Raw genomic sequence first — 115,343 nt, forward strand, 5'->3', positions numbered from 1 at the left:
GATGAGCACAATAACCGGAGCAGTTGGTTAAGCTACTAAGAGCACACGGAGGATGCCTAGGCGCTAGGAGCCGAAGAAGGACGTGGCGAACAACGATACTGCCTCGGGGAGCTGTAAGCAAGCTTCGATCCGGGGATGTCCGAATGGGGAAACCCAGCTGATGTAATAGTCAGTTACCCGTATCTGAATACATAGGATGCGAGGAGGCATACCCAGGGAACTGAAACATCTAAGTACCTGGAGGAAGAGAAAACAAGAGTGATTCCGTCAGTAGCGGCGAGCGAACGCGGAACAGCCTAAACCAGAGAGCTTGCTCTCTGGGGTTGTGGGACGTCTCACATGGAGTTACAAAGGAACATATTAGGCGAAGAGGTCTGGAAAGGCCCGCTATAAGAGGTAAAAGCCCTGTAGCCGAAAGTATATTCCCTCCGAGACGGATCCCGAGTAGTGCGGGGCACGTGAAACCCCGTATGAATCCAGCAGGACCATCTGCTAAGGCTAAATACTCCCTAGCGACCGATAGTGAAGCAGTACCGTGAGGGAAAGGTGAAAAGCACCCCGGAAGGGGAGTGAAATAGAACCTGAAACCGTGTGCTTACAAGAAGTCAGAGCCCGATCTATGGGTGATGGCGTGCCTTTTGTAGAATGAACCGGCGAGTTACGTTCCCATGCAAGGTTAAGGCGAGAAGCCGTAGCCGCAGCGAAAGCGAGTCTGAATAGGGCGATATTAGTATGTGGGCGTAGACCCGAAACCGTGTGATCTACCCCTGTCCAGGGTGAAGGTGCGGTAACACGCACTGGAGGCCCGAACCCACGTATGTTGAAAAATGCGGGGATGAGGTGGGGGTAGCGGAGAAATTCCAATCGAACTCGGAGATAGCTGGTTCTCCCCGAAATAGCTTTAGGGCTAGCCTCGGAATGAAGAGTCGTGGAGGTAGAGCACTGATTGGGTGCGGGGCCCGCAAGGGTTACCAAGCTCAGTCAAACTCCGAATGCCATAGACTTATATCCGGGAGTCAGACAGTGAGTGCTAAGATCCATTGTCAAAAGGGAAACAGCCCAGACCATCAGCTAAGGTCCCCAAGTGTGTGTTAAGTGGGAAAGGATGTGGAGTTGCACAGACAACCAGGATGTTGGCTTAGAAGCAGCCACCATTTAAAGAGTGCGTAATAGCTCACTGGTCGAGTGACTCTGCGCCGAAAATGTAACGGGGCTAAACACACCACCGAAGCTATGGCTTGATGCTTATGCATCAGGGGTAGGGGAGCGTTGTATGCAGGTTGAAGGTGTACCGTAAGGAGCGCTGGACAGCATACAAGTGAGAATGCCGGTATGAGTAACGAAAAGATCAGTGAGAATCTGATCCGCCGAAAGCCCAAGGTTTCCTGAGGAAGGCTCGTCCGCTCAGGGTAAGTCGGGACCTAAGGTGAGGCCGAAAGGCGTAATCGAAGGACAACAGGTTGAAATTCCTGTACCACCGTAAACCGTTATGAACGATGGGGTGACGCAGGAGGGTAGTGACGCGGACTGATGGATGTCCGTCCAAGCAGTGAGGCTGATGTGTAGGCAAATCCGCACATCGATAAGGCTGGGCTGTGATGGGGAGTGAAAATTATAGTAGCGAAGGTCATGATCTCACACTGCCAAGAAAAGCCTCTAGTCAGGTGAAGGTGCCCGTACCGCAAACCGACACAGGTAGGCGAGAAGAGAATTCTAAGGCGCGCGGAAGAACTCTCGTTAAGGAACTCGGCAAAATGACCCCGTAACTTCGGGAGAAGGGGTGCCTCGGTAGGGTGAATAGCCCGAGGGGGCCGCAGTGAAAAGGCCCAAGCGACTGTTTAGCAAAAACACAGGTCTGTGCGAAGCCGTAAGGCGAAGTATACGGGCTGACGCCTGCCCGGTGCTGGAAGGTTAAGGGGAGCGGTTAGGGGTTAAACCCGAAGCTGTGAACCGAAGCCCCAGTAAACGGCGGCCGTAACTATAACGGTCCTAAGGTAGCGAAATTCCTTGTCAGGTAAATTCTGACCCGCACGAATGGCGTAACGACTTGGGCGCTGTCTCAACGAGAGATCCGGTGAAATTTTAATACCTGTGAAGATGCAGGTTACCCGCGACAAGACGGAAAGACCCCATGGAGCTTTACTGCAGCTTGATATTGGATTTGGGTACGATCTGTACAGGATAGGTGGGAGCCTAAGAAGCATGAGCGCCAGCTTGTGTGGAGGCGACGTTGGGATACCACCCTGATCGTATCTAGGTTCTAACCTGGTACCGTGATCCGGTACGGGGACAGTGTCAGGCGGGCAGTTTGACTGGGGCGGTCGCCTCCTAAAGAGTAACGGAGGCGCCCCAAGGTTCCCTCAGAATGGTTGGAAATCATTCGAAGAGTGCAAAGGCATAAGGGAGCTTGACTGCGAGACCTACAAGTCGAGCAGGGACGAAAGTCGGGCTTAGTGATCCGGTGGTACCGCATGGAAGGGCCATCGCTCAACGGATAAAAGCTACCCTGGGGATAACAGGCTTATCTCCCCCAAGAGTCCACATCGACGGGGAGGTTTGGCACCTCGATGTCGGCTCATCGCATCCTGGGGCTGAAGTAGGTCCCAAGGGTTGGGCTGTTCGCCCATTAAAGCGGTACGCGAGCTGGGTTCAGAACGTCGTGAGACAGTTCGGTCCCTATCTGTCGTGGGCGTAGGAAATTTGAGAGGAGCTGTCCTTAGTACGAGAGGACCGGGATGGACGTACCGCTGGTGCACCAGTTGTTCCGCCAGGAGCATGGCTGGGTAGCTACGTACGGACGGGATAAGCGCTGAAAGCATCTAAGCGTGAAGCCCCCCTCAAGATGAGATTTCCCAATTAGTAAGACCCCTTGAAGACGACGAGGTAGATAGGTTGGAGGTGGAAGTGCAGCAATGCATGGAGCTGACCAATACTAATCGGTCGAGGGCTTATCCAAATATATTTCAATGTGCTGCAAATTCGTTTCGTATCTAGTTTTCAGGGAATCAATCTCTGTAACTGCATACAAGTTATGATGGAGAGATACCCAAGTGGCTATAAGGGGACCCTCTGCTAAGGGGTTAGACTGCGTAAGCGGTGCGAGGGTTCGAATCCCTCTCTCTCCGCCATTTGAATAACTTGGATGCAATAAGGTTTATATGGCGGTGTAGCTCAGCTGGCTAGAGCGTACGGTTCATACCCGTGAGGTCGGGGGTTCGATCCCCTCCGCCGCTACCATACATACCTGGAGGCTTAGCTCAGCTGGGAGAGCATCTGCCTTACAAGCAGAGGGTCGGGGGTTCGATCCCCTCAGCCCCCACCATGTATATTTTTATTACCTTACCATGCCGGTGTAGCTCAATTGGTAGAGCAACTGACTTGTAATCAGTAGGTTGGGGGTTCAAGTCCTCTCGCCGGCACCATCTTTAATAATGCGGAACTGTGGTGTAGAGGCCTAACATGCCTGCCTGTCACGCAGGAGATCGCGGGTTCGAATCCCGTCAGTTCCGCCATTATTTACAAGCTTCAGGGATGAGAATCCATAACCGGGTTCGTCGGAGCATATCCTCGTTAGCACAGACTTCGCAGTCTCGAACGAAGAGAGAGTATCCCGTCAGTTCCGCCATTATTACTCTTAAGGAATAAAAATGGTCGGTTTTCCACAGATTAAAGTGGGAAGTGTTGCACTCCGCACTTTATTTTAATGTTATTCATGTTTGGCTCGGTAGCTCAGTCGGTAGAGCAGAGGACTGAAAATCCTCGTGTCGGCGGTTCGATTCCGTCCCGAGCCACCTTTATATTTTGGAGGATTAGCGAAGTGGCCAAACGCAGCAGACTGTAAATCTGTTCTCGTCCGAGTTCGGTGGTTCGAATCCATCATCCTCCACCAGTAATAAGAGCCATTAGCTCAGTTGGTAGAGCACCTGACTTTTAATCAGGGTGTCGAAGGTTCGAGTCCTTCATGGCTCATCCGAAAGGGTCGTCAACGTTGTTGACGGCTCTTTTTGTGTTGTGTTTACTGAACTATTTCCCAAGGCACACGGACTTAAAGAGAAGGAATTGTCGTTTGTGCAGGATGATATGATAAAATAAGAAAAAACGATAAAGTGGTGGAGTCATCAATGGTGGAGATGGAGCATATCGTTCAGAAACTGGAGCAGACCTTGGGTACCTCACTCGGCTTAAAAACATTGAATGAGCAGGAATCGCTATGGCTCACGGAATCGATGGCGATCACTTCGCGATACGGTGACCGATTAGGTCGAGAAGAAAGTGCTGCAAGTTCAAATCGCCATGGAGAAAAAGTAAGCTCAAACACAACACGAATGGTTGATGGTGCTTATGTGCATAAGGAGCTTGGTGAGATTTGGTTTCCCGTTAATCAACAGGATCTGAGCCGAGTCCTCGTGGCGGATTCCAATGCTTTGACGGAGTCGGAGATTGGGCTTGTCGCTCTTTTATTGGCGAACCTTCAGGAAGCGCCTTCAGGCGCGATGTCAAAGAATGCAGCCAAGGTTGAAGAAGAACGGCGCGCCCAGCAGTTGGGCGGTTGGTTGAAAGAGCGCCTTCAAGCCGGCGAGCTGCTTGCTGAACTACCGGATGAGATGCTGATTCGGACAAGCTTGACGGAGGAAATGGTCCCCTTTCTACTCATTCATGAGAGCGAGCATGCTCCCACGCCAAGTTATAAAGCGCTGCTGCGGTTGTTGCGCAGTTATTTTGACGGGGATATCGTTCTTGTGCCGCTGCTGGATAAGGAATGGATTATCCTTGCCAATCAAGAGCTGTTGGGCGGCATAACGACGGATGATAAAGAGGAAGCATCCTCGGAAGCCGATCAGGATTTGCTGTCCTTATTCTGTATGGGGCTGTACGAGCTCATTTCAACGGAATGGGTGGGCGATTTTCATATTTCGGCGATCCCGGCAGTCAATGCGCTTCATGCTTTGCCGCAGACGGTTGGCATGCTGCGAGAGACCATGACCATCGGGCGTACTTTTCAGGTCAAGGAGCATATTCATCTGTCGACCGGTCTTCATCTGGAACGTCTGGTCTACAGCATTCCTGAGTATCAACGGAATCAATTCCTGCGGGAGTACGCTGCCGGACATACCGACTTATTCGAGGACAGTGAGACTTTATCGACGCTGGAGTCTTTTTTTGAATTGGACTGCAATGTGAGCGAGACGGCCAAACACCTGTATATTCACCGAAATACGCTGCTGTACCGACTGGATAAGATCAAACAGGAGACGGGGCTTGACGTTCGCAGCTTCAGTGACGCGGTATTGGTGAAAATAACGCTTCTATTGTATAAAGTGACGAAAAGGAAATAGGTTTTTTGTGCAGATTGTGTATAGCAAGTCAGGTGCCTATGGGGTAATATAAGATTATAAATTAATTGTATTCGATTTCATAACATTCATATGAGGGGGCAAATGCACATGGCTGGTGTACGCTTAGAGCATATTTACAAAAAGTATGCAGGTGCGGATAAAGCAACTGTAATTGACGTTAATTTGGATATTAAAGATAAAGAATTCTTGGTATTGGTAGGTCCTTCCGGTTGCGGTAAGTCTACGACACTTCGTATGATCGCAGGTCTTGAGGAAATTTCCGAGGGTAAACTTTACATTGGCGACCGCGTTGTTAACGATGTAGCACCTAAAGATCGTGACATCGCGATGGTATTCCAATCCTACGCCTTGTATCCGCATATGAACGTATATCAGAACATGGCATTCGGTTTGAAACTCCGTAAAGTGAAGAAAGACGAAATCGATAAGCGTGTACGTGAAGCAGCGAAAATCCTGGATATCGAGCATTTGCTCGAGCGTAAACCGAAAGCTCTTTCCGGTGGTCAGCGTCAGCGTGTTGCCTTGGGCCGTGCAATTGTCCGTGATCCACAAGTCTTCTTGATGGATGAGCCGCTTTCCAACTTGGATGCGAAGCTCCGCGGTCAGATGCGTGCTGAAATTACTAAGCTGGTGAAGCGTCTTGAAACCACTTGTATCTATGTAACGCATGACCAAACAGAAGCTATGACGATGGGTGACCGTATCGTTGTTATGCAGGATGGCATCATTCAACAAGCGGATTCCCCAGAGCAACTGTACAACAATCCGAACAACCTGTTCGTTGCTGGTTTCATTGGTTCCCCAACCATGAACTTCATCAACGGTAAATTGTCCGAGCAAAACGGTGGCGTATACTTCACTTCCCAGGGCTTGAACGTTCAAGTTCCAGGCGGTAAAGCACAATTGCTCAAAAATAAATCCATGATTGGCAAAGAAGTAATCATGGGTGTTCGTCCGGAAGATATTCATGAAGAGCCAGTATTCCTGGAAGCTTCCCCGAACACAATCTTCACAGCGAAAGTGGACGTTACCGAGAACCTTGGTCACGAAATGCTCTTGTACCTCAGCGGCTTGGGCACCGACACAGTTATCGGCCGTGTAGACGGACGTTCGACTACTCGCGAAGGCGACAATGTGAAATTGGCACTCGACATGAACAAAGTTCATATCTTTGATAAAGAGTCTGAATTGAACGTATTGCTCGAAGATTAATCTTCAGCAATCGAGATCTCTTGAAAACCGCCCCTCAAGGGGCGGTTTTTTTAGGAGAAAAAGACATAAAACTAGGCAGTTTCTGCCCTTATCGAAGGGTTCAGGCAGTTCTAGCAGACGGTAGAAGTGGTCCTATGGTAAAAGTGTGTAAAGCAGACAACCAATTGTCGATATAGAAAGAGAGTTATCTTTAGTAATAGAACATCTGTTTTTTTAGTCGCAGTATGCCGTAGCAGCGTCGCATCACTCCTGGATAAGTTCAATGTCCTGCTATCGGATAGCCGGTTAGAATTGCATTCATTGGCTTTTTTCGATAAGATAAGCACAAAGCAAGGCATACATAAGCATTGAACGTATGGGTTGTTGGGGCGTATTCCATGAAGCATGACCGACCGCCGGCAAGGCTTGTGACGTCCTATTTATTAGTAAAGTAACCGATCATGAAATATATCATCCAAAACGAGCCGATAGCAGCATGCCGGTTGCGTTGTGATGTCAACATACAATGGAAGAAGAGGGGTAAGACCATGGCCAAGAAAGTGAAGGTATCCGAGCTGGTCCAGCAGTTTCAGCTGGAGGTCATCGCAGGTGAAGAAGGCTTGAAACGTCAGATTACAACGGACGATCTGAATCGCCCGGGATTGGAAATGGCCGGTTATTTTGAATATCATCCGCGGGAACGGGTTCAGCTTATGGGGCGCACGGAGCTGGCTTTCTTCGGAATGCTGAAGCCGGAAGAGCGGAAAGAACGCATGCGCAGCCTGTGTACGGAAGAAACGCCTTGCATCGTGGTTACGCGTTCCCTGGAAGTGCCGGAAGAGCTGGTGGAGCTCGGCAATGAAAGAGGTTTGCCCGTGCTGCGCAGCAGCATGGCGACGACCATCCTGACAAGCCGATTCACGAGTTTCCTGGAACGCAGACTTGCGCCAACGACGACCATCCACGGGGTATTGTGCGATGTGTATGGCGTGGGGATGCTGATCACGGGCTCGAGCGGTATCGGGAAAAGCGAAACGGCTCTGGAGCTCGTCAAACGCGGACACCGCTTAATCGCGGACGACGCGGTGGAGATCCGCCAGACGTCGGATTTTCAGCTGCATGGAACAGCGCCTGAGCTGATTCGCCATCTGCTGGAGATTCGCGGGGTCGGTATTATTAACGTTATGACGTTATTCGGTGCTGGCGCCGTTCGGAATAATAAACGGATTACGCTTGTTGTTCGATTGGAGGCCTGGCAGCAGGATAAACAGTATGATCGTCTGGGATTAGATGAAGAGACAACACGAATTATAGAGACGGATATCCCTCTGGTCACCATTCCGGTTCGTCCAGGACGTAACCTTGCGGTTATTATTGAAGTGGCAGCTATGAACTACAGATTGAAGCAAATGGGACTGAATGCTGCACTGCAGTTTACGAACAAGCTGACGGCAACGATTGCTGAAGATATGGACGATTTGGACTAGGACTAGGGAGGGTTATAAGTGATGCAAACATTGCTCATCGATCCGGTGGCGTTCTCCATCGGATCGCTGCGTGTTCATTGGTATGGCTTGATTTTGGGCCTGGGTGCCTTGGCAGGTCTGCTGCTGGCCATTCGCGAGGGGAAGCGTTTTGGCATTCCGCAGGAATTTTTCATGGATTTGCTCTTGCTTGGGGTTCCTTCCGCTATTATCGGTGCTCGTATTTATTATGTAGCTTTTAAATGGGAAGACTATAAGGATAACTTCCTGGATGTGTTCAAAATATGGAATGGCGGGATTGCGATATTCGGCGCCTTGATCGGCGCCATTATCTGTGCGTTGATCTATGTTCGACGAAAAGGCTACAACTTCTGGCGAATTGCCGATATCTGTGCACCGTCCTTGTTGGCCGGCCAGATCATTGGACGCTGGGGTAACTTCGTTAACCAGGAGGCCTATGGCGGTCCTGTCAGCGAGTCTTTCTTGCGCGGAGAGCTGCATTTGCCTGATTTTATCGTGAATCAAATGAATGTACAGGGCGTATTCCATCACCCTACCTTCTTATATGAATCGCTGTGGAACCTGTTGGGTATCGTCATACTGCTTATCATTCGCAGACAGAAATTTCTGCGGGCAGGCGAACTCTTCATCGGATACTTCATCTGGTATTCCATCGGCCGGTTCTTTATTGAAGCGGTGCGGACGGACAGCTTGGCTTTCCAAGGAGCCGCAGGACTTGCCGATTTCATTAACAATACGTTATGGGCACCGATGACTTGGATGGGCTTTGAACTGGGCCACCTGGATCCGGCTTATGGCAACATTCGAATCTCCCAGCTACTGTCCGTGTTGATTGTCATCGGAGGCATCGTACTGATCATTGTTCGCCGTGTAACGGGCCGCGCCAATGTGCGTTATTTGGACCCGATCGTGTCGACGAAGACCGGAGCAGGTCCAACGCCGGAAGCCGATCTTCAAACGAACAAAACCGTCAAATCCCCTGCCCCGGCTCCTGCTAAACAGCATAAACAGGCCGCAGAACCGGAGGAAATGGCGGATAAAGACGTTGTTACCCAAGCAGAGGAGACAGAAGTCAAATCCTCACCACGGGAAGAAGAAGACACTCCGACAATAAAACCGGATACGGAGGACAAAAAGGAGTAGTTGCAGCATGATCGAAACCGTACTGTTTGATTTGGACGGCACCATTATCGACACGAATGAATTGATTATCTCATCGTTTATGCATGTTTTTGAGGCGCAGGCCCCGGGACCGTTGACCAGAGAGCAGATCATTCCGCATATGGGAACCACGCTAGAACAGCAGCTCCAGGCTTTCTCAGGAGGCGTCGAGGATGTCAGTCCGCTTATCAAAGCCTATCGCTCTTTCAACACGATCCATCATGATGACATGGTCAGACCATTCCCGCATGTGAACGAAGTCGTGGAGCGTCTTCATCGTCACGGGCTTTCGCTCGGGATCGTAACCACGAAGATCCGTCCTTCCACCATGATGACGCTGGAGAAGTACGACCTGGAGCGCTTCATGTCGGCGATTGTTACGGTAAACGACGTGGAGCATCCGAAACCGCATCCGGAGCCCGTTCTGACGGCGATTGAGCAGCTGGGGGCAAATCCGGCCACCACTTTGATGATCGGAGACAGTCCGGTGGACATTCAGTCTGCCAAGGCGGCGGGCGTGAAGGCCGCCGCTGTAGCTTGGTCCCTCAAGGGTGAGCAAAAGCTGATGGAGTACGGGCCGGATTTTATATTGAAGGATATGAGAGATCTGTATGAAATCGTAGGACTTCAAGAGGAATAGGAGTTTTGGCAGCATGGCCAGAAAGATTACCCGTTATCCTGTAGAAGGCCCCAACGCGTTATGGCAAATCTACCGCACCGTGAGCCCGTTCAAGGGCGTCAAGAACTTCATTTTTATCCAGATCGCCCGGTATTGTCCTATCCTGCCTATGAAGAATTGGATCTATCGCCATATGCTCGGGATGAAAGTGGGGAAGCATACCGCGTTTGGCTTGATGGTCATGGTGGATGTGTTTTTTCCGGAGAAAATAACCATCGGCGAGAATTCGGTCATCGGCTACAACACGACCATTCTGGCGCACGAGTATTTAATAAAGGAATATCGTTTGGGTGAAGTGCGGATCGGGGAGAACGTGCTCATCGGCGCGAATACCACGATTTTGCCTGGGGTTACGATCGGAGACGGTGCGGTCGTTGCTGCGGGATCTGTCGTACATAAGGATGTGGCACCTGGTGTTTTTGTAGGCGGGAATCCATTGCGAGAGCTGAAGAGGACATCGACGGAAAGCGAGTCAATTTGAGGTAATGTGACAAGTCAGGTTCTCAAGCTTGCTGAATTGTTGTAGAATGAGTAAAGGATAACCTGACACAAAGCGAACAATAGTCCCCGGGGTATGATGGCCTTGAGGGACTTTTTTGCCCGTCCATTCGCATACATTGACTCTATCAACAAACTCGAAAACAAGGAGGCGACGCCTGACATGGGTGCAACGCTGAACAAAAAGGAAAGGCTGCCGCAGCTCGATATATATCGTGCGCTGGCCATCCTGGGCGTGCTTCACGTTCATGCGACTTCATTTGCAACGGTGGATGCGATTGATTCGCGATTCTATTATATTATTAATTTCTTGAATATTTTCTTTAAATACGGTACACCGTCGTTTATATTCCTAAGCAGCTTTGTGCTGTTCTATAACTATGCGGACCGGCCGCTGACCAAGGACTTGATCAAAAACTTCTATAAACGGCGGCTCTTGTACATTTTGCTGCCGTACGTGTTGTTCTCGATCATCTACTTCTTTGTGCGGATGTATCAGAACGGGATGCTGAACAGTTCGTTTGATCTATGGGCACAGATGCCGCTATTCTTTGAACGCTTGGCTCGAGGGCAGAATTATACGCACTTATACTTTGTATTTATCAGTTTGCAGTTCTATATTCTGTTTCCGATCTTCCTCAAGCTGTTCAAATCCTCACGGTTTCTCGCAAGGTGGGCAGTGCCGATCGGATTCCTGCTGCAATGGGGTTTCATCATCTGGAACAAATACGAGCTGCAGTACACGTTTAAAGGCAGCTTGGCCATTTCGTATTTAGCCTACTATATGCTGGGCGCTTATCTGGCGATGAATTACGATAAATTCAAGGGCTGGCTGACGTCATCATGGAAAAAGCAAACCTCTGGTCAAAGAGCAGGCACGATCGTGTTATGGGCCGGCTGGCTCGCGATGGCGCTGACGCATGTGCAGATTTGGTACAATCAGAGATTGCATGGCGCCAAATATGATTCCCTGTTGTACGAGCTGTTGTGGAATCTGCACACCGTGTTCTCCGCGATAGTGCTGATGCAGCTGGCGAGCTGGCTGTATAGCAGCGGCTGGAAACTCATCGTGAAAGTGCTGACGCGGATTGGCGAGCTGTCTTTCGCGATCTATCTCGTGCACCCGCTCTGGCTGTTCCTGTATCGGGAATTCGATCCGAAGCTGAATCCGGTAACCGATGATTATCTGATCTGGATATACGGCGGGATGGTAACGGCATTGATCGTCAGTGCGTTAGTGGTGCAGACGGTGTTCCGGTGGATTCCAGGGTCGTGGATGCTGCTGGGCAGCGTTCCTCGATCATTGAAGCCATCCTCGAAAGCACCTGCGACACCATCGCAGAGAAAAGACACCGTTACGGGCGACAGCAAGAAATCGGTCGATCTATAGGAACATCAGGCCTAATGTTAAAACTTCTTATCCTTCATCATGAAGCAAAGCCGTCCGGGCTGCCGGGCGGTTTTTTTGTATTGGCGCCATCCGGATCCATGCAGGGGTTCAGCCAATTAGACAAGCAAGCCACGCTGGTCCGTTCTTGTGTTACAATTATACCCAGAAGTTAGACGGATCTATTGATGCGTAAGGCGGGTACCGACAGAGAACGATACATAGCAGAACGCATGCGTATGCATTGACGATCAGGCAGGATTCATGGTAATATAGCCAATATCCTTTAATTTATTAGCAAGGTACCACTTTACCATATTAAAGACTTTTACTGAATTTGAGGTGGAGCGTCATGTCTAAACCGAAAGGCTTCGAGAAACCGGCAGGTGTTCGTGATTATCTTCCTCATGCGGTCACCAAGCTGCGTCGGATTGAACGCGAAGTGCTTGCATGCATGGACCGCTGGGGTTACCGGCAGATTATGACACCAACGATGGAATATTACGATACGGTAGGCGTGGCAAGCTCTACGTCGGACCAGAAGCTGTTTAAACTATTGAATAAACGCGGCACGACGATGGTGCTGCGTTCCGATCTGACTGCTCCCATAGCGCGGGTCATGTCCTCGCTGCTGAAGGATGAGCCGCTTCCGGTGCGTTTGTCTTACCATGCCAATGTATTTCGCGCCATTGAGGAGGAAGCGGGGCGGGAAGCGGAATTCTTCCAGACCGGCGTCGAGCTTGTGGGCGATGATACGCCGGAAGCCGATGCCGAAGTGATTGCGCTGGCCATCGAATCCCTGAAGGCGGCAGGCGTGGAGAAATTCAAAATCGCGATGGGTCATATGGGTTATCTGAATGGCCTACTTCAAGAGGTGCTGCCCGATCGGACGGAGGATCAGGAGAGCCTGAAGCAGGATTTGCTGAACCGCGACTACGTCGGATACCGCAACACCATTGCCAGCCTGAGCCTGACGGAGGTACAGCAGGATCAGCTGGAGGGAATCCTGAAGCTGCGCGGAGGCAGGGAGATTGCCGGGCAAGCTCTCGAGATTAGCAGCAATGAACTCGCGAGAGCTTCTATCGAGCATCTGAGCAAGGTATGGGAAGTGCTCGAGGCTTACGACGTCTCCAGACATGTTCTGTTTGATTTGACGATGCTCGGAGACTTCTCCTATTACACGGGAATGACGTTCGAGGGTTATGCTGCGGAGCTGGGCTCTCCCGTCGCAAGCGGCGGTCGTTACGACAAGCTGCTTCGGCAGTTTGGCCGTGCCGTTCCGGCAACAGGCTTTGCACTCAAGACCAATCGCATTCTCGATGGGGTGCAAGGAGAGGAGATTGTCGAGGAATTGCCCATTCTGATCCGGTACACGGCTTCCCATCGAAAGGAAGGACTGGCTAAAGCCTCAGAACTTCGGGCGCAGGGACATTCCGTCATCACTTCGATCATACCGGATTCGGCTAATGCCCGAGATGCCGAGGTACCCGTTGTGTCCGGCAGTCTGCTCAATAGAGGATACCGAGAGGTCATTACCCTTCGATAGGAAGCGGATCTATAACGATTATCATATAAGTTTAAGGTCAGGAGGATTCGAACGTGGCGGAAACGTTGAAAGTAGCGATGCCCAAAGGGCGCATATATAAAAAAGCATCCGCGCTGTTCCGTTCAGCCGGACTTCCGATACCCCTCGACGTGGATGAGACGCGCAAGCTGGTCATTCCCTTGCCGGAGGCAGGAATGGAATTTATCCTGGCGAAGCCGGTGGATGTGCCGACTTATGTGGAATACGGCGTGGCGGATATCGGTATCGTCGGCAAGGACGTGCTGATGGAAGAGAACAAGGACGTTTATGAGCTGCTTGATCTCGGCATTGCGCGGTGCAGGATGTCGGTCATCGGCTTGCCGGACTGGAAGCCGGGCATACGACAGCGGGTTGCCACCAAATATCCGAACGTGGCTTCACAGTATTTCCGTGAGCAGGGCCAGCAGGTTGAAGTGGTTAAACTGAACGGTTCCATCGAGCTTGCACCGCTCATCGGCTTGGCAGACCGAATCGTGGATATGGTGGAAACAGGCCAAACGCTTAAAGAGAACGGACTTGTAGAGATGACCAGCATCTTTGAAATTACAAGCCGCCTGATTGCCAATCGCGTCAGTTATCGGATGAAGAATGATGAAATTCAGGCATTGTGCGATCGGCTGCAAACGGTCATTATGTCTGAGGGAGCGACTATTTAGCGCTAAGAAATAAGGCACCAACTGGATGAGCATGGATGATCGAATGGATCATCCTTCATTCATTAAGAAACGCTATGCATGTAACATGATGGAGCGGGATTGGGGGAGATTAAGATGAAGGTAGTATCAGCACGGGACTTTGAGCTGAAACGGGAAAATGATTACGGCACACCAGAGCAGAATGAAGTCGTGAAGGCGATTGTGCGGGATATTCGGTCCGAAGGAGATGCCGCCTTGCTGCGGCATACCGAACAATTGGACCGTGTCCGTCTGACAGCAGGTCAGCTTCGCGTAACGGATGAGGAGCTCAAGGCAGCTTATGATCATGTGGAGCCTTCGTTCGTGAAGGCGATACAAGCCGCGGCAAACAACATTCGCGCATTTCATGTGAAGCAGAAGCGGAATTCCTGGATGGATCTACAGCCGGACGGCAGCATCTTGGGACAAATCATTCGTCCGTTGAAGCGCGTCGGTGTCTATGTGCCCGGTGGAAAGGCAGCCTATCCTTCATCCGTGCTGATGAACGTGATCCCGGCGCAAGTGGCAGGCGTGCCCGAAATCGTCATGGTCACTCCCCCGGCAACCGGCGGGAAGGACGGAATCAATCCCTATATTCTGGTGGCTGCAGCGGAGGCAGGCGTTACGGAAATCTACCGCGTAGGAGGAGCACAAGCCATTGCGGCATTGGCCTACGGCACGGAGACCATTTCCCCCGTGGATAAGATTTGCGGGCCCGGCAATATTTACGTTGCCCTGGCCAAACGTGAAGTGTACGGCGCAGTCAATATTGACAGCCTGGCCGGTCCAAGCGAGATTGCGGTATTGGCCGATGAACATGCAGATGCTTCGTATATTGCAGCGGATCTGCTTTCCCAAGCTGAGCATGACGAGATGGCATCGGCCATTCTCGTGACGCCTTCCCGAAATCTGGGCGAAGCCGTTGCCGCCGAAGTAGAGCGGCAGCTTGAGCTGCTACCGCGGTGGGACATCGCCCGCGCTTCCGTGGACAGCTATGGCGCGGTGATTGTCACGGAATCCCTTCAGGAAGGGATTGAAGTCATTAACCGTTTAGCGCCGGAGCATCTGGAGATCGTGACGGAGGAGCCGATGGCGATCGTGGGCCAGATCGAGAACGCAGGCGCGATTTTCCTAGGACCGTACAGCTCGGAGCCGGTAGGCGATTATTTTGCAGGACCGAACCATATCATTCCGACGAATGGGACGGCACGGTTCGCATCGCCAGTGGATCTGGACGATTTCATTAAGAAATCGAGCTTGATCTACTACAGTAAAGAAGCGCTGCTGCGCGACGGCGAGCAGATCATGGAGCTGGCCCGGCGCGAAGGGCTTGAGGGCCATGCCCGGGCGATCGAAATCCGGCTTGAACAAGAACGATAAGAAATCAGACCAGAACAAGCATCTTTTGTTCATCATAAATATTCCGTATAGAGGAGGCAATCCACGTGAGTAGTTTGGATGCAGCAGCTAGATCAGCCGGCGTGAGCCGCAAAACCAATGAGACCGACATTGCCCTGGATTTCAATGTCGATGGGACCGGGATTTCGGAATTGGAGACCGATGTGCCGTTTCTGAATCATATGCTTGATTTGTTCACAAAGCATGGCCAGTTTGATCTTCGCGTCAAGGCAAAGGGCGATATCGAGATCGATGACCACCACACGGTGGAGGATATCGGGATCTGCTTAGGGCAGACGTTCCGCGAAGCGCTGGGCGATAAAAAAGGCATCAAACGTTATGCCAGCGTGTTTGTGCCGATGGATGAGGCGCTTGCTCAAGTTATCGTGGATATCAGCAACCGCCCGCATTTTGAGTACCGGGCGGAGTATCCTTCGCAGCAGGTAGGCTCTTTTCATACCGAGCTTGTCCATGAATTTCTGTGGAAATTGGCGCTGGAAGCCCGGATCACGCTGCATGTCATCGTTCATTACGGACACAATACCCATCATATGATTGAAGCGGTGTTTAAGGCGCTCGGCCGTGCATTGGATGAGGCGACCACCGTGGATCCGCGGGTGACCGGCGTACCGTCCACGAAGGGAGTGCTCTAAACGATGGCCATTGCAATCGTGGATTACGGCATGGGCAATCTGCACAGCGTGAGCAAAGCGGTAGAGCGGCTTGGGTATCAGCCGCTCGTTACGGGGGAGCGGGAGGAGCTTCTGGCGGCGGATGGCATCATTCTGCCCGGAGTCGGCGCATTCGGAGATGCCATGGAGCAGCTCCGCGAAGCCTCGCTGGACTCGGTCATGAAGGAAGCAGCGGAGTCGGGAAAACCGCTGCTGGGGATCTGCCTCGGCATGCAGCTCCTGTTCAGCCGGAGCGAGGAGCATGGCAAGTATGAAGGGCTGGATATACTGCCCGGATCGGTTGTGCGGTTTGCGGGTGGGGACTACAAGGTGCCGCATATGGGCTGGAATTCATTGCAGTTCAGGAAGCGGGAGCACCCGCTGTTTGCGGGACTTGAGGAAGGTCATGTGTATTTTGTCCACTCGTATCATGTTCTTCCTGAGGTTCAGTCTGATTTGCTGGCGGTTACCGATTACGGTCAGCCAGTAACGGCCATCGTGGGCCGCGGTTCGGTGTACGGCATGCAGTTCCATCCCGAGAAGAGCGGAGAGCTTGGGATGAGCCTGCTTCGCAATTTTTTGGCTTTAACGTAAGGCGAACGAATAGACCAATTGGAAAGTGGGAATGGGGATGTCCTCTTTTATCATATATCCGGCAATCGATATTCGCGGCGGCAAATGCGTCAGGCTGGTCCAAGGCGATTATAATCAAGAAACGGTATACAATGACAATCCGCTCGAGGTAGCCAAATCGTGGGAAGAGCAAGGCGGCACATTTATTCATCTCGTGGATTTGGACGGTGCGAAGGCAGGTCAGCCGGTGAACGACGGCATTATCGGGAAGATTGCATCCAGCGTTCAGGTTCCGGTTCAAGTAGGCGGAGGCCTGCGCACGCTGGCGGATGTTGAGCGGCTGCTGTCACTTGGCGTCAGCCGGGTGATCATCGGCACGGCGGCGATCGAAGACCGCGTCTTTACGGAAGCGGTGCTGGGCAAGTACGGGGATAAGGTAGCCATCGGCATCGACGCGCGCAACGGATACGTCGCAACGAGAGGCTGGCTGGAAACGTCGGAGGTTCAAGCCGAAGTATTGGCAAAAGAATTAGCAGCCAAAGGGGCGGAAACCTTCATCTTCACCGACATTTCCCGCGATGGAATGATGCAGGGGCCGAACGTAGAGGCGATTGTCTCGCTGGCCAAAGCCAGCGGCCGCTCGGTCATCGCTTCTGGCGGCGTGACGAAGCTGGACGATCTGCTGGCGCTCAGCGCGCACAGCGGCGACGGTGTAGGCGGAGCGATCGTGGGCAAGGCGCTGTATACAGGCAATATTGACCTGAAAGAGGCTATTACGCGTATTCAATGAGGATTTGAACCAGTGTCTATTCGAATCATCAGAGATCGATAGAGTTCATATAGGGGAAGAGGGGAAAGGCATGCTGGCAAAACGGATCATACCTTGCCTGGACGTGAAGGACGGTCGGGTGGTAAAGGGCGTAAACTTTGTGAATCTCCGCGATGCGGGCGATCCCGTGGAATTGGCGGCGCTCTACGACCGGGAAGGCGCAGATGAGCTTGTCTTTTTGGATATATCGGCTTCGGTTGAAGGCCGGGCAACGATGGAAGAAGTCGTTCGGAGAACGGCAGGGGAAATCGCCATTCCTTTTACCGTGGGCGGAGGCATTTCGTCCGTAGAGGACATGAAGCGGATTCTGCGGGCGGGTGCGGATAAAATCGGGATAAATACGGCAGCGGTCAAGCAGCCGGAGCTCATCTCCGCCGGGGCGCGCAAATTCGGGTCCCAATGCATCGTCGTGGCGATTGACGCCAAGTACAACGATGCGTGGGGAGAATGGGAAGTGTATACGCACGGTGGACGTATGCCTTCCGGCATCAAGGCGCTTGATTGGGTGAAGCAGGCGGAAAGCCTGGGTGCGGGGGAGATTCTGTTGACCAGCATGGATGCGGACGGAACGAAGGACGGCTTCGATCTGCCGCTGACATCGGCCGTCGCCTCGACAGTGCAGATCCCGGTCATCGCGTCCGGCGGCGCCGGCAAAGAGGATCACTTCTATGACGTATTCACTCAGGGCAAGGCGGATGCGGGTCTTGCCGCCACGATTTTTCACTATAAAGAGATCTCGATCCCTCATCTCAAGTTGCAGCTTAGCCAAAAAGGAGTGGATATACGGTGAGCGAAGATATGTTGAAAGATTTATCCCTGGAGCAGGTCAGCGAGCACATCCGTTGGGATGCCGCGGGCCTGGTGCCGGCGATTGTACAGGATGCAGAGAGCAAGCAGGTGCTGATGATGGCTTATATGAACCGGGAATCGCTTCGATTGACGCTGGAAAGCGGCGAGACTTGGTTCTGGAGCCGTTCGCGCGAAGAGCTGTGGCATAAGGGGGCAACTTCCGGCAACGTCCAGACGGTCGTTTCCATGAGTTACGACTGTGACGGAGACACCCTCTTGCTGCAGGTGAATCCGAATGGACCTGCCTGTCATACCGGACAAACGACCTGCTTCCACAATGAGATTACCGCTCAAGGGCAGGATAGCGAGCCTGCGAGCCAGGGGACGGCTGCGTCCGGCGAGCGCTTCGCGGTACTTGCCGAGCTGGAAGAGGTCATTGCCCAGCGTGAGGTGGAACGGCCGGAAGGGGCCTATACGACCTACCTGTTCGATAAAGGCGTGGACAAAATCCTTAAGAAGGTGGGCGAAGAAGCTTCCGAAACGATCATTGCCGCCAAAAATAAAGACAACGCCGAGCTGAAGCTTGAAGTCAGCGATCTGATCTATCACCTACTGGTACTCCTTCAGGAGCGGAAGCTCCCGCTGGATGAGATCATGGATGAGCTGAGCCGCCGGCATGAACGGCCGCGCCGCGATTAGGAGGCTTACCGATGCATATTGATTACCATACCCACCATGCCCGGTGCGGACATGCCGAAGGGCAGCTGGAGGAGTATGTACGGCGCGCTATCGAACTCGGGATGGATCAACTGGGCTTATCGGACCATATGCCTTTGATACACGTGAATCCGGAGGCATACTATCCGGAGATGGCCATGCCGATGGACGAGCTGCCGCGTTACGTGGAAGAATGCCTGCAGCTGAAAGAGCGCTACAGAGGGCAGATTGACATTCGGATCGGACTCGAAGGCGATTATATCGAGGGCTATGAAGAACAGATCGAGCGGATCGTGAAGGACTATCCGTGGGATTATGTCATCGGATCGGTTCATTTTCTTGGCGAATGGGACATCACGGATTACCGCCAGACCCAGGGCTGGGAGGGCAAGGATCCGCTTGAAGTCTATCGACAATATTATGATGCGGTGCAGAAGGCTGCCGCAACCGGCTTCTACGATATCATGGGCCATCTGGACGTGATCAAGCGGTTCGGTTATGGGCCGGGCCCCGAACAGAAGTCGGACGTGATCGCATTGGAGCAAGCAACGCTTGCGGCCGTGGCCCGGAGCGGGAAGGCGATGGAGCTGAACGCATCCGGTTTATCAAAGGCCTGCGGGGAGATGTTTCCAAGCCGGCGAATGCTGGAGGAAGCGATCAAGCTGGGCATTCCGTTGACTATAGGGTCGGATGCTCATCAGCCCATGAAGCTTGGCGAGCATCTGGATCAGGCCCGGGCACTGTTGTCGGAGCTTGGCGTTCGGGAGCTTGCGACCTTCCGTAACCGGAAGCGGGAGATGGTGCTTTGGAATGTGGAAGGAAACGATGTATAATAAAGACAAGCACTAATTGCAAACAGGTTCATTGCAGACGGCTGTTTTCCCCTCCAGACTACCCTCGACGGGTTGCGGAGGCGGGAACGGCCTGATTTGACGATAACGCTTTCAATCCATCGTTGCATCCGCCGACTACTAACCACTCTCGTCAGGAGGTCCTCATGTATCGTTCATTACGATTGTTCGCCGGAACTTCCAATCCGGCGCTTGCCGCCAGCATCAGCCAGCAGTTGGGCGTTGAATTGGGAAAGATCAAGATTTCCCGCTTTCAAAGCGGCGAGGTTTATGTCCACTATGAAGAAAGCATCCGCAATTGCGACGTTTTTCTGCTGCAGTCCTTTTCTCACCCTATCAACGAAATGTTCGTAGAGCTGCTCGTGATGATTGATGCCGCCAAGCGTGCTTCCGCCAGAACGATCAACATCATTGTTCCGTATTACGGTTATGCCAGACAGGAACGAAAGGCCGCGCCGCGAGAGCCGATATCGGCCAAAATGGTAGCCGACGTGCTAACCACAGCCGGTGCCAACCGCGTGATAACCATTGATCTGCATGCACCTGCCATCCAGGGGTTCTTCAATATACCGGTGGATCATCTGACCGCGCTGGATTTGATTACGGAGTATCTGAAGTCCAAGAATATCGAGAATCCGGTTATCGTTTCTCCCGATGCCGGACGGGCGAAGACGGCCGAGAAGCTTTCGAGCCGCCTGGGATCGCCGTTTGCCATGATGGTCAAGCAGCGTCCAGCCCATAACGAAGCGGTCATTACCCATGTCATTGGAGACGTGGCGGGACGCACGCCGATTATTATCGAAGACTTGATTGACACGGGAACCACCATCGTGCAGGTGGTGGAAAGCTTAAAGGAACGGGGAGCCAATGATGCCATTGTGTGCGCGACCCATGGCCTGTTCTCCGGTGAAGCACTTGACCGTCTCGACCATGCTCATATCGAGGAGATCGTGGTCACGGACTCCATCGTGCTCCCGGACCATCACTGCAAGATGCGGTTAAAGGTGCTGTCTGTTGCGCCTATGCTGGCCCAGGCCACTCACATTATCATCGAGGGCGGATCGATCGCCACTTTATTCAAAGACGCCGGTGTGTAAACTGGTGTCTTTTTTCTGCAAATGACGTCGTAACTTGTGTTATACTGTTGTGGATAGAGGAGCAAGTTAAAGGAGGTGCCTTGCTTTTCGTGAATGGTCATCCATATGGGTCAAGTGACCCCCACAATGTTATATCTATCGAAATGAATGCTAATTTCTTCTTCGATCGCGCGGTTCGTTCGCTAGATCGTTACCAATATGACAAGGCTCTGAAATATTTTCGCAAAGCTGTTGAATATGAACCCGATAATCCGGTGAATCATTGCAATATGGCGGGTATATTATCAGAGACGGGAGATTATAAAGCTTCCAACGATGTGCTGGCTCATATTCTGGAGCAGGTTGACCCGTTGATGACGGAATGCTATTTCTATATGGCGAACAATTATGCCAATATGGAACAGTTTGAGAAGGCGGAAGAAGCGCTTGTCACCTATCTGGAGGAAGATCCTAACGGTCAATTTCTGGATGAGGCCGAGGAAATGATGGAGCTGCTCCATTACGAGCTGAATCGTCCTGCCAAGCTGAACCGGATCAAGAGCCGCGAAGGCGTGGTCGAACATGAGCATGCCCGGGCACTGCTGGAGGAAGGGAAATTCGCCCAAGCGGTCAAGCTGTTGGAGGAAATCGTCAAGGATAATCCGGATTTTCTGGCTGCGCGCAACAATTTGGCCCTGGCTTACTACTACATGGGACGTTTCGATACCGCGAAGCGCACCATTGGCGAGGTGCTGGATCAGGAGCCGGGCAATCTGCACGGTTTATGCAATCTGGCCATCTTCTTTCAGCATGAGGGAAATCAGGAGCAGCGCGACCGATTGATGGACATGCTAACGGTAACGGTTCCTTTTCATCTGGAGCATGTGTTTAAGCTTGCTACGACGATGGGCATATTGGGGCAGCACGAAATTGCCTACGGTCATTTTCGCCGATTGCTGAAAGAGGATGAGTTTAACGGAGATCCAAGCCTGTATCATTATACGGCCGTTGCGGCCTGCAACAGCGGTTATTACGACAAGGCCGAGAAATATTGGCGGCAGGCGCTGAAGCTGGACGGAGATTCGGTGATTCCGGATTTCTATTTGGCCCAGCTGCAAAAGCGTAAAGAAACCGGTACCGATCAGATGAAAGTGAGTTACCACTATCACCTTCCGTTCGAAGAGCAGTTCAAACGCTGGGAGCATGACGGCGATAAACTGACGGAGGAAGCGAAGCAGAATCCGCTGATTCGTTCATCGTTCTTCTGGGCGCTCCGGCATGGCGATCCCCAGACCAAGCTGCAGGTGATCCGGACGCTGGAATTGATCGCCGATGAAGAGGTGCAGCATGCGCTGCAATCGTTCCTGCAGGAGCCGGGAGAGGACGCGGAGTTGAAGGATGCCGCCCGCCTGGTGCTCCAGCAGATGGAGGCCGCAAGCAATCGGTTGAAGGAGCGTCGCGACGATCGCGATTTATCCGGGGGCAAGACCCGCGAGGTGCTGCCGGATTGGCTGCCTTCCTGGAAGGCGGTGCTGGAGAAGGCCGAGCAGACCATGGACATGCGGGTAGACCCTTTTTGGAAAAAAGAGATGGAGAATCTCTGGTCCGAGTTCCTGAGCCGGCTGTACCCTGATATTCCGAACATTCGGAATGTGGAGGGCTGGGCAGCGGCATTGGAATATCTGACGGCCAAGAAGCGTGGACGAACCCTAACCTATGAACAGGTGGCTGTCCGTTACGGTATTTCGCCATCAACGGTGAGTCGTTACGCACGTCAAATGGATAGCGTATGTGAAACGAAAGCACAGCCGGATGATAATTTCCGGCCATTTACGGAAAACATTTAAGTAAGAGCCCATATTCGGATACTTAGGAGACCTTGGTACATGATGGTACATGAAGATTCCGTAAGTCCTGAATAGGATAATGCATGCAACAGAAATCGACACCTTAAAGGAGGCCGTATCTATGTACAAATCAATCGTAATCGGAACAGGACCTGCCGGATTGACGGCAGCCATCTACTTGGCACGCGCAAACTTGAAGCCGCTCGTGATCGAAGGAATGCAACCGGGAGGCCAGCTGACGACAACGACGGAGGTCGAGAACTTCCCTGGATTCCCGCAGGGCATCATGGGTCCCGAGCTGATGGATAATATGCGTCAACAAGCGGAACGCTTCGGTGCAGAGTTCAAGAGTGCCTGGGTCGAGTCCGTTGATTTCTCCGAGCGTCCGTTCAAGGTGAATGTCGAGGGCATGGGCGAGCTTCTGGCCGAGTCCGTGATTATCTCGACGGGAGCTTCCGCGAAGTATCTCGGAATTCCGGGAGAGCAGGAGAACGTTGGACGGGGCGTAAGTACATGCGCCACATGCGACGGGTTCTTCTTCCGCGGGAAAAAAATCATTGTCATCGGCGGCGGCGACTCCGCAATGGAGGAGGCCAGCTTCCTGACGCGTTTCGCTTCCAGCGTAACGGTGGTGAACCGCCGCACCGAGCTGCGTGCATCTAAGATCATGCAGGATCGCGCGCGCGAGAACGAGAAGATCCAGTGGGCTTTGGACCGCACGCCGGTTGAGGTGGTAACCAGCGATACCGGAGTTAAAGGGCTGAAGGTCCGCAACAACGAAACGGGCCAGGAAGAACTGATCGAAGCGGAGGGCGTGTTCGTGGCCATCGGACATACGCCGAACACGGGCTTCCTCGGCAATCAGATCACAACCGATCCGACCGGCTACATCTTGGTTAAACCAGGAACGACCGAGACGAACATCCCGGGCGTATTCGCCTGCGGCGACGTTCAGGATACGCGTTATCGCCAAGCCATCACGGCTGCAGGAACAGGCTGTATGGCCGCTATGGATTGCGAGAAATATCTCGAGGGCCACATGGTCCATGATTGGAGCGAGACGCTGAATAAGTAATTCCTTGCCTAAGGGATTATCTATTGAAAAGAAGAAGCCCCAGAGCTATACGGCGGACGGGTTTGCGAGGAAACATCTCGTAAAATCCGTACCTGTTTAGCCAGGGGCTTTTTTTGCTGAGTTACAAGCTCAGCGCTTTGTTCGCATTTTTCACGTCATTCTCTAGCAGCTGCTTCAAATTGTAAGACGGATACAGGCCGCGCGCATACATGAAGTAGAAGATTTTTCCGTGCAGTTCAATGGCTTTGTTCAACTGCTTCTGAAGTGTTTCTCTTACGCTTGGAGTTGCTGCCTCGGTAATGGCAATGGCGTAGCTTCGGACCGAGGTTTTGGCAAACCCCAGCAGATGACCTGCGTAATACGCCGTCAGATCGGGACCGGAGAGACTGCGGGTTCCCGTGGGCGCTTCCGAATAATAAGGCAGAAGCTCCTTCAGGTTCTGTTCAACCCCTTGGATCGCTTCCATATACAGTCCATGGAGCTCCGGGTCTTTGATATCATGCACTGACATCTTGAACGCCATCAAGTGATTCGCCTGAAAGGCAGTTAATTCATGAATCTCCAGTGTTTCGTGCCAAGCGAGATGTCTCGGATTGTGACTCATGCTCAATAGGTTCTCCTCCAAAAATCAATATGCGATAGCCTATTCACCGAATGGAGGAACGGTGCATAGCACAACCCGAATCACCTTACAAATCTAAGGACATCCGCACCATGTCCCGGAGCCGCATGCCGTTCTCGTAGATTTCTTCATCATAATGACGGACAAAAAAATCCCGGTCGATGCCTGTCATTCGAAATCCGCATTTCTGGTACAGCGCCAGCTGTTCCACGCCGGTACTCCCTGTTCCTACTTCAATCGTGGCATATCCGAGCTCCCGGGCCTGATCAATGGCATGATTTACGAGCTGTTTGCCATAGCCCCGGCCGTGCAGATTCTCGCTTACGGCAACGTTCACCAGTTCGATGGTATCGGGTCTGGTGGGCAGCAGGACGTAGACCCCGATGGGTTGTGAGCTTTCTTCAGCGACATAGCAGTGACCGCGGTTTACGTATTCTTTGACAAGCCTTATCGATGGATCCGCAAGAAGGAGCAGGTCCATAGGGGGCGTTTCTTCATGAGTATTCAGCTTTCTAATGTTCACGAGCGTTCTCCCTTATGATATCGATAGTGGTGTTATAAACAGGTTTATTGTACCACGCCTGCATCGCCAAATTCCTGGAATTGGATGATTTCAACGGGCGGTTGAATTCCTCCGGGATTCAATGACCAGGTTATTGTATGCCCCGCGCAACGTCCCTACAATGTGGTTATATAGGAGCGTGATCCATATGAGAGACATGTTGGCCAAAAATATTAATCGTTACCGTAAAGAACGGAGACTTACCCAGGAAGGATTGGCGCACAAGCTTGGCGTTACGTTCCAGGCGGTATCCAAATGGGAGACCGGGCAGACCATGCCCGATATCGCGCTGCTTCCGGAGCTGTCCCGGCTGCTGGACGTCAGCATCGATAAGCTGTTTGGTTATTCTTCGACGGGCAAGCCGATCAGTATCTATGAAGAAGAGTACAAAACGCCGAAGTACTATTGGGGCACGGAACCGAACGCAGCCTGTTATCAGGTGCTTGAAATGATCCCGCCGACAAAAAGAGTAAGGCTGCTGGATATCGGGTGCGGGGAAGGGAAGGATGCCGTGTTTTTTGCCCGCAACGGGTATGAGGTCACGGCATTCGACATTTCGGATGCGGGGATCGAGAAAACGAAGCGATTGGTCGACCACATCGGGGTACACGTGAACGTATTCAAGGCGGATATATCGGATTACCGTCTGGATTCGGAGTTTGACGTGCTGTATTCCAGCGGCGTGCTGCATTATATCCGACCCGAGTATCGCGAGGAGATTTTTGCCAATTACAAAAAATTCACCTCGGCAGAGGGACTCCACTGCCTGAATGTATTCGTGCAGAAGCCGTTCATTGCCCCTCCTCCCGAGGATGAGCCGTATGCTTATGACTGGAAGTCCGGAGAGCTTATGATGCATTATCACGATTGGCTGATTCACAGCTGCCCGGAGGTCATTTTTGATTGCAACTCATCGGGTATACCGCACCGGCATGCGATGAGTAAGTTGATTGCTCAGAAGGCGTAACGGGTGGCAATTGAGATCAAAGACATCCTTGCTTTTTTATACAAATATGAGGGGGATAACATAGCGGCCCCTTTCCGGTCATACATAAAGATGTAGGATTCATATCGCAAGGGAGGTCTTACATTGAACAACCATGTCAACACAGCCGGTTATCCGGCGCCGTCTGCAGGTTATGCACCGGGATACTATGCCTACCCTCCACTCCAGCCTATACCGCCGTATTACGCGCCCCGGACCCCGGCAATCCCGCAGCCGATGCACTACGCTACGTTGGTTGAACCGGTATTTATTGACCATCTGCTCCGGCATAAAGGGGCCAAGGTGGTCATCATGACCACTGCGGGGAAAGTCGAGGGGATTTTATCCGGTGTGGTGGTCGACCATGTCCAACTGACGATCGGGGACAACAAAGCACTGCATATTCGGCTGGCCGAAGTGGTGTACTTCGAGGGAGTTCCATTCTGACAAACAGGGATCCAAAATAGTTTAAACGAAAAAATACCGGCTGATAGGGCAGGATTAGACCGGTGAATCGCCAATTCATAGAGTACAGATCCGAAGGCGTTCCCATGGGGACGTCTTTATTCTATTGGACTGTGGCCGGCAGAGGGGATTAGCCGGCGTGGAGGAACGATGAAAAAAATACGTATTCCATTCGATATGAAGACGTTGCCTGTAAGCTTGCAGCCCTATTTTCAGACAGCCGTCGTCTACGACAGCAGCTCCTCAAAACAGGCCAAAACCCTGTACATCGAGGGAGCGAGCCAACCGATGTTTTTGAAGATAACGAAACGGGATGAATTACAGAGAGAAGGGGTCATGACGGATTACTTACACGGAAAAGGCCTGGCTCCCAAGGTGCTGGCTTATGAACAGCAGGGTGAGAACGATTACCTGCTGACCGCCGCCCTGAAAGGGGATGATGGGGTGTCGGGTGGCCATCTGAAGGATCCGAACAGGCTGGCTGCCGTGTTCGGGGAAAGTTTGCGTTATCTCCATTCTGTATCTGCCACCGACTGTCCTTATCCGAATCGAACCGCTGAACTTGTGCAAGAGTATCAGGAAGGGATTATGAACAAATCGGGGGATATTGTTGGGCTTCAGGGCGGAAGGGATCAGGCGCTGTCATGCCTTGAGACGCTGCAGGGAACGGCGGAACATGATGTGCTGCTCCACGGCGATTATTGTCTGCCGAATCTGATCATGAGGGATTTTCAGCTTGAAGGTTATATCGATCTGGGCAACGGCGGATTTGGGGACCTTCATTATGACCTCTACTGGGGAATATGGACCCTGCGGTATAATCTGGGTAGTGATGACTACAGGGACGTTTTCCTCGACCATTACGGCCGGTCCGATTTCGATGCGGAAAGACTGGCATTATGGACGGCGCTGACGGAGATAATCTAGGCAGAAAGGGAGATGTACATTGAATTCATATCATATTCGAGTCGCAGGCCGGGAGGACGCACCCTTTTTGCGGGAGATGCTGTACGAGTCCCTGTATGTGCCCGAGGGAGGGGAGCCTTTTAGCCGGGATATTCTTGAGGAGCCGTTCATGAAAAAATACGTGGAGGACTGGGGGCGCGCGGGCGATCTGGGCTACATTGCCGTGAATGCAGCAGGCAAGCCGTCAGGCTCAATTACCATCCGGTATTTTGATGAAGGGAACAAAGGGTTCGGTTACGTGAGCGATGACATCCCGGAACTGGGCATGGCGCTGATTCCCGAATCCCGCGGGCAAGGACTAGGAACCGCCCTGATGAAGGAATTGTTCAGTGGGATGAAGGAGCGGGGGATTCAAAAGGTATCGTTAAGCGTCGCTCCGGAGAATGCCGCAGCTATAAAATTGTATGAGCGTTTCGGATTCCAGGAGGCAGGCATGTGCGGAACCTCTATTACGATGGTTGCGGATGTAATCTGAAACGAAAAATGGAATGTTCTAATGAGAAGGATGGAGGAATAACGATGCTGGTGTATGAGGCAGGGCCGATTACGGTTCGCGAGCTGGAGGAGAAAGATGAATCGTCCTTAGCTTCTTGGCTGTCCAATCCGGATGTGCTGCAGTATTACGAGGGACGGGACAATCCTCACGACGTGGAGCGGGTGCGGGAGCATTTCTATGTGGATGATGATGAGACTCGCTGCATTATCGAATATGAGGGGAAGCCGATCGGGTATATCCAGTTCTATCTTCTCGATGAAGATACGTTAGGCGAGTATGGGTATGACGGGAACGATGCGGTCGGCAGAACATTCGCCACGGATCAATTCATCGGGGAGCCGGATTATTGGAATCGAGGCATCGGTACGAGGCTTGTGACTTCCATGGTGGATTACCTCGTGTTTCAGAGGCAGGCCGACCGGATCGTGATGGACCCGCAGGCTTGGAATGAACGGGCCATCGCTTGTTACGAGAAGTGCGGCTTTCGGAAGGTCAGGCTGCTGGAGAAGCATGAACGGCATGAAGGAGAGCTGCGGGACTGCTGGATTATGGAGTATCGGACGGGGCGCGGCAGATCCGGTCCGAGTCGATGATAACCACCAACAATCCTCCATTATTTGAAAAGTTGAAAAACCATTTCATTCTTTTGCTCGTTATCATGTATATAAGCCTAATCGAGATAGCTGGTCGTTCCGCGTGAGGAGGGGTGTCCCGTGAATCGAAATAAAACCATGACCTTGATAGGTAAGGGTGAGTCTTGGAAAGCGACTTATGTCGTTTCCCATCAGGATAAGGTCAATGCGAAGCTTACCGTGTTTCAGGATGCGCTTGGCGGAAAGCTGAAGCTTCAGTACTCGGGGAAGGAGCCTCTGGAACATGGGCAGATTAACTATCGGCTGGAGGACATGACGGGCCGCTTCCAGGAAGGCGGAATCATCGTGGGGACCGACCATGCTGCCATGAAGGAGACCAAGGGTGCGCTGGATTTGGCGCATCTGCTCGATATGATGAACCCGAACAAGGATCTAACGATCCAGATAGAGTGGAATGGGCACCGTGAAGAATTCAAGCTGGGACTTCCGCGAAAGATTAGCTTTGGAAAAGCCGTCGGCAAACGGAAGGAATAATCGGGACTTCATGGAAGCAGGACTGGGGCCGACTCCCGTCAACATAAACGCGTAAGGCGGGAATAACGACCATGTTATTCCGATGACATTGAATCCATGCGTCTTGTATATGGTGACCCTGCCCACACTGATGGTGTGGGTTATTCGGTTTGCGACGCGCGAGGCTGACAGGCATGTCGGCCTTGATGCGGTTATGCGTTTTTTAAACGCATTTTAAACGAAGGGATCCCCGTCATTTAAACTTGGTCCTGTACTTTATAAGTAGAACATCACGGAGGGAGTGAACGAGAGCATGCTGGAAGCCTATCTATTTCCGATATCCTATGCATTTTTAACCTTTCCCATAGCGGCTTTGCTGTGCGCAGTTCCCTTTCTGATCGTGCAGTATCGCAAATATGGTTATTTTAATAAATTCCGGGGATTTCTGCTGTATTTATTCCTGCTGTACATGATGAACGCAGTGTATCTTGTGCTCCTTCCTTTGCCTGCCTCGCGCCATAATGCTCCGATGGATGTGGCCTCGGTTATGCAGTGGATGCCGCTGAATTTCATACAGGACATCTTAAAGGAGACCAAGGTGGTATGGGGTGTGCCATCGACTTACACGCATTTGTTGAAGGAGAGAGCCTTCTTGCAGGTCGTGTTTAACGTCTTACTCGTTGTGCCGTTCGGCATGTTCCTTCGTTATTATGCGAGAGCGTCCTGGGTTGCATGTCTGGCGGCCTCGTTCGGCTTGTCGTTGTTCTTTGAGGTAACCCAGGTGACCGGCATTTACGGCTTCTATGATCACCCGTACCGATTGTTTGACGTGGACGATCTGCTGATGAATACCCTGGGCGGAATGATGGGCCTCGTGCTGGCCGATTGGATGAAAAATCACCTGCCCCGCCTGGATCGTCTGGATGAGAAGGTGGATCTGTCGCAGAAGCGGGTCAGTTATACGCGCCGGGCTATTGCTTTTGGCATTGATGCAGCGGTCATACTGCCGATCATTGGCGTGCTGACCGTAATAAACGTGAGGGGTGCATACTTCTTTGCCGTGATTTTATATTATATCGTGCTGCCTTATATGATGCAGGGGCAGACGCTGGGAAAATGGGTCGTCCGGGTCCAGATCCGCGGAGCGGGCGAACATCTGAAGCTGAAGGAAGTGATTGTCCGCAACGGCCTGCTCTATGTGGTATGGGGCGGGTTCCATGCCTTGTTCATTACGGTTAATGTTACCGGTTCTAATGTCCTGCTTGCGATGTACGCGCTGGGGATATTGCTGCTGGACGCAGTTGTGTTCCTTCACATGCTGTTATGTCTCATTCATCGCGACCGGAAGCTGCTGCATGAGGCCAAGAGTGGAACAAGGCTCGCTATCGTAGAGAATAAACCCGTGGATAAAGCGGATTAAAGCAGGTTACCACGGGTCTTCTTATTTGTTATAATGTGGAAAATGGATTCGTCGAGGAGGAGATACAACTGAAAGGCAAAATCCTCTCCATTTCTGCCATCATCCTGGGTTTGCTCTTCATTTCCAATCAGCATCTGGGCTATTCGTTCGGGGATGACCTGTTCCGCTGGGCAGGGATCTCCCCATGGACTAAGAAAGGGAACTATGGTCTTCATCTGCCCGTTATTGCAGGTCTTATCTTATTGACGATCGGCATTCTGCGGGTAACGAGCATTTATCGCCCGCTTTATCCGAAGATCATGAGCCGGGTAATGATCGGCTGTGTCGCATGGATCGTCGTTTTTCCATTCGTATCGGAGTCCGTCATGTTTGTGGCCAATTTCAATTCCAGCGGAATATCCACCGTCGCCTATTCCAAAAAAGACAGCAACTGCGAATATCGTACAGAGAACGAGGTTATTCTGGCACGCTGCCAGATTCAAATTTACAGTTACGGCACCGAGCGGCAGGTTACGGTACGTCCGCTAAGCGTGGATGTTGGCGGAAGGGTGATTGATTTCGAGCCTAAGGTGGTTCCGGTTCGGCCACGAGGCCGGATAGAAATTCGCGAAACCTTTGACGGTTTCTTGGACCAGCCGGACCCTTCCTACAGTATGTCGGGAGGGACGAACAAGCCGGGCATCGAGCTGATCGTCGATGGCAGGAGCAAGCAGGTGAAATAGCCTCCTGTTACGAACGAAGGTACATGACTCTGATATCCGAGGTGGACCATGCCGAATTTTCTTCGCACGGAAAGGTATATGAAAATATCGCTGATTACGCTTCTGCTGTTGGTCATGTGTTCATCGCCCGCTGCGCTTGCCTCATGGGCTTATTCGTTTGTCGTGAATGACGGGAAGATCTATGTCATGTCGGAAAATCCCGTGGAAGCGTCTGCGCTTGGAGACGTGGTGGGTAAGGTCACCTACCATACGGATCGGGAAGGGACTTACGGCGGTAACTTCTCCAATGTGTACCCGAAGGGTACGAAATACTATGCGGTCCAGGGAATCGCCCCCGAAACCGCCATAGCGGTTGAGACGCAGGCCGGCTATCTTATGGCTCATTATGAGGGCGAGTATGGGGGTGCCCGTGTTTCGTGGATGGTCATCAAGGATTGGATTGCCGCAGGGCTGATCCTGTTGATCGTTGGGTGCGTGGCGGTCATCGTATTAAAGAAGCGGAAGGATGGCTCATACAGGCGCTAGCAAAAAGAGTCGGAACGAGAGTTATGCTTCCAGCGCAAAACAAGCCGGTATTCTTTGAGCATGCTCATGGTATACCGGCTTGTTATCGGTTTGTACCAATATGCAGACAGTGGGTTCGCCTATAGAGGATTTATTTTTGCTACAATAGAAAATAGAAAGAAACGTTACGATAAGGAGATTGCCCATGAAACCGATTCGAAACTCGGCCAAAGCGATGATTGTCCGAGATCACCAAATCCTTTTAACGAAGAATGTAGACCAATGGGGGGACTTCTATCTGTTCCCTGGCGGCGGGCAAGAGAAGGGCGAAACCTTGGTGCAAGCCGTGGTTAGGGAGTGCCTGGAGGAAATCGGGCGCAGGGTGGAAGTTCAAGATCTGCTGCATGTCCGTGAATACATAGGGTCCAATCACGAGTTCGCGGAATGGGATTCCGACGTGCACCAAGTGGAGTTTTATTTTGAATGCCGTTTGGCGGATGAGGGGGATCTGTTTCAAGGACATAACCCGGATGAATACCAGGTGGGCGTGGAATGGATCGATTTGTCTTCATTGGATGGGATTCGAATATATCCCCGCTCGCTGGTCAAGCCGCTCATGGATAAAGCGGGACGCTCAGCGGTTTGCTATGTCGGGGATACGAACTGATGGATGTCTGCAGGTTGGAAGGTCTCGAGGTTTGTTGTCAAAATCAATGGGATAACGGGGGATGCCGACTATGGATCAATGGGAATACAAAACGCTGAAATACAAAACCGGAGGATTCCTTGGGGGGAAAGTGAACGAAGAGGAATTCGAGGATTTACTGAACAGCTACGGGATTGACGGCTGGGAATTGATCTCGTGCTTCGATACGAGCGTGCATCAAGGCCAATCCAGAGATATCATTGCGGTGATGAAACGAAAGGCGTATCTGGGGTAAGACGAATCGAAGGGAGATGATCGGATGATCATTCGCGAGACGGAAGATGCTTTTGTTATGACGACCCAGGACGACCATGGCCGCTTCTCCGGCGATGTGGCCCGGGGCTTTCGGAGAGAGCTGTTTATGGATGAGACGGTTAGGGAAGAAGTGCTGCTGGCTATAACCGAGCATGACCGCGCCTGGCTTCGGATGGATGATACGCCGATCTGGAATGATGCAAGCCGGACTCCGTTCACTTTTATCGATTATCCGGTCATGCCGAAGATGCTAATGTATACCAAGGGCGTAGATGAGATCGAAGCGATGAGTCCGTATGCAGGGTATCTCTGCAGCCTTCATTTCGCGTCATTTATGAAAAACGCCACCGAAGCGCCGCTGGTGGAATTCTATCATGACGAGCTGGACCGGCAAAAACGGCTGCGTGATCATTATTCGTTTCCGGGCGAAGCCGTGATTCACAGGCAGTTTGGCCTGCTGCAGCTGTGCGACGACATCTCGCTCTATGTGAACATGAACGCGCCGGGTGTTTCCAAGGATCAGGAGCATCCATGGTTCAAAGAGGGCTTCGATATGACGATCGATGGGGAAAGGGTCGTGGCGGCCTGGGCCAGCGAACATGAGATCCGATTGAGTCCGTTTTTGTTCGAAGGAGCATGGTCGGCTACGGTGAAGTGGAAATACGTGCTGAAGGCGGAGATTGTTGCTCAGGGAGTGGCGAAGGCTTTTGATGGTGCGCCGTGGACCGAGCAGACGATAACATTTATACGGTGAGCGTGAATAAGCAATCATACTTCGCAGCCCAAAATATGATATGATCACGACAGCGGCACGTAGACTGGACAGACTTGATTCTGTAGGAATGTAGAGGATGAACAATGAAGAAAAAAGAATTTTTGATCGTGGCACTGCTTAATTTTTTGGCCGCGATAGCGTTCTTGGTGGTTGTTTTCATAACGGATCGAAGCTCATGGCAATGGGGATTCGGAATCGTTTCCTTGTTGTTTGCGATTGGTGGAGTAGGAAACTTGGTATTGCATGCCAAGAACAAATAACCCCCCTCCCGCAGGGTGGTCCGGATTAGATTTCAGGAAAGAAGCATACACCAGGGAGCCGCAGGCTTCCTGGTTTTGTGCTGGTTTCAGGCTTTGATCTTATCCGGAGAAGGGGGAGGTTCCGATAACATGGATCATAAAGGATTCATGTCTTTACTTGTGATCGTATTTATGTGATAATATTCACAAATAAAAAATCCGGCATCCATGATTGCTTTTTAATGGCGGTCGGCCGGGCTTCGATTCATCACAGCATGTTAACCGATATAGAAATGTCTTGATGTCGATGTTGTTTTAACAAGCAAAGGAGCGTTAATCATGAGGAATCATGGGATTTGTGTCAGCTGCGGCGGTAAGGTATATGCTGCCTCCAATCGTTGCGTTCAATGCGGAATACCGCAGCCGTCCGGTCCATCCAAACAAGCATTTATGCTGCAGGTCGCCGCAATGATCGGGGTCGGTTTGCTTATTTTTGCGGTCCCGGTAATTCTGCTGACCATGTGGGCGAAATATTAGTCCAATATGTAAATTGTATAAGTCAGCCCTTCTAGCAAGCCGTGAACCGGATTCATAAATGATGAATTCGCCACGGTTGGCAGGAGGGTTTTTTTCATGCTTGCAGAGAATAGATTATAGGGAATTCTTCATCTTGATTCCAAATGCCGATATATGGGGTAGCTTTGCAGCTCTATGTTGGCAGAATCCTAACATTTATATAGAGAAGTAGGTCAGCCATGAACAAAAAGCGGCGCGTGATGCAGCGGCTCATTGAACGTGATGGGCGCCTGCAGGTGGCAGGTATGTTCACCCGGGCTCAGGATGCAATAGAGCAATGGTGATCCTGCAAGGCGGATATTGTATTTTTGGACATTGATATGCCTGGAATGACCGGGCTGGAAGCAGGTGAAAGACTGGTACAGCTTGAACCAGACGTTCGTATCGTCTATGTGACGGCCGAAGCCGCGGAATCGCCGGGGTGGGATGCCCGCCATTATTTATTGAAGCCGGTGGATCCGGAACGTTTCAGCCTCACGGTTACGCAGCTGGAGCAGTGCAGGCATGAGCGGGGTTCCCTCTGATGGGCGGGAACGCAATTCCGGAATTCAGGGTATTTTTTCGTTAAACTGGTCTTGTACCGGGATCCCCTTTGCTCATTCATGTTAAAATATGCCTATCCTAGATAAAGGATGGGATCAACAGATGATACATAAAATGGAGGAATGGGCTGCCAACAGCCATTTTTCAGGAACGGTGCTCTTAACGGATCAAAATCGCAACATCATATGGAATGCCGCCTTCGGCTATTCCAATCGGGCCGACCGCATCCCGAATCAAGGGGACACCAGGTTCGGCATCGCTTCAGGCTGCAAGCTGTTCACCGGGATTGCGGTTTGCCAGCTTATTGAACAAGGCAAGCTGTCGCTGGACAGCAAGCTGAGCGAGTGTCTGGATATTCGCCTGCCGCATGTTAGCCCGGAGATTACGGTGTTTCATCTACTGAGCCACACCTCGGGTATTCCCGATTACTTTGATGAAGAGGTCATGGACGACTTTGAGGATTTGTGGAAGGCCGTGCCGATGTATACGCTCCGGAGTGGAAGGGACTTTCTCCCTTTGTTCCAGAATGAGCCGATGAAATTTCAACCCGGCGAGAGATTCCACTATAACAATGCAGGCTTTGTGTTGCTTGGCCTGATCGTTGAACAGCATGCCGGCCTGTCGTTTCGGGATTATGTCCAGCAGTTTGTTTTTGAGCCTTGCGGCATGAACGATTCGGGATATTTCCCGCTGGATCGTCTGCCCGCGAATACGGCTTACGGGTATATCGATGAGGAGGACGGTACGTGGAGAACGAATCAGTATGCCATTCCGATTCAGGGTTATGCCGATGGCGGGGCGTATGTGACGGCGCCGGACATGGCAAAGCTATGGAGAGGGCTCTTGTCCAATACGCTGCTCTCGGCATCGATGACGGAGCAGCTGCTGGCTGCCCATTCGCACGACCCGGAGAGTGACCTGAAATATGGGCTTGGCGTTTGGATCACCGAGAAGAATGGAAATGTGTACAAATATCATGTCATGGGCTACGACCCTGGCGTGAATTTCCGATCCGCGTATTATCCGGACACCGGGCATACGTTGGTCGTGGCATCCAATGCCAGCGACGGCGCTTTTGAAATGATGCAAACCATAGAGGAAGCTTTATTCAATTGATACAGTGATAAAAACAGCCCCGGGCAATGAACTCGCCCGGGGCTGTTTCTCTATGGGACGGTCGTTTACAAACCGTATTAAGCCATACCGCCTGCGCCTCGCAAAGGCCTCCAGGGGCTGCCGGCCTATATCCATCCCTTCTCTTCCGCCAACGAGATGGCCTCGATCCGGTTCTTGGCATTCAGCTTGCTTAGAATCTCGGACATATAGTTGCGGACCGTTCCGTAGGACAAGTGCAGCTTCGCTGCGATATCATTGGAGCTGTTTCCGTCTGCGGCCAGCCGCAGCACTTCCCGTTCGCGTTCGGTAAGCGGGTTGGCACCCGCACCGGACAACGTCCCGAATACGAGTTCAGGGGAAACTTCCCGGCGCCCATCCATCACTCTCCGGATGGCTTCCGCCAGCCGTTCGCTGGGCTCGTCCTTGAGCAGGTATCCTTGGACCCCGGCCTGTACGGCCCGCTCGAAATAACCGGGCCTGGCGAACGTAGTCAGGATGATAACCCGGCTGGCATACCCGCGCCGCTTTACTTCCTCCGCCACCTCGAGGCCGCTGCGCACAGGCATTTCGATATCCAGCAAGCAAACATCCGGTTGATGGAAGGCAATCTGCGATAGGGCTTCCTCGCCGTCGCCGGCTTGACCGATCACATCGATATCGTCTTCAAAATCAAGCAAGGAAGCCAGAGCGCCGCGCAGCATTCGCTGGTCCTCGGCTATCAGCACTTTGATGCTCATGGGTGGTTTCCTCCTTCCGGTTCTTGATGATGATCGGAACGCGAATGCTCAATTTCGTGCCTTGCGGCTCGGAGACGGCCTCAACGGTGCCCCCGATGAGGGACAGTCGTTCCGCCATCCCCTTCAAGCCATTGCTGTCGGTACTGGATGCCCCATCATCGTTGCCCTTAAGGCCGATTCCGTTGTCCGCTACCAACAGCCGCCATTCATTATCCAGCGACTCGATGTCGATTCGGCACTGGCTTGCCTGGCTGTGCTTTACCACGTTGGTCACGGCTTCCCGCAAGCAGAGGCTCAGAATGTTGTGGGCCAAATCGGATATGCCCTCCAGCTTGGGATCACCGGTGGAGACCAGCTGGATATCGGCGCTCTCCAGAATGATCTGGGCCTCCAATAATTCCTCGGGCAGGGTGGCGGTCCGCATGTCGGATACCAGTTCACGCACTTGGCGAAGCGCGGCCCGCGAGGTATTCTGGATCTCCCGGGCTTCCAGTTGGGCCTTCAAGGGGTCCTTCGCCGCCAGCTTCTCCACAAGCTGGCTCTTCAACGTGATGAGAGACAGGGTATGACCCAAGGTGTCGTGAAGATCCCTGGCAATACGCATCCGCTCTTCGCCTTTAATCAGATTACGGATTTGCTCGTTAGCCTCGGCGAGCTCCCTCTCCAACTCCTGTCGCCGGTTCAGCGAGCGGATGCCGAAGGGCGAAAACAGCATGATGAGAAAGAAAGGAATCATAAAGAGCAGATCCTTTCCCAGCATGCTCGCGTTCTTGATTAAAGGAATCGTCTCGATGATGCCAAACAGTACAAGGGATATCGTGAATTTGCGCCGGTCGGTATACCAGCCGATGAAATTGGCCGTAAAAAAGCCCATGTACATGTAGGTCGGGTGATACCACATGCAGAGAATGAAAATGATGGACATCTGAATGCCCAGCCACACAAAGAAACGAGGGGTACCCGCGGCGAAGTAGAGCTGGCGGTAGGTGACAAGAAACAAGCCGATCAGCGCAAAGCCGATCCCCATCTTCCAGCCTTCCTCGCGCAGCATGTTGATCACGGGAAGGGACATATAAATGAGCCATAAATAGGGGAAAAACCCCAGCTGCGTTGGAAACACCTCGAACCCTGCGGATTTTGCCTCTTTCAATTTTTTCATGAAGCCATCATCCTATCTCCTTAATCGGCTTGTTGTTTTTTCCGAATATAGGTGGATAGTAACATAAATACGACCAAATATCCTGCCAAAACCATGAAATTGTCCAGGCCCGGCGCTTCTCCGCGCACGATCGACCAGGCGCCTCCGCCGAAATGGTAGGAAGGCATCCACTTGCCGATGGCCTGCATGATAGAAGGCATCGCTTCGATCGGGAACCACATCCCGCCCGTAACGGCCAGTCCCAAGTAGATGCCGTTGCTGACGCCGCTTGCCGTATCGACCCGTTTCATGGAGCCGATCAGGGTGCCGATGGCAAGAAACGGAACGGATGCGATCAGAATCCACAGTCCGCTTAGCAGCCACTGTCCGAAGGTGAGGGAGACGCCGTTAATCAGGTAGCCGGCTACGAAAATCACGATGATGCAGAGCAGATGCATAACCGTCTGCACAAACATTTTGCCGAAGAAGTACACGCTGCCGGGAAGCGGCGTTACACGCATGTATACGGCCCAGCCCTGTACTCGTTCCTGAACGAGTCGTATGCCGAGGGACATGATGGCGGTCCCCATGACGCTGAAGGATGCCATCGACATGAGATAATGCGCCTGCCATTGTCCGGCATCGTCCGCCCCCGTATTCACGACGCGGGTAAAAATGAAATAGAACAGGATCGGCATCGCCAGCGACCAGAAAATATAATACGGATTGCGTACCATCCGAAGCAATTCCATTCTGCATTGTAAGGTAATCAGTTTCCAGGTTGTCATGATTATACGGCCTCCCCTTGATCCATCGTTAATTGGTCAAATGCTTCATCCAGACTTCCTTGATCGATGCGAACGTCGCGTACGGCGAGCCCGGCTCGGAACAAGGCAGCCAGCGCCGTGTCCGTATCATCCGTGACGGCGTTCAAACGGCCATTGTTCTCAAACACATCGGTGACGCCGGGTACTTCACGCAGCAGCTCCTTGACCTGCCGGTGGTCTGCATCCACGATAAAGGAGACCGACCTTCGGGTCAGCTTGGCTTTGATCGCTTCCGGCGTGCCGTCTGCAGCCACCTGACCCTGATGGAACAGCAGAATGCGGTCTGCCATATCGTCCGCCTCTTGCAGGTAGTGCGTGGTGAACAGGATGGTTTTTCCTTGATCGGCCAGCTTGCGCACCGTCTGCCAGAATAACCGGCGTGCCGAGGTATCCAGGCCGACCGTCGGCTCGTCGAAGAATAACAGCTCGGGATTGCCTGCAATCGCCAGCGCAAAGCTGAGCTTGCGTTTCTGGCCGCCGGACATTTTAATGGCCCATTTGTTAAGCTCCTCGGGTGTAAGCCCGCTTAGCAGGGCGATGTCGTCAAGCGACAGCGGATTCGGATAATAGCCGCGAATGAGGTTGATGATCTCGCGTGTGCGAAGCCCGTCCATGACGCTGACTTCTTGGAGCATGGCGCCGATCTTCTCTCTGACCTTCAAGTCCTTCGGGCTTTGGCCGAACAGGAGAACCTTGCCTTCGCTGGCGTCCTTAAGGCCCAGCATCATGGAGATGGCGGTTGATTTGCCGGCGCCGTTAGGACCGAGAATGGCTGTGATGGATCCTTTTTCTATCGTAAACGACACTTGGTTGACGGCTTTTTTGCTGCCAAACATCTTGGTTACCTGCCGCAGCTCTGCAATAGGTTCATGGATTGGGTTTGTCATGGAATCGCTCCTCCGTAATCGAAATGATCTGTTCTCATCATACGAAAGCGAAGGAGTTGCCGTTAGTAAAGGATGTCATCACTTCGGAGTGACTTTTGTCATGTTGGATTTATCGGGGGGAGTTGGGGAAGCAAGATTATGAACAAACAGGGGCGATTTCGGATGTGCGTGTATGCGTTTACACATGCGAATTTAAAGGGCTGGTTCCAGTTTCACGTCCGGTTGTCTTCTCTTGACCGCAGGAGTGCCTTCAATTATAGTGGGTACAGTAGGAGCAATCTATAATATAGAAGGAAAAAGGTGGCTTGAAACATGTCTGAGAACATCTACGTCGGTGTCGATCTTGGCGGAACAGCTATTAAAGTTGGAATATGTAACGAAGAAGGGCATCTTCTGCAGAAGTACGAAGGGCCGACGGAAACAGCCAAAGGCGTTGACACGGTTATTGACAACATTGAGAAATATGTGCGTCACATTGTGGAAGAATCGCCATACAGCTGGGATCAACTTGCTGGTGTGGGAGCTGGTTTCGCCGGGTTTACCAATATACGTGAAGGCATCATCATTCTGGCACCGAATGTAGGATTTAAAGATGTACCGATTCGCGCACTGCTTGAAGAGCGTCTCGGCAAGCCCGTCAAAATAGACAACGACGCCAATGTGGCTGCCCTGGGTGAGGCTTGGAGCGGCGCAGGACGCGGCGTTGAGAACTGCGTATGCTACACGCTGGGAACCGGCGTGGGCGGCGGCATTATTGTAAACGGCAAAATTTATCAAGGCTTCGGCGGCATGGCCGGCGAGCTTGGGCATATCTCGGTCGTGCCTGATCTGGAAGCCATTCAATGCGGATGCGGCGAAATGGGCTGCCTGGAGACGGTTTCATCGGCAACCGGCATTATCCGCATGGCGAAGGATGCCGTTGAGCGCGGCGACCGCACTTCCCTTGCGCATGTGGAGAGCATTGCGGCGAAGGAAGTGTTTGATGCTGCGAAAGCGGGCGATGAAGTCGCCATTCGCATCGTGAATCGCGCAGCTTATTACCTCGGCAAATCCATGGCAGCCGTTGCGGCCGTGTTAAATCCCGAAGCGTTTATCATCGGCGGCGGCGTATCCAAAGCCGGGGACATTCTGTTTAATGAAGTTCGTGCCGTATTTGCTAAACTGACACCGGAACCGCTTCAACGCGGCGTACGGATCGTTCCAGCTGAGCTTGGCAACGACGCCGGCGTTGTTGGCGCAGCCGGTTTGCACTTGCGTTCGTAGTATTATTCACCATACTTCGTCTGATCTAAACTTATAAAGGGAGGGAAAGCTGATGCTGGAAGCAGCCGATCGCGGCAGCAACACATCATCCATGGCCACCCTGATCATCATCACCGGGATGTCGGGAGCAGGTAAGACCTTGGCCGTACAAAGTCTGGAGGATCTTGGATTCTTTTGCGTCGATAACCTGCCCCCGGTGCTCATTCCGAAATTCGCGGAGCTGATCGATCAATCGAAGGGTAAGATCGGCAAGGTTGCATTGGTCATCGACCTGCGTGGCCGCGAATTTTTCACCGCTTTATCGGAGTCGCTGAATTACATCAAGGACCACTTCACCATCCACTGCGAGATTCTGTTCCTGGATGCCACGGACTCCGTGCTTGTTCAGCGTTACAAGGAAAGCCGTCGCCGCCATCCGCTCGCTCCGGAAGGCATGCCGCTTGACGGTATCCGATTGGAGCGCAAAATGCTGGATGAACTGAAGAATTCGGCCACCCAGGTCATCGATACCAGCAACATGAAGCCTGTGCGGTTGAAGGAGAAGATCATCTCTCGCTTCACGCATTTGGAGAGCAGCACGTTATCGGTCAACATTACATCTTTTGGATTTAAGTACGGTATTCCGATTGACGCCGATCTGGTGTTTGATGTGCGTTTTCTGCCCAATCCGCATTATGTGGAGCATCTGCGGCCCAATACCGGCCAAAACAGCGATGTATACGAGTACGTCATGAAATGGCCGGAGACGCAAGCTTTTCTGACCAAACTGCTCGATATGCTGCATTTCTTGATCCCGCAGTACCGCAAGGAAGGCAAGAGTCAGGTGATCATCGGCATTGGCTGTACCGGCGGGAAGCATCGTTCCGTAGCGATTGCCGAGTATCTCGGCAAAATGCTGGGCGTCAGCGAAACGGAGACGGTATCGGTGAGCCACCGCGATTCTGAGCGGGATCGGCATTAATTAAGGGAAGTGATAAATGTGGCTGTGCAAGCTAGAAAGCGCCCCCGCATCGTCGTGATGGGTGGAGGAACCGGGCTGTCCGTCATGCTGCGGGGACTCAAAGAAAAGCCTCTCGATATTACGGCCATCGTCACCGTTGCGGATGACGGGGGTAGCTCCGGCATACTGCGTAGCGAGTTGCAGATGCCGCCTCCGGGAGATATTCGTAATGTACTGACAGCACTCGCGGATGTGGAGCCGCTGTTATCCGATATATTGAAATACCGTTTCAAGAATGGCTCGGGACTGGCCGGGCACAGCCTCGGCAATTTGATCCTGGCTGCCATGACGGATTTGCACGGTGATTTTGTCACGGCAGTCAAGGAGATGAGCCGGGTTTTTGTTGTTCGCGGACAGGTGCTGCCCGCAGCGGGCGAAGCTGTCATTCTGCATGCGGAGATGGAGGACGGCACGATTGTGACCGGCGAATCCAAAATCCCGGAGGCCGGGCGCCGCATCAAGCGGATCTTCCTGGAGCCGGAACATGTGGAACCGCTGCCGGAAGCGCTGGAAGCGATTCAACAGGCCGATGCGATTCTGATCGGTCCGGGCAGTCTGTACACAAGCATTTTGCCCAATTTGCTGGTTCCCAAGCTTGCCGAAGCCATTGTCTCGTCCGAAGCGATCAAAATGTTTGTGTGCAACGTGATGACGCAGCCGGGAGAAACCGATAATTATACGGTGAGCGATCATTTGCAGGCCGTTTACGACCATATTGGTCTTCATCTGTTCGATTATGTTATTGTTAATGATGGTGAGATTCCGCCTCAGGTTCAGGACAAGTATGCACAGAAGGGCGCGAAGCCCGTTCTGCTGGACCGCGATGAGGTGACCAGCCGAGGATATAAACTTATTGCCGATAAGCTTGTGCTATTTAGAACATACTTAAGGCATGACGCTGACAAGCTGAGCAATCATATTTTTCAGCTGGTACAGGATTGGATTACACGAAAGGGGTGAGTACCTTGTCCTTTGCGGCACAGACGAAGAAAGAACTGACGATGATCGAAAGCCAGAGCTGCTGTGAAAAAGCCGAACTGTCCGCGCTCATTCGGATGAACGGCTCTGTTCAGCTTTCGAACAAAAAGGTAATCCTGGATATTTCGACGGAAAATGCCGCGATTGCAAGACGTATTTATTCCTTAATTAAGAAGCATTTCCAGGCGCATACCGAACTTTTGGTGCGTAAAAAAATGCGTTTGAAGAAGAATAACGTATATATCGTTCGTATTCCCGCCCAGGTTCAGGAGATTCTAAAAGAGCTTCGCATCGTTTCCGAAGGCTTTCTGTTTCAATCGCGCATCGACGAGCAGATCGTTCGCAAAAATTGCTGTAAGCGGGCTTATCTGCGAGGGGCCTTCATGGCAGGCGGATCCGTGAACAACCCGGAGGGGTCTTCGTACCATCTGGAAATTGCCTCGATGTATGAGGAGCATTGCCAGTCCCTGGTGGACCTGGCGAATGAATTTCATCTGAACGCACGCTGCATCGAGCGGAAGAAGGGTTTCATCTTCTACATCAAGGAAGGCGAGAAAATCATCGAATTCCTCAATTTGATCGGTGCCCATCAGGCTTTGTTCAAGTTCGAGGATGTCCGCATTATGAGGGACATGCGCAATTCGGTGAACCGGATCGTGAACTGCGAGACCGCCAACCTGAACAAAACGATCGGCGCGGCCGTCCGTCAGATTGAGAACATCAAGCTGCTCCAAAAGGAAGTGGGTCTTGAGAATTTGCCCGATAAACTGCGGGAAGTGGCAGAGATTCGGCTGGCTCATCCGGATATGAACCTGAAGGAAGTCGGCGAATTGCTCAAAGGAACCGTCAGCAAATCAGGCGTCAATCACCGTCTGCGCAAAATCGATGAATTGGCCGAAAAGATTCGGAATGCTTAAGATTTTTTCTTCTAGTGTCCTGTATGGTAAAATGGTATAATATTATAAAATGTCAATCGCGCTTTCAATGCAGCAGATTTATTAGATAGGGGGTAATTTTCATGACAAAGCACCCGGTAGTCGTTCGGTTAAAGACGGGTCTTCACGCCAGACCGGCCGCGCTGTTCGTTCAGGAAGCGAATAAATACTCATCTGAAATTTTTGTTGAAAAAGATGATAAAAAAGTAAATGCCAAAAGTATCATGGGAATTATGAGCCTTGCGATCAGCTCAGGAACGGAAGTTTACATTAGTGCTGAGGGAGCTGACGCTGAGCAAGCGGTTACTTCACTCGTGAACTTGGTGAGCAAAGAGGAACTCGAGAACCAATAGGGTAACCGTGATTCAAGTTTAAGAAAAGTCTTGTTACAGCAAGGCTTTTTTTGCTATCAGGCGCTGCCTTTGGATTCTCGCTTGTGTGTCGCGTACATAAGAATGGATGGAAGAGAAGGGGCGGAGACATCCGTCCTTTTTTAAATCCGTTTTTGGGGTCGCCGTCAAAGCATTGGGAATAAGCATCGAAGCATAAGCTCCACTTGGTGGGGTTATTTTGCGTTGTTTTCCGAATCGTAAGCCTTCGTTTAACTTCAGTTTAACTTGCTGATATATTCTCTTCTTACAGACAATATAAAGGGATGGGAAGGGAAGGGAATACAATGAGTTCAACGGGTACTGCTATACAGGAAATCAAGCGCGAAGAACAGGCCGGGAGCAAGAAAGCAGGTTCCCAGGCGTTCTTCCGGTTATTGAAGGAAACGAAACCGCCGATGCTGCTGCTGATCGGGGCGATCCTGCTGAATGTGATCTCAACCTTGGTCGGGCTTGTCATACCGATGTTTACGAAAAGCCTGGTGGATGGCTTCTCGCTGACGGATATGAATCGGTCCCATATCATCGGGCTCGGCATCGCGTTTGTGGTGCAGACGATTGCTGCCGGGGTCTCGATTTTTCTGTTAAGCTATACGGGACAAAAGATGGTGGCTGCCCTGAGGGAGCGGCTGTGGAAAAAGCTGCTTGTGCTGCCGATCCGCTATTTCGATCATAACCGTTCGGGGGAATCGGTCAGCCGGATGACGAATGATACAGGAGTGATCAAAAGCCTCATATCGGACCATGTGGCCGGATTCTTTAGCGGGATCATCTCCATTGTGGGTTCCATTGGGGTGCTCCTTTATCTAAACTGGAAAATGACGCTGACGATGTTTATCGTCATTCCGATTGCGGCGCTGATCCTTGTCCCGCTCGGCAGGAAGATGTACAAAATATCGCTGGGCATGCAGGACGAGACGGCGTCGTTTACGGCGAATATCAGCCAAGTGCTGTCGGAGATTCGGCTGGTTAAAGCCTCGAATGCGGAGAATAGAGAGTATGAGAACGGGAACAAAGGCATCACCAACCTGCTGAATTTCGGTATCAAGGAAGGCGTAGTCTCTGCTTGGATCGCACCGCTGATGTCTTTTGTGCTGATGATGCTGCTGGTGGTGGTGATCGGGTATGGCGGACTGCAGGTATCCACCGGAGCACTGACCGCGGGAGAGCTGGTTGCGTTCATCCTGTACCTGATTCAGATCGTCATGCCGATGACGCAGTTAACGACGTTTTTTACCCAGCTGCAGAAGGCGAAGGGAGCGACGGAGCGAATATTGGAGACCCTGGATGCAGACGAAGAATCCATTACGGCCGGTGACGAGGTGGCGGATGCCAACCAGCGGGTGTCGATCGAGAACCTTTCGTTCGGGTATAAGCCCGATGAGCTTGTGCTGCATGATATCAGCTTTCAGATGGAGCCGGGGACGGTCACGGCCGTGGTCGGGCCGAGCGGCGGAGGGAAAACGACGCTGTTCTCCATGCTGGAGCGCTTCTACCTGCCCCAGAAGGGACAGATTCGCTTGGGCAAGACACCCATAGATACTTTCTCCTTACGTTCCTGGCGCGGATTGATCGGCTATGTATCGCAGGAAAGTCCGATGATTGCCGGAACCATACGCGACAACTTATGTTACGGAATGGACCGGGAAGTGAGTGACGCTGAGCTTCGAAGAGCGGCAGAAATGGCGTATGCCGATGGATTTATCGATGAGCTGCCAAGCGGCTTTGATACGGATGTGGGTGAACGGGGCGTGAAGCTCTCGGGCGGACAGCGGCAGCGGATTGCCATCGCCAGGGCTCTGCTGCGGGATCCCAAGATCCTGATGCTGGACGAAGCCACCTCCAGTCTGGACAGCCGTTCCGAGATCGAGGTGCAGAAGGCACTCAAGAACCTCATGGCTGGACGGACGACGATCATTATCGCGCACCGGTTATCCACGGTGGTGGGGGCCGATCAGATCATATTTATAGAAAAAGGAACGGTGACCGGCCGGGGAACGCATGATGAATTGATCGGGCAGCATGATATGTACAGGGAGTTTGCCGTTCAGCAGCTGCAGATGAATGAGGCAATCGAGGCTTAAAGGCAGCTTGTAGAGCCATAGAAGGAAGGGGGGCCATCATGGCAAAAATATTGGTTGTGGACGACGATCCGAACATCCGCGAACTTATCAAGGTGTTCCTGGAGGAGGCGGGGATGGAAGGGGTGATGGAGGCCTCGGATGGCGTCGAGGCCCTGTCCGTGATGGAGCAAGTTTCGGTCGATCTGGTCGTGATGGATATCATGATGCCTAATATGGACGGATGGGAGCTATGCCGGGAGATTCGGAGGAATACCGGCATTCCGGTGTTGATGCTGACGGCAAAAGGGGAGACGAGACAGATCGTGAAGGGTTTTGAGCTGGGCACGGACGATTATCTCGTGAAGCCTTTTGAACCCGCGGAGCTTGTCGTACGCGTCAAAGCGCTGCTGAAGCGATATCAGGTAGCCGCATCGCAGACGGTCACGATCGGGAACTTGCAGATGAACCGTAAAACTTATGAGGCCAAAGCCGGCGATGAGGTTTTTACCTTGCCGTTAAAGGAGTTTGAGCTGCTCTTCAAGCTGGCCAGTTATCCGGGGAGCACACTGACGCGCGACCGGCTGATCGAGGATATATGGGGGTATGACTTTGAAGGGAACGAACGCACGCTGGACGTTCATGTGAATCGCCTGCGGGAACGGTTCCCGGAGGAGAAGTACCGGTTCAGGATTCGAACGGTGCGCGGCCTGGGGTATCGCCTGGAGGCAGGTGAGAGCTGATGAGGAGACCGTTCAAAATCTTGTGGAAAATCGTTCGGGAAACGATTCAGACCATCCTAATCTTCGCGGTCTTGGGAGCGTCATGGACGGCGGCGACCTACGTGACGCGGTTTGTTTACAACTGGACGGGGACGCCGCCATGGGATTATGCCGTCCAGCTGATCGACTTGTTTGTCGGCGTCATGATCTTCTTCCTGTTCATGCTGGTCGTGGGGGTGTTCTTCAAGCACCGGCAAATGGCCATGCTGAATTCCATAACGGATGCCATGCGCCGGATCTCCCAAGGGGATTTCAGTGTGAAGATGGATGAACAACAATGGCGCGGGGAGTTCAAGATGATTGCTTCCGGCATTAACGACATGGCCGGCGAGCTGGGGCGCATGGAGACGATGCGGCAGGATTTCATCTCAAACGTGTCCCATGAAATCCAATCCCCGCTCACTTCGATTCGTGGGTTTGCAAGGGCGCTCCGAAATCCACGTCTCACCGAGGAGAAGAGAGCTCGTTACCTGGAGATCATCGAGGGAGAGGGCCGTCGCTTATCGCAGCTGAGTGACAATCTGTTGAAGCTGTCATCTCTGGAAGGCGATCAGCCTGCCTTTGAAAAGGCCCGTTACCGGCTCGACGGGCAGCTGCGCGCCGTCGTATTGGCGCATGAGCCGCAGTGGCTGGCGAAGCGGATTCAGGTGGATCTGGATCTCGCCGAGGTCGAGATTGAGGCGACGGAGGATCTGCTGAGTCAAGTGTGGACCAACTTGCTGCACAACAGCATCAAGTTCACGCCCGAGGACGGCATGATCACCATCGTGCTGAAAGCAGGGGAAGACGGAGCCGAGGTTACCATGACCGATACGGGGGTCGGGATGTCGGACTCGGATCAGCTGCATATCTTCGAGCGCTTCTACAAAGCGGACAAATCGCGTAATCGCGCGGCTGGCGGCAGCGGACTTGGGTTGTCGATCGTGAAGCGGATCGTGGATATCCACCAAGGGAGAATAACGGTCCAATCGGAGCCGGGGAAGGGATCGGCATTTACCGTGGTGGTGCCATACAAGAGTTCCGGCGATACAAAGCAGTGATCGTGTGCGGCTTGGTGCTTGGAGTTATAAAGTTTGAGGCAGCCGGAGCTGGATAACCCAAGAAATCGGTGATGGTTGCGGGCTCTCCTTCAGGAACTGGGGAGGGCATGGGGCGGAGTGTTTTGTCTTTTCTGAGCAAAGGTGGTCACTGCGTGGGAACATGGCTGGCTTCCAGGCACTTTTAGTAGGGGACGGGTCATAGCCATAAATAAGGAGTAAGGACTTGTCGTCCTTACTCCTTATGGAGTTATACGCGATGCGATATGTACAAGCTTTCCGCTGACGGGGAGAGTATGTGATTAGCTAAAACAGTGCAGATAGCAGCGCGTTCGTACAAGCAGTAGCAATACAAGTCATATGAGCCATATGAGCAATTCAACCATTAATAGGAATACAGGAAGTCAAGCATTACCAAAAGCAATCAATGCAAGCAATACAAAAAAACAGGTAAGGATGCAAATGATTCAAGCATTACAAGGAGTACACACAATACAAGCATTACACACATTACACACATTACACACATTACACGCAATACAAGAAACAAGCGATATAAGCCAAACCAGTAATACAAGTAATTCAGACATTACAAGTAAGTCAACCAACTCAACCAACTCAAGCAACAAGTGATTCAAGGCATTACAGGGATGATGCGAGAGTAGTATAAACATTTCCCTGGCAATCTCGGGAGTTTAACGGACACCATAGACCTTATTTGCCGAAATCACGGCCATATTTGGAAATAGCGGACACTAGATCCGTTATTCAAGAATTTGTATAGGCAAATGCCGCCTTTTTGAAGGAATAACGGATCCTCGGTCCGGTAATTTTCGAAAAGTCCCTATTTTCTCTCGAATAAGGTCCTCTCGGTCCATTAGCTGCTCTAAAGCAGCATGTAGCCATCGTATAACCATCGAAGTGGGCTCTAAATGATAACATGCAGATGTCATTCCATAGCCGTACGATATCATGCAGATGCCCCATAGTCGTACGATAACATACAGATGCCATACCATAACCGTACGATTATAGGCAGATGTCATTCCATAGCCACACGATAACATACAGATATCATTCCATAGCCGTACAATAACCAGGTTTCACTCTAACGGGCCAGCCGGACCATAGGTTGCTGTTGCTGCTTTGAACTGTCGACAGCCATCCAAGCGCACCCCGAGGCCACTCACCGTGCGCACAGGCAAGGTGTATGCAGCCGCACAGCTGGTTCAGCTGCACCGTTACAGCACCTTCTCCAGAAAGCTGATCGTCCGCTCATGCTTCGGGCTGCCAAACACCTCTTCCGGCGGACCTTCCTCTACGATATACCCGCCGTCCATGAAGATGACCCGGTCCGCAACCTCGCGGGCAAACCCCATCTCATGCGTAACGATCATCATCGTCATGCCCTCGCGTGCCAGGTCCTTCATGACGCCTAGCACCTCGCCGACCATCTCCGGGTCCAGCGCCGAGGTCGGCTCGTCGAACAGCATGATGTCGGGATTCATCGCCAAAGCCCGGGCGATCGCCACGCGCTGCTTCTGACCGCCGGACAGCTGGCTCGGGAAAGCCTCCGCCTTGTCGGAGAGGCCTACTCGGTCCAGCAGCTTCAGTGCCGTGGCACGTGCCTCTGCGGCGTTTTGCTTGCCCAGCTCGACCGGGGCGAAGGTAATGTTCCTCAGCACGTTGAAGTGCGGAAAGAGATTAAAATGCTGGAACACCATACCAATGTTCTCGCGCGCCTTATTGATGTTCGTTTTAGGGTCATTGATATCCTGATCATGGACAAAGACCCTGCCAGCCGAAATTTCCTCCAGCCGGTTGATGCAGCGCAGAAAGGTGCTTTTGCCCGAGCCCGATGGCCCGATCACGCAGACAACCTCGCCTTCCTGGACTTGCATATCGATTCCCTTCAGCACCTCGTTCGTGCCAAAGCTCTTCTTCAGTCCTTCTATGCGGATTTTATCCATGACGCACCTTCCTTTCCAGACGGTCCGAAATTTTCGTCAGAATCGTGATCACGACCAAATACATGATGGCCACCACGAGCCAGATATCAAACGAGGCGAACGTTCTCGCAATGATGATCTTCCCGGATTGGGTCAGCTCGACCAGACCGATCACCGACAGGATGGACGTATCCTTCAGCGTGATCACCAGCTGGTTAATAAAGGTCGGAATCATGACTTTGATCGCCTGCGGAATGATGATTTTCATCATGGCTTTGCGGTATGGCAGTCCGAGTGAGCGGGCCGCCTCCAGCTGCCCGGGGTCAATGGATTGAATGCCGCCGCGAATAATCTCCGTGACATAAGCACCGGCATTCAAGCTCAGCGTCAGGACCGCTGCAACGATCGGCGACATCGTAAAGCCGAACGCCTGCGGAATGCCGAAGTAGATGAAGAAGGCAAGCACCAGCAGCGGAATGCCGCGGAAGATGTCCACGAATACGGTGGCGATGCCCCGGAGCCATCGATTGCGACCGACCTTCATGAAACCGAAGATCAGCCCTAAGAAAAACGCAAAAAACAGCGACACGATGGTCAGCAGCAGCGTATTGCCAAGGCCCTTCAGCAGGGAAGGCAGCGACTCTACGATCAGTCCCCAGCGGCTTTGATTCGGTGCGCTTACGGCATTCTCCCCGATATATTTTTCCTTAATGCGATCGTACTCTCCACTGGCCCTCAGGTTGATCAAGCCAGCGTTGAATTTCTGCAGGAGCTCCTGGTTCCGCCCCTTGCTGACGGCAAATCCATAGGAGGCGCCCGGCTCCATATCCGTAACGATCTTCAGTCCGTTGTTCTGTTCCACTCCATAAGCGAGGACGGGAAAATCGTCAAAGCAGGCAACGGAATTGCCGGTTTTGACATCGTCATACATTTGGGCCGAATCGTCAAAAGGCACGATGGTGAAGCCGTACTTGGAGGATATGGATTCCGCGAAGCTGTAGCCCTCCGTACCGGTTTTGACAGCAACCTTTTTCCCCCTTAAATCCTCATAGGATTTGATGGATTCCTGGTCCTGGCGGATGGCCATGACAACGCCCGAATCAAAATAGGGGTCGGAAAAATCGAATTTCTGCTTCCGTTCATCCGTGATACTCATGCCCGCGATGACGCCGTCCACCTGATTGGCTTCCAGCGCCTGAACCGCCGCATTGAAGCCGAGCGGCTTGATCTCGTATTTGAAGTTCTGGTCTTTCGCGATCGCATCCAGCAGATCCATATCGATGCCGACAAATTTGCCGCTCGCATCCTGGAATTCAAACGGGGCAAACGTAACGTCCGTTCCGATCTGATAGGTTTTGCCGGAGGCTGGCTCTCCCGCCGCGCTTACCGATCCATAGGGAACGCCAACGGCCATGAGGAGCAGCAGTGACATGAACACGTAGAATACACGCAATGATTTCATAATGACCTCCTGTTCTTAACACCGTGTAAGTTAGTTACCCATTAAGGCTTCCATGTTAAACAGCAGCTTCCGGCTTCATTCGGTATCTTATTTGGCTAAATAGCCAATCATGCCTAGAAATACCAATGAATTGGGCGTAAAAAATTTATTACAAGAAAAATATCAAAACGCTCCGATTCGGATGCAACATTTACCAATGCCCTCACGTTAGAAGGGTAAGGCAAGCATGGCAGCGATGCCAATATCGAAGGAGGCTGACAAAGATGAAAAGATGGGTCAAACAAGTAGGTTCTATCATGATTGCAGGCGCACTGCTGACTGGCAGCACGGCTTGGGTCGGGTTGAGCGGAGCAACCGAGGTGCACGCGGCGGAGGCAGCACAGCAAAACCTTCTTACCGTACTTGGTAAAGGCGAGATCTCGGTGAAGCCAGATATCGTTTATCTTTCCATCGGGGCAGAATCATATGCGGAAACCGCAAAATCCGCACAGAAGAGCAATGCGCTGAAAATGGATAAGATTACGAAGCTGTTGAAAGAAACCTGGAAGATCGACGACAAGGATATCAAAACCGAGCAGTTCTATGTACAACCGAACTATACGTACTCCGATGAGAATGGACGTAAAGTGAAAAATTACACCGCCTATCATTCCCTGGAAGTTACGCTTCGCGATCTGAGCAAAGTCGGGGACCTGCTCGATGCAGCATCCGATGCCGGCGCCAATTCCATCGGCAACGCCCGTTTCTCGGTTGAGAACCGCGATGCATTCGAAGCGCAAGTGATTGATAAGGCGATGGCTAACGCAGACCTGAAGGCACAAGCGATGGCGAAGGCGTCCAAGCGTCAACTCGGTATCGTACTGAACATTGTGGAAGGTTCCGTTGGCGTAGATACCATCTATGGCCTCGAAAAAATGGCGATGGAGGCTCAGTCCACGGCAGCGGACGCTGGCGCCAACACATCCGTGAAGCCGGGCGAGATCAAAATCACGACGCAGCTGTACGTGCAATACCAGCTGAAGTAGTCGCTTTAATCGACGCAGCATGCGAAAAAACCGTTCATTCCGGTCTTTATCGGGCGAACGGTTTTTTCGCATGTCTGTTAAAAAATGAAATACCATTATACGGTGCCATATCCGGCCCTTCCCCTGTCGAAATACACAGAAAAGTGTTGTGTATAGGGGGAAAACGAGGTATAGTGAATATGCGAAAAACTGAACTTTGATCTAACGTTTAAAGCCATACCCATGGATATGGCTTTTTTTTCTTAGTAGAGACTTCTAACCGCCTCCACCCTTAAGAAACGGATTCTGCCCAACCTGAGCATAACAGGCAGTAGGACCGTTTCTTCTTAGTGGAGAACGTTTTTGTGCATACTGGTAATAGGATGTCAACATGGAAACGAACAGGTCACATTTTGAAGAAGGGGTTGATGCATGTGATTGAACTTGTCCAGATCGAGAAGCATTTTCAGGGACAAGCGGTCGTGCATCCGCTGTCGCTCTCCATTAAAGAAGGGGAATTCCTGACTTTGCTGGGCCCCAGCGGCTGCGGCAAAACGACGATTCTCCGAATGATAGCAGGATTCGAGCAGCCGACCGAAGGACAGGTATGGCTGGCGGGTCAGAATGTGACGGATATGCCTGCGAACAAGCGGGATTTGAATTTGGTATTCCAACACTATGCTCTGTTTCCGCATATGACCGTAGAAGACAATATCGCTTTTGGACTGAAAATGAAAAAAATGCCGCGCCAGCTCATCAAGGAGCGCGTGGACGAGGCTGTTGCGATGACGCAGCTGACCGCCTTGCGGGAACGCTTCCCGCACCAGTTGTCTGGCGGACAGCAGCAGCGCGTGGCCATTGCGCGCGCCATCGCCAACAAGCCGAAGGTGCTGCTGCTGGATGAACCGCTCGGCGCGCTGGATTTGCAGCTGCGGAAGAACCTGCAGTCCGAGCTCAAGCATTTGCAGCGGACGCTCGGGATCACGTTTGTATATGTAACGCACGACCAAGAGGAAGCCATGATGCTGTCCGACCGGATCGTCATCATGAACCATGGACGGGTAGAGCAAATCGGCACGCCGCGCGAGATCTATGCGAGACCGCAAACGCTGTTTGCCGCCACGTTTGTAGGGGAGAATAACGTCTTCTCCTCGCCTGAGGGGCTTTTTGCCGTACGGCCGGAGAAACTCATTCCCCAGCGGGAATCGGGTGCCAAGAAGAGCGGCGTGATTGAGGATGTGCAGTACCTCGGCAGCGTTCATAAGCTGCTGGTCCAATTGGACGATGAGCCGATGAAGGTCACGATTGCCCTGGATATCTCGGATGACCATCCGTGGGAGGTTGGCGAACGGGTTGGGGTGAACTGGAACGCCAAGGATGAGGTGATCATCGGGCCATGAGGAAATCAAGGTTCCTGTTGACTCCGGTGCTGCTGTGGTTATCCCTGTTCCTGATCGTTCCGATGCTGATCGTGGTCGGCATTTCCTTTCTCTCGCGGGATTCGCTCGGGAATGTCGTGTTTTCCTTCAGTCTGGAAGGATACAAGACTTTTTTTGATCCATTATATTTGGGTATCTACTGGGATACCTTGGTACTGTCGCTGCTGACTACGGTGATCTGCTTGTTAGTCAGCTATCCTTTGGCCTATTATATAGCCAACGCTTCCCCGCGTATCCAAACCTGGGGATTGATTCTGATCACGGTTCCGTTCTGGATCAACTTTTTGATCCGAACCTATGCATGGGTTCTGCTGCTCCGGACGCAAGGCGTGGTGAACAGCCTGCTGCTGTGGGCGGGATGGATCGACGAGCCGATTCAGATGCTGTATACGTACGGCGCCGTACTGCTCGGGATGGTGTATAACTTCATTCCGTTCATGGTGCTGCCGATTTACGTGGCCTTGGAGCAGATGGACAAACGTCTGCTGGATGCGGCCAGCGATCTGGGCGCTTCCAGATGGAAGGCATTTCGGCATATTACCCTGCCTCAGAGCAAGTCCGGCATCATGACGGGTGCGGTTCTGGTCTATGTATCGACTTCGGGTATGTTTGTCGTTACGGATATATTGGGAGGCGCCAAGTCCTCCATGATCAGCAATATCATTCAGCAGCAGTTCCTGGGTGCGCGCAACTGGCCATTTGGAGCGGCGTTATCGGTTATTTTTGTGATTACGTCCCTGGTGCTGATCCTGCTCTTTAACCGGGCGATGCAAGCCCGCCATCAACGCGTAGGGGAGGGGAGATAAGTGAAAAAGAAGAATCACCCGCTGCTCGGGGTTCACTCTTTCCTTATGATGGCTTTCATCTATGTACCCATCGTCATGATTATCATCTATTCCTTTAACGATACGCGGCTTAGCGGCAATTGGGAAGGCTTTACGATGGATTGGTATGTGTCGCTATTCCAGAATCGGCACGTGATGGAAGCGCTGATGAACAGTTTGACGGTGGCCGTCATCTCGACGATCGTTTCCACCCTGCTCGGGACCGCAGCGGCGCTCTCGCTTCGGAATTTGGGGCGTAAAGGCCGCAGCGGCATGAATGGCCTGCTGTATCTGCCGGTCATCATCCCGGATATTATTATGGGGCTGTCGCTGCTGGTGCTGTTCAGTCAACTGAACATGCCGCTTGGCAAGGCAACGGTGATCATCGCCCATATTACGTTCAGCTTGTCGTATGTCTATGTCGTGGTAACGGCCCGACTGTCGGGAATGGGCAAACAGCTGGATGAGGCTGCCCAGGATTTGGGCGCCACGCCTTGGCAAACGTTCCGGCACGTCACGCTGCCGCAGATTGCACCGGGCATTATCTCCGGCGCATTGATTGCTTTCACGCTGTCGCTGGACGATTTTATGGTCAGCTTTTTCGTCGCCGGCCCAAGCTCAACAACGCTGCCGATCTATATATACGCTCAGGTGAAGCGCGGCATCTCGCCAGAGATTAACGCGCTGTGCACGCTGCTCATACTGGTCAGCATCACGCTGATCCTGTTAGCCCAATATATTCTTAACCGCGGCAATGGGCAGAAGAAACACAAAACATTACCGATCTAAGCGATAGAAACGCTTTTTTCGAAATAAAATTAAAACATGCAAGTGGAAAGAGAGGAGATATTGAATTGAAAAAATCAAGATGGACCCGCCTGCTGACGGCAGGCATGGTTGCGGTATTGTCTGTAGGACTGCTGGCCGGCTGCGGCTCGGATAAGGAGACGCTTCATATTTACAGCTGGGCGGATAACTTCGATCCCGAGGTGCTGAAGGACTTTGAGGAGAAGTTCGACGTGAAGGTAACCTACGACAACTACGCGAACAATGAAGACCTGCTGGCTAAGATCAAGGCTGGCGGCAGCGGTTATGACCTCATTCAGCCGTCCGATTATATGGTCAAAACGATGATTGAATCGGAGCTCCTTGAGCCGCTTGACATGAATAATATCCCGAACTTCGTCAATATTACGGATACTTTCAAAGATCCGTCTTATGACCCGGGCAATAAATATTCGATCGTTTATACGTCCGGCGTAACGGGAATTGCATATAACAAGAAGTATGTGAAGGACGAAATCAACAGCTGGGAAGACCTCTGGAATCCGGAATACAAGGGCAAAGTCCTGCTTCTGGACGACAACCGGGAAATGATCGGCATGGCGCTGAAAAAGCAAGGAAAATCCAACAGCAGCACGGATGAGGCGGAAATCACGGCTGCATCCGATGAGCTGAAGATACTGCTGCCGAATGTCCTTGCGTTTGATACGGACAATATTAAGCAGAAGATGATTCAGGAGGAAGGCTGGATTGCCACGGTTTGGTCCGGAGACGCGGCGTTCATCGCGGCGGAGAATCCGGATGTAGCGTACGTGGTGCCTGAAGAAGGAGCGACCATATTCTCGGACAACTACGCGATTCCTAAAGGTGCGAAGAATAAGGAGCTGGCCGAGAAATTCATCAACTTCATGATGGAGCCCGAAGTCAGCGCCAAAAACTATGAATTTATCGGATACAGCAATCCGAACACCAAAGCAATGGAATTCCATAGCGAGGAATACCGCGCCAATACGATGATCAACCTGACGGAAGAGGAGCTGGGCCGTACCGAGTGGCTCGATAATGTCGGTGACTCGCTCTCCGTCTATGATCGTTTATGGACCGAACTGAAGAGCGGTCGTTAGTATAAGCTTCGGTTCTTCATCTTTTTGTAATAAAAGGAAGCCTGTCCCCTAAGGGGATGGGCTCTTTTTTTTGCAGAGCAGAATGAGACATTAGTCCCAAAGTGGGGAGAATTGGTCGATTTTCAGGAATTCCACCACAACTTCAGAATCCTTTTCGTTGTTATATATAAGGAGGGTGTATACCGTTTAGACCCGTTTTTTATAAATGGGGTATCCCAGAAAGGAAGAAACAGCTTGAGTGATCTGACGAGCATGGGGTTTATTGCTATGATTGTTGCAGGCATCGCCGCTGTTTTATTTCTGAATTTTTTCAGGAAAAGCACGCTGCATCTGCTGCTGACGAGCATTCACAGTGCACTCGTTGGCATCGGTTTGATTCTTCTTGCTTACGTTGTCCAAGGCAGTGAACTACTGCTGCTTGCGGGTTCAAGTGCTCTCTTGTTCGGTGTGTTTCTTAGCGCAGCGGCGTTCGTCCGGAAGGAATCATGAGAATGTATAGGTCCTATGGCATGGAGTCAAAATTGTCATTCACTTTGTTACCAATACATTGAAAGCTTTCCTTATAATGATTAAGGGTAATAGATTAACAACTAACGGAAACTTAATTTAACAAAGGTGGAATTCTGATATGAATCCTAAATTTCGTGTATGTGCATCATTAATTGCAACTAGTGTCCTGCTTGGTAGTCTTGGTTTGAGCGGACAGGTCATCGATGCAAGCGCCGCTAAGGCACCCGTTTCCGCCAGCCAAAAAACGTCGAAGAATGAAGTTGTACTGAAATGGAACGGCAAAACCTTGTCACAAAAAGGTCTAGTGCTGCATGGGGTAACTTATGTGCCAGCGACCGCTTTGCGGGATGGTCTGGGGATGCCTCTTAAATATGATTCCAAAAACCGCACGTATACACTGGGTAACGGCTATAACAAGCTGAGCGCCGCCGTGTATGCTGCAAGCGAAATCGGCATTCTGGTGAACGGTTCGTATGCCGGCGAGCCGGGCGGACAGATCATCAATGGACGTCTGTATCTGCCGTTCAAAACGATCAGCGAATACATGGGCATTCAGGGACAGTGGAATCCTTCCTTGAAAACACTGAGCATGACACAGAAGAAGCTGAATGACATTACCATTAAATCGGTTGCGCTCAAGAAGAATATTCAGGGCGTAGACGCTGTTGTGAATTATCCTGTAATCAGCGGACTCGATAATGCAGAGGTCCAAGCCGAAATCAACAAAGTGTTGAAAGAAAATGCGTCCGGCGTAATCACCGGTGCGGAAGGAAACGCCGAGGAATTCCCGCCGTCGGAATCCAGTTTCCCTTACGAATTCAGCGGTGACTTCGTGGTCCATTACAACCAGAACGACATCCTGAGCATTACGGCGTATGATTATTCGTACACCGGCGGTGCCCATGGCATGACCTTCCGTAAAAGCTTCACGTTCTCCTTGAAGGACGGCAAGCAAATGAAGCTGGGCGATTTCATCAACATGCAGGGCAAGAACAAGCAGAAGCTGAACAACCTTGTGCTGAGCAAGATGAAGAAAGAGGGAGGTTACCTCGGCGGTTTTGAGGGAGTGCCTGCCGATGCCGACTTCTACGTGAAGGATAACGCGGCTGTGCTGTACTTCCAGCTTTATGAGTACACCGCCTATGCCTATGGATTCCCTGAGTTTGAGCTGAAGTTGAAAGAGTGGAAGTAAGAATATATGGTAAGCGGTTTGAGTAAACTGCAATCATTTATTTTCATACTATAGCTTGTCTAGATACATGATGCTGTCCTGATGTAACACTGTGCTGGAATCAGTTGCGATAAATCCCCTGACACGTGAGCGTGGAGCGTATACTCCCGCTTCCTGCGGTCAGGGGATTTTTTGCGTTTATCGAGAGGCTTGCCTCCGATTACGAATATGTGATCCTTAGGAATTGCTATTTTAGGCATTCTCTGATTAACATAGTTCTCTCGATGATAACTTGTACACCATGCGCACTACTCCCTGTGCGAACGGGGCGTGGTCCGTGGCAAGCAAGCCGTACGGTAAAGGTCACAAGTCGCCCTATGCGATGTACGATGCCACCCTGTTTATGGAAGCAGTGATGGTGGCGCATCATAAGGCCTTACGTACCCAGTTACCCTTGCAAAGGAAGCCTGCACGGCCTTTCTCTATTCCCCCCTCAAGTTAAGGGGAGTCCTTTTAGGAGGGGGATGGTCTTTTCGTCTTTAGAGTAGCTGATTCTTCCAGAAGATGAGAGTATCCTCGGAGGAGCAACGCGTTCGCCTTTGAAATCGAGAAACCTCCATATCCATTCATTCATGTTTCTCGATTTCAACAGCGACCGGAGGGGATACTCTCATCCAACCGGAAATGTCCAGCCATACCGAAGACAAAAGAAAAGGCAGGCACCGGATAACGGCGCCTGCCCTTTACTTCATTTCTTTTATAAGCCTTGCGGCGGTGTGTTTTCCAGTACTTGATCGATCAGTCCATACTCTTTGGCTTCGTCAGCCGTCATGAAGTAGTCGCGATCAGTATCCTTCTCGATGCGCTCCAGCGGTTGGCCGGTGCGTTCGGACAGGATGCGGTTCAGCTTGTCGCGCATTTTCAGAATGCGGCGAGCACGGATCTCAATATCCGTGGCTTGACCTTGTGCGCCGCCGAGCGGCTGGTGAATCATAATCTCGCTGTTAGGCAGTCCGTAACGTTTGCCTTTAGCGCCTGCGTTGAGCAGGAATGCGCCCATGGAAGCAGCCATGCCGACACAGATCGTCGAGACGTCCGGTTTGATGAACTGCATCGTATCGAATATCGCCATACCTGCGGTAATGGAACCGCCAGGGCTGTTGATGTAAAGATGAATATCCTTCTCGGGATCCTCAGCCGACAAGAACAGCATTTGGGCAATGATGGAATTGGCGACCACGTCATTTACGTCGGAGCCGAGGAAGATAATGCGGTCTTTCAGCAATCTGGAATAGATGTCGTACGCCCGCTCACCGCGGTTGCTTTGTTCAACGACCATAGGTATAAAACTCACGTGGAAAACCTCCTCTTAAGTACCTCATATAAATACTGTTACCGTATTACCCACATGATAAACAATTTAAATCAAAAAGTCAAAGAAAGTCAAACTATTGAGTAAAAAAAAGAGCCGTTATGGGCACTTTAGGGTAATCAGTATAGAGAATAAATGTTATAATGGCGCGCCCGCGAGGAATCGAACCTCGATCTCAGGCTCCGGAGGCCTACGTCATATCCATTGGACCACGGGCGCACAAAAATCAGCAACGAAGTTGATTATACCGCATCTATTTCAAAAATACAATAGCGGACAAAACTTTGTTCCTATTATATAGACGAGCCGGTAGTTGGCCATAATGTATAAGAATGCCTGGGGTAGAGAAATATACTTTCGGACACTTGCAACCGGCATGAATATTGGTTAGAATAAGGGTGGGACTTAAAAAGTTTAACTGGGACATTTTACGACCAGGTAGGAGAGCCGAGACGAAGTTTGCAGGAGTGGAATGCATGCGTAACCTATTAGAAATACAAGAGCAACTTCTGCCGGATCTGATGGACACTCTTAAACGAAGGTATACCATCCTTCATCAGATCAAGTTGTCCGGAATTGTTGGCCGAAGAACACTGGCTTCATCGTTATCGATGACCGAGCGTGTTCTCAGAGCAGAGACTGATCTTCTGAAAGCGCAAGGGCTGATCGAGATTGAAACGCTCGGCATGCGGATCAGCGGCTCAGGGATATGCTTGCTGGAGGAGTTGGAACCGGTCATGAATGAGTTGTTCGGACTGGTTGAACTGGAAGAGAAGATTCGTCAGGCTTACGGGCTTCGTAAAGTGGTCATTATTCCCGGTGACAGCGAGTCATCTCCGGAAGTCAAACGTGAGCTTGGCCGGGCCGGAGCAAGAACGCTGCTTAACTTTGTCCAGGATGGAGATACGATTGCCGTAACAGGCGGCTCCACGCTCGCCGAAGTGGCAGAGCAGATGTCCTCTTTGCCTGGCGGCGAACCGTTGACAAGCACTTGGTTTGTGCCGGCGCGTGGCGGCCTCGGGGAGAGCATGGAGATTCAAGCGAACACCATTGCTTCCAAAATGGCTAAGCGCGTTGGGGCTGAGTACCGATTGCTTCATGTTCCGGATCTGCTCAGCGAGGATGCTTATCAATCGTTGGTTCAGGATCAGCACATCCAAGAGATCGTGGATGTGATCAGGCGCAGCCGCGTCATTATTCACGGCATCGGGGATGCCATGGAGATGGCCAGACGGCGGAAGCTGGATGAAGGCTCTATCCGGAACTTGCAGGCAGATGGCGCGATCGCGGAATCCTTCGGCTATTATTTCAGCGAAGATGGCGAAGTTGTCCATAAAATGCTTACCCTTGGACTCCGGCTTGAGGATATTATGCGGACGGAGACCATCATCGGCATTGCTGGAGGGCAAGGCAAGGGCAAAGCGATTCACGCGGTGCTGAAATTCGGGCACGAGGACATACTCGTTACGGATGAAGCCGCGGCATTGGAAGTCGAGAAGGAAATTGACGCCGGCATCTGAGTCCGCGGGCGTACAACTGATTTTTCATTTTTGTTGTCTTGATTGGCTTAACGGCCAATCTTGAATATATAAATTTTACAAATATGGAGGGAACTACTCATGGTTAAAGTAGGTATTAACGGTTTTGGACGTATTGGACGTAACGTATTCCGCGCTGCGCTGAACAACAGCGAAGTTGAAATCGTGGCAATCAACGATTTGACGGACGTAAAAACGCTGGCACACCTTTTGAAATATGACACGACTCATGGCAGACTGAATGCAACTGTTGAAGCTAAAGAAGGCGCACTCGTTGTCAACGGCCGCGAAGTGAAAGTATTCGCTGAGCGTAACCCTGAAGCATTGCCTTGGGCTGAGTACGGCGTTGAAATCGTTGTAGAATCCACTGGTATTTTCACAGCGAAAGACAAAGCTTCCGCTCACTTGAAAGGCGGCGCTAAGAAAGTTATCATCTCCGCTCCAGCTACTGACGAAGATATCACCATCGTTATGGGCGTTAACGAAGACAAATACGATGCTGCTAGCCACACCATCATCTCCAATGCTTCTTGTACAACGAACTGCTTGGCTCCTTTTGCAAAAGTTCTTGACGAGAACTTTGGTATCGTTAAAGGATTGATGACTACAATTCACTCCTATACAAATGACCAGCAAGTGCTTGATCTGCCGCACAAAGACCTGCGTCGTGCTCGTGCAGCTGCCGAAAACATCATTCCTTCCACAACAGGTGCTGCTAAAGCGGTTAGCCTCGTTCTGCCACAATTGAAAGGCAAATTGAATGGTAACTCTATGCGTGTACCTACGAAGAACGTTTCCGTAACGGACCTCGTCGTTGAGCTGTCCCAAAACGTAACCCTTGAAGATGTAAACGGAGCGCTGAAAGCAGCTGCTGAAGGCCCGCTGAAAGGCATCTTGAACTACTCCGAAGAGCCGCTTGTATCCAGCGACTACAATGGCGATCCAGCTTCTTCCACTATCGATTCGCTCTCCACGATGGTAGTTGGCGACAACATGGTGAAAGTTGTTTCTTGGTATGACAACGAGTGGGGCTACTCCAACCGTGTCGTTGACCTCGCTGCTTACATCGCAAGCAAAGGTCTGTAATTGATCTAGCCATTCAACCGAAGAGGAGTTCCGTTCACGGGTCTCCTCTTTGGTTCATGGTTTTTCCTTGTTTTCATGCCAGAGCACTGGGAAGAATAGATAAGAATCCGGGCGCTGGTTAGACGATAGAGAGAGATACGAGAGCAACTGCATGCTGTCGGTGAGGAGAATAGTTTTCTTAGGAGGAACGTGGAGATGAACAAGAAAAGTGTACGTGATGTAGAAGTAAGCGGCAAACGGGTGTTTGTCCGCGTCGATTTCAATGTACCGCTCGAAGATGGTAAAATTACAGACGACACTCGTATTCGCGAGACTTTGCCGACGATTAAGTATCTGGTGGAGCAAGGAGCGAAAGTCATCCTGGCCAGCCACATGGGTCGTCCCAAAGGAGAGGTCGTAGAATCTTTGCGCCTGACTCCGGCGAGTCAGCGTCTGTCGGAACTGCTCGGCAAACCGGTAGCCAAAGCGGATGAAGCGGTAGGAGAAGCCGTTAAAGCTCAAGTCGAGAAGCTGCAAAACGGCGATGTGCTCGTACTTGAAAATGTTCGTTTTTACCCTGGTGAAGAGAAGAATGATCCGGAACTTGCGAAGCAATTCGCTGAGCTGGCCGATCTGTTCGTGAACGACGCGTTTGGTGCTGCTCACCGCGCGCACGCTTCGACAGAGGGGATTGCTCATCATCTTCCGGCCGTATCGGGATTGTTGATGGAGAAAGAGCTGTCCGTTCTCGGCAAAGCCCTTTCGAATCCGGACCGTCCTTTTACCGCCATCATCGGTGGATCGAAGGTTAAGGACAAAATCGACGTGATCGACAACCTGCTTACGCTTGCTGACAATGTCATCATCGGCGGTGGACTTGCTTACACGTTCTTCAAAGCTCAAGGCCATGAAATCGGTCAATCTCTGCTTGATAAAGAGAAGCTTGATGTGGCACTCGGTTTCATCGAAAAAGCCAAAGAGCTGGGCAAAAACTTCTACCTGCCGGAAGATATCGTCGTTACGGACGAATTCAGCGCAGACGCGAATACCAAGGTCGTTGATATCGACGGCATCCCAGCCGATTGGGAAGGCGTTGACATCGGTCCTAAGACTCGCGCCAAGTATGCAGAAGTGATCAAGAACTCCAAACTTGTCGTGTGGAACGGTCCTATGGGCGTATTCGAAATCGCTCCGTTCAGCAACGGTACTCGTGAAGTGGCACAGGCCTGTGCGGAAACGGAAGCTTACACGATTATCGGCGGCGGCGACTCGGCTGCAGCAGCGGAGAAATTCGGCCTTGCCGACAAGATGGATCACATCTCGACAGGCGGCGGCGCATCTCTTGAGTTCATGGAAGGCAAAGCACTTCCTGGTGTTGTGGCACTGAACGATAAATAGAATGAGGAATTACATTGGATAGCAAGTGGATGAAGTTTGGACCCTGGAGTATCTTCGGGGGAATAAAGGAGTGAATCGTGTGAGAACACCTATCATAGCTGGTAACTGGAAAATGTTCAAAACTGTTCCGGAAGCAACTTCATTTATTGAAGATGTGAAAGGCAAAGCGGAAGTAGAAGGCGTGGAAAGCGTGATCTGCGCGCCGTTTACCAATCTTCCTGCATTGGTTGAAGCGGCAAAGGGCACGAACATCAAAATCGGTGCACAAAATCTTCATTTCGAAGACAATGGCGCCTTTACGGGTGAAATCAGCGGCTTGATGCTGAAAGACCTGGGCGTGGACTACGTCATTATTGGACATTCCGAGCGCCGTCAGTATTTTGCTGAAACCGATGAGATCGTGAACAAGAAGGTACATGCGGCATTCCGTCATGGTCTTCTTCCGATCGTATGCGTTGGCGAGAAGCTGGAAGAACGCGAAGCCGGCCAAACCAAAGACGTGTGCAAAGTACAAACGGAAGCAGCGTTCGCAGGTGTTCCTGCTGATCAAGCGGTTCATGTCGTTATTGCTTACGAGCCAATCTGGGCAATCGGAACGGGCAAATCCTCCACGGCAGAGGATGCGAATGAAGTCATCGCCTATATTCGCGAACTCGTTAAAGGCCTGTACGGCGAAACCGTTGCAGACCAAGTCCGCATTCAATACGGCGGCAGCGTGAAGCCTGAAAATGTAGCGGAGTATATGGGACAAAGTGACATCGACGGCGCGCTCGTTGGTGGTGCAAGTCTACAACCGGCTTCCTACATCGCACTCGTTGAGGGGGCGAAGTAAATGTCTGCTCCAAAACCCGTAGCTCTGATCATCATGGACGGTTTCGGGCTTCGCAACACCGAGGTGGGCAATGCGGTCGCTCAAGCGAACAAGCCTAACTACGACCGGTATTTGAAGCAATATCCGAACACCACGTTGACCGCTTGCGGCGAAGCCGTAGGCTTGCCGGAAGGTCAAATGGGGAACTCCGAAGTGGGTCACTTGAACATCGGCGCAGGCCGGATCGTGTATCAGGATTTGACCCGCATCACGAAGTCGATTCGCGAAGGAGAATTCTTCGAGAACGAAACGCTGGTGGAAGCCGTTCGCGCTGCCAAGAACAACAACAAGAAGCTGCATCTGTACGGGCTGGTATCCGACGGTGGCGTTCACAGTCACATTGAGCACATGTTTGCGATGCTGGATCTTTGCAAGAAGGAAGATTTCCATGACGTATACATCCATGGTTTCATGGATGGACGCGACGTGGCACCGGACAGCGGCAAGCAGTTCGTTAAGGATCTGATTGCGAAGATTGAGGAAGTGGGCGTTGGCCAAATCGCTACGCTTTCCGGTCGTTACTACGCAATGGACCGCGACAAGCGTTGGGACCGCGTCGAGAAGGCTTACCGTGCGATGGTGTACGGCGAAGGCCCTAAATATACGGATCCGCTGAAAGCCATCACCGAATCCTACGAGAAATCGGTTTATGATGAATTCGTGGAGCCGACCGTCATGGTAAATGGCGCGGGAGAACCGGTAAGTCTGGTGGAGAGCGGAGATTCCGTCATCTTTCTGAACTACCGCCCTGACCGTGCGATCCAGCTGTCCCAAGTGTTCACGAACAAAGATTTCCGTGGTTTCGATCGCGGACCGAAGTTCCCGCAAAGCTTGCATTTTGTCTGCTTGACGCTGTTCAGCGAGACGGTGGAAGGCTTCGTCGCCTACAAGCCGAAGGATCTGGACAACACGCTGGGCGAAGTGTTGGTTCAGCACAACAAGAAGCAGCTTCGCATTGCGGAAACGGAGAAGTACCCGCACGTGACGTTCTTCTTCAGCGGCGGACGCGATGTTGAGCTTCCAGGCGAAACGCGCGTATTGATCAACTCGCCGAAAGTGGCGACGTACGATCTGAAGCCGGAGATGAGCGCCTATGAGGTGGCGGATGCTTGCGTGAGAGAAATCGAAGCGGATAAGCATGACGCGATCATCTTGAATTTCGCGAACCCGGACATGGTTGGTCACTCCGGTATGCTGGAGCCTACCGTTAAAGCGGTAGAAACCACCGATGAGTGTGTTGGCAAAGTGGTGGATGCCGTTCTTGCCAAAGGCGGCGTGGTTATCATTACGGCTGACCACGGAAATGCGGACATGGTATTCGATGAGAATGGCCGTCCATTCACCGCGCATACCACGAACCCGGTTCCGTTCATCGTAACGGATGAGAACGTAACGCTGCGTGAAGGCGGTATTCTGGCCGACATCGCGCCAACGATTCTTGATCTGATGGGGCTGCCGAAGCCTGACGAGATGACGGGAACCTCCATGATTGCAGCACGTAAATAAGTAGTTCATAATGGAACATAAACATAACATTTCAAAGGAGACTATACACATGACTATTATTTCTGATGTATATGCACGCGAAGTCCTTGACTCCCGCGGCAATCCAACCGTAGAGGTTGAAGTATACCTGGAATCCGGTGCAATCGGTCGCGCTATCGTTCCATCCGGTGCTTCCACTGGCGTTCACGAAGCTGTTGAGCTTCGCGACGACGACAAATCCCGTTACCTGGGCAAAGGCGTTCTGAAAGCCGTTGAGAACGTGAACGAAATCATTGCTCCTGAAGTGATCGGCATGGACGCTTTGGACCAACTCGGCATCGACAAACTGATGATCGCTTTGGACGGTACGCCAAACAAAGGCAAATTGGGTGCGAACGCCATCTTGGCCGTATCCATGGCTGTAGCTCGCGCTGCTGCTGATGCTTTGGATCTTCCGCTGTATGTATACCTTGGCGGATTCAACGCCAAACAACTTCCAGTGCCTATGATGAACATCGTGAACGGTGGCGCTCACGCGGACAACAACGTTGACGTACAAGAATTCATGGTATTGCCTGTTGGCGCACCTAGCTTCAAAGAAGCTCTTCGCATGGGCGCTGAAATCTTCCACAACCTGAAATCCGTTCTGAAGGGCAAAGGCCTGAACACGGCGGTTGGTGACGAAGGCGGCTTCGCTCCTAACTTCACGTCCAACGAAGATGCACTGTCTTCCATCATCGAAGCGATCGAAAAAGCCGGCTACAAGCCAGGCGAAGATGTATTGCTGGGTATGGACGTTGCTTCCACCGAGTTCTTCAAAGATGGCAAGTATGTTCTGGAAGGCGAAGGCAAATCCTTCACGCCGGCAGAATTCGTTGACCTGCTCGCTTCTTGGGTAGACAAATACCCGATTGTAACCATCGAAGACGGATGCTCCGAGGACGATTGGGAAGGTTGGAAATTGCTCACCGAGAAATTGGGTAACAAAATTCAACTCGTGGGTGACGACCTGTTCGTTACGAACACGGAGCGTCTGGAAAAAGGCATCAACGAGGGTATCGGTAACTCCATCCTGATCAAAGTTAACCAAATCGGTACATTGACTGAAACTTTCGATGCGATCGAAATGGCAAAACGCGCAGGATACACGGCTGTCATCTCCCACCGTTCCGGTGAGTCCGAGGACAGCACGATTGCTGATATCGCAGTGGCTACTAACGCAGGCCAAATCAAAACGGGTGCTCCTTCCCGTACCGACCGTGTGGCGAAATACAACCAATTGCTTCGCATCGAAGACCAATTGGGCGAGCTTGCTCAATACAACGGCTTGAAGTCGTTCTACAACCTGAAGCAAAAATAATTGAAATAAGAGAAAGCCCGGCTCCTGCTTTTGAGGGAGCTGGGCTTTTTTGCATTGATTTGAGGAGCTGCAGGGTTGGGGCTGCACACTCTAGTATCGTGCCGTGGGGCGGTGCGTATATCGTCTCCGGTCGCTGTTAAAATCGGGAAGCTGGAATGAGACAAGCTGAGGAAGCTTCCCGATTTTAAAGGCGAACGCGCTGCTCCTCCACCGATATACGCACCTGAGCAGGGGGGAGGCGTGCATCCACTTGTGAGTATTTCATAGCAGTGCAAAGAAGAAAGCCTAGCTCTGTGATGTCACATGAGCCGGGCTTTTGGGCGTGGGAGAAGAAGAGATCGAAGGCTGCACACTCTGTTATCGTGCCGTGGGGCGGTGCGTATATCGTCTCCGGTCGCTGTTAAAATCGGGAAGCTGGAATGGAATAGGCTGTGCGACGGCCGGGATACTCTAGTAGATCTACAAGCCTATCTTTTTATAGTTCAAGTTTCCTATATTTGCCGTTATAATGATGAAGACGGAAGTTATAGGAAAAATACTAGAAGTAAGGTGGCTTGAATCTATGAAACGATCACTCCAACGATCGAGAAAATGGCTGATTCTGCCTGCGGCTATGCTGATCGCAGCAGTCTTATCGGCCCCCGATGCCCATGCGGCTGACGTTCAGCAGCTGACGGGAGATCGAACGAAGCAGGATATCCTGAATAAATGGCAGCAGTACAAACCCATGGATACTGGCACATCCTACATGGGGCCTGAACGAATTTACATGGAATCGCCAAGCGTCGCCGTACCCTATAAGGCAGGGACGATAAAACCGGAATATATCGAGGACGGCCTTCGCGCCGTCAACTTTGTAAGATACCTATCCGGCCTGCCCGATGACGTGACGGCCAACCCTTCGCTTGCAGGGCAGCAGCAGGCGGCAGCGCTAGTAAACGCTCTGCATCAAAAGCTGAGCCATTATCCAACCATGCCGGCCGGCATGGACGATTCGCTGTACGCTTCAGCGAAGGAAGGAGCGAGGACAAGCAACCTTTACGGGGGCAGCCCGACCTTTTATGACAATGTCCTTGGTTATATGGCGGATAGCGGTACTACGAATATCGACCGCGTCGGACACCGCCGGTGGATCATCAATCCGGAGATGAAACAGACCATGTTCGGCATGGTACATAACGCCAACAACGTGGCCTATGCGTCGATGTACTCGATGGACAAGGGCCGCCCGGCTTCCGAAGTTCAGTATGATTACATCGCCTGGCCGTCTGCAGGATATTTTCCGGAAGAGGTTTTTAAGACAAACGATCCATGGTCGGTGTCGTTGAACCCGCAAAAGTATGACCGGACAAGAACGGATCAGATTCAAGTGAAATTGACCCGTGTCAGGGACGGGAAAGAGTGGAGCTTTGACAAAAGCGACAACGATAAATCGGGCAAATATTTCAATGTGCAGACCAGCTATTACGGCGTGCCGTTTGCCGTCATTTTTAGGCCTGACGGCATAGGCGATTTTGCGTCGGACGATGCCTTCACCGTTCAGATCACGGGTCTATATACCGCTTCCGGAAGCGCGGCACAGGTCGAGTTCACCACGACGTTTTTCAAAATGATGCCTGGTTTGTTGGCCCGCTACGATATTCAGCTTCAAAAGGGGGAGACCCTTCAAATGGGCCTCACCGACGGACTGCAGACCAGCGGCAATACGTTCAAAAGCGGAGATAACCGGATCGTGGAGATTGATGCAAACGGCAAGGTCAAAGCCGTAGGCAAGGGATCGACATGGATCTCTGTCAATGATTATCTGGAGTCAAGAAGCCGGGTCTACGTTAACGTGAATGATGGTCCGGCTGATGGCAAAGTGAGTAACTGGGCTCAAGCGGATTACATGAAGGCAAAAGCGAATGGCATTATCGGCTGGCCGTTTGACCGATCCTATCAGCAGCCGATCACCAGGGTGGAGTTTACGGAGATGGCGGTACATATGATCGAGACCATGCTGGGACAGGATCTATATAAGGATGTCACCGACGTTAAGACCCCGTTTAAGGACGTCGATGATTGGACCGTGACGTGGGCAAGCCAAAACGGTATCATCAACGGCACATCGCCTCAATCCTTCTCGCCGCGAGCGACCATCACCAGAGAACAGGCTGCCGCGCTGATCCTTCAGGTGTATGCCAAGACGAATGAACTGAAAGGCAGACCGGCATCAACCGGATCCGTTTCGGCTTCTCGATTTGCGGACGACAGCAGCATCTCGCCATGGGCGAAGGAACAAGTATACCAAGCGACTAACCTCTCTTTAATGAACGGCATGGCCAAGAATCAGTTCAACCCGAAAGGCGAGCTCACATTCGAGCAGACGTATGTGCTGCTGTTAAATTGCTTTGAAATGCTGATGGAAAAGTAAGTCCTTAAATTCGATATCAAACGCAACAGGCAAGATCAGGAGTGACTGACCTCGACGTTAGCGGGCGTGATCGTTAACGCGCTTGAGCACGAAATGCGTTGATGCAATCGATGAGGACCAAGCTCTCTCGGAGAGTTTGGTCTTTTTTGTCTGATAAAAATAGAACAAATCTACACATCCACTATGCCTGCGCCCAGCATCAACCGCACATATCCATGCAATTTCAGACATTGCCATTCTCAAGCGAACCGGTGCTGATATAATTGAAGAACAAGCGAGCGAAAAGGAGAGTGCGGGAGGGTGCTGAACCGAATACGATCCCTGTTTCCACACAAGCTGAAATACCGTCTGTTTGCCGCGTTCGTTCTGGTCATACTGCTGCCTTTCGGCATTTTGAATTTGTACAACTATCAGCGGATCGAGACCTTGGTCCAGGAGAAAATCAGCCAGCAGAGCCACAGCCAGCTGGAGCAGATGTATCGAACGCTGGAGGATCAGTTGAGCGTAGCCTTCAAAACGCTGATATTTCTGGAGCAGGATTCGACGGTGGCCTCCGTGCTGACCCATCCCGGGCAGCGGCAGGGGCTCGAGAACAAAAACCTGATGGAGGAGAAGTTCAAAAATTTGAACAACAGCTTTTTCCTATATAATCCGTCGGTCTACTTCACGATTCTCGACTTTCATGGCAACGCTTACACTTCTTATTCTCCCAGGGAGGCGCTCGATTACAGGAAGCTTCGGGACAACCCTGGCTTTGATAGGGAAGAGATGGAGGGTGTGTCGTACCATTGGGTTTCGAGCGATGCGAACTACGTGCTGCGGGATATCTCGACGAGTCCTTACCTGCTGTCACTGTACGCATACATGGAAACTCCCCGCAACAAGCCGTACGGCATGGCCCGGATCAGCATCGATTACTCCTTCTGGTTTCAATCGGTATTGAAGCAGTCGACGCTGCGACAGGAGTATTTTTTGATTACAAGCGCTGGGGAGAACGTATCCCAATCGATCTTGAACAGCAGTCTGACCGGCGAGGTGAAAGCCAGGATTGCGGCCGAGCCCAGGCAGAAGTATTTTATCGATAAGGCCTCCAACACCCTGGTGAATTACATTTACGTGGAATCGCTGGATTGGTATATCGTGAACCGGATTCCGCTGACGGTGCTCTTTAACGAGATCGAGGAGCTGAAGCGCCAATATTTCATGACCTTTTTCCTGCTGACCGGCGCTTTCCTCATCATGACCTTCATTATTGCCGCCACGATTACCCGGCCGTTATCCCATTTGCAGAATAAGATGAAGGCGGTTGTCCGCAACAATCTGAAAATCCGGCTGCCGGAGCACAAGTTCCGGGGCGAGATTCTGGAACTGACGCAGACGTTCAATTCCATGCTCAACGACATGGATGTGCTGATTCAGCGATTGAAGGCCGAGGAAAGGCAGAAGGAAGCGGTGCATTTTCATATGCTGCTGGCTCAGATGAACCCCCATTTTCTGCTCAACACGCTAAATACCGTCAAGTGGAGTGCCATTCGCCACGGGAATGAGGATATCACGAATATCACACTGTCTCTGGGCAAGCTGCTGGAGGCGAGCCTGAATACGGAGAAGGATCTGGTGCATTTGAAGGATGAAATCGAGCTGGTGCAGGCCTACGTCCATATTCAGCAGGTGCGTTATAATCACCGTTTTGACGTGACCTTTGCGTATGATGAGGACATCCTCTATGCGCTTGTACCCAAGCTCTGTCTCCAGCCGCTCGTGGAGAATGCCATTATACACGGAATCGGGCCGCTGCCGGAGCAGGAGGGTCTCATTGAAATTAAGGTTACCCGGGAAGGGCCAAACCGATTGGCGGTGGAGATCAAGGACAACGGCGTCGGCATGGAGCAGTCCCGGCAGGCGGGCGGGATGCGTAAACGACCGGGCATCGGACTCAGCAATGTGCAAGAGCTGCTGCGGCTGCTATTTAAAGAAGAGGGCAGCATGGAGATTATTTCTTCGGAGCGGGGAACGCGGATTCGATTCTCCATCCCGTTATTAATTTCAACGCCTTATCAGAACAATCACTTGATTTCATCATAACGGGCAGATTATTCGTCTTTGGCCTGTGTAGGCTTGGATTCGGATTTTAAAAAGCTTCGAGGAGGGGAGACCTATGTGGAAGGTGCTGCTGGTGGAGGATGAGGTGTTTGTGCGAGAGTCCGTGCGGGAGATCATCGCGTGGGAGGAGCTTGGATTCAAGGTGGCGGGAGAGGCAGGCAACGGCGCCGAGGCGCTGGAGATGATCCGGAGCAATCCGCCCGATCTTGTGCTGACCGATATCGTGATGCCGGAGATGGACGGCGTGGAGCTCCTCCGCAGAACCCGGGAAGAGGGATACGCTTCTCGGTTCGTGATGCTGACCTGCATGAGTGAATTCGAGTATGTCCGGCAAGCGATGGAATACGGGGCATCCAACTATATCCTGAAGCTGTCGATGAGCGTGAATACGCTGAGGGAGACGCTGCACAAAATGAACGCCGAGCTGACCAAGAGTAACCCGAGCCCGAACCCAAGCCAACCTGTTTCGATTCCGGTCGCGTCCACCGAGACGATGCCGTCACAGTCGGCGCATCATGCCTCCCCCAAGGAAATCACATCGCACCCGGAAGTACAGAAAATATTGCAGTACATCCATGAGCACTACGAGCAGGACATTACGGTAAAATCGATGTCGGGCTACGTGATGATGGGCGAGAATTACGTCAGCGCGCTCTTCAAGAAAAAGACCGGACGCACCTTGATTCATTATTTGCACCAGGTCCGGGTGGATAAAGCCATCGCGTATTTGCTTCAAACCGACCTCCCTGTTCACGAGATCGGCCTTCGGGTGGGGTTCGTGAACGACAATTATTTTATTAAAATATTCAAGCGGTTGACCGGCTTCACGCCGAGCAAATACAGACAACACGGCAAAGACGCTAAATAGAACGATTCTATGCAAGGCATAGGATTCGCCGAAACAGGAATCCCATCGTTTTGTTCCATGATCTGAATGGATATGTAGCTTAAAAGCGGCTCCCGTTCCCTGCTACGATGAGAGTGCATCACACCAATATGATTCTCGGGGAGGTCTCTAATGTGAGAAATAAAAAAGGATGGGCGATGCTTCTCATCGGCGTATTGCTAATGGGTCTTCTTGCAGGCTGCGGCGGCAAAACCGCATCATCCGCGAATGAGGGACAAGGAACGGACAATTCGAAAGCGCCTTCATCCGGCGATCCGGTCAAACTAACCATGTGGGGCGGCGTACCGCCGGAGGCCGGACCGCAAGAGGTCATCGACGCGTGGAATGCCGAGCATCCCGATATTCAAGTCGAGTATGTCCGCTACGTCAATGACGATGACGGGAACCTGAAGCTCGATACAGCCATGATTACAGGGCAGGATGTCGACCTGTTCGTGAATTACACGCTTTCCCAAACGTCCAAACGGGTGGAGTCCAATTTGGCCTTGGATCTGAGCCAATTCGACGATTACAATATCGACGAGAAAATGGGGCCCGACGCTGAAGGCTGGAAAATCAACGGGAAGTATTACGGGATGCCGACCACGAAAAGCGCCTTCTTCGTCGCGCTGAACAAGGATGCCCTTGATGCGGCCGGCCTGCCCGTTCCGAAGGACTGGACGTGGGATGAACTGCGCGAATATGCCAAGAAGCTCAAAGTCGGCAATAACTACGGATTTATTCAAAATATGGAGCCGTTCGTCGATCCGATTGATTCGGTGTTATCGCAAGAGGGGTACACCAAGGCGGACGGAACTTCGAATCTGGACCACCCGCTGGTCAAAAAATGGCTGGAAACCCTGAACGTCATGATGAAGGATGACAAGACCACGCCGCCGCTTGGAGAGCAGCTGACTTCCAAAATGCCGGTGGAGCAAGTGTTCCTGAGCGGGGAAGTGCCTATGCTGAATATCGGGGCTTGGCTGCTGCGAAGTTCGAATAACTTTACGGATTTCCCGCGCGACTTCACTATCGCGTTCGCTCAAGTGCCAAGACTAACGGACAGTGCGGACAGTTACGTGACAAGGGGCGGCCTCGGTGATTACATCTCCATTAATGCCAAATCCAAAAAACAAGCGGAAGCTTGGGAATTCCTGAAGTGGTATGCGGACGGAGGCATGGCTCCTATGGCCGCGGGCGGAAGATTGCCGGCTTCGAAGGACGCCGATCAGGAAGAGGCGTTAAATAACCTGCTCGGCGATAAGAAAGACACGTATGACCTGGATTCCTTGATGCACGTCATGTTCGAAGACAAAACGCCTACGTACGTTAGGAGCTTGCCGCAAGAGGTGATGGATATGCGGGCTCAGGAGTATGAGAAGTATTTCCTTAACGCCCAATCGCTCGATCAAACGCTGGAGGCCATGGTGAACCGGCACAATACGTTTTTAAAAGAAGGCAAATAAGGGGCTGTCGGCACCAATAGAAGGGGACTATCGCTTCGGGCGGCGGTCCCCTTTTTGTTCGGCTTCGACACTGCCTATCTCGGCATGACCCGGGCAGGGGAGTTGATTGCCGCTTTTTTCTCGTCGGCCATAGAACAAATCTACGGAGCGACCGAAGGCCACGGCACTGTAATTGCATACTTCTGTAGCATAAATTCGAAGGTTTTGTTCCTTATCCCCGCTTGGTCCCGACTGCTATGCTTGAGATGAAAAAGACCAAGAGGAGTGGGGCTATGTGAAAACATCCTGGATGAAACGGCAACAGTATCTCGGCTATCTGTTTATAGGGCCAAACATGGTCGGCGTGATGCTGTTTTTTATTGTGCCAGCCTTGTATTCGTTCTATCTCATGTTTACGGACTACAAATTTATGAGCTCGGACACGAAGTTCGTGGGTCTGGCCAACATTCAAAAAATGCTGGGCGACGAGGTCTTCTACATTTCGATCAAAAATACGCTGTTCTTTCTGTTATCCGTTCCTATATCGATCGGACTGGCTTTCATCGTCGCCGTGGTTCTGAACCGCTCGGTGTATTTAAAAAAGCTGCTCCGCGCCTTATATTTCATGCCTTACATCACCAGCGGCGTCGCCGTGGCTTTCGTATGGATGCTGCTGTTCCATCCGAATAACGGCCCGATCAACGGAATCCTCAAGTCGTTCGGGATAACCAATCCCCCGGGATGGCTGTCCACCATGGATTCCTCCATGTATGCCATCGACATCATCTGGATCTGGTTCATGCTCGGTTATAACATGATCATCTACCTGGCTGCGCTGCAGGAGGTCTCAACGGAGCTGCTGGAGGCTGCCAAAATCGACGGGGCCCGCGCCTGGCAAACGGTTCGCAGCATCCTGTGGCCGCTCGTCAGCCCCACGACCTTCCTGCTGCTTATTACCGGACTCATTATGACCATCAAGCAGTTCGGGATCATTCAAGCCATTACGCAAGGGGGCCCGGGCAACAGCACCACCGTGTTATCCCTGTTCATATACCAGAATGCCTTCCGCTACTACGAAATGGGTTATGCATCCGCGATCTCCTGGGCGCTGTTCTTGATCATCATGATCTTCACCGTCATTCAATGGATCGGCCAGAAGCGCTGGGTTCACTATTAAGGAGGAAGGACAATGACCAAAGCCTTATACACCAAAATAATCGTCACGCTCATTATGCTGTTCTTCAGCGTGGTTATGATCGTTCCTTTCCTCTGGATGATCAGCACCTCGTTCAAGATGCCGGCGGAAGTATTCCAGTACCCGATTAAGTGGATTCCCGCCCAATTCATGTGGGATCATCATGTGAAAGTGTGGACCGGAGCGAACAGCTTTGGCCACTACTACCTCAACTCGCTTAAAGTCGCCTTGATCAGCACCGTCGGCGCGGTATTGCTGTCCGCTTTAGCCGCTTACGGTTTTGCCCGGATCGAGTTCAAGGGACGGAATGCCATGTTCATGATCTATTTGTCGATGATGATGGTCCCTCCTCAGGTCCTGTTTGTGCCGAAGTTCATCATGTTCGACTGGGTCGGCATTTACAACACGCATTGGGCTCTGATATTACCGGGCGTATTCACGATATTCGGGGTGTTCATGATGCGGCAGTTCTTCCTCTCCGTACCGCATGAAATTTCGGAAGCTGCCTTTATCGACGGAGCAGGACATTTCCGCATTTTTTCCCGGATCATTCTGCCGATGGCGAAACCCTCGCTGGCCACGCTGGCCATTATCGATTTCTCCTGGCACTGGAACGATTACGAGAACGCCTTGGTATTCTTGATCGATCAGGATCTGTATACCGTTCCGCTGGGGCTGCAAAATTTCATTCTCGAAAATACGGTGGATTATAACGGTATGATGGCGGCGGCGACCGCAGGTATCATTCCGATGATTCTCGTATTCCTGATCGGTCAGAAATATATCATTCAGGGCGTGGCGAGCTCGGCTGTTAAAGGATAGCCCACAATCCATGTCCACAGATGAGCTGGACGAAAATGAAAGGAGAAGGAGCATGAGAAACGAAACGGAAGTAAGCGACATAACGGTGATTGGCGGCGGTTTGGCAGGGGTCTGCGCGGCGGTGGCGGCCGCCAGGCTCGGACAAAAGGTAGCGCTCGTACAGAACCGCCCGGTTCTGGGCGGCAACTCCAGCAGCGAGGTGCGCGTATGGGTATGCGGCGCGACGGCTCACGGGATCAACCGCTATGCCCGGGAAACCGGCATTATGGGCGAGATGTTCGTGGAGAACCAGTACCGGAATCCGGACGGCAATCCGTATCTATGGGATTTGATCGTGCTGGAGACCGTACGGGCCGAGCCCAACATCACCCTGTTCTTGAATACGGACGTGCATGAGGTAGAAGCGGACGGAGATTCTGACGCGCGGCAGATCCGTTCGGTTACCGGTTGGATGATGGGCTCGGAGCGGCGCATCCGGTTTGAGAGTCCCGTGTTCCTGGATTGCACGGGGGACGGGCTGGTCGGATTCCTGGCAGGAGCGAAATACCGGCTCGGGCGGGAAGCGCGCGATGAATACGGGGAAGAGTGGGCGCCGGAGACGGCGGACGATGTGACACTCGGCAGCACGCTGCTGTTCTACACGAAGGATGCCGGACATCCGATAAAATTCGTGCCGCCCGTCTTTGCCAAGGATATTACGCAGACGCCGATCCCGATCAAACGGGTCATCCGCAGCGGCGACTCGGGCTGCCATTACTGGTGGATCGAATGGGGCGGCGAGCTCGACACCGTGCATGACAATGAGCGGATCCGCGATGAGCTGTGGTCAGTCATATATGGCATATGGGACTATATCAAAAATTCCGGCAAATTCGATGCCGCCAATATGACGCTGGAGTGGGTCGGCGCCCAGCCGGGCAAGCGGGAATACCGCCGGTTTGTCGGCGACTATGTGCTTACGCAAAACGATATTATGGCCCAAGAGCCGTTCGAGGACCGGGTGGCCTTCGGCGGCTGGTCGATCGATCTGCATCCGCCGCAGGGCATGTACGCCGATGAGAGCGGCTCGAAGCATATGCACGCGGACGGGAATTACCATATCCCGTTCCGCAGCCTGTACTCGGCGAACGTGGCCAACCTGTTGTTCGCCGGGCGCAACATCAGCGCCACCCACGTGGCCTTCGGCACCACGCGGGTGATGGCGACCTGCGCCGTCCTGGGCGAAGCGGCCGGCACGGCTGCGGCGCTGTGCATCCAGCACGGCCTCTCCCCGCGCGAGCTGTCCCGCAGCCGGAGCGGGGAGCTTCAGCAGACGCTGCTGAAGCAGGATGCCTCCGTGCTCGGGGTTGCAAACCACGATCCGCTGGATCTGGCCCGAAGCGCCAAGGTCAGCGCATCGTCCCACCTGTCCAGGATCGCGATCGAGGAGGCGGAGGCACCTTACCCGCTGGAGCGGGACATTGCCGTGCTGATGCCGGCCGATCCGGGGCTGGCGGGCGAGGTGGCATGGCTGGTGGATGCGGAGCAGGAGACCGACATGACGGTGGAGGTTTGGAGCACGGGACGTCCGGAGAATTACGTGCCGGCCGCGTTAGAATTTCGCACCTCCGTCCGGATCATGCCGGGGCAGGGACAGTGGGTCCCCGTCCAGCTGGATTGGCAGCCGGCGGAGCCGCAGAACGCCTTTATCATCGTGCGCAAAAATCCGGATCTGACGCTGTATTTGTCGTCCAAGCCGATGAGCGGGCTGCTTGCCTTCGAACGGGGGACGCCAGCCCGCGTCTCCAAGGAGTTGGAAGACCATGATGACAGCCAGCCGGTGGTGGAGTGGAGCATGAAGGGGCTGGTCCGCAAGCTGTTCTGCCTGCGGTCGGCGATCGGTTCAAGGGCGTATCATCCGGAGCATGTCATTGATGGATACAAGCGCCCTTACGGCGGTCCGCATATGTGGGTATCGGAGCGAATCGCAGACGGGGAGACGCCTTGGTTGAAGCTGGAGTGGAAGGAAGTGCAGTCGGTCCGCGAGATTCACCTGATCTTCAACGATGATGTCAACGAGGATCTGATCAATCTGCATCATCATCGTACGCCGTTCGACATCATCCCTGAGCTGGTCCGTGCCTACAGACTAGAAGCGCTGGATTCGGAAGGGAAGTGGATCACCCTTGCCTCGGAGGCGTTGAACCGCCGCCGGAGAACTGTCCACCGTTTGGAGGAGCCCGTTCCATGCGCGGCGCTTCGATTGGTGGTGGAGCGCACGAACGGCTCTGATTATGCCGAGGTTATTGAAGTGAGGGCTTACGGTTAGTTTTTCAAAGCTAAACAGCTGCTTGTGTGTATTCAACAGGTACCAGCCTGGACAGGATTTGATGAGCAGCAGGCTTATATCTGCTAAACCGTTAGTCAATACAAACGAAGCAAAGGCAGCCGTTCATCCGGCTGCCTTGTTCAGTTGCGAATGTCGGCGGAAGATCGTCAGTTGTGCTGCAGCATCTCCAAAAATGCCCCTGCTGCCAGCGAAGGCGACTGGTGCTTCCGAACGGCGACGCCGATATATCGATCCGGTAACCGAGTATCTGTTCGAAGCTCCAGCAAGGAACCGTCCGCGATGCGGGACGAGACAAAGGCCCGTGGCAAGAAGGCTGTTCCATAACCGCGCTCGGCAAATTCCGCTAACATGTCTAGGCTGTTCAACTCGAAATCAGCTTCCGCTTCCACCCCTTGCGATCGGAACCACCCTTCGATGAAGGACCGCGTCGAGCTGCCAGGGGATAGCAACAAGAGGGGAAGCTCCGTCAATTCTTCCGTCCGTAGAGGCCTGCGAGCCCAATCTGCGAAGGCCGTTCCAACCACGGCGCAATAAGGCGAAGTACGGGAGTCGATGATATGGATTTCCTCGTCCGATACGGGAAGGTGAACAAAGCCGAGATCCAACGAGCCTTTCTTTAAGCGCTCCACGATGCTGCTGGTTTGCTCCTGTGACAGCTGGATGCGGATGTCGGGATAGCGGGCATGGAATCGGTCGAGCAAGGAGAGGAGAAAGTCCTTAACGATAGCCCCGTTCGCGCCGATCCTCAGCCTGCCTTCGCCGAACTGCTTCAGCTTCTTCAAGCGGCGCTCGGCTGAATCGAGTTCGTCGAAGGCTTGCCGGACATGCTGATACAGGGCTTGGCCTTCTTGCGTCAGGCGGACGCCCTTGGATAATCGGTCGAACAGGCCCACGCCGAGCGCTTCTTCCAGCTGTTTGATGGCATAACTCACAGAAGGCTGCGTCATATGGAGGTTTTGAGCGGCTTTCGTTAAATTGGACGTCTCGGCGGCATGCAGAAACACCCGATACCATTCGGTGTTGGCGATCATTTGTCATCAATCCTCTCTATGGCATCTCTACGATATTACGATTTCATTTATTTCAACTATACCCTTAAACTAAATGAAAAGGAATCGAAAGTATTCGGGAGGTAGGGACATGGCAGGAAGTACGTTTGGAGAACGATTGAAAATGACTACGTTCGGGGAATCGCACGGAGAAGCAGTCGGCGTCATTTTGGAGGGCGTCACGCCTGGCGTTGAGCTGGATGAGGCCTACATCCAGATTCAGATGGATCGCAGAAGGCCGGGGCAATCCTCCGTTACGACTCCCCGCAAGGAATACGATAAGATCCGCATTGTATCCGGGCTATTCGAGGGGAAAACCACGGGCACGCCACTGTGCATCATGCTGAACAACACCGACATGCGCCCGTCGGCATACGACACCATCAAATCGGCCTATCGGCCCGGGCACGCGGATTTCACTTATGAGAAAAAATACGGGATACGCGACTATCGAGGAAGCGGAAGAGCTTCGGGAAGGGAGACGGCTGCGCGAGTGGCTGCCGGTGCCGTGGCGCGCAAGCTTCTGGAACGTCGGGGGGTCTCGATCCTGGCCTATACGACTGAGATCGGCGGCATCCGGTGCGAGCAATTCGACGTCGATGCCATCGAACGCAATGCTGTACGGGCATGTGATCCTGAAGCGGCCGTTCGCATGATCGAGAGGATAGAACGACTGGCCGAAGAGGGCGACAGCTGCGGGGGAATCGTCGAATGCCGTATCAGCGGAATCGCTGCGGGATTGGGAGAACCCGTATTCGACAAGCTTGACGCTGAGCTGGCGAAGGCGATGTTGTCCGTGGGAGCGATTAAGGGCATCGAATTCGGGACGGGCTTCCAAGCCGCCTCCATGCGGGGAAGCGAACATAACGACCAGATGGACGCGGAGGGGTTTCGGACGAACCATGCCGGCGGGATCATCGGCGGTATCAGCACCGGGGCGGACATCGTGTTCCGAGTCGTCGTCAAGCCGACTTCCTCCATTTCGATTCCCCAACGGACAGTCGATGTGGAGGGTAATGAACGGGAGATAACGACGATCGGCAGGCACGATCCATGTATCTGCCCCCGTGTCGTACCCGTGATCGAAGCGATGGCTTGCATGGTCATCGAGGATCATTACAAGCGTCAAGCCGCTTTGCATGACGAATAGCAATGAACGGCATACGGCAAAAAAACCGGAAGCAGTCTGCTTCCGGTTTTGTATTTGAAGATCTAATGCGGCGCTCAGGTCCCAAGGGGGCTGGGGAGCTGAAATCGCATTAAACCAGGGTTTGCAAGGATTCCGGCGTGAATGGGGCAAGCTCGTCGAAACGCCCGTCTCGAACCTTGGCAGCCCACTCTGGATCCGCCAGCAGAGCACGGCCGACGGCAACCAGGTCAAATTCATGTTCCTCAAGACGATTCAGGAGCTCTTCGAGGTCTCTTTGGCCGGCACCCTTACCTTGTGTAAAGAGGCTGGTGAATACTTCATCAAGACCGACGGAACCGACGGTGATGACCGTTTTTCCAGTCAGCTTTTTGGCCCATCCAGCAAAGTTCAAGTCAGAGCCTTCAAATTCAGGCTCCCAGAAGCGGCGGGTCGAGCAGTGGAATATGTCCACGCCAGCGTCTGACAGCGCGGTTAACAACTGCCCCAGCTTTTCAGGCGTATCCGCCAGCTTTGCTTCATATTGGGTCGTCTTCCATTGGGATAGACGGATGGCAACAGGGAAGTCAGGACCCACCGCTTGACGGACTGCCTTTACGACTTCGATCGCAAAGCGGGCACGCTTCAGCATGTCGCCTCCGTATTCATCGGTACGCCGGTTCGTTCTTTCCCAGAGGAATTGGTCGATCAGGTAACCGTGGGCACCATGGATTTCTACGCCGTCAAAGCCAAGGCGTTTGGCATTCGCGGCTGCATCGGCATAAGCTTGAATCACCTGCTCGATTTCATCCTTGGTCATGGGTTGCGTGACGAGGTTACCGTCCAGGTCAAGTCCGGATGGCCCGATCGGAAGTGCCTCCGGATTTGGCTCGGCACCTAGCGGTCTTGTCATGCCGATGTGCCAAATTTGCGGCATGATTTTACCGTCGGCTTCATGGACCTGACGGACCACCTCGGCCCAGCCGTTCAATGCGGCCTCTCCATGGAAATTAGGCACATTGGGGTTATCGGTGGCCGCCGGGTGGTTAATCAGCGTTCCTTCGGTAATGATCAAACCAACGCCGTTCTCCGCACGCCGGCGGTAGTAAGCGGCCACATCCGGGCCCGGAACGCCATTCGGGGAGAAGCCTCGGGTCATGGGAGCCATCACCACGCGGGAAGGCAGGGTAAGGTTGCCGATGGTATAGGGCTCGAATAGGGATGCAGCAGATCGGACACTTTGATTTTGGTTGCTCATGTATGGAATCCTCCAATATGTTTAATATGCTTTTCTGTATTTTCATAAAAATAGATATATATGATAAAAAGAAAGAGCTTTTAAGCTTAATCTTCAGGTTGATTTCTTTTTAAGCCTAAAGCTCTTCCTTGAGTTGTTCGATAAAACGCTTAATGCCCTCCTCATTACGTCTGTAATATGTCCACTGGCCCGCTCGATGGGATTCCAGGAGACCAGCCTTTTGCAATTTGACGAGGTAGCCAGAAACGACCGACTGAGCGAGTCCTGTTTTTTCTGAAATGGAGCCCACGCAGATACCGCCATGAAAATCACATTTGGAAGGCATGTGATCCTGCGGATCAAAATGTTCTTCCGGGTGCTTCAGCCACTCCAGGATTTTGAACCGAGACTCGTTTGATAGTGCTTTAATGGTTTGTAAGGTATCCATATGCTCATTATATCTATTTTTATAGAAATGTAAATATGTTTTTTTGAAGGTTTTGTCTTCGGTAAGGTTTGACGTTTAGGGGCAAACATAAACGTGATGGATCCCTGAACCTTTTTACGGCTTGGGGATCCATCCTATGTAGGTACCTATGTATTCACTCTTTTTTTTATTCTTTGAAGGCCAGACCCTTCTCGGCCAAAGCGGCGCGCAATACTCCGATCGCCTTTGGACCAACTCCGTGAAGCGCAAGCAGTTCTTTCTCCGTCGCCCGGGTAAGATCGGCAAGCCGATGATAGCCGGCAACGATCAGGGCTCGCCGTGCCGGATTGCCGGCTTTAACGGGAAAGTCGCTCTCGGCCGCAGCTGCAGGGGGGGTGTCACGCATGGAAATCCCTCACTTTTTCGGTTATTTGTCAAAAGAGCCATGGACTTCCGTGGATGAGTCGATGGCTGAGATTAAGCGTGCATAAAACAATCAGTAAGATTATGTTACAGAACGGCTTGGCTGTAAAGAGTTAATCCGATCTTCATTGCGAAAAGTAAACGATTCATGAAGGGTTCAGATAATCTTCATAAATCTATTGACATTATTAATGAGAATGATTATCATTGTGCTGAGTATTGATAATGATAATTGTTCTCAATAATTATTATTAATAAACAATATCTACAATACATAGAGGGTATAGGGGGAGAAATTCAATGCGGAGTATGAAGGGTCTGGTATTTATTGTATTGATTTTTGCTGTGGTTTTAGCCGGTTGCGGCGGGGGTGCGGCATCCAATGAAGGAAGCGGCTCCACGGCAGGGCAGAATTCTGATCAGGGGGCCGCACAAGGCGGGGATAAAACCGAGGCCACGCCGGAGACCCGAACCATCAAGCACGCGATGGGCGAAACGAAAATTACGGGCGTTCCGAAGCGCGTGGTGGCGCTGGAATGGCTTTATGCAGAAGATGTTCTTGCGCTGGGTGTTCAGCCTGTCGGCATTGCAGACATCGAAGGGATGAAACAGTGGGTGAACATTCCGGTGGAGATCGGTTCGGACGTAACCGATGTCGGCACTCGCCAAGAGCCGAATTTGGAGCTTATCGCTTCCTTGAAGCCGGACCTGATCATCGGTTTGAAATCCAATCTTGAAGCCGGTTTTGAAACTTACAACAGCATCGCGCCAACATTGGTGTTTGATCCTTATCCGGCTGAGGGACAAGGGGATCAGTATGAAGAGATGATCAATACCTTTAATACGATTGCTGACGTGCTTGATAAAAAAAACGAAGCCGCAAACGTGCTTAGCAATTTGGATCAAACCTATGCCGATGCCAAAGCCAAGCTTGAAGCTGCGGGCATGATGGAAAAACCGTTTGCGTTGGCGATGGGGTACAGCAACCAGAATGCGGCGGTATTCCGAATATCGACGGATAATTCCCTGGCCGTAAAAATTCTTGAGCACATCGGGCTGACCAACGCCCATAAGCCAGGTCAATTTGAAGTCTACGGATTCACCACTGCGGACGTCGAGGCGCTGCCGGCTCTTCAGGACGCGAATTTCCTGCATATTATCCAGGACAGTGATAACATCATCGAGAATCAATTGAAGGACAATCCGGTTTGGAAAGGCCTGAACTTTGTTAAAGAAGACCGCGTGTATGCACTTGGCGGTGACATGTGGCCTTACGGCGGCCCGTTGTCTGCCCAGACCATGGCTCAAAAGACAGCTGACCTGCTCACGCAATGAGTTTCGGCGAGAAACCAGCTCAAGGCTCCACGCCGGTGAGCATCCATCCGGCCCCGCCTGTTGCCTCAGGTAGGGGCTGGAAGCCGTTATGGATGCTGGCTGGAGGCCTTGCGGCACTGCTATTTCTTACGTTTATCAGCTTAACGCAAGGGCTTGCGGATATATCGGTCAAAACGGTTGTGCAGGCGCTGGTGTCTCCGCAGGATATTGCAGATCACCATCTGATCCGCAGCGTGCGCCTTCCGCGAACGGTCATGGGCCTGCTGGCGGGCGCGGCCTTGGCGGTGTCCGGCGTGCTCATGCAAACCGTAACGCGCAATCCGCTTGCCTCGGAAACGACGCTTGGCGTGAATGCGGGCGCTTATTTGGCTGTCGTGGCCGGGATGATCTTCTGGCCGGGATTGCTGCACCAATATGCTCTTCCATTGGCAGTGGCAGGCGGAACGCTGGCGGCTGTAGCCGTCTATGCGCTGGCTGGCAGGACACAGGGCTCTCCCTTGCGGATTGCATTGTCCGGCATGATCGTTACCCTGGTCCTATCGTCCGTCACGAGTGCGCTGCTGCTGTTGAATCAGCAGACAACACAGGGGATTTTACTGTGGGGTTCGGGCTCGCTGATCCAGAACGATTGGGATGGCGTAGCTTTTTCATGGCCATGGATCATTGGCGGGTTAGTCGTGTTATGCATGGCGGTACGCCAATGGGATATCCTCACGCTCAATGAGGAATCGGCGCGCTCCCTCGGCCAAAAAGTCGGCACCACCCGCTTGCTTGCCATGGGGGCAGCTATCGTGCTGGCCTGCGTGACCGTGAGCGTTGTCGGTCCGATCGGTTTTATCGGGTTGATTGCTCCCCATTTGGTCCGCTTGTCCGGCGTAGTCCGGCATGCAGGGTTGATTCCGCTGGCCGCGTTATGGGGCTCTGCTCTGCTTGTCGGGGCCGACACGGTGGCCAGGATGTTCGTGAACGCCTACGGGGAGCTTCCGGTCGGAGCCATTACGGCCATGCTCGGTGCCCCTTGCCTGATCTGGCTTGCGCTTCGGGTATCCCGCTCGTTGATCGGGGGACGCGGAGCTTCAGGGGGATCAATGATGGCCAGCACAAGCCTGCGCCGGATTCCGTATCCGGTCCTGGTTGCGCTGCTCAGCGTGCTGCTGGTTTTCGTCTGGGTGTTCAGCCTGGTGAGCGGCAGCTTGCGCATCCCCTTTACGGAAGTGGTGGCCGTGCTTACCGGAGGCGGCGAGGCGATGTATCGCCAGATTCTGCTGGACTTCCGCCTGCCAAGGCTGCTCACGGCCGGCCTATCCGGCATAGCGCTGGCCGTCAGCGGAAGCCTGCTGCAGAATGCGGTCCGCAACCCGCTGGGAGATCCCCAGGTGATCGGGGTAACCAGCGGGGCCGGAGCCGGGGCGCTGCTGCTGATGGTAGGCTTCCCGCAATTGTCGGCCGGCTGGGTACCGGTCGGAGCGGTTCTTGGAGGGATGGCCGCGGCCGCTTTAGTATACGCGGTATCCTGGAGGAGAGGGCTTCATCCGACGATTCTTACGCTGGTCGGCATCGCCGTCGCCGCGCTGGGTTCGGCCATCATCAATTTGATGATTGTCCATGCGAAGGTCGACGTTGCGCCCGCTTTATCCTGGATGGCGGGGAGTACCTATAACCGGGGCTGGACGGAGGTGCAGCGGATTGTTCCGGCGATCCTCATCCTGCTGCCTTTGGCGGCATGGCTCGGACGGAAGGTGGATCTGCTGACGTTTAACGAAGAAAGCTCCACCGGACTTGGACTGAATGTGCGGAATACCCGGATGTATGTCGCCATCATTGCAGTGCTGCTGGCTTCCATCGCTGCCGCGAACGTCGGCTCGGTCGGCTTTATCGGGCTGCTTGCGCCGCATGCCGCCAGAATGCTGGTCGGTGCCCGTCACCGGCAATCGATGGTGATTGCGGCGCTGCTCGGCGGAATTCTGCTGGCTGGGGCAGACTGGATCGGCAGGGTGGTCATCATTCCGAAGGAGCTGCCTTCGGGTATCGTTACCGCGCTCCTGGGAGCACCGTATCTGTTATATTTAATGGGGAAATCCAATAAACTGAAGAAGAAATAAACCGTTAGGATTGTAATAGCGAAAAAGGCTATTCCATCGTCGCCAAGGGGTGACATGGAATAGCCTTTTTGCGCAACGAGGGCTGGAGGACCGGACCATAATCATGGGATCAGTAGCGCTGTGAAGCCAACCTGACGTCCGTGCCAGGCGTCGTGGCGTTTCAGCATTTAGGCTTCCGTGTACCGCACAAACGACAGGATGATATCCTGCGGATGATCACCGAAGCCCGAACCGTATAGATTCAGTCCGTTTGGATATTCCGCGTCTTTTTTCACCTCAAAGCGGACGCGGATCGGCCGGTTAAAGGCAAGGTCCAGCGAATCGATGGTCGTGGTACTGGACGCATGGCCGTCGACCTGGCTGCCTTGTTTGGTTACGCGCCATTCCGTCAGCATGCCGTACTCGCTGCCGCTCCTCCATTTATCCGGGGTGAGCTTCCCTTTGCGGTCGCCAAAATCACCGGGGCTTCTCCAAGTGCCTACCGAAAGATCGTTGATGCTGACGGTGATGTCGGACGGCCATTCCTGCTGGAAGGAAGGCGCCTCGGAGCTTAGTTCCGCGCGGATGCGCAGCTCATCGAGGGCCGCACCGGGCGGCATGGGGTTCGCAAAATAATATTCGATGTATCCCGCCCCCGAGAACCAGAGGAGCGCAGCCTCCGTTCGTTCCGGCATGTAAAAGGCGCGCGGATCGTCAGGCGATCCGATCAGCGAGCCGTCCCGAGCCGCCATGCCGCACGTAGGCTCGATGAAGCAGTGGGAAAACATGCCGATCGGCATGTGGATTTCTTCCGTGCGCTGCAGCCCTTCGCCCGGCTTCGAGGGCAGCTCGAGAAGAATGGAGCGGCAGGTGACGGCGCAGATTTTTTCCCGATTCGCACCTTGCGAAGAGACGATCAGCTCCGCTTGCTCCAGCATTTGGACATTAATGGACACCGTAGGCTGGGCAATCCCCAGCGCCTCCGCCAACTGACCGACGCTCATCGGTTTATCGCCGAGCGCTTCAAGGATGCGGACCCGGACATCGCTGGATAGGGCTTTGGCGACTTCCACGATCCGGGATGCCGGATAACGGTTGGTTTCCAGCTTCGATTCGTTCATAATTCCCTTCCTTTTCTGAAGCGTTATAGTGACTCCAAGTGTACAACAAATTTATTATATTGTAAAAATATAATGTACATTGCAATAATTATATATAGATGCTAGAATAGGGGCAAATTCAGAACAAGGAAAGGTTGTGTTCGCTTCATGAAGACTCCTGTGGCAGCGCCCACCCGTACGGACATTCCACGTCCCGAGTATCCGAGACCGGATTTTGAACGAAAAGACTGGCTGAACTTGAATGGGCCGTGGTCATTCACGCTCGAGACCGGCAGCGCTTTAGAGCAAGACGGCGTGGGCTCGGAACAGTTGCAAGGGGGAGACGCCGGCCTTTTTGATTCGGAGATCACGGTGCCGTTCTCGTGGGTCAGTCCCTTATCCGGCATTGCACGAGACGAGAAGGGAGTCGGCTGGTATCGCCGATCCGTGAATTGGGAGCCGGCCGAGAAGCAATCGCGGATCTTCCTGCGATTCGGTGCCGTGGATTATTTGTGCGACGTATGGGTCAACGGCAAGCATGTCGGCTCGCATCAAGGCGGATACGGAACCTTCGAGTTTGAGGTGACAACCGTTTGGAATACGGAACAAGACAATATTCTCGTGGTTCGTGCCGAGGATTACGACCATAACTACCAAGCCCGCGGGAAACAGGGGTACGGCGAGATCAGAGGGATTTGGCAGCCGGTTTGGCTGGAGGCCCGGCCGCAAACCTACTTGGAGCTAGCAACTTTTACGACTTCTATGGACGGCCGCATCGAATTGAAGTCCAAAATCCAGGCGCAGGAAGCAGGCACCGTAACACTCGGGCTCTCGTTCGCTGGGGGCTCGATCACCCATCAGGCGGAGTGGGAGCTGCAAGAAGGCGCGAATGAACGGATAACGGTGTTCCAGGTCGACGATCCGCAGCTTTGGAGTCCCGAAACCCCGCATTTATACGAGGGGGAGCTGCGCCTGGCGGGTTCGGCCGGCGAGGATGTCGTTCATACTTATTTTGGGATACGCGAGATCGGGACGGCGAAGTTCGACGGCCGGGATTACCGCTGGATTACGTTGAACGGGAAGCCGGTATATTTAAACGGAACGCTGGACCAGTCTTACCATCAGACGGGATTCTTCACTTACCCGACGGATACGGAGATGCGGGACGAGATTTACCTGATGAAACGGCTCGGGCTGAACTTCGTGCGGATTCATATTAAGCCGGAGGAGCCCCGCAAGCTGTATTGGGCGGATAAACTCGGGATTCTGGTGATGGAGGATATGCCGTGCTTCTGGGGCAACCCGGACGAGACGGCGCGTTCCGCCTATGAGCGCGAGGCGCTGGAAGTGATTGAACGGGACCGGAATCATCCGTCGATTTTTTCGTGGGTTATGTTTAACGAAACTTGGGGACTTCGCACGGATAGCGAGGCTGCCGGCCTTACAGGCGGCGAAGGACAGCAACATTATTATCTCCCGGAGACGCAGGAGTGGGTGCGGGAGAAGTACCGCTGGGCCAAGAGTGTTGACCCTACCCGGATCGTGGAGGACAATTCGCCATGCAATTATGATCATGTGGAGACAGATATCAACACTTGGCATTTTTATATCAACGGTTATGAACCGCTGCGTAATCATATCGAGGAAATTGTACAGAAGACGTATCCGGGATCGGAGCATAACTACATCGGCGGCAACCAGCAAGGCGATGCTCCGCTCATGAACAGCGAATGCGGAAATGTGTGGGGAATCGACGGGGGAGCCGGGGACAGCGACCTCGCGTGGCATTACCGTTACATGCTGAACGAATTCCGCCGCCATGATAAGCTGTGCGGTTTCGTGTTCACGGAATTCCGCGACGTCACGAACGAGTTCAACGGTTATTATCGGCTGGATGGGACGGACAAAAAATTCGGGTACGAGGATTTTGTCCCGGGCATGACAATCGCCGATCTGCATACGCCGGACTTTATCGTGATCGACGCACCGCCTTGCCAGACGCTGGACCAAGGGGCTGAGAAGACCATACCGCTGCTGCGTTCCAGTTATTCGGATCAATATCACGGGCAGAAGCTGACCGTTGCCTGGGAATTATCCTATGACCGGCTTGGCACGAAGGTCGTGGCGGATCAAGGAACCCTGGAAGTGGCATGGGACGGCTACGGCGTGGCGCCGCTGACCGAATTGCAGCTTCGCATGCCGGAGACCGATGCGGTCGCGATCCTCGGTGTTCGTCTTCTGAATGCAGGAGGCGTCGTCGTAACGCGTAACTTTACGACGTTTGATGTGCGTGGTGCAGAGGAACAAGGGAACGATGGAGCGGATTTCACTAGCTTAAGCATTCCCGTCAACTCGTTCCGTGAGCAAAGCTTTGCCTACATGTGGGAGGCGCTTCTAGGCTCCAAAGTAAACGGCGGCGGTGAAGGGCGGTTCGTCTATGACGTGCAGCTGCCGGACCGTAATGAACAGCCGCTGATCCGCGATATCGACATTGTTTTCGAGGCAGGCGCGAAGCGCTTATTGGCAAGAAATATCGAGGGCGCGCGGCATCGCGCTCACGGAATCGACTTTATGCACGGGGCGTCGGCGGATGTGGAATATAATCCAAGCACCTATTATATGACGGATGAAGAGCTGCATGAATCCCGTGTATCGGTGTGGGTGGACGATGTCAAAATCGGCGAGGCCGTACTCGCGGATGACCCTGCCGACAGCCGGGGCGTGCTGTCGTGGCACTATCAGCCGGTTCATAACCTTCTGGAAGAGGCCGGTTCGTACGGTTACCTGTGCCAGGCGCAGGTGCCGGGCAGACTCGCGGCAGAGCTGGACCGCAAGCGGAGCTTCCGTCTGGAGCTGCGCACCGAGGAGGGCGGCATCAGTCTGTATGGCCGGAATGCGGGCCGCTATCCGATCGATTTGCTGGTGCGGTGCCGGTGATATAAGAAAAGTTGATGAATGATCAGTTTCGAATTTAAAGGTGGGGAATATGGGAGGGGATCTTTGCGATCGGCCCATGGACCGACTCAGGGAACAGCAAAGGAGCATCGTTGTAGCGTACGCTACAACGATGCTCCTCTTTTTAGTACACTCCTACTTACGGAGTCGGCTGCCAGGTTTCAGACGGCGTAAACCCGTCAGCAACATGGTCCTGGTCGAACTCCAGGATGGTGACGTATTGACCGATGATGTTGTGATTTTCATCGTATAGACTTAGGTACACGACTTTATCGTTGACTATTTTTTCATTATCATAGTCGGATTGGTGGTAGTATCCCCCGGTGAGCTGTACCTCTCCCGAACCGGATGGAATCGGGCGCAAGCTGCTCATTTGGTAAGCTTGGTACCCGTACGGCTGCAAATTGCCCTTCAATTCGTCTACGCTCAATCCCGAAGGGAGCGAGGAGGTCGGCATGTACATCTCATACGACCCTTCCACGAAGAATTTGGCTGTCGGAAACTCGGCGCGAAGCTTGGACATGTCCGCGTAGACGAGATAACCGTACTTAAACGGCGTGGTGAAGTTTCCTCCGCTCAAGAAGAAATCGATCAATTCCTGCTTGGTAACGGCAGAAGCCCGCAATCCGATGTCGTTGGTCAGCACCGGCGCCGTCATGAAATCGTATTGATAATCGCCGGAGTCTACAACCGCACCGTCGCGAAGAATCTCTACCTTCCAGGTACCTGCGGTATCCTTAGCAAATTTGCCGTCCGGCAAGTTGCAGCTGTTATATTGGCAGGTCAGGAACGGCGTGGAAGCGTTCGGCTCATATAAGAGAACTGTATATAGCTCCCCAAGCTTGATTCCGCCTACATTGCCTTTAATAAGGTTGTAATACATCTTTTCCCCTACCAGGACTCCGTTGTTGCTGTGCGTTCCCTTGTGGGAACCAATCTTTAGGCCCTCTTGGATCGTTCTTGGGTATTGAATGAAAATTTCGTAGACCTTCTTGCCGATTCCGTCTCCGCTCGTGACGGTCAAGCGAACCCGTACATCCTTCATGCCTTTGATCTCCAGGTTGAATGCAGGATTCTCGTCGGTGATCGTCCCGGAAGCCAAGGTATTCGATCCATCCTCCCAGACGATATAGTCTACCTTGTTATAAGTCGCTTTCGTGACTGTTACCGTAGCCGGTACGGGTTGCGTCATACTGCGGTCCGTCACGATGCTGTATTCGAACGTGTCCGGACTAAAGCCGGTGACTCCCGTAGTGTACTCGTTCGCATCCAATTGGTTCATGGTGAAGCCGGATACGGTGAGATCCACCAGGCGGGCGTCTCTGCACTGGTCTGCCGTTCCTGTGCAAGGAACGGGTTCTCCGCCGTTTCCGCCACCGTTGCCTGGTCCCGGGTTGCTCCCACTATTGCCGCCGTCGTTTCCGCCGGAGCCGCCATCCACCACACTGCCGCCATTGTTGCTGCTGTTGTTGCCGCTGTTATTGCCGCTGCCCGTCGTGCTGCCGCTTGCGGGCGGTGCTGTTATTGTGTTTGCCGCATCGCCGGCAACCGCGCCAGGGCGCTTCTGGAATGTAGAGCCGGCGGCATCCGCGTTAACCGTTGCATTGGCGATGGTGCCTTGACCAAGCAGTTTGGCAACGGCGTTCAGAACGAGATCCATGACCGAAGCATTGGCATTGACGTTGATCTCCGTATTTTTTGCTCCTTCTTCCACGTTCAACTGCTTAACGGACCCGCTAGGGATGCTGACTTTGATGTCCGATGAAAGCACGCGAACATCCTCGAATTGGCCGACAAGCTGAACCTCGGAGCCTTGAGGCATGTTCTTCGCGATTTCCACATTGGCGAATCCGCTGTCGGTCACGTTGGATTCCTCAAGCTTGACCGGAGAATGGACAACCACATGCTGAATCGCGGATTCTCCGACGACCACGACACGCACGGTGCCGGTTTGCTTGTCAACAGATACGCGTACCAATACAGAGTCCTCGAAGTGGACCGAGTTGGCTCCCCCGCCTTGAATGGTCGTGGTACCTTTGACGTTTACTTTTTTGAAGAAGGCATCACCCTCTCCGACGGCCTCGGTCAGCGTAAGATTCCCTTCGATCACCACATTTTGAAGGGTAACGCCCGGCGCGGCTACGATGACATTCCCTTTGATCGTTTCGACGCCGGCAGTCGGTCCGTAAGTTCCAGCCTTATCGTATGTAATATCCGTCGGAACCTTGTACTCCAGTGATTTATCGAGCAGGGTAACGGCCTCCGCGCGAGTAAGTTTGCCCTGCGGATTAAAGTTCCCTTTGGCGCTGCCGGTGATAACGGCTTTCTCAGCCAAGGCGGAAACCGCCGGTTTACTCCACTTGGAAATGGAGGAGTCGTCCTTAAAATCGGTTGCAGACACGGTTTCGGCGGAGACAAGCTCCGTCAATTTGGCCACCATGACGGCGGCCTCTTCGCGGGTAACCTTATGGTCTGGGCGAACCGTATTGTCGTTATATCCATCGATGTAGCCTGCTTTCACGGCTCTGGCGATTTGGTCATAAGCCCAATGAGAAGTTTCCAAGTCCTTAAACGAGATGCTGCTTGGTTCGGATACTTCAAAAGAACGGTTGATCAGCGTTACCAATTCGGCCCGCGTTACAGGACGATCGGGGTTGAATTTCCCGTTGTAGCCCTGAAGCAGACCCTGATCGGACCAGCTGCGCAGCCGGGTTTCCGCCCAATGTCCTTGAAGATCGTCCGCATCCGGTTGTGCGGCCCATGCCGTCGTCATGATGGACAGCGAGAAGATGAGCATGATCATGACAAAGACGGGTTTCTTTAGTGCTTTCGTGATGTGCATTCTAGTAGCCTCCTGGTAAAATTTTTATATGAATATAGTTCTTAAAACCCTCTTCAATCATTGCTAAATACCTAATATGAGATTAAAATACTAGGACTATGTTATTATATTTTGGAATATTGATAGAGTCAAAGAAAATATTGGAACGAAAAAAGACCATTTCCATCATGGAATGGTCTTTTACATTGGATAAAAAGCAATCACGATTCGTCACCGCTTCTTCCAGAACAGCTGGAGCGCCACCTTCGCGCACCATAGGGAGAACAGCAGGAACAGCAGCGCCCAGGCGAACGCCGGGAGCACGGTCATGTTGGCCAGGTTGGACGCGTCGCCCGCTTGCTTGGGCTGGGTCAGCGCCATGGTCAAGAGGGTCAGCGGACCGACCACGGATTCTTCCAGCACGAGAAAGGCGAGCAGCAGATAATAGAAATTGCGGACCTTATCGCCGAGGAAATAGAAGATCAGATTTACGATCATAAATATGATAAGCCACCATAATCCGTAACCGGTGCGAACGAAGAAGATGATCATGATGAGGGCAAGCACGGTAATGGTGATCAGCCCGGTAGCCTGTTTTTTCTTGGCATAGCCGTAGAACATCAGAATGGCGAACAGGGATGCCGACGTATAGCCTGCAAGCGAGACCACGATCGGACTCCAGCCGCCGGAAGCCAGCATGGAATAGGTAACGCCGCTGTGATCGGGATTCAGCTCGATGCTGAGCACCCGGCCCGACATGAGAAGGGTCATGGCGGCATGCCCCAGCTCATGGATCATCGTATCCAGGATACGGAACCAGGAAGAGAAGGGGATCAGCCTTGTCAGAAAAGCCGCGCCGGCCAGAAATAACAATGCTTTCAGCCATTTATTCATTCGAAGGTCCTTTCAGCATAAAGTCATTCGCTAGACTATCATTCCGTCCATTATAATACAGATGAGAAACATGTGAAAACTCAGGTGGCGCCCATAGGTTAAATGGTATAATTGAAGTTGTGACGGAGGTTCATGTTCGATGAAAAACGATAAGCCTAACAACGACAATCACATAGATTCGATAAGACATACTACGCACGTGACCGACCAAGGGATTCGTTTTGCCGAATTCGAGCTGGCCGGTGATGAACAGGATATTCCACTGCTTGACAAGCGGCCGGATGACCAGGAACAGGAGATCGTTAATCCTAACGCGCAAGCGAAGAATTCCCTGATTGTGAAGCCGCAGCAGCCCCTGGACATGAATTGGGGCGAGGACTTCCGCTATGTGACCAAGGAACAGCAATTCGTGCAGAAGGCAAGGGAACTCGCATGGCATGTGGAGGATGAGGCCCCTTTCGTAGCCTTCAAAAGCTATTGGCCGACCTACGACCAGATGGCCAGCGACCAGTTCAAATGGTATTTTTACTGGCGGGAGGAAGTAAGGTCCGGGCGATATCCGGATACGGACCTTTCCTATCTTTTTGTCTATTTTTACGAGCTGATCCATGGCGTGGGCTGGAGCGATCCCCTGCAGGGCTATGCATTGATGGAGCAAGCGTGGACGGCCTACCGCAAGCGTTATGCCAAGCTGGATACGTATCTGCGGGAGTGGTTATATGATTTTATGATCGTGCATGGCCTGGATATGCCGATCCGGGAGACGTACCAGCGTTTTCCGCGCGTCCTATCCGCTGAGCTGAAGGAGAAGGAATGGAAGCGCCGGTTCTCCCTCCAGCCGGTGGAGCTGACGTGGGAGCTGCTGCTCGATTTGTTGGATTATGACGTGGAAAAGAGCCGTTTTTACCAGGAGAAAGGCCGCAAGGATCTGGAACGGTACGCTCCGAAGGTGATTGCGCTCGTGGACAGCTACTTAGCCAAAATGAAGGGGCAGCGTCTTATCGACCGCTTTCAGCCGCGGCCCCGTCAGGTGAAACGGCATTTATTCCGCAGCGCGGTGTACGATCACGGGTTATACGGCCGAACCGTCGTGCTGACGGTGGTGTCCTTAAGCGAGCACGCTCCTTTACGCTCCTATATAACCGGGCTGGTCCGCTTGACCGAGAATAAGCTGCGGGAATTGAGGGGCTTCAAGGGACGGCTGCGCGGGGCGGATGCGGTAGAACCCGAAGTGGAAGAGATCATCACCCGTTATCTGAAAAAAGAGATTCAGGAGCAGATGGAGGCCGAGCGCAAGCAGAGCCTGCCTGAGGTTCAGATCGATACGGGGAAGCTTCGCCGCTTGCAGCGGGAATCGGACCAGGTCCGCGACATGCTGCTTACGGAGGAAGCCGGGCAGCAGGAGGTTGAAGCGGAGAACAGCCAACCTGCAGCGGAAATTGTAACGGATGCGGGAGCCTCTTCGGGCTATGGGGGACATGCAGCAATTAACAGGAGAACGGGTGCGTCTTCAAAGGGGCATTCCTCTCCAAAATCCGCGGCGAAGAACCCGGAAGTGTTCCAGGCCGTGATGGATTTTGATGCGGTTATTTATGAAGAGGCGCCAATTCCAGAGACAGACCAGAATGGAGCTAAGGCAGCGCTTGTTTTGACCGAGAGGGAAGAAAGGGCAATCGCTGCATCGGAGGATGAAGGAACAGCGCTCGCTGCACCCGAGAGTAAGGAACCATCCGTCCCGGCGGCTGGTAAATCATCTGAGGGTGCGGTGGTTTGGAATACGGACGGACTGGATGAGGAATGGCAGGAGCTAGGTGAGCGTCTTAACCTTATACACTTGGAGGTCCTGCACGCCCTCAAGTCCGGACCGAACCGAACGCAGCTGCAGCGGATTGCGGAGCAGGCCGGCTCCATGCCGGCGCTGCTGCTTGACGAGATCAACGAGGCCGCGATGGATACCGTCGGCGATCTGTTGATCGATGGGGAGTCCATTGCGGATGATTATATAGATATGCTGGAAACATTGAAGTCCGAGTAACCGGACGGATTGACATCGATTGGACTCGTTATGACTGTAAGATGCTTGAAAGAGGTGGAACCATGACGGAACTGAAAATACCGAAGCGGCTCACGACCGCCCTCGTGAACTCTTTGACGGCAGGGGTCGTGCCGCGGGTGGGGCTGGAGTTCATCGCCGTCGGCCGCAAGCCGGAGGTGGAGTCGATCCTGCGCGACATGGATAATATCGCCGAGGGCGGCGCCTCCTTCCGGCTGATTACCGGCCGCTACGGAAGCGGCAAAAGCTTCCTGCTGCAGATCATCCGCAACTACGCGATGGATCGCGATTTTGTGGTGGCGGATGCGGATCTGTCGCCGGAGCGGCGGCTTGTGGGCACGAAAGGGCAAGGGCTTGCCACATACCGCGAGCTGATGACCCATCTGTCCACGAGAACGCGTCCGGACGGAGGCGCGCTGGAGGCCATTTTGCAAAAATGGATCGCCGCGATCCAGCAGGACATCATGGAGGAGACGGGCCTACGCCCGGATGACCCTGCGCTGAACGATAAGGTGGAAACACAGATTTATGCCGTGACGAACGGCATGCAGAATCTGGTGCACGGTTTTGATTTTGCGAAGGTTCTCGCTGCTTACTGGAACGGCTATAAGCTTGGCGACGATGACCGTAAGGGAGCGGCGCTGCGCTGGCTCCGCGGGGAAGTCCCGACGAAGACGGAGGCCCGCAAGGACCTTGGCGTCGGGGTCATTATCGATGACGACAATTGGTACGATTACATGAAGCTGTGGTCCGAATTTACGGCGGCCATCGGGTATAAGGGATTGCTGCTGTTCATTGACGAAGGGGTTAACCTCTACAAAATCACCAACAGCGTGTCCCGCCAGAGCAACTACGAGAAGCTGCTGACCATGTTCAACGACACGATGCAGGGCAAAGCGGAGCATCTGGGCATCTACATGGGCGGAACGCCGCAGTTTGTCGAGGATGAGCGCCGGGGACTGTTCAGTTATGACGCGCTGCGCTCCCGCCTGATCGACGGACGCTACGGCAGCAGTTCGCTGAGAACCTACACGTCGCCTATCCTGAAGCTGGACATGCTGTCGTATGAGGAGATTCTCATCCTCCTGCAAAAGCTGCGCGACATCCATGCCCTGCATTTCAAGTACGAAGCGCAGTTGACGGATGAGCAGCTGATCGCGTTCATGCAGACGGCCGTGAACCGGCTTGGAGCTGAGGAGCTGCTGACCACCCGGGAGGTGGTGCGGGATTTCATGGATCTGCTGCATACGCTGCATCAGCATCCGGAGGCTGCTTTTGAAGAGCTGCTAGGCGAGCGCGCCGCAGCGCAGCCGCAGGGCAAGGGGCAAAGCGATGCTCCTTCGGACGATCTGGACGATCTGCTGGCGGAGTTTGAGCTATGAGTGCGAATCCTTTTTCCAGGTTGGCCCCGTTCATTCAGGAGTTTATCTATAAAAAAAGATGGGACACCCTTCGCGAGGCCCAGGTGGAAGCCTGCCGCGTCCTGTTCGACACGTCCAATCATCTGCTGATCGCTTCCGGCACGGCATCGGGCAAGACCGAAGCCGCATTTTTCCCGGCACTGACGGAGCTGTACAACATGCCTTCCAGCTCGGTCGGGATCCTGTATATCGGGCCGCTAAAGGCACTGATTAACGACCAATTCGAACGGATCACCGATCTGCTGAAGGAAGGCCAGGTGCCGGTATGGCATTGGCACGGCGACGTGTCCCAAGCCGAGAAAACGAAACTCATGCAGAAGCCGTCGGGCGTGCTGCAGATTACGCCGGAATCGCTTGAAGGGCTGCTCATGAACCGGCCGAACGCCATCCCGGCGCTGTTCCAGGATTTGCGGTATGTCATCATTGACGAGGTTCATGCCTTCATGGGAGCCGACCGGGGCATTCAGGTGCTGAGCCAGCTGACCCGGATCGAGCGGATGGCTTCCTGTTCGCCTCGCCGCATCGGGCTGTCGGCAACGCTCAGCGATTACGAGACCGCAGCCGGCTGGCTGGGCGCGGGCACGAAGCACGCGGTCGAGGTCGTTTCGCCGCAAGGAGGGCGGAAGCTGCGGCTGTCGGTCGAGCATTTCTCCTTCCCGGATGCGCGGGACGAGAAGCAGGCGGAGCAGCTGGAGCTTGCGCGCAAAGCCTACTACGATTTCGTATACGACAACACCCACCTGAAAAAAGCGCTGGTCTTCACCAACAGCCGCTCGGATGCCGAGCTGACCACGCTCGAGCTGCGGCGGATTGCGGCCAAGCGCGAGCAGCGGGATGTCTTCCATGTGCATCATGGAAGCATTTCCGCCATGCTGCGCGAGGAAGCCGAGGCCGCGCTCCGCGAAGGTCCGGGGCCGGCGGTCGCGGCGGCCACCCTGACGCTGGAGCTCGGCATCGATCTCGGCGAGCTGGAGCGGGTGATCCAGCTGGGCGCTCCGTACAGCTGCTCCAGCTTCGTTCAGCGGCTGGGCCGCTCGGGCCGGCGCGGGGATCAGGCCTCCGAGATGATGTTCCTCTGCCCGGAGGACGAGGACGAGGAGGCCATGCTGCCTGCGCGCATGCCATGGATGCTGCTCCGGGCCATTGCCGTCATTGAGCTGTATATTCGCGAGAAATGGGTCGAACCGCTGGCCCTGCGGAAGAAACCGGTCGGCGTGCTTTACCATCAGACGATGAGCACGCTCAAGAGCATGGGCGAGGCCGAGCCGCCGGATCTGGCGCGAGCGGTGCTCACGCTCCCGGCCTTCCGCGGCATCGAGCCGGAGGAATATAAGGAGTTCCTGCAGTATTTGCTCCAGACGGACCACATCCAGCGTACGGAGGAAGGCAGCCTGATCATCGGCCTTGGCGGGGAGAAAATCGTGAACAATTACCGCTTCTATGCGGTGTTTAAGGACGATGAAGAGCATGTCGTCTATAACGGGTCGGAAGAAATCGGATCGATTACGACCGTGCCGCCGCCGGGCTACTGCTTCTCGCTGGCAGGCAAGCTGTGGAAGGTAGAGGAAGTCGACACGAAGCATAAGGCCCTGTACGTGAAGTCGGCCAAGGGCAAGGTCGATACGTTGTGGCTTGGCGCAGGCGGCGATGTGCATACCCGCGTGGTGCAGAAGATGCGGGAGGTGCTCGCTGACAGCGCCATCTATCCGTACCTGGCACCGGGTGCGGTGAATCGCCTGGAGCGGGCCCGCCGACTTGCTCGGGAGAGCGGACTGCTGAAACAGGTGGTCATACCGGCGGGCGGCGACTCCCTGTTCATTCTGCCTTGGGCGGGCAGCAAGCAATTTCGCACGCTGGAGCGATTGCTGAAGCATAATCTGTCGGAGCGGCTGGCTCTCCGATCTATCGTGCCGATGGAGCCGTATTACATGGTGGTCGCGGGCAAGGTCGATAACGAAACGCTGATGGAAGAAATCAAGCAGGAATTGGCGAACTGCGATGACGCCGACGCGCTTCTCGATCCCGACGAAGCGCCGTATCTCGGCAAATATGACGAGTTCGTCCCGCCGAAGCTCGTTCGCACCGCTTTTGCCGCCGACGGACTGGATCTGGAAGGACTGGCCGAGGCGCTGGGGATGGCACAAGGAGCAGCGGGAAGGGGAGCTACGAATGAATGACAAGGAAGAAATACTTCCTGGTGGCAATGTGAACGAAGTCGTACGTATCGGTAATAACGTTCATCGTACTACGAAATGGAGTTCTTTCGTGCATGACTTGCTTCGACACTTGGATAAGCAGGGTTTTGAAGGCGCCCCCAAGTTCATAGGCATTGATCATAGCGGTCGGGAGATCTTGTCGTACATTCCTGGCGAAGTGCCGGGAAACCAATATCCTGATTTTAAACCTTATATATGGTCGGACCATGCCCTTATCCAGAGTGCAGCGTTGTTACGGCGTTATCATGACGCCGTACAGGGCTTTGCTGCAACTTCAATCCAACCGGAGGTTGCACATACCTCTCAGGCTTCGGGGGAATGGGACGATGAGGTGATCTGTCACAATGATGCCGCGCCATACAATATCGTTTTTCAAGACGAAGTGCCGGTTGCACTGATCGATTTTGATTTGGCTGCGCCAGGTCCAAGAATCTGGGACATGGTTTATATGCTGTACACCTCAGTCCCGCTGGCAAGCTTTGCGATAGATTACACTACAGGGACATCGATACCTTATCAATCGGAATTACATGCTGTGGATCGCACGCACAGAATATCGCTGTTCTTTAAGTCCTATGGCATATCAAAGCCTCCCAACTTGAAAGAATGGACTATAAGACGCCTCAAGGCATTATGCGATACACTTACAACCGGTGCGGCACAAGGCAACAAGGCTTACCAGAACATGATCGATGAGGGGCATGTAGCCCATTACGAACGAGAGATTCAATTTCTGCAGGCACACTTCGAAGAGTGGTACCGATGAAGGGTACCGATTTGAAGAGTGTCTGCTTTTTTCATATCTATCCCCCAATAGTCGTTGAGCATAACTGAAAAAATATTTGTAACCCCTTCCAAAAAAGCATTGTGTTCACCTCACATATGTGGTAACTTATGAACATAAAAACGTTTTTATCGCAAAGGAAATGGAATGGTTATATGGGTAAAGTAACGATCAAGGATGTGGCAAGAGAAGCCGGAGTCTCCATTTCTACGGTTTCGAATGCATTGAACGACGTAGATGTATTGAACCCGGAGACCAAATCCCTTGTGCTGAAGGTGGCGGAGCGGCTCAATTACGTACCTAACCTGAACGGAAAGCTGTTGAAGTCGGGCAAGACCAAGATGCTGGGCTTCTTTACGACAAGCGTGTCAGGGCCTTACTTCTACACATTGGTGGAGTCGATGTCACGGGAATGTGACCGTCTGGGTTATGGTTTGAACGTGTTTGTGACGAAGGATAAGCAGGTGATCATGAGCAATATTATGGGCGGCCGTGTGGACGGCGTCATTATCTTCGAAGAGCTGAAGATCGACGACAAAGACATCGCTGCCATGGAGAAGGATAAGATCAAGGCCGTTTTCCTGGATCGCGAGGTTCAGAACGAAACGATGGGCAGCATCATATTCGACTCTTACGTAGCCGGTTATGAAGCAACCAAGTACCTGATCAGCCTGGGGCATAAGAAGATTGCCTACATCTCCGGCGTGGATACGATGTTTGACAGCGTGCAGCGGAAGGAAGGGTATCTGGCTGCGCTCCGGGAGTGCGGGTTCCCGATCGACGGAGACTACATACTGCAAGGCTATTTCGAGGAAGAGGGTTCCTATAACGCCGTCAAATCGTTTCTTCACTTACACCCTGGCAAAGTGCCGGATGCTTTTCTCGCCGGTAACGACGTGAGCGCCATCGGCTGCATTCGGGCGTTGAAGTCTCATGGATACGAGGTTCCGCAGGACGTCAGCGTTGTAGGCTTCGACGATATCGATATCGCGCAGTATTTTACGCCGCCGTTATCGACCGTCCGCAATCAGATTGCCAGACAGGGGATTCTGGTCGTGGATCATCTGGTGCGCATGATTCAGAAGAAAGAGAAGGGCAAGATTCAGAAGCTGCCGGGAGAACTGGTCGTTCGCGGCTCCAGTCACGTGAAGATGAGTCGGAATGAACCGGTTTAACCGAAGGGAATGAACGCGTCAAACGTTTTTTAAATGATTTTATAAATTCTGGGGTTTTTTCGCCAAAAATAAAAACGTTTTTATGCGTTTTTTGATCAAAGGGGGTTAAGCAGGTGAGCAAAACAGCTGCAGTTCAGTCAACCGGCACGGGAGCGGTTCAACCCACCGGGAAGAAGCCCATGGGGCAGAGGATCAAGGAATTCTTTATGGATTACAAGCGGCAATGGGAGCTTCAATCGATGATCATTCCCGGCGTCATCTTCATGTTCATCTTCTGCTACATACCGATTTACGGTTTGACGATTGCGTTTAAAAATTACACCGTTATCGATACACTGGATTCCGCGCCGTGGGTTGGCCTGGACAATTTCAAGATCATTATGTCGGACAAGTATTTCTGGGACTCCGTCGTCAACACGCTGGGCATCAGCTTCTTGAAATTGGCGATCGGCTTTGTCATTCCGATTATTCTGGCCATTATGATTTACGAGGTTGGCATGGGGCGCTTCAAAAAATTCGTCCAAACCGTCTCGTACCTGCCTCACTTCTTGTCCTGGATCGTATTGGGCGGCATGCTCATTACTTGGTTCTCGACATCCGGCCTGTTCAACGAAATCTTGCTTGCTCTGGGGCTGATCTCGCAGCCGCAAAACATTTTGCTTGATCCAAGCAAGTATTGGTGGATTGCAACGCTGTCGGATATTTGGAAAGAGGCCGGCTGGGGAACGATTCTGTACCTGGCGATCATGGCCAAGATCGATCCTACCTACTACGAGGCCGCAAGAATCGACGGGGCCAGCCGCTTGAGACAAATCTGGAACATCACCCTGCCGAACATGAAGATGATTATCAGCTTGAATTTGATCCTGACTGTAAGCGGTTTATTGGGATCGAATCTGGATCAAACCTTGGTGCTCATGAATTCGCAGAACCGGGAAAAGGCCGAAGTCATTAACTCGTACGTGTACCGGATGGGTATGACGCAGGGAGATTTCTCTTATGCCACAGCGGTTGGTTTGGGCGTATCCATCATCTCCGTCATTCTGCTCGTTACGGCGAATAAGGTGACCAGTAAATTAAACGATAATCAATCCGTTCTATAGGTCATGCAGAAGGGGGTATAACGGTGAATTTCAAAGCAGCAAAAGGAGATCTCGACAGCCGGATCTTTGATACGATCAACATCATTTTACTGGTTACGTTTACGATCATCATTGTCGTTCCGTTATGGAACGTCGTCGTCTCATCCTTCAGCTCGGGCAGATCCCTTGCCGAGGGCGGATTCATCTTCTGGCCTACCGAGTTCTCCCTTGAGAATTATCAGGCCGTGTTCAGGGATGCCAACATATGGAATGCCTTCTTCATCTCGGTGGCCAAAACCGTGATCGGGGTCATCACGCACGTGTTCTTCTGTGCCATGGTGGGTTACGGCTTGAGTAAAAAATACGTCCGCGGCCGCAAGTTTTACGTGGCGATGGGCGTTGTCACCATGTTTTTCTCGGGCGGCATGATTCCGACGTACTTGTTGATCAAAGACTTGGGGCTGCTAAACAGCTTTTGGGTTTATATCATTCCGGCTCTGTTAAGCTTTTACGACGTTATCATTCTGATGAACTTTTTCCGCAACGTGCCGGATTCGCTGGAAGAGTCGGCAAAAATCGACGGCGGGGGCGACTGGAGAATATTCCTGAGCATCTTCATTCCGCTTTCCATGCCGGCTATGGCCACAATTGCCCTCTTTAACGGAGTCGGACAGTGGAACGATTTTATGACCACCAAATTGTATATCACGGATCAGTCGCTGTATCCGTTACAGATGATGCTGTATGAGATTATTGTGCAGTCCCAGACCCAATCGATGCAAAATATCGGTTCGGTTGCGATTCAGACGACCACCAAAGGGGTCCAACTAGCAACAATTGTCGTGACGACGCTGCCGATTGTTGTGATGTATCCAATATTACAGAGATATTTTATCTCCGGCATGATGCTCGGAGCTGTTAAAGAGTAGCGAAGCCGTAGCTCTTTAAGGGAGTGGAACAGAAGCAAGCCTGTAAAGACAAGGGTTTATCGAGAAAGCGCTTTTATTTAAAGGGAGGGTTACAGGATGTTGATGAACAAGGCTATGGGTAAGAGAGGACTTACGCTGCTTACGGCTTTGATGGCCGTTGTGCTGGTTGTGAGCGGCTGCGGCGGATCGGGGGGCTCCGGCTCCAAGAAGGAGAATTGGGTTTCGATCGAGGACCGGTATACGCCGGATCCGGAAAAGCCGGCTTGGCAGCTGGACAAAAAAGAAGAGACCACCGAGCTGACTTGGTACGTGAATGCGGACTGGTGGAACACGGATTTCGGCAAGGACGTTGTAACGAAGAAGATCAAGGAAGACTTGAATATCAATATCAAATTCATTACGGGTGACGATACCAAATTGAATACGTTTTTTGCCGGCGGGGATATGCCGGATTTGATCACGACATTTGACTCGAACTCCCCTGTCGTACAGAAAGCGGCTACATGGGCGTTGCCACTGAACGATCTGGCCGAGAAATATGACCCTTACTTCAATAAGGTAGCGGCGCAGGATACCCTCAACTGGTTCCAATTGAAGGACGGCAAAACGTACGGATACCCGAACTATTCCAATACGCAGGAAGACTATGACAGCGGCAACATTCCTGCCAAAACGGCATTTATCATCCGCAAGGACGTGTACGAGGCTATCGGCAAGCCTGCGATGGGAACGCCTGAGGAATTCCAGGCTGCTCTCGCGGATATCAAGAAGCAATTCCCTGCCCTGATTCCACTGGGCTTCAACTCCATCGGCGAAGGAACGGGCTCGCTCGGCGACGTGCTGCAGGATTTCATCGGCGTGCCGCTGGAAGACGAGAACGGCGGCTTCTATAACCGGAACCTGGATGAAGATTATCTGACTTGGGTGAAGGCGTTCAATACCGTATACCGTGACGGCGCGATCAGCGATGACAGCTTTGCCGATGACGGAACGGCTTTTGAAGAGAAGGTGAAGGCGGGCAAATACGCAACGATCATGCTGGACGGCACGCCGCAGCAGGGCGGAAACCTGCAGAGCTTCTACAGCAACAACAAAGGCAAAGAGTACATCGCGATTGACGGACCGCAAAGCACGGTCGGACATGCGCCTACTTTGAACCAATCCGGTATTACGGGCTGGATGATCAGCTTTATCACGAAAGAGAACGCAGACCCTGCCAAATCCATTCAGCTCTTCACGTACCTGTTAAGCGAAGAAGGACAAATGCTGATGAACTATGGCATCGAAGGCGAGACTTACCAAGTGAACGCAGACGGAACGGTGGAATTCCTGCCAGACGTGAAGGAGCTCCAGATGAACAATCCGGATACGTTCAAGAAGGACTACCGCATGGGCGAATTCATGTTCTTCGGACATGACCGCCACAAGGCGCTGAGCGGGGATGCTTTCCCGGATGCGATCAAGCAAATGCAGGAATGGGGCAAAGGCAAGCTGACGCCGCACTTTATTTTGGAGAATATCAACCCGGATCAGGGCACGCCGGAAGCGCGCTCCCTGACGGCCATCAATACGAAATGGAACTCCACGCTCGTCAGCATGATTCGCTCGAAGGACGACGCAACCTTCGATAGCCTCTTGAACGATTATAAAAAGTTCCTGGACGATAACAACTGGGATAAAATCGTCGAAGTCCGCAACGAGAAGATGAAAGCGAACAAAGAGAAGCTGGGGCTGAAATAAGTTTACGTTAATGGATGGAAGGGCCCCTTTCTTGACAGGAGAGGGGCTCTTTCCAAGTTATCTTCGGTAGGCCATGGGTAGGAAGACACAAGAAACCTGGAGGGGAACAACATGCTGAACATCACCATCTACCAGTCAAACGGTGAAGAAGAATTATTCGTGAAGAAAGACAAGGCGCAGCTAACGCCCGTAACTACGGGTGCAGCGAAGCATAAGGTTGTCATCGATGAGGAGCAGACGTTTCAGGAGATGGACGGCTTCGGCGCGTCCTTCACGGACTCCGCTGCTTATTTGATCCATCAGGTGCTGGAGACGAAGCAGCGTTCCGAGCTCATGACGCAGCTGTTCGATCCAAACGAAGGGATCGGGTTATCTGTACTCCGCCAGCCGATGGGAGCATCGGATTACGCGCGTGATTTCTACAGCTACAATGATATGCCTGAGGGCCAGACGGATGTAGAGCTGGAGCAGTTCTCCATTGCGCATGACGAGGAAGATATCATTCCTCTTCTGCAGGAAGCGGTGAGATTGAATCCGGACGTGAAGCTGATGGGTTCCCCGTGGAGCCCGCCCGGCTGGATGAAGACGAGCGGGTCGATGATCGGCGGAGAGCTGAAGCCGGAATACTATTCGGTGTATGCTGATTATTTTGTGCGTTATATCCAAGGGTATGAAGCCAACGGGCTGCCGATTTATGCCGTCACGCCGCAGAACGAGGCATTATACTCGCCGGGACATTACCCCGGCATGATCATGCTGCCCGAAGCGCAGAGCGATTTTATCAAGAACCATCTGAAGCCGCAATTCGTAAAGAACGGCATCGGTACGAAAATACTCTGTTATGACCATAACTGGGACAAGCCGGACTACCCGCTGACCGTATTTGAGCAAGCGGCCGACGCTGTGGATGGGGTTGCCTGGCACTGGTACGGCGGCAAACCGTCGGTCCAATCGGAAGTCTTCGAGGCATTCCCGGGGAAAGAGGTTCATTTTACGGAAGGATCGGGCGGGGAGTGGATTCCGCCGTTTGAGCAAGCCTTCTCCAATGTGATGCGGACCGGAATCGAGATTCTCCGCAATCACAGTAAATCTTACGTGCTGTGGAATATGGCACTGGACGAGAAGAGCGGACCTACCGTGCCGGGCTTTGGAAAAAGCACCTGCCGCGGCATCGTGACGGTGAATCAGCAGACGAAGGAGCTTACCTATACGCTGGATTACTACGCGCTGGCGCACTTTAGCAAGGTGATCCGTCCCAAAGCGCGGCGTGTGGCATCTACCAGCCATGAGTTCATCCGTTCGGTAGCCTTCAAGAACACGGACGGCTCGATTGCCGCCGTGTTGTTCAACGACAGCGAGGCTCCGGAGAGCGTGGCGATCCAGCTGCGCGGGGAAGAGGCGTTGCAGCTGGAAATGCCGGCCAAGAGTGCGCTGACAGTCAAGATAGAGAGCAACTGATTGGAGGCTGCGGGGGCCTCTATAACAGCAACGATAGAAAGCTGCGACCTCTATAACTGAATGATAAAAAGCCTGGAACGATGGTTCCAGGCTTTTTTCTGTTTTCGTTAGAGATCAGAACGTATAAACCTTTAGAGCTTGTGGCCCTGATCTCGCAAGACAACGCTCCGTTCCGGTATACGGACTGCCTTCCGGGGATATCGATCGATGTTTTTATTAATGCGGCAGGCTATTTTATACTCGCCATTTCGCCTTACATCCTGTACCGGCTTCCTAAAGAGGGGAGCCTCTTTGCGTGTAGTTCTTACATGACTATCGCTGTGCTCCCGAATTCGGTGGGGGACTACGCAGCGCTTATTCTTTTGTCAGACCGAACACGTAAGACTCCAGGAAAGACTTGAGCTGAGTGAAGGATTCCGGTCTTGCGCTGTATTTATATCGTTCATTCGGCATTTTGAAGTGCATGCGCAAAAGGCCCGCGGTTTTAAGCAAGGAAAGGTGGTAGTGCAGGTTACTCTTGGAAAGTCCGGTCTTCTGCTGCAGCTCCGTAAACGTGACGGGGCCGTCAGCGAGAATGTGCAGCAGCACGAGCCTCTTCTCGTCAGCCAATCCCTTGGTCATGCGCAGCAGCTGGTTGGTCGGCGTATCCTCGTCCTGCTGCTCATCGTCTACGGCATAACTGATAATGAGCTGTTGATTGCCCACTTCGTCCATCCGGTTTAACGGCTTGATGTGATAAGTAGGGATGAGAAGAATGGCGCTATATTCGTCTTCAGGATCGAGCACGATCCCGTTCGTTGCCTCATCGATCAGATCAATACAGGAAAGCTCCCGGCTCAGCTGCTCCATGCGGGCAGCGGAACGCCCCAGCAGGTCGTGAATCTCAGGCAAGATCGTATAGACCCGGTGCCACTCCGTCATGATCTCAAGGCTCTGATCCCGGAATGTTTTCAGCCCCATCGGAAATCCGTCTTCTAGATAAGGCGCTAGGATTTCGTACAATTGCCCTTCTCCTAAATCGGCAAACCAGGCAAGAAAACGCTCGATGTTGTCTTTTTTCGGGCTGTCTACGATAACCAGGTGCAGATAAGCAACGATCTCGCACAGGTCCAGCTCTTCCAGCTTATCCGTAAAAGACGCGGGCAGATTCTTCTGAATGTCCTTCCTCCATTTATTCCCTAGATCATGCATTTGGTTTTTATTATCTGCATATGTGAACAAGCTGGTTACCAGCTCGTGAACAGGCGAATAGTCAACTCTGATATGAGTCATGATCATCCTCTCCTCCAAGCACTCATTATTCCATTTTTATGATACCACATCCCAAGGAAAATAAATATTGAACTTTTTATTAGTTCATATATAATTGAACTTAAATATTTAGTTCAAAAAAATATGAACTAACGAGCGAGGGAAGAGGAGTGACTAGATATGACCAATTGGTTCGTTGTGGAATCTCTCATCAAGCAGCAGCAGGCGGAGTTGGATCGAGAGGCCGGAGAGTCCTGGAAATATACGCATGATCGGGTACGTTTGTTGGCTCGCTTCTTCCCAGCGAAGAGACGACAATTTCAGCCGGTCAAGAAAAGAGCTCGAAATTTGAACTAACGGGAACAAGGAAGAACCGATCCATATCCATACACGGGAAAAAAGGAGTTGAAATGAATGGATCTTTTGGCTGAGAATCGTTTAAGCGAGTGGGCCGTACAGGTGCCTGAATCGATAATGTACAGCGAAGAAAACCATGACGAGCTGTTGTCCGCCGTGCTTAGGCTGCCCGAAACCTTAAGACAACCGATGTATTTGTACTATTACGAGGATTTCAACACCCTGGAAATTGCGGAGGTGCTGCAGATTGAGCCCGAAAATGTCCGAAACCGCATGAGCAGAGCCCGCAAGAAGCTTAAAATGATGCTGGGCAAGAAGCTGGGAGCGATACGGGACGGCCGGGAAAGGGCAAGAAAAGCTGCGCATTCGTCCCCTTGACTTCTTCCGTGAAATTCGAGTATGATTTCCAGTAAGTTGAATAACGCTAGACAAAAGCAATGAAGAGAAAGAGTACCTTGGCAGCGTCTTTGAACAGAGAGCCCCGGCTGGTGAAAAGGGGTAAAGAAGGAGCCTCGGGAATATGGTCTCTGAGCTGTGCACCGAAACCCTGCATGGGGTCGTAGGCTGTGCCGGATCCCGCACCCGTTAACGTGCTAGGGTATACACGCGATATATGGGCGTCGTACCCGAAGAGGTGAATGCCGCAAGGCATGAATGAAATTGGGTGGTACCACGTGAGCCATAAGCTCTCGTCCCTTTGGGATGAGGGCTTTTTTTGTTGTCCATAAAAAAGGAGGATGAACGACATGACAAACATTTTTATCGGCGGTGCCTGGCCTTATGCCAACGGCTCCTTACATTTGGGGCGGCTTGCCAGTCTCCTGCCCGGCGACGTGTTGGCGCGTTATTTCCGCGCGAAGGGCGATCGCGTCCTGTACGTATCGGGCAGCGATTGCCACGGCACGCCGGTGGCGGTGCAAGCGATTCAAGAGGGCGTAACGCCGGGGGATATTGCCGATCGGTATCATGCGGAGTTCGCGGAGTGCTTTGCACAGCTGGGTTTCTCTTACGATTTATACACGCGAACCGATCAGGCGTTTCACCATGGCGTGGTACAGGAGCTGTTCCTGAAGCTGCTGGACAACGGCCATCTGTACCGTAAAACCGTGCTGCAAACGTATTGCGAAACCGATCGGCGGTTTCTGCCGGACCGTTATGTGGAAGGAGATTGCCCCGTATGCGGGAGCAGGGCCCGCGGGGATCAGTGCGATGCTTGTTCCACGATGCTTGATCCGTCCGACCTGACGAACAGGACCTGCAAAATTTGCGGGAACCCGCCGGTGGAGCGGCCCACCGAGCATTTTTATGTAGCTTTGTCGAATTTCCAAGCTGAGCTGGCGGATGATTTGAATAACGCCCGGGGCTGGCGAGATAATGCCGTGCAAATGACCAAGAGATACTTGGAGGAAGGGCTTCAGGACCGAGCGGCTACGCGGGATCTGACCTGGGGCGTGGACGTCCCGGTTCCGGGCTTCGAGGATAAGAAAATCTATGTTTGGATCGAAGCGGTCAGCGGCTACTTGTCCGCCAGCAAGCAGTGGGCCGCGGAAACGGGCGGCGATTGGGAGTCCTTTTGGCACAAGGGGAAAGGCGAGGCGATTGCTTACTATGTTCATGGGAAGGACAATATTCCGTTTCATACGTTGATCTGGCCTGCGCTGCTTAAGGGAGCGGGAGATCTGCATCAGCCGGATCGGATCATTTCTTGCGAATACATGACGCTGGAAGGGAAGAAATTCTCGACCAGTCGCAATTGGGCGATATGGGTGCCGGATTTGTTAAGCCGGTATCAGCCGGACTCGGTTCGTTATTTCCTTATTGCGAACGGCCCCGAGAAGCGGGATGCGGATTTCTCCTGGAGGGAATTCATTCACAGCCATAACGGCGAGCTGCTTGGCGCGTTCGGGAATTTGGTCAACCGAACCTTGGTGTTTGCGAACAAATCGTTTGACGGGAAAGTGCCTGAGGGCAGCATATCCGATGAGTGGCAGGGCCGGATGGAGGCATTGTACCAGCAGGCCGGGGCGCTTATAGAGGAGGGTCGACTGAAAGAAGCGTTGGAGTTGATTTTCAGCGTGGTGCGCTTGGCGAACAAATATTTTGATGAACGGAAGCCATGGATTCAGATCAAGGAGGATCGAGCCGCTTGTGGGACCACGCTGTACACCTGCATTCTGATTATAGCCAATCTGGCAAACCTGCTGCAGCCGTTCATCCCGTTCTCTTGCGATAGGATCCGGGACTTTCTCTCGCTGGAGCCGCCTGCGTGGAAGTGGTGCCACGTTCCGGCCGGCAGGCCGATTCATGGGGTGGAGCTGTTGTTTGAGCGGATCGACCCAAGCCGGATTGAGGAGGAGAGCCGTCGGCTGGGGGAGCTGTCCCTTTAATGGGGGAACTCACGGCTGCCCACCCATAGGTCAGACCCTGCAGGAGGGTGGGAGCTATTGTCGTCATGATGAAATTTGTATTCGTAAGAGGACTCTGCAAGGTGAAATAGGATCATGATCATGGGAAGGGGATGTAGGGATAATAGTAGGGAACGATCGAGGTATATAGGTATCAAGAGAAGATTCGGCGAGGAAAGGTAGTATCAAGGAAAAAAAGTAACAAGGGTCGAGGATGGAAGCGGAGTATATAGAGTCGGAGATCGATGAAGCAGAGTATCACGTCGGGAATCGATGGAGCAAAGTATCAAGAGCCGAGGATCGATGGAGCAAAGTAACAAGAGCGTGAGGATCGAGGAAGAAAAGTATCGAGAGCCGAGGATTGATGAAGCAGAGTATCAAGAGTTGGGGATCGAGGAATCGGAGTATCAAGGGTCGGATCGATGGAACACAGTATCAAGAGTCTAGGAACAATGGAACAGAGTAGTAGGGGGGCTTCGACAATTGGTGAAAACTGATGAAGCAACGTCGCGTGAGTGATGAAGGTTTGCGGGTTGGATAGGTCTGGATTAGTGACGTTTGGAGGACAATGGTTCCGTTATTTCTATGTTTTTAGCCATATTGCAGCGATTTGAGGACAGGAGATCCGCTATATTCAAAATTTACTGGGATTCAACCGTGTAAAAGCTGCATTAACGGATCCTATGTCCGCATTGGCCCCAAAGAGGCCCGAATATCAGTAAATAGCGGAACCAGTGTCCGCATGGACTCAAAAAAGGAACGAAAATCGGCGAATGGCGGATCATGTCCGCATTGGCCCAAAAGAGGCTCGAATATCAACAAATAGCGGAACCAGTGTCCGCATGGACTCAAAAAGGAACGAAAATCAGCGAATGCGGATCCATATCCGCTTATTGGCCCAAGAGAGGCCCGGATATCAGTAAATAGCGGATCCTGTGTCCGCATCCGACTGAAAAAAGAGCGACTTTGAGCGAGTAGAGCATCGGATGATGCTTCTTTGAAGCCTTATGAAGCGAGAGTACGCCGCTTGAAGCACTGGCGGATACAAAAAGGAGCCTAGCGGGAATGCCCCGGGCTCCTCTTCATTTAAGCTTTTACAAAATCAGCGATCCGTTTCTTGAATCCAATCCGTCAAAGTGGCGTTAAAAAGCTCAGGCTCCTCGAACATTGGATTATGGCCGCTATGCTCAAAAACGACCTTCCTCACGTTTGCTTGCGAGCCGTCTACGGCATCCCATAGCGACACGGGGCCGACCAAATAGTCGTACCGTCCAAGACCGATGAAGACGGGAATATTGACCTCTTCCAGGGAATCGATCAGATTCAGCCGCGCGAAGGCTTCTCCCCATAAATGATCCAAGACGGGCATGCTGGTGAAGACCCCCTCCCACATCCAAGCCGCATCATAGGCATAATCATAAAAGCTGTGGGCTCCCATCCGAATGCACATATGAGCAAACCGACGTTCAGGCTCCTTTCGGACATCCTCCTCCAGCAGGGCGATATCCGCTTCGAACTGCCGTTTCCGCTCAGGGCTTGCCGTCTCATTGAAAAAAGCGAAACTCTGCTGCTGCCGCTCCGGGCTGTTGGTCGGGCCCGTATTTAGCAGGATCACCTTGCTGACGCGTTCCGGAAAGGTTTGGGCATACGCCAGCGCCATAAAGGCGTGTCCTGAATGCCCCAATATGATAAAATCCTCCAGTCCCAGCGCTTGTCTTGCCCTTTCGATATCATCCAGAACCTTATTCAGCGTATAGTCTTCCGGTTCCAGTGTCCGAGGAGGCTCCACAAAGCCTCGATGGTCCAGGAAAATCAATTGAAATGACGTATAAAGCTGCTCCGAAAACAAGCGGGGGTAGTAAACGCTGCTTCCCACCACCAATATGGGTTTGCCGTTCCCGCGAATTGAAACATTCAATGCAAAACCCTCGCTCATTACCATATCTTGCGTATTCATGTGTATCGTCCTCGTTTCGTTTTATATTTTAATCGCATCAGCCCCTTTCTGTTCGGATTCCATTACATTCTCCATAGAACGTTCCAGCATTCTATATCACCTCGATTAGCGTTCGTTCAAGCTCAGTATAGCATAGGAGCGCAGGCACTCGGTGTACCGGATACCAGGCTTTCATGCATCGTGCGAAACTGCCCCCTGTGCGCACGACGTGTGGTCCGGGGCATGCTTGGATGGTTGCCAACCATATCTGCCGCTGCTGCAAAAAAAGCAAAGTATACAAATTAGGACCGCTTCGAAAAGCCACTTTATTCAGCGGTGTTCCGAATGGTCAGGGCAAGTGCAGGATAATCCGCGGCAATCGCGTCCTTGCGCTCGAGGATGCGGTCAAATTCAAAGGCCGAGCTGAACAATTCCGGTTCGGGCTTGAACGTCACGCTGGTTCCCGTCTCTTGAGTCAAACCAACCGTCAAAAGACCCGTCTGCGGTATGCCGTGCCGGTATTCCTGCCGGTATATGTTCCCGTCACGCCGAATTTCCACGGACAGCTGCTTGGAGAGGGCGTTGACCACGGCAATGCTGATGCCTTTTTCCGCGCCGGGAACCAGAAAGTGCGCGCTGTTGTTGAAGCGGTGGACATCGGTCAGAATCGACTGCACAACGGGGACATCGGAATTCGGGAGGGCCTGCACCGGAATGCCTCTTCCGTTGTCGGTCACCGTCACGCTGCCATCCTCATGCAGGAAAATGCCGATCTGATCGCCATACCCGCTCGTATGCTCCAAAATCGAATTTTCCACCACGGCCCAAAGCAGCTGATGAATATCAAAGCCATGCGAGGGCCCGAAGTACATCCCTGCATTGTTGCGGGTTTCCGACATCTCCAGGTAATCGCTGGCATCGAGCAGATCGCCGGCAGCGGACAACAGCAGAAGGAACGGCAGGCTTCGATGCTGGGGAAGAGCGTAGCGGCCCCCCTGCTCCTGGACGAGCAGGTCTGCGCCGAGCAGCGCCTTGAGATGATGATACAGCTGACCCGTCGTCCCCATGTTCAACCGTTCCACCAGCTCGGATCCCGATAGCGGCTCCGCCATGACGGCCTTCAAAATATCCAGGCGCTGCTTGTTGCCCAGGGCAGCGAGGATTTTGGCCGCCTTCTCGGTATTCATGTCCAGTAATTGATTCAATCGGCGTTGCTGTGGCTCCCAGCGGATGTTTTGTCCGTTCAGGTGCACCTGCCCGGAGTAGAAGACAGAGCCGTCTTCGGGATTGGGTTCATTTATGGTGGGCGCTGTTGCGATTTCTTGGCGGTATGGATTTGATGCGGATGCAGGTTTTCGTTCCACAAGAGCTTGATAAACAAGCTGCTGCAGCTCCGCCATTTGATTCTTTAAGACATCCATCTCTTGGATCAGGTCACGTGTCATGTGGAATCATCAACCTCACTTTAGAGTATTATGTTATTACGTAATTATTATATTACGTAATTTCATTATTGTACACCCATTATAAGGAGATCGTTGTTTGAAAAGGCGGCTTGTTTGTCTATAGTTGTTTTTTCTCTGTTGTTGGCACTCCGATCGGCTTACAATGAACGCAAAGGCTGGTGGCATTCATTGAGTGAAAGAATCATTCGTAGTTTTGGGCAGGGCGACATGCCTCTGCTAGGCGAGTTATATCAGGCGGTATCCGCCGAGAATGCGCTGTTCTGGTGGGTGGGTGACCGGGAGAATTGGGAAAACGTGTTCTGCGTTATCGAAGACGGGAAGATGGTAGCTAAGGGTCAGGTCGGGGTCATAAACGTGATTCCGCCGGGATGTGCCCCGAACTGCAAGCATCATATTTACGTGAATCTCAAGGCGGTTCCGCATCGTGAGCGGGATTTCGACCTTTTGGACGAATTGTATCAGGTCCTGTATGAACGGGCGGTTGTCTTAATGAGGACTTTGCCGAAGACGTACGAGACGTATTTGTGCGTGGGCAATTATGTCCATGAGAGCGCCAATAACGCTTTTTTTACGGAGAAGAAGGGGTTTCAGCCGCTGGAGAACCTTTATGTCATGAAACGATCGTTGGAGGAGCCCATTCCTGCCTTGCCGTTAGATGATCGCTATCAAAATCGATTGTGGAGGATCGAGTCTGCGGAAGAGGAAGTGGAGTATCTAAAGCTCGAAGCTGAAATTTGGCCGGAAGCGCCGCTGGGTCTCGAACGATTACGGGAATATAAGGCGCATTCCAACTGGATCGCCATGAATGTTCTGGAAGGGGATACAATCGTCGGCAGTACCATGGCATGGCAGGAGGAGGGGGATGGCGTGATTGAAGATGTGTTTGTGCGGGAACCGTGGAGACGGCGGGGGATCGCCAAATATCTGCTTTGCCGCGCCATGTCTTATCTTCAGGCTCATGGGTCCGCCACGGTCAAGCTGCAAGTAAAGGCAGCCAATGATACGGCGTTGTCACTTTATCAGTCGGTCGGCTTTGCCAAAGACCAAGAGGAGCAGCGGTTTTACCTGCCGATGGAGCAGGAAAGCCACTAAGAAGGATCGACAGCCATGCGTGCGTCAA

Annotated in this window: 99 protein-coding genes, 9 tRNA genes and 1 rRNA gene; 89 read left to right on the forward strand and 20 right to left on the reverse strand. The window is 52.6% G+C overall.

Annotated elements, in window-relative coordinates; genetic code table 11:
* Positions 1-25 precede the first annotated feature (25 nt).
* From MHH82_RS00735 to trxB, 28 genes are all read left to right on the forward strand, one after another.
* Positions 26-2,956, forward strand: a 23S ribosomal RNA gene (locus MHH82_RS00735).
* Between the two features lie 80 nt (positions 2,957-3,036).
* Positions 3,037-3,128, forward strand: a tRNA-Ser gene (locus MHH82_RS00740).
* A gap of 32 nt (positions 3,129-3,160) precedes the next feature.
* Positions 3,161-3,237: transfer RNA gene (locus MHH82_RS00745), tRNA-Met, on the forward strand.
* 9 nt (positions 3,238-3,246) lie between these two features.
* Positions 3,247-3,322: transfer RNA gene (locus tag MHH82_RS00750), tRNA-Val, on the forward strand.
* A 24-nt stretch (positions 3,323-3,346) separates the two neighbouring features.
* Positions 3,347-3,422: transfer RNA gene (locus tag MHH82_RS00755), tRNA-Thr, on the forward strand.
* 13 nt (positions 3,423-3,435) lie between these two features.
* Positions 3,436-3,512 (forward strand) — tRNA-Asp (locus MHH82_RS00760).
* A 206-nt stretch (positions 3,513-3,718) separates the two neighbouring features.
* A tRNA-Phe gene (locus MHH82_RS00765) sits at positions 3,719-3,791 on the forward strand.
* A gap of 12 nt (positions 3,792-3,803) precedes the next feature.
* Positions 3,804-3,889 (forward strand) — tRNA-Tyr (locus MHH82_RS00770).
* A gap of 7 nt (positions 3,890-3,896) precedes the next feature.
* Positions 3,897-3,969: transfer RNA gene (locus tag MHH82_RS00775), tRNA-Lys, on the forward strand.
* A gap of 152 nt (positions 3,970-4,121) precedes the next feature.
* Positions 4,122-5,336, forward strand: a complete 1,215-nt coding sequence (locus MHH82_RS00780) for a PucR family transcriptional regulator (RefSeq protein WP_012818390.1) — start codon at positions 4,122-4,124, stop codon at positions 5,334-5,336.
* A gap of 108 nt (positions 5,337-5,444) precedes the next feature.
* A complete protein-coding gene (locus MHH82_RS00785) occupies positions 5,445-6,569 on the forward strand; it encodes an ABC transporter ATP-binding protein (RefSeq protein WP_012818391.1) in 1,125 nt (374 codons plus the stop codon).
* Positions 6,570-7,096: 527 nt separating this feature from the next.
* Positions 7,097-8,035: an HPr(Ser) kinase/phosphatase gene (hprK, locus tag MHH82_RS00790; protein WP_009595669.1), complete on the forward strand. Its 939-nt coding sequence runs from the start codon at positions 7,097-7,099 to the stop codon at positions 8,033-8,035.
* Between the two features lie 21 nt (positions 8,036-8,056).
* Positions 8,057-9,196, forward strand: coding sequence for a prolipoprotein diacylglyceryl transferase (gene lgt, locus MHH82_RS00795; protein ID WP_145040450.1), 1,140 nt, complete (start codon positions 8,057-8,059; stop codon positions 9,194-9,196).
* A 7-nt stretch (positions 9,197-9,203) separates the two neighbouring features.
* Positions 9,204-9,854: a pyrophosphatase PpaX gene (ppaX, locus tag MHH82_RS00800; RefSeq protein ID WP_012818393.1), complete on the forward strand. Its 651-nt coding sequence runs from the start codon at positions 9,204-9,206 to the stop codon at positions 9,852-9,854.
* Between the two features lie 13 nt (positions 9,855-9,867).
* Positions 9,868-10,374: an acyltransferase gene (locus tag MHH82_RS00805; RefSeq protein WP_096777118.1), complete on the forward strand. Its 507-nt coding sequence runs from the start codon at positions 9,868-9,870 to the stop codon at positions 10,372-10,374.
* Between the two features lie 180 nt (positions 10,375-10,554).
* Positions 10,555-11,781: an acyltransferase gene (locus MHH82_RS00810; protein WP_145040449.1), complete on the forward strand. Its 1,227-nt coding sequence runs from the start codon at positions 10,555-10,557 to the stop codon at positions 11,779-11,781.
* A gap of 349 nt (positions 11,782-12,130) precedes the next feature.
* Positions 12,131-13,324, forward strand: coding sequence for an ATP phosphoribosyltransferase regulatory subunit (locus tag MHH82_RS00815; protein WP_145040447.1), 1,194 nt, complete (start codon positions 12,131-12,133; stop codon positions 13,322-13,324).
* 53 nt (positions 13,325-13,377) lie between these two features.
* Positions 13,378-14,019 (forward strand): ATP phosphoribosyltransferase, encoded by a 642-nt coding sequence (hisG, locus tag MHH82_RS00820; RefSeq protein WP_145040445.1) that lies wholly within the window; start codon positions 13,378-13,380, stop codon positions 14,017-14,019.
* Positions 14,020-14,133: 114 nt separating this feature from the next.
* A complete protein-coding gene (gene hisD, locus MHH82_RS00825; protein WP_251500066.1) occupies positions 14,134-15,417 on the forward strand; it encodes a histidinol dehydrogenase in 1,284 nt (427 codons plus the stop codon).
* Between the two features lie 65 nt (positions 15,418-15,482).
* On the forward strand, positions 15,483-16,088 hold the full coding sequence (gene hisB / locus MHH82_RS00830) for an imidazoleglycerol-phosphate dehydratase HisB (protein ID WP_009595657.1): 606 nt from the start codon (positions 15,483-15,485) through the stop codon (positions 16,086-16,088).
* Positions 16,089-16,091: 3 nt separating this feature from the next.
* Positions 16,092-16,700 (forward strand): imidazole glycerol phosphate synthase subunit HisH, encoded by a 609-nt coding sequence (gene hisH, locus MHH82_RS00835; protein WP_012818399.1) that lies wholly within the window; start codon positions 16,092-16,094, stop codon positions 16,698-16,700.
* A 37-nt stretch (positions 16,701-16,737) separates the two neighbouring features.
* Complete coding sequence (gene hisA / locus MHH82_RS00840; protein WP_187293006.1) at positions 16,738-17,469, forward strand: 1-(5-phosphoribosyl)-5-[(5-phosphoribosylamino)methylideneamino]imidazole-4-carboxamide isomerase; 732 nt, start codon at positions 16,738-16,740, stop codon at positions 17,467-17,469.
* A gap of 70 nt (positions 17,470-17,539) precedes the next feature.
* Entirely contained in the window at positions 17,540-18,298 is a 759-nt protein-coding gene (gene hisF, locus MHH82_RS00845) for an imidazole glycerol phosphate synthase subunit HisF (RefSeq protein WP_012818401.1), read from the forward strand.
* Entirely contained in the window at positions 18,295-18,996 is a 702-nt protein-coding gene (gene hisIE, locus MHH82_RS00850) for a bifunctional phosphoribosyl-AMP cyclohydrolase/phosphoribosyl-ATP diphosphatase HisIE (RefSeq protein WP_012818402.1), read from the forward strand. The genes hisF and hisIE overlap by 4 nt, the downstream gene beginning before the upstream one ends.
* An 11-nt stretch (positions 18,997-19,007) precedes the next feature.
* Positions 19,008-19,847, forward strand: coding sequence for a histidinol-phosphatase HisJ (gene hisJ / locus MHH82_RS00855; RefSeq protein WP_251500073.1), 840 nt, complete (start codon positions 19,008-19,010; stop codon positions 19,845-19,847).
* A gap of 164 nt (positions 19,848-20,011) precedes the next feature.
* Positions 20,012-20,962 carry a ribose-phosphate diphosphokinase gene (locus MHH82_RS00860; protein WP_012818404.1) on the forward strand — a complete coding sequence of 317 codons (951 nt, stop codon included), beginning with the start codon at positions 20,012-20,014 and terminating at the stop codon, positions 20,960-20,962.
* An 89-nt stretch (positions 20,963-21,051) separates the two neighbouring features.
* Positions 21,052-22,788, forward strand: coding sequence for a tetratricopeptide repeat protein (locus MHH82_RS00865; RefSeq protein WP_445661952.1), 1,737 nt, complete (start codon positions 21,052-21,054; stop codon positions 22,786-22,788).
* A 121-nt stretch (positions 22,789-22,909) separates the two neighbouring features.
* Positions 22,910-23,863, forward strand: coding sequence for a thioredoxin-disulfide reductase (trxB, locus tag MHH82_RS00870; RefSeq protein WP_145040435.1), 954 nt, complete (start codon positions 22,910-22,912; stop codon positions 23,861-23,863).
* Between the two features lie 121 nt (positions 23,864-23,984).
* On the opposite strand, the gene MHH82_RS00875 is transcribed toward trxB, so the two are convergent.
* Together MHH82_RS00875 and MHH82_RS00880 are read right to left on the reverse strand one after the other, a co-directional pair.
* Complete coding sequence (locus MHH82_RS00875) at positions 23,985-24,467, reverse strand: spore coat protein (RefSeq protein ID WP_096777125.1); 483 nt, start codon at positions 24,465-24,467, stop codon at positions 23,985-23,987.
* An 85-nt stretch (positions 24,468-24,552) separates the two neighbouring features.
* Positions 24,553-25,008, reverse strand: a complete 456-nt coding sequence (locus tag MHH82_RS00880) for a GNAT family N-acetyltransferase (RefSeq protein WP_340962563.1) — start codon at positions 25,006-25,008, stop codon at positions 24,553-24,555.
* 187 nt (positions 25,009-25,195) lie between these two features.
* Between MHH82_RS00880 and MHH82_RS00885 the strand changes: the two genes are divergently transcribed.
* The 16 genes from MHH82_RS00885 (at position 25,196) to MHH82_RS00960 (ending at position 35,921) form a co-directional block, all read left to right on the forward strand.
* Positions 25,196-26,014, forward strand: a complete 819-nt coding sequence (locus MHH82_RS00885; RefSeq protein WP_340962564.1) for a methyltransferase domain-containing protein — start codon at positions 25,196-25,198, stop codon at positions 26,012-26,014.
* 123 nt (positions 26,015-26,137) lie between these two features.
* Positions 26,138-26,479: a DUF2642 domain-containing protein gene (locus MHH82_RS00890; RefSeq protein WP_012818411.1), complete on the forward strand. Its 342-nt coding sequence runs from the start codon at positions 26,138-26,140 to the stop codon at positions 26,477-26,479.
* A 168-nt stretch (positions 26,480-26,647) separates the two neighbouring features.
* The gene (locus tag MHH82_RS00895; RefSeq protein WP_251500079.1) at positions 26,648-27,424 is read left to right on the forward strand and encodes an aminoglycoside 3'-phosphotransferase; all 777 of its coding nucleotides are present in this window, start codon (positions 26,648-26,650) and stop codon (positions 27,422-27,424) included.
* Between the two features lie 19 nt (positions 27,425-27,443).
* A complete protein-coding gene (locus MHH82_RS00900; RefSeq protein ID WP_145040425.1) occupies positions 27,444-27,938 on the forward strand; it encodes a GNAT family N-acetyltransferase in 495 nt (164 codons plus the stop codon).
* 44 nt (positions 27,939-27,982) lie between these two features.
* Positions 27,983-28,552: a GNAT family N-acetyltransferase gene (locus MHH82_RS00905; RefSeq protein WP_340962569.1), complete on the forward strand. Its 570-nt coding sequence runs from the start codon at positions 27,983-27,985 to the stop codon at positions 28,550-28,552.
* 120 nt (positions 28,553-28,672) lie between these two features.
* Positions 28,673-29,086 (forward strand): hypothetical protein, encoded by a 414-nt coding sequence (locus tag MHH82_RS00910; protein ID WP_340962571.1) that lies wholly within the window; start codon positions 28,673-28,675, stop codon positions 29,084-29,086.
* A gap of 292 nt (positions 29,087-29,378) precedes the next feature.
* Positions 29,379-30,485 (forward strand): VanZ family protein, encoded by a 1,107-nt coding sequence (locus MHH82_RS00915; RefSeq protein ID WP_036662810.1) that lies wholly within the window; start codon positions 29,379-29,381, stop codon positions 30,483-30,485.
* 35 nt (positions 30,486-30,520) lie between these two features.
* Entirely contained in the window at positions 30,521-31,207 is a 687-nt protein-coding gene (locus tag MHH82_RS00920) for a hypothetical protein (protein ID WP_340962573.1), read from the forward strand.
* A 48-nt stretch (positions 31,208-31,255) separates the two neighbouring features.
* Positions 31,256-31,732, forward strand: coding sequence for a hypothetical protein (locus tag MHH82_RS00925; protein ID WP_012818418.1), 477 nt, complete (start codon positions 31,256-31,258; stop codon positions 31,730-31,732).
* Between the two features lie 184 nt (positions 31,733-31,916).
* Positions 31,917-32,378 carry an NUDIX domain-containing protein gene (locus MHH82_RS00930; RefSeq protein ID WP_012818419.1) on the forward strand — a complete coding sequence of 154 codons (462 nt, stop codon included), beginning with the start codon at positions 31,917-31,919 and terminating at the stop codon, positions 32,376-32,378.
* A 70-nt stretch (positions 32,379-32,448) separates the two neighbouring features.
* Positions 32,449-32,652: a DUF4177 domain-containing protein gene (locus tag MHH82_RS00935; protein ID WP_009595662.1), complete on the forward strand. Its 204-nt coding sequence runs from the start codon at positions 32,449-32,451 to the stop codon at positions 32,650-32,652.
* Positions 32,653-32,676: 24 nt separating this feature from the next.
* Positions 32,677-33,426, forward strand: coding sequence for a DUF3891 family protein (locus tag MHH82_RS00940; protein WP_012818420.1), 750 nt, complete (start codon positions 32,677-32,679; stop codon positions 33,424-33,426).
* Between the two features lie 104 nt (positions 33,427-33,530).
* Positions 33,531-33,707 (forward strand): hypothetical protein, encoded by a 177-nt coding sequence (locus MHH82_RS00945; RefSeq protein ID WP_009595674.1) that lies wholly within the window; start codon positions 33,531-33,533, stop codon positions 33,705-33,707.
* A gap of 318 nt (positions 33,708-34,025) precedes the next feature.
* A complete protein-coding gene (locus MHH82_RS00950; protein WP_012818421.1) occupies positions 34,026-34,223 on the forward strand; it encodes a hypothetical protein in 198 nt (65 codons plus the stop codon).
* Between the two features lie 338 nt (positions 34,224-34,561).
* A complete protein-coding gene (locus MHH82_RS00955) occupies positions 34,562-34,786 on the forward strand; it encodes a LytR/AlgR family response regulator transcription factor (protein ID WP_260871485.1) in 225 nt (74 codons plus the stop codon).
* Between the two features lie 121 nt (positions 34,787-34,907).
* The gene (locus tag MHH82_RS00960; protein ID WP_012818422.1) at positions 34,908-35,921 is read left to right on the forward strand and encodes a serine hydrolase domain-containing protein; all 1,014 of its coding nucleotides are present in this window, start codon (positions 34,908-34,910) and stop codon (positions 35,919-35,921) included.
* A 125-nt stretch (positions 35,922-36,046) separates the two neighbouring features.
* On the opposite strand, the gene MHH82_RS00965 is transcribed toward MHH82_RS00960, so the two are convergent.
* The 4 genes from MHH82_RS00965 to MHH82_RS00980 are packed head-to-tail and all read right to left on the reverse strand — an operon-like array spanning position 36,047 to position 39,510.
* On the reverse strand, positions 36,047-36,658 hold the full coding sequence (locus MHH82_RS00965; protein WP_340962580.1) for a response regulator transcription factor: 612 nt from the start codon (positions 36,656-36,658) through the stop codon (positions 36,047-36,049).
* Positions 36,591-37,817 carry a sensor histidine kinase gene (locus tag MHH82_RS00970; RefSeq protein WP_340962582.1) on the reverse strand — a complete coding sequence of 409 codons (1,227 nt, stop codon included), beginning with the start codon at positions 37,815-37,817 and terminating at the stop codon, positions 36,591-36,593. Before MHH82_RS00970 ends, MHH82_RS00965 begins: the two co-directional genes overlap by 68 nt.
* A gap of 20 nt (positions 37,818-37,837) precedes the next feature.
* Positions 37,838-38,584, reverse strand: a complete 747-nt coding sequence (locus MHH82_RS00975) for an ABC transporter permease (RefSeq protein WP_012818425.1) — start codon at positions 38,582-38,584, stop codon at positions 37,838-37,840.
* A gap of 2 nt (positions 38,585-38,586) precedes the next feature.
* The gene (locus MHH82_RS00980; protein ID WP_012818426.1) at positions 38,587-39,510 is read right to left on the reverse strand and encodes an ABC transporter ATP-binding protein; all 924 of its coding nucleotides are present in this window, start codon (positions 39,508-39,510) and stop codon (positions 38,587-38,589) included.
* A 312-nt stretch (positions 39,511-39,822) separates the two neighbouring features.
* Here MHH82_RS00980 and MHH82_RS00985 point away from each other — a divergent pair, with 312 nt between their 5' ends.
* The 8 genes from MHH82_RS00985 to MHH82_RS01020 all read left to right on the forward strand — a co-directional run bounded on the left by MHH82_RS00985 (position 39,823) and on the right by MHH82_RS01020 (position 47,957).
* Positions 39,823-40,773 carry an ROK family glucokinase gene (locus MHH82_RS00985; protein WP_009593637.1) on the forward strand — a complete coding sequence of 317 codons (951 nt, stop codon included), beginning with the start codon at positions 39,823-39,825 and terminating at the stop codon, positions 40,771-40,773.
* A 52-nt stretch (positions 40,774-40,825) separates the two neighbouring features.
* The gene (gene rapZ / locus MHH82_RS00990; RefSeq protein ID WP_009593644.1) at positions 40,826-41,734 is read left to right on the forward strand and encodes an RNase adapter RapZ; all 909 of its coding nucleotides are present in this window, start codon (positions 40,826-40,828) and stop codon (positions 41,732-41,734) included.
* A 57-nt stretch (positions 41,735-41,791) separates the two neighbouring features.
* The gene (locus MHH82_RS00995; protein WP_175320789.1) at positions 41,792-42,733 is read left to right on the forward strand and encodes a gluconeogenesis factor YvcK family protein; all 942 of its coding nucleotides are present in this window, start codon (positions 41,792-41,794) and stop codon (positions 42,731-42,733) included.
* 5 nt (positions 42,734-42,738) lie between these two features.
* Positions 42,739-43,668 carry a DNA-binding protein WhiA gene (gene whiA / locus MHH82_RS01000; RefSeq protein ID WP_009593666.1) on the forward strand — a complete coding sequence of 310 codons (930 nt, stop codon included), beginning with the start codon at positions 42,739-42,741 and terminating at the stop codon, positions 43,666-43,668.
* A gap of 101 nt (positions 43,669-43,769) precedes the next feature.
* Positions 43,770-44,039 carry an HPr family phosphocarrier protein gene (locus MHH82_RS01005; RefSeq protein ID WP_006207570.1) on the forward strand — a complete coding sequence of 90 codons (270 nt, stop codon included), beginning with the start codon at positions 43,770-43,772 and terminating at the stop codon, positions 44,037-44,039.
* 323 nt (positions 44,040-44,362) lie between these two features.
* The gene (locus tag MHH82_RS01010) at positions 44,363-46,159 is read left to right on the forward strand and encodes an ABC transporter ATP-binding protein (protein ID WP_012818429.1); all 1,797 of its coding nucleotides are present in this window, start codon (positions 44,363-44,365) and stop codon (positions 46,157-46,159) included.
* A gap of 38 nt (positions 46,160-46,197) precedes the next feature.
* Positions 46,198-46,878: a response regulator transcription factor gene (locus MHH82_RS01015; protein ID WP_012818430.1), complete on the forward strand. Its 681-nt coding sequence runs from the start codon at positions 46,198-46,200 to the stop codon at positions 46,876-46,878.
* Positions 46,878-47,957, forward strand: coding sequence for a sensor histidine kinase (locus MHH82_RS01020; RefSeq protein ID WP_340962590.1), 1,080 nt, complete (start codon positions 46,878-46,880; stop codon positions 47,955-47,957). Before MHH82_RS01015 ends, MHH82_RS01020 begins: the two co-directional genes overlap by 1 nt.
* A 1,238-nt stretch (positions 47,958-49,195) precedes the next feature.
* On the opposite strand, the gene MHH82_RS01025 is transcribed toward MHH82_RS01020, so the two are convergent.
* Both MHH82_RS01025 and MHH82_RS01030 read right to left on the reverse strand, forming a co-directional pair.
* Positions 49,196-49,924, reverse strand: coding sequence for an amino acid ABC transporter ATP-binding protein (locus tag MHH82_RS01025; RefSeq protein ID WP_340962592.1), 729 nt, complete (start codon positions 49,922-49,924; stop codon positions 49,196-49,198).
* Complete coding sequence (locus tag MHH82_RS01030) at positions 49,917-51,356, reverse strand: amino acid ABC transporter substrate-binding protein/permease (protein WP_397360281.1); 1,440 nt, start codon at positions 51,354-51,356, stop codon at positions 49,917-49,919. Before MHH82_RS01030 ends, MHH82_RS01025 begins: the two co-directional genes overlap by 8 nt.
* Positions 51,357-51,628: 272 nt before the next feature.
* On the opposite strand from MHH82_RS01030, the gene MHH82_RS01035 reads away from it, so the two are divergent.
* The 7 genes from MHH82_RS01035 to MHH82_RS01065 all read left to right on the forward strand — a co-directional run bounded on the left by MHH82_RS01035 (position 51,629) and on the right by MHH82_RS01065 (position 58,241).
* Complete coding sequence (locus tag MHH82_RS01035; protein ID WP_096777142.1) at positions 51,629-52,390, forward strand: SIMPL domain-containing protein; 762 nt, start codon at positions 51,629-51,631, stop codon at positions 52,388-52,390.
* A 407-nt stretch (positions 52,391-52,797) separates the two neighbouring features.
* Positions 52,798-53,769 (forward strand): ABC transporter ATP-binding protein, encoded by a 972-nt coding sequence (locus MHH82_RS01040; RefSeq protein ID WP_009593655.1) that lies wholly within the window; start codon positions 52,798-52,800, stop codon positions 53,767-53,769.
* Positions 53,766-54,614: an ABC transporter permease gene (locus MHH82_RS01045; RefSeq protein WP_009593648.1), complete on the forward strand. Its 849-nt coding sequence runs from the start codon at positions 53,766-53,768 to the stop codon at positions 54,612-54,614. Before MHH82_RS01040 ends, MHH82_RS01045 begins: the two co-directional genes overlap by 4 nt.
* Complete coding sequence (locus tag MHH82_RS01050) at positions 54,615-55,421, forward strand: ABC transporter permease (protein WP_096777144.1); 807 nt, start codon at positions 54,615-54,617, stop codon at positions 55,419-55,421.
* A 65-nt stretch (positions 55,422-55,486) separates the two neighbouring features.
* Complete coding sequence (locus MHH82_RS01055) at positions 55,487-56,539, forward strand: ABC transporter substrate-binding protein (protein ID WP_340962597.1); 1,053 nt, start codon at positions 55,487-55,489, stop codon at positions 56,537-56,539.
* Positions 56,540-56,773: 234 nt separating this feature from the next.
* Positions 56,774-57,028, forward strand: coding sequence for a hypothetical protein (locus tag MHH82_RS01060; RefSeq protein WP_340962599.1), 255 nt, complete (start codon positions 56,774-56,776; stop codon positions 57,026-57,028).
* Between the two features lie 139 nt (positions 57,029-57,167).
* On the forward strand, positions 57,168-58,241 hold the full coding sequence (locus tag MHH82_RS01065) for a PdaC/SigV domain-containing protein (RefSeq protein WP_009593665.1): 1,074 nt from the start codon (positions 57,168-57,170) through the stop codon (positions 58,239-58,241).
* A gap of 736 nt (positions 58,242-58,977) precedes the next feature.
* On the opposite strand, the gene clpP is transcribed toward MHH82_RS01065, so the two are convergent.
* Positions 58,978-59,574: an ATP-dependent Clp endopeptidase proteolytic subunit ClpP gene (clpP, locus tag MHH82_RS01070; RefSeq protein WP_009593635.1), complete on the reverse strand. Its 597-nt coding sequence runs from the start codon at positions 59,572-59,574 to the stop codon at positions 58,978-58,980.
* 162 nt (positions 59,575-59,736) lie between these two features.
* Positions 59,737-59,811: transfer RNA gene (locus tag MHH82_RS01075), tRNA-Arg, on the reverse strand.
* A 257-nt stretch (positions 59,812-60,068) separates the two neighbouring features.
* On the opposite strand from MHH82_RS01075, the gene MHH82_RS01080 reads away from it, so the two are divergent.
* The 13 genes from MHH82_RS01080 (at position 60,069) to MHH82_RS01140 (ending at position 78,481) form a co-directional block, all read left to right on the forward strand.
* Positions 60,069-61,112, forward strand: coding sequence for a sugar-binding transcriptional regulator (locus MHH82_RS01080; RefSeq protein WP_009593661.1), 1,044 nt, complete (start codon positions 60,069-60,071; stop codon positions 61,110-61,112).
* 99 nt (positions 61,113-61,211) lie between these two features.
* Positions 61,212-62,216, forward strand: a complete 1,005-nt coding sequence (gap, locus tag MHH82_RS01085; protein WP_012818436.1) for a type I glyceraldehyde-3-phosphate dehydrogenase — start codon at positions 61,212-61,214, stop codon at positions 62,214-62,216.
* A 195-nt stretch (positions 62,217-62,411) separates the two neighbouring features.
* Positions 62,412-63,593 carry a phosphoglycerate kinase gene (locus tag MHH82_RS01090; protein ID WP_012818437.1) on the forward strand — a complete coding sequence of 394 codons (1,182 nt, stop codon included), beginning with the start codon at positions 62,412-62,414 and terminating at the stop codon, positions 63,591-63,593.
* 79 nt (positions 63,594-63,672) lie between these two features.
* The gene (tpiA, locus tag MHH82_RS01095; RefSeq protein WP_012818438.1) at positions 63,673-64,425 is read left to right on the forward strand and encodes a triose-phosphate isomerase; all 753 of its coding nucleotides are present in this window, start codon (positions 63,673-63,675) and stop codon (positions 64,423-64,425) included.
* Entirely contained in the window at positions 64,426-65,970 is a 1,545-nt protein-coding gene (gene gpmI / locus MHH82_RS01100; protein ID WP_012818439.1) for a 2,3-bisphosphoglycerate-independent phosphoglycerate mutase, read from the forward strand.
* A gap of 49 nt (positions 65,971-66,019) precedes the next feature.
* Positions 66,020-67,309: a phosphopyruvate hydratase gene (gene eno, locus MHH82_RS01105; protein ID WP_009593642.1), complete on the forward strand. Its 1,290-nt coding sequence runs from the start codon at positions 66,020-66,022 to the stop codon at positions 67,307-67,309.
* A 562-nt stretch (positions 67,310-67,871) separates the two neighbouring features.
* Entirely contained in the window at positions 67,872-69,722 is a 1,851-nt protein-coding gene (locus MHH82_RS01110; RefSeq protein WP_012818440.1) for an S-layer homology domain-containing protein, read from the forward strand.
* A gap of 300 nt (positions 69,723-70,022) precedes the next feature.
* Positions 70,023-71,807, forward strand: a complete 1,785-nt coding sequence (locus tag MHH82_RS01115) for a sensor histidine kinase (RefSeq protein WP_340962611.1) — start codon at positions 70,023-70,025, stop codon at positions 71,805-71,807.
* A 73-nt stretch (positions 71,808-71,880) separates the two neighbouring features.
* A complete protein-coding gene (locus MHH82_RS01120; RefSeq protein ID WP_340962613.1) occupies positions 71,881-72,693 on the forward strand; it encodes a response regulator in 813 nt (270 codons plus the stop codon).
* A gap of 152 nt (positions 72,694-72,845) precedes the next feature.
* The gene (locus MHH82_RS01125; RefSeq protein WP_012818443.1) at positions 72,846-74,177 is read left to right on the forward strand and encodes an ABC transporter substrate-binding protein; all 1,332 of its coding nucleotides are present in this window, start codon (positions 72,846-72,848) and stop codon (positions 74,175-74,177) included.
* 274 nt (positions 74,178-74,451) lie between these two features.
* Positions 74,452-75,333 carry a carbohydrate ABC transporter permease gene (locus MHH82_RS01130; RefSeq protein WP_009593631.1) on the forward strand — a complete coding sequence of 294 codons (882 nt, stop codon included), beginning with the start codon at positions 74,452-74,454 and terminating at the stop codon, positions 75,331-75,333.
* 12 nt (positions 75,334-75,345) lie between these two features.
* Positions 75,346-76,173 carry a carbohydrate ABC transporter permease gene (locus tag MHH82_RS01135; protein WP_340962616.1) on the forward strand — a complete coding sequence of 276 codons (828 nt, stop codon included), beginning with the start codon at positions 75,346-75,348 and terminating at the stop codon, positions 76,171-76,173.
* Positions 76,174-76,225: 52 nt separating this feature from the next.
* Positions 76,226-78,481 (forward strand): FAD-dependent oxidoreductase, encoded by a 2,256-nt coding sequence (locus MHH82_RS01140; RefSeq protein WP_340962618.1) that lies wholly within the window; start codon positions 76,226-76,228, stop codon positions 78,479-78,481.
* 167 nt (positions 78,482-78,648) lie between these two features.
* Here MHH82_RS01140 and MHH82_RS01145 read toward each other — a convergent pair whose 3' ends face one another.
* On the reverse strand, positions 78,649-79,533 hold the full coding sequence (locus MHH82_RS01145; protein ID WP_340962620.1) for a LysR family transcriptional regulator: 885 nt from the start codon (positions 79,531-79,533) through the stop codon (positions 78,649-78,651).
* A gap of 109 nt (positions 79,534-79,642) precedes the next feature.
* Between MHH82_RS01145 and aroC the strand changes: the two genes are divergently transcribed.
* A complete protein-coding gene (aroC, locus tag MHH82_RS01150) occupies positions 79,643-80,701 on the forward strand; it encodes a chorismate synthase (RefSeq protein ID WP_036664916.1) in 1,059 nt (352 codons plus the stop codon).
* 109 nt (positions 80,702-80,810) lie between these two features.
* On the opposite strand, the gene MHH82_RS01155 is transcribed toward aroC, so the two are convergent.
* The 3 genes from MHH82_RS01155 to MHH82_RS01165 all read right to left on the reverse strand — a co-directional run bounded on the left by MHH82_RS01155 (position 80,811) and on the right by MHH82_RS01165 (position 82,747).
* Positions 80,811-81,935, reverse strand: coding sequence for an NADH:flavin oxidoreductase (locus tag MHH82_RS01155; RefSeq protein WP_340962625.1), 1,125 nt, complete (start codon positions 81,933-81,935; stop codon positions 80,811-80,813).
* Between the two features lie 115 nt (positions 81,936-82,050).
* On the reverse strand, positions 82,051-82,362 hold the full coding sequence (locus tag MHH82_RS01160) for an ArsR/SmtB family transcription factor (protein WP_009590170.1): 312 nt from the start codon (positions 82,360-82,362) through the stop codon (positions 82,051-82,053).
* A gap of 166 nt (positions 82,363-82,528) precedes the next feature.
* Positions 82,529-82,747, reverse strand: coding sequence for a DNA-binding protein (locus MHH82_RS01165; RefSeq protein ID WP_036664913.1), 219 nt, complete (start codon positions 82,745-82,747; stop codon positions 82,529-82,531).
* Between the two features lie 317 nt (positions 82,748-83,064).
* Between MHH82_RS01165 and MHH82_RS01170 the strand changes: the two genes are divergently transcribed.
* Positions 83,065-84,099, forward strand: a complete 1,035-nt coding sequence (locus MHH82_RS01170) for an ABC transporter substrate-binding protein (RefSeq protein ID WP_340962629.1) — start codon at positions 83,065-83,067, stop codon at positions 84,097-84,099.
* Positions 84,096-86,201: a Fe(3+)-hydroxamate ABC transporter permease FhuB gene (fhuB, locus tag MHH82_RS01175; protein ID WP_340962631.1), complete on the forward strand. Its 2,106-nt coding sequence runs from the start codon at positions 84,096-84,098 to the stop codon at positions 86,199-86,201. The genes MHH82_RS01170 and fhuB overlap by 4 nt, the downstream gene beginning before the upstream one ends.
* A gap of 167 nt (positions 86,202-86,368) precedes the next feature.
* On the opposite strand, the gene MHH82_RS01180 is transcribed toward fhuB, so the two are convergent.
* A complete protein-coding gene (locus tag MHH82_RS01180; RefSeq protein ID WP_340962633.1) occupies positions 86,369-87,301 on the reverse strand; it encodes an ArsR/SmtB family transcription factor in 933 nt (310 codons plus the stop codon).
* 147 nt (positions 87,302-87,448) lie between these two features.
* Between MHH82_RS01180 and MHH82_RS01185 the strand changes: the two genes are divergently transcribed.
* A complete protein-coding gene (locus tag MHH82_RS01185) occupies positions 87,449-90,217 on the forward strand; it encodes a glycoside hydrolase family 2 protein (protein ID WP_251500169.1) in 2,769 nt (922 codons plus the stop codon).
* A gap of 157 nt (positions 90,218-90,374) precedes the next feature.
* On the opposite strand, the gene MHH82_RS01190 is transcribed toward MHH82_RS01185, so the two are convergent.
* Positions 90,375-93,077 carry an S-layer homology domain-containing protein gene (locus MHH82_RS01190; protein ID WP_340962636.1) on the reverse strand — a complete coding sequence of 901 codons (2,703 nt, stop codon included), beginning with the start codon at positions 93,075-93,077 and terminating at the stop codon, positions 90,375-90,377.
* Between the two features lie 210 nt (positions 93,078-93,287).
* Complete coding sequence (locus tag MHH82_RS01195) at positions 93,288-93,950, reverse strand: M50 family metallopeptidase (protein ID WP_251500174.1); 663 nt, start codon at positions 93,948-93,950, stop codon at positions 93,288-93,290.
* A gap of 139 nt (positions 93,951-94,089) precedes the next feature.
* Here MHH82_RS01195 and MHH82_RS01200 point away from each other — a divergent pair, with 139 nt between their 5' ends.
* The 9 genes from MHH82_RS01200 (at position 94,090) to MHH82_RS01240 (ending at position 106,808) form a co-directional block, all read left to right on the forward strand.
* On the forward strand, positions 94,090-95,985 hold the full coding sequence (locus tag MHH82_RS01200; protein ID WP_340962638.1) for a TerB N-terminal domain-containing protein: 1,896 nt from the start codon (positions 94,090-94,092) through the stop codon (positions 95,983-95,985).
* 62 nt (positions 95,986-96,047) lie between these two features.
* The gene (locus tag MHH82_RS01205; RefSeq protein WP_340962640.1) at positions 96,048-97,385 is read left to right on the forward strand and encodes an ATP-binding protein; all 1,338 of its coding nucleotides are present in this window, start codon (positions 96,048-96,050) and stop codon (positions 97,383-97,385) included.
* Positions 97,382-99,601, forward strand: coding sequence for a DEAD/DEAH box helicase (locus tag MHH82_RS01210; protein ID WP_340962642.1), 2,220 nt, complete (start codon positions 97,382-97,384; stop codon positions 99,599-99,601). Before MHH82_RS01205 ends, MHH82_RS01210 begins: the two co-directional genes overlap by 4 nt.
* Positions 99,594-100,406: a phosphotransferase gene (locus MHH82_RS01215; RefSeq protein WP_340962643.1), complete on the forward strand. Its 813-nt coding sequence runs from the start codon at positions 99,594-99,596 to the stop codon at positions 100,404-100,406. The genes MHH82_RS01210 and MHH82_RS01215 overlap by 8 nt, the downstream gene beginning before the upstream one ends.
* A gap of 173 nt (positions 100,407-100,579) precedes the next feature.
* Complete coding sequence (locus tag MHH82_RS01220; RefSeq protein ID WP_340969772.1) at positions 100,580-101,599, forward strand: LacI family DNA-binding transcriptional regulator; 1,020 nt, start codon at positions 100,580-100,582, stop codon at positions 101,597-101,599.
* Positions 101,600-101,712: 113 nt separating this feature from the next.
* Complete coding sequence (locus MHH82_RS01225; RefSeq protein ID WP_012818460.1) at positions 101,713-102,702, forward strand: ABC transporter permease; 990 nt, start codon at positions 101,713-101,715, stop codon at positions 102,700-102,702.
* A 23-nt stretch (positions 102,703-102,725) separates the two neighbouring features.
* Positions 102,726-103,610: a carbohydrate ABC transporter permease gene (locus MHH82_RS01230; RefSeq protein WP_090910332.1), complete on the forward strand. Its 885-nt coding sequence runs from the start codon at positions 102,726-102,728 to the stop codon at positions 103,608-103,610.
* A 96-nt stretch (positions 103,611-103,706) separates the two neighbouring features.
* The gene (locus tag MHH82_RS01235) at positions 103,707-105,350 is read left to right on the forward strand and encodes a sugar ABC transporter substrate-binding protein (RefSeq protein ID WP_012818462.1); all 1,644 of its coding nucleotides are present in this window, start codon (positions 103,707-103,709) and stop codon (positions 105,348-105,350) included.
* 111 nt (positions 105,351-105,461) lie between these two features.
* A complete protein-coding gene (locus MHH82_RS01240; RefSeq protein WP_340962647.1) occupies positions 105,462-106,808 on the forward strand; it encodes a glycoside hydrolase family 30 protein in 1,347 nt (448 codons plus the stop codon).
* Between the two features lie 354 nt (positions 106,809-107,162).
* Here the strand turns inward: MHH82_RS01240 and MHH82_RS01245 are convergent, their stop codons facing one another.
* Positions 107,163-108,080, reverse strand: coding sequence for an ArsR/SmtB family transcription factor (locus MHH82_RS01245; RefSeq protein ID WP_012818464.1), 918 nt, complete (start codon positions 108,078-108,080; stop codon positions 107,163-107,165).
* A gap of 159 nt (positions 108,081-108,239) precedes the next feature.
* On the opposite strand from MHH82_RS01245, the gene MHH82_RS01250 reads away from it, so the two are divergent.
* The 3 genes from MHH82_RS01250 to metG all read left to right on the forward strand — a co-directional run bounded on the left by MHH82_RS01250 (position 108,240) and on the right by metG (position 110,803).
* On the forward strand, positions 108,240-108,416 hold the full coding sequence (locus MHH82_RS01250) for a hypothetical protein (RefSeq protein ID WP_012818465.1): 177 nt from the start codon (positions 108,240-108,242) through the stop codon (positions 108,414-108,416).
* A 57-nt stretch (positions 108,417-108,473) separates the two neighbouring features.
* Positions 108,474-108,794 (forward strand): sigma-70 family RNA polymerase sigma factor, encoded by a 321-nt coding sequence (locus MHH82_RS01255; RefSeq protein WP_036664899.1) that lies wholly within the window; start codon positions 108,474-108,476, stop codon positions 108,792-108,794.
* 368 nt (positions 108,795-109,162) lie between these two features.
* Positions 109,163-110,803, forward strand: coding sequence for a methionine--tRNA ligase (metG, locus tag MHH82_RS01260; protein WP_340962653.1), 1,641 nt, complete (start codon positions 109,163-109,165; stop codon positions 110,801-110,803).
* Between the two features lie 1,120 nt (positions 110,804-111,923).
* Here metG and MHH82_RS01265 read toward each other — a convergent pair.
* On the reverse strand, positions 111,924-112,778 hold the full coding sequence (locus tag MHH82_RS01265; protein ID WP_340962655.1) for an alpha/beta fold hydrolase: 855 nt from the start codon (positions 112,776-112,778) through the stop codon (positions 111,924-111,926).
* Positions 112,779-113,083: 305 nt separating this feature from the next.
* Complete coding sequence (locus tag MHH82_RS01270; protein WP_251500202.1) at positions 113,084-114,202, reverse strand: ATP-binding protein; 1,119 nt, start codon at positions 114,200-114,202, stop codon at positions 113,084-113,086.
* A gap of 228 nt (positions 114,203-114,430) precedes the next feature.
* Here MHH82_RS01270 and MHH82_RS01275 point away from each other — a divergent pair, with 228 nt between their 5' ends.
* Positions 114,431-115,315: a GNAT family N-acetyltransferase gene (locus MHH82_RS01275; RefSeq protein WP_340969775.1), complete on the forward strand. Its 885-nt coding sequence runs from the start codon at positions 114,431-114,433 to the stop codon at positions 115,313-115,315.
* Positions 115,316-115,343 lie beyond the last annotated feature (28 nt).

It is taken from the genome of Bacillus sp. FSL K6-6540, assembly GCF_038007545.1.

Bases quoted from the DNA above. Each gene is read 5' to 3' on its own strand.
- MHH82_RS00780 (WP_012818390.1), top strand. From the start codon at position 4,122: ATGGTGGAGATGGAGCATATCGTTCAGAAACTGGAGCAGACCTTGGGT.
- MHH82_RS00785 (WP_012818391.1), top strand. From the start codon at position 5,445: ATGGCTGGTGTACGCTTAGAGCATATTTACAAAAAGTATGCAGGTGCG.
- hprK (WP_009595669.1), top strand. From the start codon at position 7,097: ATGGCCAAGAAAGTGAAGGTATCCGAGCTGGTCCAGCAGTTTCAGCTG.
- lgt (WP_145040450.1), top strand. From the start codon at position 8,057: ATGCAAACATTGCTCATCGATCCGGTGGCGTTCTCCATCGGATCGCTG.
- ppaX (WP_012818393.1), top strand. From the start codon at position 9,204: ATGATCGAAACCGTACTGTTTGATTTGGACGGCACCATTATCGACACG.
- MHH82_RS00805 (WP_096777118.1), top strand. From the start codon at position 9,868: ATGGCCAGAAAGATTACCCGTTATCCTGTAGAAGGCCCCAACGCGTTA.
- MHH82_RS00810 (WP_145040449.1), top strand. From the start codon at position 10,555: ATGGGTGCAACGCTGAACAAAAAGGAAAGGCTGCCGCAGCTCGATATA.
- MHH82_RS00815 (WP_145040447.1), top strand. From the start codon at position 12,131: ATGTCTAAACCGAAAGGCTTCGAGAAACCGGCAGGTGTTCGTGATTAT.
- hisD (WP_251500066.1), top strand. From the start codon at position 14,134: ATGAAGGTAGTATCAGCACGGGACTTTGAGCTGAAACGGGAAAATGAT.
- hisH (WP_012818399.1), top strand. From the start codon at position 16,092: ATGGCCATTGCAATCGTGGATTACGGCATGGGCAATCTGCACAGCGTG.
- hisA (WP_187293006.1), top strand. From the start codon at position 16,738: ATGTCCTCTTTTATCATATATCCGGCAATCGATATTCGCGGCGGCAAA.
- hisF (WP_012818401.1), top strand. From the start codon at position 17,540: ATGCTGGCAAAACGGATCATACCTTGCCTGGACGTGAAGGACGGTCGG.
- hisJ (WP_251500073.1), top strand. From the start codon at position 19,008: ATGCATATTGATTACCATACCCACCATGCCCGGTGCGGACATGCCGAA.
- MHH82_RS00860 (WP_012818404.1), top strand. From the start codon at position 20,012: ATGTATCGTTCATTACGATTGTTCGCCGGAACTTCCAATCCGGCGCTT.
- trxB (WP_145040435.1), top strand. From the start codon at position 22,910: ATGTACAAATCAATCGTAATCGGAACAGGACCTGCCGGATTGACGGCA.
- MHH82_RS00875 (WP_096777125.1), bottom strand. From the start codon at position 24,467: ATGAGTCACAATCCGAGACATCTCGCTTGGCACGAAACACTGGAGATT.
- MHH82_RS00885 (WP_340962564.1), top strand. From the start codon at position 25,196: ATGAGAGACATGTTGGCCAAAAATATTAATCGTTACCGTAAAGAACGG.
- MHH82_RS00895 (WP_251500079.1), top strand. From the start codon at position 26,648: ATGAAAAAAATACGTATTCCATTCGATATGAAGACGTTGCCTGTAAGC.
- MHH82_RS00905 (WP_340962569.1), top strand. From the start codon at position 27,983: ATGCTGGTGTATGAGGCAGGGCCGATTACGGTTCGCGAGCTGGAGGAG.
- MHH82_RS00915 (WP_036662810.1), top strand. From the start codon at position 29,379: ATGCTGGAAGCCTATCTATTTCCGATATCCTATGCATTTTTAACCTTT.
- MHH82_RS00925 (WP_012818418.1), top strand. From the start codon at position 31,256: ATGCCGAATTTTCTTCGCACGGAAAGGTATATGAAAATATCGCTGATT.
- MHH82_RS00930 (WP_012818419.1), top strand. From the start codon at position 31,917: ATGAAACCGATTCGAAACTCGGCCAAAGCGATGATTGTCCGAGATCAC.
- MHH82_RS00935 (WP_009595662.1), top strand. From the start codon at position 32,449: ATGGATCAATGGGAATACAAAACGCTGAAATACAAAACCGGAGGATTC.
- MHH82_RS00940 (WP_012818420.1), top strand. From the start codon at position 32,677: ATGATCATTCGCGAGACGGAAGATGCTTTTGTTATGACGACCCAGGAC.
- MHH82_RS00945 (WP_009595674.1), top strand. From the start codon at position 33,531: ATGAAGAAAAAAGAATTTTTGATCGTGGCACTGCTTAATTTTTTGGCC.
- MHH82_RS00950 (WP_012818421.1), top strand. From the start codon at position 34,026: ATGAGGAATCATGGGATTTGTGTCAGCTGCGGCGGTAAGGTATATGCT.
- MHH82_RS00960 (WP_012818422.1), top strand. From the start codon at position 34,908: ATGATACATAAAATGGAGGAATGGGCTGCCAACAGCCATTTTTCAGGA.
- MHH82_RS00965 (WP_340962580.1), bottom strand. From the start codon at position 36,658: ATGAGCATCAAAGTGCTGATAGCCGAGGACCAGCGAATGCTGCGCGGC.
- MHH82_RS00970 (WP_340962582.1), bottom strand. From the start codon at position 37,817: ATGAAAAAATTGAAAGAGGCAAAATCCGCAGGGTTCGAGGTGTTTCCA.
- MHH82_RS00975 (WP_012818425.1), bottom strand. From the start codon at position 38,584: ATGACAACCTGGAAACTGATTACCTTACAATGCAGAATGGAATTGCTT.
- MHH82_RS00980 (WP_012818426.1), bottom strand. From the start codon at position 39,510: ATGACAAACCCAATCCATGAACCTATTGCAGAGCTGCGGCAGGTAACC.
- MHH82_RS00985 (WP_009593637.1), top strand. From the start codon at position 39,823: ATGTCTGAGAACATCTACGTCGGTGTCGATCTTGGCGGAACAGCTATT.
- rapZ (WP_009593644.1), top strand. From the start codon at position 40,826: ATGCTGGAAGCAGCCGATCGCGGCAGCAACACATCATCCATGGCCACC.
- MHH82_RS00995 (WP_175320789.1), top strand. From the start codon at position 41,792: ATGGGTGGAGGAACCGGGCTGTCCGTCATGCTGCGGGGACTCAAAGAA.
- MHH82_RS01005 (WP_006207570.1), top strand. From the start codon at position 43,770: ATGACAAAGCACCCGGTAGTCGTTCGGTTAAAGACGGGTCTTCACGCC.
- MHH82_RS01010 (WP_012818429.1), top strand. From the start codon at position 44,363: ATGAGTTCAACGGGTACTGCTATACAGGAAATCAAGCGCGAAGAACAG.
- MHH82_RS01015 (WP_012818430.1), top strand. From the start codon at position 46,198: ATGGCAAAAATATTGGTTGTGGACGACGATCCGAACATCCGCGAACTT.
- MHH82_RS01020 (WP_340962590.1), top strand. From the start codon at position 46,878: ATGAGGAGACCGTTCAAAATCTTGTGGAAAATCGTTCGGGAAACGATT.
- MHH82_RS01025 (WP_340962592.1), bottom strand. From the start codon at position 49,924: ATGGATAAAATCCGCATAGAAGGACTGAAGAAGAGCTTTGGCACGAAC.
- MHH82_RS01035 (WP_096777142.1), top strand. From the start codon at position 51,629: ATGAAAAGATGGGTCAAACAAGTAGGTTCTATCATGATTGCAGGCGCA.
- MHH82_RS01040 (WP_009593655.1), top strand. From the start codon at position 52,798: ATGCATGTGATTGAACTTGTCCAGATCGAGAAGCATTTTCAGGGACAA.
- MHH82_RS01045 (WP_009593648.1), top strand. From the start codon at position 53,766: ATGAGGAAATCAAGGTTCCTGTTGACTCCGGTGCTGCTGTGGTTATCC.
- MHH82_RS01065 (WP_009593665.1), top strand. From the start codon at position 57,168: ATGAATCCTAAATTTCGTGTATGTGCATCATTAATTGCAACTAGTGTC.
- MHH82_RS01080 (WP_009593661.1), top strand. From the start codon at position 60,069: ATGCGTAACCTATTAGAAATACAAGAGCAACTTCTGCCGGATCTGATG.
- gap (WP_012818436.1), top strand. From the start codon at position 61,212: ATGGTTAAAGTAGGTATTAACGGTTTTGGACGTATTGGACGTAACGTA.
- MHH82_RS01090 (WP_012818437.1), top strand. From the start codon at position 62,412: ATGAACAAGAAAAGTGTACGTGATGTAGAAGTAAGCGGCAAACGGGTG.
- gpmI (WP_012818439.1), top strand. From the start codon at position 64,426: ATGTCTGCTCCAAAACCCGTAGCTCTGATCATCATGGACGGTTTCGGG.
- eno (WP_009593642.1), top strand. From the start codon at position 66,020: ATGACTATTATTTCTGATGTATATGCACGCGAAGTCCTTGACTCCCGC.
- MHH82_RS01110 (WP_012818440.1), top strand. From the start codon at position 67,872: ATGAAACGATCACTCCAACGATCGAGAAAATGGCTGATTCTGCCTGCG.
- MHH82_RS01120 (WP_340962613.1), top strand. From the start codon at position 71,881: ATGTGGAAGGTGCTGCTGGTGGAGGATGAGGTGTTTGTGCGAGAGTCC.
- MHH82_RS01135 (WP_340962616.1), top strand. From the start codon at position 75,346: ATGACCAAAGCCTTATACACCAAAATAATCGTCACGCTCATTATGCTG.
- MHH82_RS01140 (WP_340962618.1), top strand. From the start codon at position 76,226: ATGAGAAACGAAACGGAAGTAAGCGACATAACGGTGATTGGCGGCGGT.
- MHH82_RS01145 (WP_340962620.1), bottom strand. From the start codon at position 79,533: ATGATCGCCAACACCGAATGGTATCGGGTGTTTCTGCATGCCGCCGAG.
- aroC (WP_036664916.1), top strand. From the start codon at position 79,643: ATGGCAGGAAGTACGTTTGGAGAACGATTGAAAATGACTACGTTCGGG.
- MHH82_RS01155 (WP_340962625.1), bottom strand. From the start codon at position 81,935: ATGAGCAACCAAAATCAAAGTGTCCGATCTGCTGCATCCCTATTCGAG.
- MHH82_RS01160 (WP_009590170.1), bottom strand. From the start codon at position 82,362: ATGGATACCTTACAAACCATTAAAGCACTATCAAACGAGTCTCGGTTC.
- MHH82_RS01165 (WP_036664913.1), bottom strand. From the start codon at position 82,747: ATGCGTGACACCCCCCCTGCAGCTGCGGCCGAGAGCGACTTTCCCGTT.
- MHH82_RS01170 (WP_340962629.1), top strand. From the start codon at position 83,065: ATGCGGAGTATGAAGGGTCTGGTATTTATTGTATTGATTTTTGCTGTG.
- fhuB (WP_340962631.1), top strand. From the start codon at position 84,096: ATGAGTTTCGGCGAGAAACCAGCTCAAGGCTCCACGCCGGTGAGCATC.
- MHH82_RS01180 (WP_340962633.1), bottom strand. From the start codon at position 87,301: ATGAACGAATCGAAGCTGGAAACCAACCGTTATCCGGCATCCCGGATC.
- MHH82_RS01185 (WP_251500169.1), top strand. From the start codon at position 87,449: ATGAAGACTCCTGTGGCAGCGCCCACCCGTACGGACATTCCACGTCCC.
- MHH82_RS01190 (WP_340962636.1), bottom strand. From the start codon at position 93,077: ATGCACATCACGAAAGCACTAAAGAAACCCGTCTTTGTCATGATCATG.
- MHH82_RS01195 (WP_251500174.1), bottom strand. From the start codon at position 93,950: ATGAATAAATGGCTGAAAGCATTGTTATTTCTGGCCGGCGCGGCTTTT.
- MHH82_RS01200 (WP_340962638.1), top strand. From the start codon at position 94,090: ATGAAAAACGATAAGCCTAACAACGACAATCACATAGATTCGATAAGA.
- MHH82_RS01205 (WP_340962640.1), top strand. From the start codon at position 96,048: ATGACGGAACTGAAAATACCGAAGCGGCTCACGACCGCCCTCGTGAAC.
- MHH82_RS01210 (WP_340962642.1), top strand. From the start codon at position 97,382: ATGAGTGCGAATCCTTTTTCCAGGTTGGCCCCGTTCATTCAGGAGTTT.
- MHH82_RS01215 (WP_340962643.1), top strand. From the start codon at position 99,594: ATGAATGACAAGGAAGAAATACTTCCTGGTGGCAATGTGAACGAAGTC.
- MHH82_RS01220 (WP_340969772.1), top strand. From the start codon at position 100,580: ATGGGTAAAGTAACGATCAAGGATGTGGCAAGAGAAGCCGGAGTCTCC.
- MHH82_RS01235 (WP_012818462.1), top strand. From the start codon at position 103,707: ATGTTGATGAACAAGGCTATGGGTAAGAGAGGACTTACGCTGCTTACG.
- MHH82_RS01240 (WP_340962647.1), top strand. From the start codon at position 105,462: ATGCTGAACATCACCATCTACCAGTCAAACGGTGAAGAAGAATTATTC.
- MHH82_RS01245 (WP_012818464.1), bottom strand. From the start codon at position 108,080: ATGACTCATATCAGAGTTGACTATTCGCCTGTTCACGAGCTGGTAACC.
- MHH82_RS01250 (WP_012818465.1), top strand. From the start codon at position 108,240: ATGACCAATTGGTTCGTTGTGGAATCTCTCATCAAGCAGCAGCAGGCG.
- MHH82_RS01255 (WP_036664899.1), top strand. From the start codon at position 108,474: ATGGATCTTTTGGCTGAGAATCGTTTAAGCGAGTGGGCCGTACAGGTG.
- metG (WP_340962653.1), top strand. From the start codon at position 109,163: ATGACAAACATTTTTATCGGCGGTGCCTGGCCTTATGCCAACGGCTCC.
- MHH82_RS01265 (WP_340962655.1), bottom strand. From the start codon at position 112,778: ATGAATACGCAAGATATGGTAATGAGCGAGGGTTTTGCATTGAATGTT.
- MHH82_RS01270 (WP_251500202.1), bottom strand. From the start codon at position 114,202: ATGACACGTGACCTGATCCAAGAGATGGATGTCTTAAAGAATCAAATG.
- MHH82_RS01275 (WP_340969775.1), top strand. From the start codon at position 114,431: ATGCCTCTGCTAGGCGAGTTATATCAGGCGGTATCCGCCGAGAATGCG.